This is a genomic window from Streptomyces sp. NPDC002838 (assembly GCF_040295365.1).
GTDB lineage: Bacteria > Actinomycetota > Actinomycetes > Streptomycetales > Streptomycetaceae > Streptomyces.
Genome location: NZ_JBEOVF010000006.1, coordinates 1 through 111844 on the forward strand (window position 1 = coordinate 1; position 111844 = coordinate 111844).

The 111844-nt window shown below is 69.5% G+C and carries 117 protein-coding genes, 2 pseudogenes and 1 riboswitch (1 of these 120 cut by a window edge); of the genes and pseudogenes, 59 read left to right on the forward strand and 60 right to left on the reverse strand.

The genetic code is table 11. The features are described 5' to 3' along the window. Nucleotides 1-91: 91 nt before the first annotated feature. The 5 genes and pseudogenes from ABT063_RS09975 to ABT063_RS09995 all read right to left on the reverse strand — a co-directional run bounded on the left by ABT063_RS09975 (nt 92) and on the right by ABT063_RS09995 (nt 3082). On the reverse strand, nt 92-337 hold the full coding sequence (locus tag ABT063_RS09975) for a hypothetical protein (protein WP_351056722.1): 246 nt from the start codon (nt 335-337) through the stop codon (nt 92-94). A 29-nt stretch (nt 338-366) separates the two neighbouring features. Then, nucleotides 367-1690, reverse strand: a pseudogene (locus tag ABT063_RS09980) (RNA polymerase sigma factor). Nucleotides 1691-1697: 7 nt separating this feature from the next. After that, nucleotides 1698-2111 (reverse strand): YciI family protein, encoded by a 414-nt coding sequence (locus ABT063_RS09985; protein WP_351056723.1) that lies wholly within the window; start codon nt 2109-2111, stop codon nt 1698-1700. Nucleotides 2112-2234: 123 nt separating this feature from the next. Then, complete coding sequence (locus ABT063_RS09990; RefSeq protein WP_351056724.1) at nt 2235-2471, reverse strand: hypothetical protein; 237 nt, start codon at nt 2469-2471, stop codon at nt 2235-2237. Between the two features lie 26 nt (nt 2472-2497). After that, nucleotides 2498-3082, reverse strand: coding sequence for a dihydrofolate reductase family protein (locus ABT063_RS09995; RefSeq protein ID WP_351056725.1), 585 nt, complete (start codon nt 3080-3082; stop codon nt 2498-2500). Between the two features lie 112 nt (nt 3083-3194). On the opposite strand from ABT063_RS09995, the gene ABT063_RS10000 reads away from it, so the two are divergent. Further along, entirely contained in the window at nt 3195-3785 is a 591-nt protein-coding gene (locus ABT063_RS10000; RefSeq protein ID WP_351056726.1) for a TetR/AcrR family transcriptional regulator, read from the forward strand. A 1-nt stretch (nt 3786) separates the two neighbouring features. Here the strand turns inward: ABT063_RS10000 and ABT063_RS10005 are convergent, their stop codons facing one another. From ABT063_RS10005 to ABT063_RS10015, 3 genes are all read right to left on the reverse strand, one after another. Then, nucleotides 3787-4389, reverse strand: coding sequence for a GNAT family N-acetyltransferase (locus ABT063_RS10005; protein WP_351056727.1), 603 nt, complete (start codon nt 4387-4389; stop codon nt 3787-3789). Nucleotides 4390-4589: 200 nt separating this feature from the next. Further along, entirely contained in the window at nt 4590-5675 is a 1086-nt protein-coding gene (locus ABT063_RS10010; RefSeq protein WP_351056728.1) for a family 2 encapsulin nanocompartment cargo protein polyprenyl transferase, read from the reverse strand. A gap of 113 nt (nt 5676-5788) precedes the next feature. After that, a complete protein-coding gene (locus ABT063_RS10015; RefSeq protein WP_351056730.1) occupies nt 5789-7195 on the reverse strand; it encodes a family 2B encapsulin nanocompartment shell protein in 1407 nt (468 codons plus the stop codon). A 282-nt stretch (nt 7196-7477) separates the two neighbouring features. Between ABT063_RS10015 and ABT063_RS10020 the strand changes: the two genes are divergently transcribed. Then, nucleotides 7478-8068, forward strand: a complete 591-nt coding sequence (locus ABT063_RS10020) for an N-acetylmuramoyl-L-alanine amidase (RefSeq protein ID WP_351056731.1) — start codon at nt 7478-7480, stop codon at nt 8066-8068. A 36-nt stretch (nt 8069-8104) separates the two neighbouring features. Continuing rightward, complete coding sequence (locus ABT063_RS10025) at nt 8105-8998, forward strand: 1-aminocyclopropane-1-carboxylate deaminase/D-cysteine desulfhydrase (protein WP_351056732.1); 894 nt, start codon at nt 8105-8107, stop codon at nt 8996-8998. Between the two features lie 14 nt (nt 8999-9012). Here the strand turns inward: ABT063_RS10025 and ABT063_RS10030 are convergent, their stop codons facing one another. Next, entirely contained in the window at nt 9013-10605 is a 1593-nt protein-coding gene (locus ABT063_RS10030) for a Na+/H+ antiporter (protein WP_351056733.1), read from the reverse strand. Nucleotides 10606-10668: 63 nt separating this feature from the next. Here ABT063_RS10030 and ABT063_RS10035 point away from each other — a divergent pair, with 63 nt between their 5' ends. From ABT063_RS10035 to ABT063_RS10045, 3 genes are all read left to right on the forward strand, one after another. Continuing rightward, nucleotides 10669-10929: a UBP-type zinc finger domain-containing protein gene (locus ABT063_RS10035; protein WP_351056734.1), complete on the forward strand. Its 261-nt coding sequence runs from the start codon at nt 10669-10671 to the stop codon at nt 10927-10929. A 270-nt stretch (nt 10930-11199) separates the two neighbouring features. Further along, nucleotides 11200-11613 carry an ATP-binding protein gene (locus tag ABT063_RS10040; protein ID WP_003992877.1) on the forward strand — a complete coding sequence of 138 codons (414 nt, stop codon included), beginning with the start codon at nt 11200-11202 and terminating at the stop codon, nt 11611-11613. Nucleotides 11614-11630: 17 nt separating this feature from the next. Next, nucleotides 11631-12719, forward strand: coding sequence for an RNA polymerase sigma factor SigF (locus tag ABT063_RS10045; RefSeq protein ID WP_502990790.1), 1089 nt, complete (start codon nt 11631-11633; stop codon nt 12717-12719). A 43-nt stretch (nt 12720-12762) separates the two neighbouring features. Here ABT063_RS10045 and ABT063_RS10050 read toward each other — a convergent pair whose 3' ends face one another. Continuing rightward, nucleotides 12763-13203 (reverse strand): hypothetical protein, encoded by a 441-nt coding sequence (locus tag ABT063_RS10050; protein WP_351056736.1) that lies wholly within the window; start codon nt 13201-13203, stop codon nt 12763-12765. A gap of 116 nt (nt 13204-13319) precedes the next feature. On the opposite strand from ABT063_RS10050, the gene ABT063_RS10055 reads away from it, so the two are divergent. Beyond that, entirely contained in the window at nt 13320-14288 is a 969-nt protein-coding gene (locus ABT063_RS10055) for a diacylglycerol/lipid kinase family protein (RefSeq protein WP_351056737.1), read from the forward strand. A gap of 320 nt (nt 14289-14608) precedes the next feature. Continuing rightward, nucleotides 14609-14866, forward strand: a complete 258-nt coding sequence (locus ABT063_RS10060) for a WhiB family transcriptional regulator (RefSeq protein ID WP_006142322.1) — start codon at nt 14609-14611, stop codon at nt 14864-14866. Between the two features lie 175 nt (nt 14867-15041). On the opposite strand, the gene ABT063_RS10065 is transcribed toward ABT063_RS10060, so the two are convergent. Both ABT063_RS10065 and ABT063_RS10070 read right to left on the reverse strand, forming a co-directional pair. Further along, nucleotides 15042-16508: a sensor histidine kinase gene (locus ABT063_RS10065; protein ID WP_351057038.1), complete on the reverse strand. Its 1467-nt coding sequence runs from the start codon at nt 16506-16508 to the stop codon at nt 15042-15044. A gap of 353 nt (nt 16509-16861) precedes the next feature. Beyond that, the gene (locus ABT063_RS10070; RefSeq protein ID WP_351056738.1) at nt 16862-17509 is read right to left on the reverse strand and encodes a TetR/AcrR family transcriptional regulator; all 648 of its coding nucleotides are present in this window, start codon (nt 17507-17509) and stop codon (nt 16862-16864) included. Nucleotides 17510-17721: 212 nt separating this feature from the next. Between ABT063_RS10070 and nagB the strand changes: the two genes are divergently transcribed. Beyond that, a complete protein-coding gene (nagB, locus tag ABT063_RS10075; protein WP_351056739.1) occupies nt 17722-18507 on the forward strand; it encodes a glucosamine-6-phosphate deaminase in 786 nt (261 codons plus the stop codon). 71 nt (nt 18508-18578) lie between these two features. On the opposite strand, the gene ABT063_RS10080 is transcribed toward nagB, so the two are convergent. The 4 genes from ABT063_RS10080 to ABT063_RS10095 form a co-directional block, all read right to left on the reverse strand. Further along, the gene (locus ABT063_RS10080; RefSeq protein ID WP_351056740.1) at nt 18579-20063 is read right to left on the reverse strand and encodes a glycoside hydrolase family 3 protein; all 1485 of its coding nucleotides are present in this window, start codon (nt 20061-20063) and stop codon (nt 18579-18581) included. 9 nt (nt 20064-20072) lie between these two features. Next, nucleotides 20073-20915, reverse strand: coding sequence for a carbohydrate ABC transporter permease (locus ABT063_RS10085; RefSeq protein ID WP_351056741.1), 843 nt, complete (start codon nt 20913-20915; stop codon nt 20073-20075). After that, nucleotides 20912-21898 carry a carbohydrate ABC transporter permease gene (locus ABT063_RS10090; protein ID WP_351056742.1) on the reverse strand — a complete coding sequence of 329 codons (987 nt, stop codon included), beginning with the start codon at nt 21896-21898 and terminating at the stop codon, nt 20912-20914. Before ABT063_RS10090 ends, ABT063_RS10085 begins: the two co-directional genes overlap by 4 nt. A 77-nt stretch (nt 21899-21975) precedes the next feature. Beyond that, the gene (locus ABT063_RS10095; protein WP_351056743.1) at nt 21976-23262 is read right to left on the reverse strand and encodes an extracellular solute-binding protein; all 1287 of its coding nucleotides are present in this window, start codon (nt 23260-23262) and stop codon (nt 21976-21978) included. A gap of 390 nt (nt 23263-23652) precedes the next feature. On the opposite strand from ABT063_RS10095, the gene ABT063_RS10100 reads away from it, so the two are divergent. The 6 genes from ABT063_RS10100 (at nt 23653) to ABT063_RS10120 (ending at nt 30561) form a co-directional block, all read left to right on the forward strand. Further along, entirely contained in the window at nt 23653-24417 is a 765-nt protein-coding gene (locus tag ABT063_RS10100) for a GntR family transcriptional regulator (protein ID WP_351056744.1), read from the forward strand. Nucleotides 24418-24623: 206 nt separating this feature from the next. Further along, the gene (locus tag ABT063_RS52170) at nt 24624-24752 is read left to right on the forward strand and encodes a YbdD/YjiX family protein (protein WP_502990791.1); all 129 of its coding nucleotides are present in this window, start codon (nt 24624-24626) and stop codon (nt 24750-24752) included. A gap of 117 nt (nt 24753-24869) precedes the next feature. After that, a complete protein-coding gene (locus ABT063_RS10105) occupies nt 24870-25133 on the forward strand; it encodes a DUF3311 domain-containing protein (RefSeq protein ID WP_351056745.1) in 264 nt (87 codons plus the stop codon). Further along, nucleotides 25130-26758 (forward strand): monocarboxylate uptake permease MctP, encoded by a 1629-nt coding sequence (gene mctP / locus ABT063_RS10110; RefSeq protein WP_351056746.1) that lies wholly within the window; start codon nt 25130-25132, stop codon nt 26756-26758. Before ABT063_RS10105 ends, mctP begins: the two co-directional genes overlap by 4 nt. Nucleotides 26759-26928: 170 nt before the next feature. Further along, nucleotides 26929-27057: riboswitch (cobalamin riboswitch) on the forward strand. Nucleotides 27058-27181: 124 nt separating this feature from the next. After that, entirely contained in the window at nt 27182-29548 is a 2367-nt protein-coding gene (locus tag ABT063_RS10115; protein ID WP_351056747.1) for a ribonucleoside-diphosphate reductase subunit alpha, read from the forward strand. Continuing rightward, on the forward strand, nt 29548-30561 hold the full coding sequence (locus tag ABT063_RS10120; RefSeq protein WP_351056749.1) for a ribonucleotide-diphosphate reductase subunit beta: 1014 nt from the start codon (nt 29548-29550) through the stop codon (nt 30559-30561). The genes ABT063_RS10115 and ABT063_RS10120 overlap by 1 nt, the downstream gene beginning before the upstream one ends. Here the strand turns inward: ABT063_RS10120 and ABT063_RS10125 are convergent. Then, on the reverse strand, nt 30474-30716 hold the full coding sequence (locus ABT063_RS10125) for a hypothetical protein (RefSeq protein ID WP_351056750.1): 243 nt from the start codon (nt 30714-30716) through the stop codon (nt 30474-30476). The genes ABT063_RS10120 and ABT063_RS10125 overlap by 88 nt on opposite strands. A gap of 92 nt (nt 30717-30808) precedes the next feature. On the opposite strand from ABT063_RS10125, the gene ABT063_RS10130 reads away from it, so the two are divergent. Next, nucleotides 30809-31786, forward strand: coding sequence for a GlxA family transcriptional regulator (locus ABT063_RS10130; protein ID WP_351056751.1), 978 nt, complete (start codon nt 30809-30811; stop codon nt 31784-31786). A 3-nt stretch (nt 31787-31789) separates the two neighbouring features. Here the strand turns inward: ABT063_RS10130 and ABT063_RS10135 are convergent, their stop codons facing one another. The 15 genes from ABT063_RS10135 to ABT063_RS10205 form a co-directional block, all read right to left on the reverse strand. Further along, nucleotides 31790-33157: a bifunctional albaflavenone monooxygenase/terpene synthase gene (locus tag ABT063_RS10135; protein ID WP_351056752.1), complete on the reverse strand. Its 1368-nt coding sequence runs from the start codon at nt 33155-33157 to the stop codon at nt 31790-31792. Further along, nucleotides 33154-34239: an epi-isozizaene synthase gene (cyc1, locus tag ABT063_RS10140; protein ID WP_351056753.1), complete on the reverse strand. Its 1086-nt coding sequence runs from the start codon at nt 34237-34239 to the stop codon at nt 33154-33156. The genes ABT063_RS10135 and cyc1 overlap by 4 nt, the downstream gene beginning before the upstream one ends. A 288-nt stretch (nt 34240-34527) precedes the next feature. Continuing rightward, complete coding sequence (gene def / locus ABT063_RS10145; RefSeq protein WP_351056754.1) at nt 34528-35178, reverse strand: peptide deformylase; 651 nt, start codon at nt 35176-35178, stop codon at nt 34528-34530. Nucleotides 35179-35250: 72 nt separating this feature from the next. After that, nucleotides 35251-36231 (reverse strand): tetratricopeptide repeat protein, encoded by a 981-nt coding sequence (locus ABT063_RS10150; protein ID WP_067439317.1) that lies wholly within the window; start codon nt 36229-36231, stop codon nt 35251-35253. Nucleotides 36232-36335: 104 nt separating this feature from the next. Continuing rightward, entirely contained in the window at nt 36336-37583 is a 1248-nt protein-coding gene (locus ABT063_RS10155) for an HD-GYP domain-containing protein (RefSeq protein ID WP_351056755.1), read from the reverse strand. Continuing rightward, complete coding sequence (locus tag ABT063_RS10160) at nt 37580-38908, reverse strand: HD-GYP domain-containing protein (protein WP_351056756.1); 1329 nt, start codon at nt 38906-38908, stop codon at nt 37580-37582. Before ABT063_RS10160 ends, ABT063_RS10155 begins: the two co-directional genes overlap by 4 nt. 104 nt (nt 38909-39012) lie before the next feature. Continuing rightward, nucleotides 39013-39324: a mycothiol system anti-sigma-R factor gene (rsrA, locus tag ABT063_RS10165; protein WP_351056757.1), complete on the reverse strand. Its 312-nt coding sequence runs from the start codon at nt 39322-39324 to the stop codon at nt 39013-39015. Then, the gene (gene sigR, locus ABT063_RS10170; RefSeq protein ID WP_351056759.1) at nt 39321-40001 is read right to left on the reverse strand and encodes an RNA polymerase sigma factor SigR; all 681 of its coding nucleotides are present in this window, start codon (nt 39999-40001) and stop codon (nt 39321-39323) included. The genes rsrA and sigR overlap by 4 nt, the downstream gene beginning before the upstream one ends. A 258-nt stretch (nt 40002-40259) precedes the next feature. Further along, the gene (locus ABT063_RS10175; RefSeq protein WP_351057039.1) at nt 40260-40886 is read right to left on the reverse strand and encodes an alpha/beta hydrolase family protein; all 627 of its coding nucleotides are present in this window, start codon (nt 40884-40886) and stop codon (nt 40260-40262) included. 13 nt (nt 40887-40899) lie between these two features. After that, the gene (locus ABT063_RS10180; RefSeq protein ID WP_351056760.1) at nt 40900-41715 is read right to left on the reverse strand and encodes an SOS response-associated peptidase; all 816 of its coding nucleotides are present in this window, start codon (nt 41713-41715) and stop codon (nt 40900-40902) included. A gap of 56 nt (nt 41716-41771) precedes the next feature. Continuing rightward, on the reverse strand, nt 41772-42740 hold the full coding sequence (locus tag ABT063_RS10185) for a tyrosine-type recombinase/integrase (protein ID WP_351057040.1): 969 nt from the start codon (nt 42738-42740) through the stop codon (nt 41772-41774). Nucleotides 42741-42954: 214 nt separating this feature from the next. Further along, nucleotides 42955-43137, reverse strand: a complete 183-nt coding sequence (locus tag ABT063_RS10190; protein ID WP_351056761.1) for a helix-turn-helix domain-containing protein — start codon at nt 43135-43137, stop codon at nt 42955-42957. A 1223-nt stretch (nt 43138-44360) separates the two neighbouring features. After that, nucleotides 44361-44846, reverse strand: coding sequence for a gamma-glutamylcyclotransferase family protein (locus tag ABT063_RS10195; RefSeq protein ID WP_351056762.1), 486 nt, complete (start codon nt 44844-44846; stop codon nt 44361-44363). Between the two features lie 14 nt (nt 44847-44860). Further along, nucleotides 44861-45415, reverse strand: a complete 555-nt coding sequence (locus tag ABT063_RS10200; RefSeq protein WP_351056763.1) for a GNAT family N-acetyltransferase — start codon at nt 45413-45415, stop codon at nt 44861-44863. Between the two features lie 16 nt (nt 45416-45431). Further along, the gene (locus ABT063_RS10205; RefSeq protein WP_351056765.1) at nt 45432-46754 is read right to left on the reverse strand and encodes an NsdA family TPR-like regulatory protein; all 1323 of its coding nucleotides are present in this window, start codon (nt 46752-46754) and stop codon (nt 45432-45434) included. Nucleotides 46755-46945: 191 nt separating this feature from the next. On the opposite strand from ABT063_RS10205, the gene ABT063_RS10210 reads away from it, so the two are divergent. The 12 genes and pseudogenes from ABT063_RS10210 to ABT063_RS10265 all read left to right on the forward strand — a co-directional run bounded on the left by ABT063_RS10210 (nt 46946) and on the right by ABT063_RS10265 (nt 57240). Next, complete coding sequence (locus ABT063_RS10210) at nt 46946-47590, forward strand: hypothetical protein (RefSeq protein WP_351056766.1); 645 nt, start codon at nt 46946-46948, stop codon at nt 47588-47590. 53 nt (nt 47591-47643) lie between these two features. Next, nucleotides 47644-48060, forward strand: a complete 417-nt coding sequence (locus ABT063_RS10215) for an ATP-binding protein (RefSeq protein WP_351056767.1) — start codon at nt 47644-47646, stop codon at nt 48058-48060. Further along, nucleotides 48030-48581, forward strand: coding sequence for a DUF6415 family natural product biosynthesis protein (locus ABT063_RS10220; RefSeq protein ID WP_351056768.1), 552 nt, complete (start codon nt 48030-48032; stop codon nt 48579-48581). Before ABT063_RS10215 ends, ABT063_RS10220 begins: the two co-directional genes overlap by 31 nt. Then, nucleotides 48575-49039 (forward strand): DUF6302 family protein, encoded by a 465-nt coding sequence (locus ABT063_RS10225; protein WP_351056769.1) that lies wholly within the window; start codon nt 48575-48577, stop codon nt 49037-49039. Before ABT063_RS10220 ends, ABT063_RS10225 begins: the two co-directional genes overlap by 7 nt. Before the next feature lie 43 nt (nt 49040-49082). Next, nucleotides 49083-49301, forward strand: a complete 219-nt coding sequence (locus tag ABT063_RS10230; RefSeq protein ID WP_351056770.1) for a DUF5999 family protein — start codon at nt 49083-49085, stop codon at nt 49299-49301. After that, a pseudogene (locus ABT063_RS10235) lies at nt 49298-50101 on the forward strand (SAM-dependent methyltransferase); the annotation flags it as partial. The gene ABT063_RS10230 and the pseudogene ABT063_RS10235, both read left to right, overlap by 4 nt. A 76-nt stretch (nt 50102-50177) precedes the next feature. Continuing rightward, nucleotides 50178-50321, forward strand: coding sequence for a DUF5999 family protein (locus ABT063_RS10240; protein WP_502990792.1), 144 nt, complete (start codon nt 50178-50180; stop codon nt 50319-50321). A gap of 200 nt (nt 50322-50521) precedes the next feature. Beyond that, nucleotides 50522-51751: a methyltransferase, FxLD system gene (gene fxlM, locus ABT063_RS10245; protein WP_351056772.1), complete on the forward strand. Its 1230-nt coding sequence runs from the start codon at nt 50522-50524 to the stop codon at nt 51749-51751. Between the two features lie 87 nt (nt 51752-51838). Next, a complete protein-coding gene (locus tag ABT063_RS10250) occupies nt 51839-52024 on the forward strand; it encodes an FxLD family lanthipeptide (RefSeq protein ID WP_062641210.1) in 186 nt (61 codons plus the stop codon). Between the two features lie 82 nt (nt 52025-52106). Then, nucleotides 52107-55139, forward strand: coding sequence for a lantibiotic dehydratase (locus ABT063_RS10255; RefSeq protein ID WP_351056773.1), 3033 nt, complete (start codon nt 52107-52109; stop codon nt 55137-55139). Next, nucleotides 55136-56278, forward strand: a complete 1143-nt coding sequence (locus ABT063_RS10260) for a lanthionine synthetase C family protein (protein ID WP_351056774.1) — start codon at nt 55136-55138, stop codon at nt 56276-56278. Before ABT063_RS10255 ends, ABT063_RS10260 begins: the two co-directional genes overlap by 4 nt. A gap of 11 nt (nt 56279-56289) precedes the next feature. Further along, nucleotides 56290-57240 carry a thiopeptide-type bacteriocin biosynthesis protein gene (locus tag ABT063_RS10265; RefSeq protein ID WP_351056775.1) on the forward strand — a complete coding sequence of 317 codons (951 nt, stop codon included), beginning with the start codon at nt 56290-56292 and terminating at the stop codon, nt 57238-57240. A 152-nt stretch (nt 57241-57392) separates the two neighbouring features. Here ABT063_RS10265 and ABT063_RS10270 read toward each other — a convergent pair whose 3' ends face one another. From ABT063_RS10270 to ABT063_RS10340, 15 genes are all read right to left on the reverse strand, one after another. Continuing rightward, nucleotides 57393-58079 carry a hypothetical protein gene (locus ABT063_RS10270; RefSeq protein ID WP_351056776.1) on the reverse strand — a complete coding sequence of 229 codons (687 nt, stop codon included), beginning with the start codon at nt 58077-58079 and terminating at the stop codon, nt 57393-57395. A 140-nt stretch (nt 58080-58219) separates the two neighbouring features. Next, on the reverse strand, nt 58220-59155 hold the full coding sequence (locus tag ABT063_RS10275) for an endonuclease/exonuclease/phosphatase family protein (RefSeq protein WP_351056777.1): 936 nt from the start codon (nt 59153-59155) through the stop codon (nt 58220-58222). A 33-nt stretch (nt 59156-59188) separates the two neighbouring features. Then, complete coding sequence (locus tag ABT063_RS10280) at nt 59189-61408, reverse strand: tetratricopeptide repeat protein (RefSeq protein WP_351056778.1); 2220 nt, start codon at nt 61406-61408, stop codon at nt 59189-59191. Nucleotides 61409-61507: 99 nt separating this feature from the next. Beyond that, nucleotides 61508-62518 carry an endonuclease/exonuclease/phosphatase family protein gene (locus ABT063_RS10285; RefSeq protein ID WP_351056780.1) on the reverse strand — a complete coding sequence of 337 codons (1011 nt, stop codon included), beginning with the start codon at nt 62516-62518 and terminating at the stop codon, nt 61508-61510. A 61-nt stretch (nt 62519-62579) separates the two neighbouring features. Beyond that, entirely contained in the window at nt 62580-63425 is an 846-nt protein-coding gene (locus ABT063_RS10290; protein ID WP_351056781.1) for a TetR/AcrR family transcriptional regulator, read from the reverse strand. Continuing rightward, on the reverse strand, nt 63422-64465 hold the full coding sequence (locus ABT063_RS10295) for a CPBP family intramembrane glutamic endopeptidase (RefSeq protein WP_351056783.1): 1044 nt from the start codon (nt 64463-64465) through the stop codon (nt 63422-63424). The genes ABT063_RS10290 and ABT063_RS10295 overlap by 4 nt, the downstream gene beginning before the upstream one ends. A gap of 160 nt (nt 64466-64625) precedes the next feature. Continuing rightward, nucleotides 64626-65402, reverse strand: coding sequence for an SAM-dependent methyltransferase (locus tag ABT063_RS10300; protein WP_351056784.1), 777 nt, complete (start codon nt 65400-65402; stop codon nt 64626-64628). Between the two features lie 19 nt (nt 65403-65421). Then, nucleotides 65422-65943, reverse strand: a complete 522-nt coding sequence (locus ABT063_RS10305) for a hypothetical protein (protein WP_351056785.1) — start codon at nt 65941-65943, stop codon at nt 65422-65424. Between the two features lie 137 nt (nt 65944-66080). Beyond that, complete coding sequence (locus ABT063_RS10310) at nt 66081-66683, reverse strand: LexA family protein (RefSeq protein ID WP_351056786.1); 603 nt, start codon at nt 66681-66683, stop codon at nt 66081-66083. A gap of 42 nt (nt 66684-66725) precedes the next feature. Beyond that, entirely contained in the window at nt 66726-67928 is a 1203-nt protein-coding gene (locus ABT063_RS10315; protein WP_351056787.1) for an acyl-CoA dehydrogenase family protein, read from the reverse strand. Between the two features lie 205 nt (nt 67929-68133). Then, complete coding sequence (locus ABT063_RS10320; RefSeq protein WP_351056788.1) at nt 68134-68673, reverse strand: GAF domain-containing protein; 540 nt, start codon at nt 68671-68673, stop codon at nt 68134-68136. Nucleotides 68674-68680: 7 nt separating this feature from the next. Beyond that, nucleotides 68681-69250, reverse strand: coding sequence for a GTP-binding protein (locus ABT063_RS10325; RefSeq protein ID WP_351056790.1), 570 nt, complete (start codon nt 69248-69250; stop codon nt 68681-68683). Next, nucleotides 69228-69620: a DUF742 domain-containing protein gene (locus ABT063_RS10330; RefSeq protein WP_351056791.1), complete on the reverse strand. Its 393-nt coding sequence runs from the start codon at nt 69618-69620 to the stop codon at nt 69228-69230. The genes ABT063_RS10325 and ABT063_RS10330 overlap by 23 nt, the downstream gene beginning before the upstream one ends. Next, a complete protein-coding gene (locus ABT063_RS10335; protein WP_351056792.1) occupies nt 69620-70162 on the reverse strand; it encodes a roadblock/LC7 domain-containing protein in 543 nt (180 codons plus the stop codon). Before ABT063_RS10335 ends, ABT063_RS10330 begins: the two co-directional genes overlap by 1 nt. Before the next feature lie 51 nt (nt 70163-70213). Then, entirely contained in the window at nt 70214-71674 is a 1461-nt protein-coding gene (locus tag ABT063_RS10340; RefSeq protein WP_351056793.1) for a sensor histidine kinase, read from the reverse strand. A 534-nt stretch (nt 71675-72208) separates the two neighbouring features. On the opposite strand from ABT063_RS10340, the gene ABT063_RS10345 reads away from it, so the two are divergent. Then, nucleotides 72209-73657: an NsdA family TPR-like regulatory protein gene (locus ABT063_RS10345; RefSeq protein WP_351056794.1), complete on the forward strand. Its 1449-nt coding sequence runs from the start codon at nt 72209-72211 to the stop codon at nt 73655-73657. A 13-nt stretch (nt 73658-73670) separates the two neighbouring features. Continuing rightward, nucleotides 73671-74294, forward strand: a complete 624-nt coding sequence (locus ABT063_RS10350) for a 2'-5' RNA ligase family protein (protein ID WP_351056795.1) — start codon at nt 73671-73673, stop codon at nt 74292-74294. Nucleotides 74295-74577: 283 nt separating this feature from the next. Here the strand turns inward: ABT063_RS10350 and ABT063_RS10355 are convergent, their stop codons facing one another. Continuing rightward, the gene (locus tag ABT063_RS10355; protein WP_351056796.1) at nt 74578-75027 is read right to left on the reverse strand and encodes a hypothetical protein; all 450 of its coding nucleotides are present in this window, start codon (nt 75025-75027) and stop codon (nt 74578-74580) included. 409 nt (nt 75028-75436) lie between these two features. On the opposite strand from ABT063_RS10355, the gene ABT063_RS10360 reads away from it, so the two are divergent. From ABT063_RS10360 to ABT063_RS10415, 12 genes are all read left to right on the forward strand, one after another. Then, nucleotides 75437-75580, forward strand: a complete 144-nt coding sequence (locus ABT063_RS10360; protein WP_351056798.1) for a hypothetical protein — start codon at nt 75437-75439, stop codon at nt 75578-75580. A gap of 173 nt (nt 75581-75753) precedes the next feature. Continuing rightward, the gene (locus ABT063_RS10365) at nt 75754-76875 is read left to right on the forward strand and encodes a helix-turn-helix domain-containing protein (RefSeq protein WP_351056799.1); all 1122 of its coding nucleotides are present in this window, start codon (nt 75754-75756) and stop codon (nt 76873-76875) included. A gap of 84 nt (nt 76876-76959) precedes the next feature. Continuing rightward, nucleotides 76960-78201: a helix-turn-helix domain-containing protein gene (locus ABT063_RS10370; RefSeq protein ID WP_351056800.1), complete on the forward strand. Its 1242-nt coding sequence runs from the start codon at nt 76960-76962 to the stop codon at nt 78199-78201. Between the two features lie 265 nt (nt 78202-78466). After that, nucleotides 78467-78892 carry an ATP-binding protein gene (locus ABT063_RS10375; protein ID WP_351056801.1) on the forward strand — a complete coding sequence of 142 codons (426 nt, stop codon included), beginning with the start codon at nt 78467-78469 and terminating at the stop codon, nt 78890-78892. Nucleotides 78893-78977: 85 nt separating this feature from the next. Continuing rightward, a complete protein-coding gene (locus ABT063_RS10380; protein WP_351056802.1) occupies nt 78978-80042 on the forward strand; it encodes a radical SAM protein in 1065 nt (354 codons plus the stop codon). Beyond that, nucleotides 80042-81229: an enolase C-terminal domain-like protein gene (locus ABT063_RS10385; RefSeq protein WP_351056804.1), complete on the forward strand. Its 1188-nt coding sequence runs from the start codon at nt 80042-80044 to the stop codon at nt 81227-81229. Before ABT063_RS10380 ends, ABT063_RS10385 begins: the two co-directional genes overlap by 1 nt. Before the next feature lie 38 nt (nt 81230-81267). Beyond that, entirely contained in the window at nt 81268-81951 is a 684-nt protein-coding gene (locus tag ABT063_RS10390; RefSeq protein WP_351057041.1) for an HAD family hydrolase, read from the forward strand. Between the two features lie 5 nt (nt 81952-81956). Continuing rightward, a complete protein-coding gene (locus tag ABT063_RS10395) occupies nt 81957-83102 on the forward strand; it encodes a nucleotidyl cyclase domain-containing protein (RefSeq protein ID WP_351056805.1) in 1146 nt (381 codons plus the stop codon). A gap of 3 nt (nt 83103-83105) precedes the next feature. After that, nucleotides 83106-85259, forward strand: a complete 2154-nt coding sequence (locus ABT063_RS10400) for a phosphoketolase family protein (RefSeq protein WP_351056806.1) — start codon at nt 83106-83108, stop codon at nt 85257-85259. Continuing rightward, nucleotides 85256-86125, forward strand: coding sequence for a phytanoyl-CoA dioxygenase family protein (locus ABT063_RS10405; protein WP_351056807.1), 870 nt, complete (start codon nt 85256-85258; stop codon nt 86123-86125). Before ABT063_RS10400 ends, ABT063_RS10405 begins: the two co-directional genes overlap by 4 nt. 38 nt (nt 86126-86163) lie before the next feature. Continuing rightward, nucleotides 86164-86964 carry a class I SAM-dependent methyltransferase gene (locus tag ABT063_RS10410; protein WP_351056808.1) on the forward strand — a complete coding sequence of 267 codons (801 nt, stop codon included), beginning with the start codon at nt 86164-86166 and terminating at the stop codon, nt 86962-86964. A gap of 187 nt (nt 86965-87151) precedes the next feature. After that, on the forward strand, nt 87152-87373 hold the full coding sequence (locus tag ABT063_RS10415; RefSeq protein WP_351056809.1) for a hypothetical protein: 222 nt from the start codon (nt 87152-87154) through the stop codon (nt 87371-87373). Between the two features lie 337 nt (nt 87374-87710). Here ABT063_RS10415 and ABT063_RS10420 read toward each other — a convergent pair whose 3' ends face one another. After that, nucleotides 87711-88136: a hypothetical protein gene (locus ABT063_RS10420; RefSeq protein WP_351056810.1), complete on the reverse strand. Its 426-nt coding sequence runs from the start codon at nt 88134-88136 to the stop codon at nt 87711-87713. Further along, nucleotides 88133-88597, reverse strand: a complete 465-nt coding sequence (locus ABT063_RS10425) for a nucleoside 2-deoxyribosyltransferase domain-containing protein (protein WP_351056812.1) — start codon at nt 88595-88597, stop codon at nt 88133-88135. The genes ABT063_RS10420 and ABT063_RS10425 overlap by 4 nt, the downstream gene beginning before the upstream one ends. Between ABT063_RS10425 and ABT063_RS10430 the strand changes: the two genes are divergently transcribed. Beyond that, a complete protein-coding gene (locus ABT063_RS10430; RefSeq protein ID WP_502990793.1) occupies nt 88585-89208 on the forward strand; it encodes an NUDIX domain-containing protein in 624 nt (207 codons plus the stop codon). The two genes, ABT063_RS10425 and ABT063_RS10430, sit on opposite strands and share 13 nt — an antisense overlap. A 182-nt stretch (nt 89209-89390) precedes the next feature. Continuing rightward, complete coding sequence (locus ABT063_RS10435) at nt 89391-92003, forward strand: DEAD/DEAH box helicase (protein WP_351056815.1); 2613 nt, start codon at nt 89391-89393, stop codon at nt 92001-92003. Nucleotides 92004-92351: 348 nt separating this feature from the next. On the opposite strand, the gene ABT063_RS10440 is transcribed toward ABT063_RS10435, so the two are convergent. Next, on the reverse strand, nt 92352-92867 hold the full coding sequence (locus ABT063_RS10440; protein ID WP_351056816.1) for a hypothetical protein: 516 nt from the start codon (nt 92865-92867) through the stop codon (nt 92352-92354). A gap of 287 nt (nt 92868-93154) precedes the next feature. Next, on the reverse strand, nt 93155-94174 hold the full coding sequence (locus tag ABT063_RS10445) for a 2'-5' RNA ligase family protein (RefSeq protein ID WP_351056817.1): 1020 nt from the start codon (nt 94172-94174) through the stop codon (nt 93155-93157). 191 nt (nt 94175-94365) lie between these two features. On the opposite strand from ABT063_RS10445, the gene ABT063_RS10450 reads away from it, so the two are divergent. Continuing rightward, on the forward strand, nt 94366-95430 hold the full coding sequence (locus tag ABT063_RS10450; RefSeq protein ID WP_351056818.1) for a hypothetical protein: 1065 nt from the start codon (nt 94366-94368) through the stop codon (nt 95428-95430). Nucleotides 95431-95472: 42 nt separating this feature from the next. On the opposite strand, the gene ABT063_RS10455 is transcribed toward ABT063_RS10450, so the two are convergent. Beyond that, the gene (locus tag ABT063_RS10455) at nt 95473-95814 is read right to left on the reverse strand and encodes a 2'-5' RNA ligase family protein (protein WP_351056819.1); all 342 of its coding nucleotides are present in this window, start codon (nt 95812-95814) and stop codon (nt 95473-95475) included. Nucleotides 95815-96044: 230 nt separating this feature from the next. On the opposite strand from ABT063_RS10455, the gene ABT063_RS10460 reads away from it, so the two are divergent. Next, nucleotides 96045-96686, forward strand: coding sequence for a 2'-5' RNA ligase family protein (locus ABT063_RS10460; RefSeq protein ID WP_351056820.1), 642 nt, complete (start codon nt 96045-96047; stop codon nt 96684-96686). Further along, nucleotides 96683-97516, forward strand: a complete 834-nt coding sequence (locus tag ABT063_RS10465) for an endonuclease/exonuclease/phosphatase family protein (protein ID WP_351056821.1) — start codon at nt 96683-96685, stop codon at nt 97514-97516. The genes ABT063_RS10460 and ABT063_RS10465 overlap by 4 nt, the downstream gene beginning before the upstream one ends. Nucleotides 97517-97538: 22 nt before the next feature. Here ABT063_RS10465 and ABT063_RS10470 read toward each other — a convergent pair whose 3' ends face one another. The 3 genes from ABT063_RS10470 to ABT063_RS10480 form a co-directional block, all read right to left on the reverse strand. Further along, nucleotides 97539-98063 (reverse strand): hypothetical protein, encoded by a 525-nt coding sequence (locus tag ABT063_RS10470; RefSeq protein WP_351056822.1) that lies wholly within the window; start codon nt 98061-98063, stop codon nt 97539-97541. A gap of 115 nt (nt 98064-98178) precedes the next feature. Then, on the reverse strand, nt 98179-98334 hold the full coding sequence (locus ABT063_RS10475; RefSeq protein WP_351056823.1) for a hypothetical protein: 156 nt from the start codon (nt 98332-98334) through the stop codon (nt 98179-98181). A 13-nt stretch (nt 98335-98347) separates the two neighbouring features. Beyond that, the gene (locus tag ABT063_RS10480) at nt 98348-98731 is read right to left on the reverse strand and encodes a hypothetical protein (protein WP_351056824.1); all 384 of its coding nucleotides are present in this window, start codon (nt 98729-98731) and stop codon (nt 98348-98350) included. Between the two features lie 168 nt (nt 98732-98899). Here ABT063_RS10480 and ABT063_RS10485 point away from each other — a divergent pair, with 168 nt between their 5' ends. Together ABT063_RS10485 and ABT063_RS10490 are read left to right on the forward strand one after the other, a co-directional pair. Further along, entirely contained in the window at nt 98900-99097 is a 198-nt protein-coding gene (locus ABT063_RS10485; RefSeq protein WP_351056825.1) for a hypothetical protein, read from the forward strand. Between the two features lie 235 nt (nt 99098-99332). Continuing rightward, a complete protein-coding gene (locus tag ABT063_RS10490; RefSeq protein WP_351056826.1) occupies nt 99333-99944 on the forward strand; it encodes a hypothetical protein in 612 nt (203 codons plus the stop codon). Between the two features lie 121 nt (nt 99945-100065). On the opposite strand, the gene ABT063_RS10495 is transcribed toward ABT063_RS10490, so the two are convergent. From ABT063_RS10495 to ABT063_RS10510, 4 genes are all read right to left on the reverse strand, one after another. Beyond that, complete coding sequence (locus tag ABT063_RS10495; protein ID WP_351056827.1) at nt 100066-100659, reverse strand: phosphatase PAP2 family protein; 594 nt, start codon at nt 100657-100659, stop codon at nt 100066-100068. After that, complete coding sequence (locus ABT063_RS10500) at nt 100649-101845, reverse strand: MAB_1171c family putative transporter (protein ID WP_351056828.1); 1197 nt, start codon at nt 101843-101845, stop codon at nt 100649-100651. Before ABT063_RS10500 ends, ABT063_RS10495 begins: the two co-directional genes overlap by 11 nt. Then, entirely contained in the window at nt 101842-102168 is a 327-nt protein-coding gene (locus ABT063_RS10505) for a hypothetical protein (RefSeq protein ID WP_351056830.1), read from the reverse strand. The genes ABT063_RS10500 and ABT063_RS10505 overlap by 4 nt, the downstream gene beginning before the upstream one ends. A gap of 398 nt (nt 102169-102566) precedes the next feature. Next, nucleotides 102567-103061: a helix-turn-helix domain-containing protein gene (locus tag ABT063_RS10510; RefSeq protein WP_351056831.1), complete on the reverse strand. Its 495-nt coding sequence runs from the start codon at nt 103059-103061 to the stop codon at nt 102567-102569. Between the two features lie 680 nt (nt 103062-103741). Here ABT063_RS10510 and ABT063_RS10515 point away from each other — a divergent pair. The 10 genes from ABT063_RS10515 to ABT063_RS10560 form a co-directional block, all read left to right on the forward strand. Then, nucleotides 103742-104629 carry a helix-turn-helix domain-containing protein gene (locus tag ABT063_RS10515; protein WP_351056832.1) on the forward strand — a complete coding sequence of 296 codons (888 nt, stop codon included), beginning with the start codon at nt 103742-103744 and terminating at the stop codon, nt 104627-104629. Nucleotides 104630-104631: 2 nt separating this feature from the next. Continuing rightward, on the forward strand, nt 104632-105345 hold the full coding sequence (locus ABT063_RS10520) for a zinc finger domain-containing protein (RefSeq protein WP_351056833.1): 714 nt from the start codon (nt 104632-104634) through the stop codon (nt 105343-105345). 161 nt (nt 105346-105506) lie between these two features. Then, the gene (locus ABT063_RS10525; RefSeq protein WP_351056834.1) at nt 105507-106148 is read left to right on the forward strand and encodes a WhiB family transcriptional regulator; all 642 of its coding nucleotides are present in this window, start codon (nt 105507-105509) and stop codon (nt 106146-106148) included. Next, nucleotides 106145-107785, forward strand: coding sequence for a collagen-like domain-containing protein (locus tag ABT063_RS10530; protein WP_351056835.1), 1641 nt, complete (start codon nt 106145-106147; stop codon nt 107783-107785). Before ABT063_RS10525 ends, ABT063_RS10530 begins: the two co-directional genes overlap by 4 nt. Next, on the forward strand, nt 107782-107973 hold the full coding sequence (locus tag ABT063_RS10535) for a hypothetical protein (RefSeq protein WP_055493674.1): 192 nt from the start codon (nt 107782-107784) through the stop codon (nt 107971-107973). The genes ABT063_RS10530 and ABT063_RS10535 overlap by 4 nt, the downstream gene beginning before the upstream one ends. 86 nt (nt 107974-108059) lie before the next feature. After that, complete coding sequence (locus ABT063_RS10540; RefSeq protein WP_351056837.1) at nt 108060-108308, forward strand: hypothetical protein; 249 nt, start codon at nt 108060-108062, stop codon at nt 108306-108308. Next, nucleotides 108305-108931: a plasmid mobilization protein gene (locus ABT063_RS10545; protein WP_351056838.1), complete on the forward strand. Its 627-nt coding sequence runs from the start codon at nt 108305-108307 to the stop codon at nt 108929-108931. Before ABT063_RS10540 ends, ABT063_RS10545 begins: the two co-directional genes overlap by 4 nt. Further along, entirely contained in the window at nt 108928-110670 is a 1743-nt protein-coding gene (locus ABT063_RS10550; protein ID WP_351056839.1) for a relaxase/mobilization nuclease domain-containing protein, read from the forward strand. Before ABT063_RS10545 ends, ABT063_RS10550 begins: the two co-directional genes overlap by 4 nt. Nucleotides 110671-111100: 430 nt before the next feature. Continuing rightward, the gene (locus ABT063_RS10555) at nt 111101-111544 is read left to right on the forward strand and encodes a hypothetical protein (RefSeq protein WP_351056840.1); all 444 of its coding nucleotides are present in this window, start codon (nt 111101-111103) and stop codon (nt 111542-111544) included. A 79-nt stretch (nt 111545-111623) separates the two neighbouring features. Continuing rightward, nucleotides 111624-111844 carry the 5' end (the start) of a hypothetical protein gene (locus ABT063_RS10560; protein ID WP_351056841.1) on the forward strand. It continues 478 nt past the right edge of the window, so the window shows 221 of its 699 coding nt (coding positions 1-221); the start codon lies at nt 111624-111626; its stop codon lies beyond the right edge, outside the window.

Here is a 111844-nt window from a genome sequence, read left to right on the forward strand (position 1 = left end):
CCTCGGACAGCGTGATCTCCACAGCAGAGGGACCCGGATGTGACATACCAACAGGCTACTTACTAACCCTCAGGATTTCTGGCGCATCACACTAGCGGGTCCTGAAGAGGCAGAGAACGGCCGTCGAACCGTCCTCGTCGGGCGTGGGGCTCGGGCACATGCTCTCCCACCCCTCCGGAAGCGAAGGCGTCGGAGTGGCCTCCTGGCGGCCGTACGGCGTCGGCGGCTCCGCCGACTCCCGCAGCAGCAACGTGAACCCGCCCCCGACGGCCACGGCGACCGCCCACACCGCCACGACCCACCGCCGCACCCGGAGACGCGGTCCTTCCTCCGTCATGCCCGTGCTCCCTCCCGCATGGGTGCACGTTAGTCCCCCAGGCGCGCCGCCCGCCCCTGCAAGTACCGCCGCTCCGGCAGGCTCAGGGTCCTGGCGGCCGCCGATTCGTAGGCGGCGCGGGCTTCGTCGTACGAGCCCGCGCGCTCCAGGAGATGGCCCCGGACCGCGTCCAGCCGGTGACCCTCGCTCAGCTTCCCCTCCATGGCGTCCAGTTCGCCGAGACCGGCCCGCGGGCCGTGGACCATGGCGACCGCGACCGCGCGGCCGAGGCGTTCGACGGGCCCGGGGACAAAGCAAACGAGGCAAACGAGGCGGACGAGGACGTCGTACAGGCCGAGGACCTCCCGCCAGTCGGTGGCGTCCGTGGACGGCGCCTCGTCGTGTACGGCTGCGATGGCGGCCCGCACCTGGTAGGGACCCGCGGGTCCCCGGCTCAGCGCCCGGGTGACCAGCGCGACGCCCTCCTCGATCGCCGCCTTGTCCCAGCGGCCGCGGTCCTGTTCGTCGAGCGGGATCAGCTCGCCGTGCGGTCCGGTGCGCGCGTCGCGGCGGGCGTCGGTGAGCAGCATCAGGGCCAGCAGGCCGGCCACCTCGCCGTCGTCGGGGAGCAGCCGGTGCACCTCACGGGTCAGCCGTATCGCCTCCCGGGCCAGATCGCGCCGCTGGAGGCTCGGGCCCGAGGTCGCCGTGTACCCCTCGTTGAAGATCAGGTAGAGGGTCTGCAGTACGGCGGGCAGGCGCGCGGCCCAGTTGTCCGGCCGCCCGAAGCGCACGCCCCGCACCTTCTGCTTGGCCCGGCTGATCCTCCCCCAGCTCTCGGCTTCGCTCGAACCGGGGCACCCCCATCGCCATGGTGGTCTCGGGGACGAGGTACGCCCGGGCGATCTCCGCCGTGGTCAGACCGCCGACCGCGCGCGGGGTGAGCGCGGTCTGCGCGGGCGGGGTCAGGTCCGGATGGCAGCACAGGACGAACAGCGAGAGCGTGTCGTCCTCGCGGGGCGCCCGGTCCGTGGTGACGAACGCGTCGCGCGGGGTCAGCGCCGCCACCCGTTCCTCCCGCGCCCGCCGCGCCTCCTCCGCCCGCAGGGCGTCGGTCAGCCGCCGCGAGGCCACCTTGATGAGCCACCCGCGCGGGTTGTCCGGCACGCCTGCCGAGGGCCACTGTCCGGCCGCCGCGAGCAGCGCCTCCTGTACGGCGTCCTCGGCGGCGTCGAAGTGGCCGTACCGCCTCACCAGCGCGCCGAGGACCAGAGGGATGAGGCCGCGCGAAGCGCGTCGTTGCGGGGTGGTGGTCGGGCGGCGGGCGGGAGCGTGCCGGCGCAGCAGGTCCTCGACCCCGGTCGTGCCTCTCACGGTCTCCTCAGACGTCCCCGGTGCCGTCCATGACGGGCCGGATCACCACCGGGGAGTTGGGGGCGCCTTCCGGCTGGGGGCAGCGGGTAATGCGGTCGGCGATCTCGGTGACCCGCTCCAGGCTCTCGCACTCCAGCAGCCAGTAGCCCGCCAACAGCTCCTTGGTCTCGCTGTACGGCCCGTCGGTGATGACCGCCTTGCCGTCGTCGCCGAGCGTGACGGTGCGGGTCTGCGCCGGCTCGGCCAGGCCCTGCCCGTCGATCATCTCGCCGGTCTCCGACAGGTCGTCGTTGATCGCGCTCATGTAGGCGTACATCGCCTGGATCTCCTGCTCGCTCCACGCCGGGGAGCCCGGGGATGCCTTGCCGCGCATCGCCTCGTAGTCCGCCTGCGTGCCCTGCACCATGACCAAGTACTTCATGAGTCCGCTCCTTCGCGTCTTCGGCGTCTTCGGCCGGACCGCCCGCGGTGGGCGGCTCTCACAGGGGACGTCGGAGCCGGTCGGGGGTTCTCGACAAGTCGGCTCGGGATATTTTTTCGCGGCTCAGGGCTTCTTCGCGGCGGTCGTGCCGGTGCTCCTCGCGGCGGGAGCGCCGGGCTTGTCGTCGGCCGCGCCGGTTTCGGCGCCTTCCGCGCCTTGCTCGGCGTAGGCCTCGCACTCCGGGTCGCGGCACGGGCCGGGAACCCACACCGGGACCCACGCGCCCAGCGTCTTGTGACGCCGGACGACCGTGTCGACGGGCTGTCCGCAGACGGGACAGACGTACCTGTCGCTGTCCATGTCCTCAGGGTAGGCCTGGGCGCGGCTCAGCGCTTCCTGCTGTACGTACGAACCACGGCGCCGTTGGCGAAGCCGCGCACCGACTCCAGGGTGAACTCCGTGACCGCGAAGCCGGAGCCGAACATCGGCATGCCGGTGCCGTACACGATCGGATAGGTCTTGATGACGAGCTCGTCGATCTCGCCGATCAGCTCGCCCGCGAGCACGGAACCGCCGCACAGGTAGATACCGAACTCGCTGTCCTCGGCCTTCAGTTCGCGGACCTTGCCGACCAGGTCGTCGGCGATGATCTCGACATTCGGGTCCGGCGACTTGCGCAGGGTGCGGGACGCGACATATTCGCGCAGGTGGGCGTAGGGGCTGGTGATGCCCTCCTTCAGGGCCACGTCGTAGCTGGCCCTGCCCTGGATGATCGTGTCGAACCGCTTGTTCGGCACGTCGTCGAACCCGAAGGCCCGGCGGCCATGGGTCGGCATGGTCTCCGGGTACTCCGCCCTGATGATCGTGGAGTACTCCTCGTCGACGAAGGCGAGCATGGCCGAGGCGTCGCCGTCCGGGTCCCCGATGAACCCGTCGATCGAGCAGGCGATGAAGTAGGTGAGCTTTCGCAAGCCAGTCTCTTTTCATAGGCTGTCGCTGCAACGACTCCAGTTGTAGTACTTCACTTGTAGTGGTCGCAAGGGAATATCCGGAGACCGGGGAAAGTGGGAGAGAGGACTCCGCATGGTCAGCAACCCTGAGCGCCGGGCCGCGCTCGTCGACGCCGGGGTCGAGGTGCTAGCCCGCGAGGGGGCGCGCGGGCTGACGTTCCGCGCGGTGGACGCCGAGGCCGGGGTGCCCGTGGGCACCGCCTCCAACTACTTCACCGGGCGCGACGACCTGCTGCGGCAGATCGACGCCCGGCTGCACGAGCGGCTGGCGCCCGACCCCGAGGTGATCGCCGATCTGATGACGCGGCCGAAGGACCGCTCCCTGGTCGCCGCCTTCATGCACGACCTGATGGCCCGCGCGACCCGCGACCGCACGGGCTATCTGGCCCTGCTGGAGATGCGCCTGGAGGCCAACCGGCGGCCCGAACTGCGCGCCTCCTTCACCAAGTCGGTGCGTGCCGATCTGGAGGAGGGCATGGAGTTCCACCGGGCAGCCGGGCTGCCCGGCGGCGACGAGACCGTCGCCGTGCTCTATCTCGCCATGCTGGGGCTGCTCCTGGAGCACCTGACGCTGCCGCGCGTCCTGGAGGGCGTACTGCCCGGAGTGAGCGTGCCGGAGGGGTTGGTGGAGCGGATCGTGGAGGCGGTGGTGCCCGAGGCGTAGTTCAGGCCCGGGGTTCGCGCCACATCGGCCACATCTGCGGGCCGCCGTCCGGCAGATCGAGGGGCTGGCCGGCGAGCTCGAAGCCGAGGCGCTCGTAGAGCTTCCGGCTGCGGGCGTTGCTGGCTTCCAGGTAGGCCGGCACTCCGTCGCGGTCGCAGCGGTCGAGGACCGAGGCGATGAGCGCGGTGCCGAGGCCCTCGCCCTGGCGCTCGGGGGCCACCGCGATCATCCACAGGTAGGCATGGTCGCGGCCCGAGGGGTGGATGCCCGCGGTCAGCCGGCCGATCAGTTCGACGCGCTCGTTGTCCGGGTCGACGGCCGCGCGCACCTGGGCCGGGCCCTCGTCGTCGGCGTCGCCTCCGTGGTCGTCCGCGGGCACGGACAGCCACAGCGCGCACGCCGTGCCGTCCTCGGTGACATCGACCCGCCCGTGGGCGAGCACGATGTCGGTGAACGCGGCCATCAGCCTGGGGTGGGTGGTACGGCGGTACTCGTCACCGGGGAACACCCAGCGGCTGACCGGATCGTCCTGGAAGGCCTCGTCCAGAAGCCGGACGACCAGCTCGCGGTCCCCCTCGTCGGCCGTCCGGATCGCCACGCCCATGTCCCGCCCCTTCGCCTCAACCGTCGTTGGCTGTACGGGGGTTGAGCCTACAGAGGATGGCGTGGAAACGGGCGGGCCCCGCACACCGTGGGGATGTGCGGGGCCCGCCGACCGGAGTCCGCGGTGGGCGTGCGGGGTCAGGAGCCGCACGCTTGCCGTGGCTCCGGCGTCTTGACGTCCTCCCCCCTGCTGGACGCCGGTCAGCTGCTGCGCCGGGTCACGAACTCGGCCAGCGCGAGCAATCCGCCCGCGGCTTCCGGGTCGGACACCGCGCGGGTCAGTTCCTGCATGGCGCGGGCCATCCGGTCGGCCGCCTGGACCTGCGCCCAGTCGCGTCCGCCCGCCTGCTCCACGGCCAGCGCCGTGCGCGCGAGGTCCTCCGCGCCCCCCTGCTCGTACGGAACCCCGTACAGCTCGGCCAGTTCGGAGGCGGCCGGTGTACCGGAGGCGAGCGCGGCGACCACCGGCAGCGACTTCTTGCGGGCGGCGAGGTCCGCGCCGGCCGGCTTGCCGGTGCTGCGCGGGTCGCCCCATATGCCGATCACGTCGTCGATGAGCTGGAAGGCGAGCCCGGCCTCACGGCCGAACGCGTCCAGGGCCTCGACGTCCTCCTCCGGCGCTCCCGCGTACAGCGCGCCGAGGGCGCAGGCGCACCCGAGCAGCGCGCCCGTCTTGGCCTCGGCCATGGCCAGGGCCTCGTCGAGGGTGACCTCGTCCGGGCGGCACAGCTCCATGGCCGTGTCCGCGTGCTGGCCGGCGCACAGCTCGACGACGCAGGCCGCGAGCCGGGCGGCGGCCCGCGAGGACGCCGGGTGCGGGTCCTCGGCGAGCAGCCGCAGGGCCAGCGCCTGGAGGGCGTCCCCGGCGAGGATCGCGTCCGCGTCGCCGAACACGGTCCACGCGGTGGGCCGGTGCCGCCGGGTGGTGTCGCGGTCCATCACGTCGTCGTGCAGCAGCGTGAAGTTGTGGACCAGTTCCACCGCCGCGGCCGCCCGTACGGCCGCCGCCCGCGCCCGCTGTCCGCCGAGCGCGGCGGCCGCGGTGAGGACGAGCGCCGGGCGGATCGCCTTGCCCGCGTTGCCGGTCGCGGGTGTGCCGTCCGCATGCTCCCAGCCGAAGTGGTAGAGCGCGATACGGCGCATGGAGCCGGGCAGCGACTCCAGGGCGGAGCGCAGCTCGGGGTCGACCGACGCCCGGGCCCCCTCCAGGATCACCGCCGCCTCGTGCCCGTCGAGCGATCGCTTCCCTGTGGAGCTCTGCTTCGTCTCCGTCATGAACTCGGCCATGGGGTCCCCCTCGGAGAGTCCGCGGACGGTGGCGCTTCCGCTGTGGCTGGGCACATACGACCGGGGTGTACCCGCCCCGCGGGCCGGGGACACGGCTTCCAGGTGCGGAAACATCACCCCCAGCGGCCGATCTCGACGTTCTCCAGGACACCGAGCGCGTCCGGCACGAGAACCGCCGCCGAGTAGTAGGCCGTCACCAGGTATTTGATGATCGCCTGCTCATTGATGCCCATGAAGCGCACGGACAGGCTCGGCTCGATCTCGTCCGGGATGCCGGCCTGCTGCAGGCCGATGACGCCCTGCTCGGCCTCGCCGGTACGCATGGCGATGATCGAGGACGTACGGGCCTCGGTGACCGGGATCTTGTTGCAGGGGTAGATCGGCACTCCCCGCCACGTGGGAATCCGGTTGCCGGCCACGTCGATGGTCTCGGGGACGAGTCCGCGCCTGTTGAGCTCACGGCCGATCGCGGAGATCGCGCGCGGGTGGGCGAGCAGCAGCTTCGTCCCGCGCCGCCTGCTGAGCAGCTCGTCCAGGTCGTCGGGGCTGGGCACGCCGTCGTGCGGCTGCAGCCGCTGGTCGTACTCGCAGTTGTGCAGCAGCCCGAACTCGCGGTTGTTGATGAGCTCGTGCTCCTGGCGTTCCTTCAACGCCTCGACCGTCAGCCGGAGCTGCTGCTCGGTCTGGTTCATGGGCTGGTTGTAGAGGTCGGCCACACGCGAGTGGATGCGCAGCACGGTCTGGGCGATGCTCAGTTCGTACTCGCGGGGCCTGGCCTCGTAGTCGACGAAGGTGTGCGGGATGTCCGGCTCGCCGTCGTGGCCCGCCGCGAGGTCGATCTCCTTCTCGCCGTACTTGTTGGTGCGCTGCGAGGGGATCGAGCGCTGCGCCTGGAGGTGCTCGCCCAGGGACTCGGAACGCTCCGCGACCTGCTCCACGTCCTGGCGGGGCAGCACGAGGACCGTGCAGGCGGTGACCGCGCGGGCCGTGTACTCCCAGATGGCGTCGGAGTCGAGCAGCGCCTGGTCACCGAGGTACGCCCCGTCGGCGAGGACTCCGAGGGATTCGTCCTCCCCGTACGGGCCCGTGCCGAACCTCTCCACCCTGCCGTGTGCCAGCAGGTACACCTCGTCGGTCGGACTGCCGAAGGAGGCGACCACGTCCCCCGCGGCGAACTCCCGTTGCTCGCAGCGCCGGGCGAGCTCGGTGAGCACGTCCTCGTCCTCGTACGACCGCAGCGCGGGCAGTTCGCGCAGTTCGCCCGGGATCACTTCGACGCGGTCGCCTGTCTTCACGAACGTGACCCGGCCGTCCCCGACGGCGTAGGTCAGCCGCCGGTTCACCCGGTACGTGCCGCCCTGCACGTTCACCCAGGGAAGCATGCGCAGCAGCCAGCGGGAGCTGATCTCCTGCATCTGAGGTGCGGACTTGGTGGTGGTGGCCAGGTTCCGCGCGGCCGCCGTGCCGAGGCTCTGCTGCGGCCTGTCCTGTTCGGTGCGGACCTCTTCGCCTACCGACATAAGGAATGCCCTCCCGGTCATGCACCGGCACCGATCTGCGCCGGGCATCGATCTGCACGGACAAGCCTTCCAGCACGAAGTGTGCTGGTGCCATTACACGAAAGAGCGGGAATGGATCACCGTCGGCTGGGCACATATGGGAATCCTGTCCACCGGACGGAAGTTGTCCGGATCGGCTCGCACGCCGTGCGAACGAGTAGTCCGGAGCGTGCGGTTCCGGTACAAGCAGCGGTACCAGACGGCCGCGCACCGCGGCCGACGCGCAGCACGAAGGAGGCGATCATGGCCTCACCCATGTCCGCGGGCAAATTCCTGGCCGGGCTGAAAGCGGAAGGACTCACCGTCGTCGAGGTCGGCGACTGGGAGCACCACAACCGCAACCACAAGGGCCCCTGGGGGCCGGTCCACGGCGTGATGATCCACCACACGGTGACCAAGGGCAGCAAGCGGACGGTGGAACTCTGCCGGGACGGCTACGCGGACCTGCCGGGGCCGCTGTGCCACGGCGTCATCACCAAGGACGGCAGGGTCCATCTCGTCGGCTACGGCCGCGCCAACCACGCCGGCCTCGGCGACGACGACGTGCTGCGCGCGGTGATCGCCGAGAAGGCGCTGCCGCGCGACAACGAGGCCAACACCGACGGCAACCGGCACTTCTACGGCTTCGAGTGCGAGAACCTCGGCGACGGCAAGGACCCCTGGCCCGCGGCCCAGCTGGAGGCGATCGAGAAGGCGGCCGCCGCGATCTGCCGCCACCACGGGTGGACGGAGCGGTCGGTCATCGGCCACCTGGAGTGGCAGCCGGGGAAGGTGGACCCGCGGGGCTTCACGATGACGTCGATGCGGCAGCGGATCCGGGAGCGCTTGCAGTAATGGCACACGCGACCGACCAGTGGTGACAATGAACCCGTGACCAGCCTCGACACCCTCCACCCCCGTCTCCCCTCCCCCCTGCAGGAGATCGAGGACCCCCGGTTCACTCACCACGGCACCCGTCTCCTCCTCAAGCGGGACGACCTCATCCACCCGCAGCTGATCGGCAACAAGTACCGCAAGCTCGCGCCGAACCTCACCGCCGCGGCCGGCCGTACCGTCGTCACCTTCGGCGGCGCGTACTCCAACCACCTGCGCGCCACGGCCGCCGCGGGCCGCCTGCTCGGTCTGCCCACCGTCGGTGTGGTCCGCGGCCAGGAACTGGCCGACCGCCCGCTGAACCCGTCGCTGGCCAGGTGCACGGCCGACGGCATGCGGCTGCACTTCGTCGACAGGTCGACGTACCGCCACAAAACCGAACCGGAGACCCTGGCGGCCGTCCTGCGCGCGGCGGACGCCGAGGGCGCGTACGTCGTCCCGGAGGGCGGCAGCAACGCCGAGGCCGTCCGGGGATGCCACGCGCTCGGCGAGGAGCTGCGCGGGCGGGCCGACGTCGTCGCGCTCGCCTGCGGCACCGGTGGCACCCTCGCGGGCCTGGCCGCCGGGCTGGCCCCCGACCAGCGTGCGGTGGGCGTCCCCGTCCTCAAGGGCGGTTTCCTCACCGCCGACATACAGGCCCTGCAGCAACAGGCCTTCGGCGGCCCCCGAGGCACCTGGCACCTCGACGACCGTTTCCACTTCGGCGGCTACGCCCGCACCACCCCCGCACTGGACGCCTTCGCCGAGGACTTCGAGGACCGCCACGCACTGCCCGTCGAGCGTCTCTATGTCGCCAAGTTGCTGTACGCGCTGGTGACCCTGGCACAAGAGGGCGCCTTCGCGCGCGGGACGACGATCGCGGCCGTCGTCACCGGCCGCCCCTTCCCCTGAGACGCACCAGGCGCCTACGCCGCCTCCCGGTAGGCCGCCGCCTCCTCCAGGTCCAGCCTGCGCAGCAGCGTCCGCAGCATCTCGTCGTCGATGTAGCGGCCGTCGCGCAGCTTCACGAACACCGCGCGCTCGACTCCGATCATCTCCCGGGACAGGCGCCGGTAGGTGTCGTCGGCGGTCTCGCCGGTGAGGGCGTTGACCTGGCCGAGGCGCTCCCAGACGGCGTTGCGGCGGCGTTCCAGGACCGCGCGCAGGCGGTCGGCCAGCGGTGGCGGGAGGGCGTTGCGCTCGCCGGAGAGGAGTTCGTCCAGGTGCCGCTCGGCGGCCCGGGAGGCCTGCGCCTGGGCGTTGGCCTCCGCGAGCGTCTCGGCCTGCGTGTCCCGGCCGGGCAGCTTCAGCAGGCGGATCAGCGGGGGCAGGCTCAGGCCCTGGAGAACCAGCGTCCCGATGACCGTGGTGAAGGTCAGGAAGAGGATCAGGTTGCGCTCGGGGAAGGGTTCGCCGCCGTGCATGGTCAGCGGGATCGAGAAGGCGATGGCGAGGGAGACCACACCCCGCATCCCGGCCCAGGCGATGACGAACGGCCCCTTCCAGGTCGGGTTGTCCTCGCGCTCCCGGATCCGCTTCGACAGCCGGGGCAGGAAGATCGCCGGATACACCCACGCGAACCGGGACGCGACCACGACGAGGAAGACGGCCACCGCGTACCAGGCGGCGCGGCCGCCCTCGTACTCCCCCAGGCCCTTGATGATCACGGGCAGTTGCAGTCCGATCAGGGCGAACACCGCCGACTCCAGGACGAACGCGACCATCTTCCACACGGCCTCCTCCTGGAGGCGGGTCGCGAAATCGACCTGCCACGCGCGGTGCCCGAGGTAGAGCGCGACGGTCACGACCGCGAGGACACCGGAGGCATGCACCTGCTCGGCGGCCGCGTACGCGACGAACGGGATCAGCAGGGAGAGCGTGTTCTGCAGCAGCGCCTCCCTCAGGTGGGTGCGCAACCAGTGGATCGGCACCATGAGGACCAGCCCGAACCCGACGCCGCCGATCGCCGCGACCAGGAACTCGCCGATTCCGCCGGCCCAGGTGGCGCCCTCGCCGACCGCCGCCGCCAGGGCCACCCGGTAGGCGGTGATCGCGGTGGCGTCGTTCACCAGGGACTCGCCCTGCAAAATCGTGGTGATCCGGGACGGCAGCCCCACCCGGCGCGCGACCGCCGTCGCCGCGACCGCGTCCGGCGGCGCCACCACCGCCCCCAGCACCAGCGCCGCGGTCAGCGGCAGGTCCGGCACGATCAGGTAGGCGGCCCAGCCCACGGCGAAGGTGGCGAAGAGCACGTATCCCACCGACAGCAGGGCCACGGGCCGCAGTTGCGCGCGCAGATCGAGGTACGAGCTGTCGGTGGCCGCCGTATGCAGCAGCGGGGGCAGGAGCAGCGGCAGGACCACGTGCGGGTCGAGGGTGTACTCCGGGACTCCGGGGACGTACGAGATCACGAGTCCCGCGGCGACCAGCAGCAGCGGTGCCGGCACGGGCGTCCGCCGGGCGGCCGCCGCGATCGCGGCGCTGCCCGCCACCAACAGCAGCAGTGGCATCACGCCCATGATCCTCGCCCACCCTCGCTCATCCGCGCGGATTATCCGCACAGCCGTCGTAATCTGGCAATCATGAAACAGTGCACGCATGCCGACGCGCTGCCGCCCCCCGAACCCGAACCGCTCAGCGAGACCTGCCTGGAGTGCCTGGCGACCGGCACGCACCCGGTACAACTGCGGCTGTGCCTCCTGTGCGGCCACGTCGGCTGCTGCGACACCTCGCCGCACCGGCACGCCACCGAGCACTTCAAGGACTCCGGTCACCCGTTGATGCGGACCTTCGAGCCCGGCGAGAACTGGCGCTGGTGCTTCGTCGACCACGTACTTGTGTGATCCTGGGAGGCCCAGGACGGCTCGGGTTCCGGACGGTTCGACCGTCTGAGGCCTGGGTACGTCAACCCGGCGCGCCCTCTTCCCAATTGGGCACGCAAACCCCCTAGCCACGGAGCGTATCCGTGTGTTTACTATGAGTGACAGCAAGGGGTTGGGGTCCTGGGGACAGGAAAGTTCAGAGCGCGATAGCGTCACCGCTGAACCACGTGTCGCGTTACCCCGAGGGGCGACCCTCGGCCCCGTAAAGCTTGTACCACCTTGGAGGTGAGGGTGTCCCAGATCGCAGGCGAGCCCGCGACCCAGGACTTCGTGGAAGTCCGGCTGCCGGCCGCGGGTGCCTACCTGTCGGTGCTGCGTACGGCCACGGCCGGCCTCGCGGCGCGTTTGGACTTCACCCTCGACGAGATCGAGGACCTGCGCATCGCGGTCGACGAGGCCTGCGCGATCCTGCTCCAGCAGGCCGTGCCCGGCTCGGTGCTCAGCTGTGTCTTCCGGCTCGTCGACGACTCGCTGGAGGTCACCGTCTCGGCGCCGACCACGGACGGTCACGCCCCTTCGCGGGACACCTTCGCCTGGACCGTGCTGTCGGCCCTCGCGGGCAAGGTCTCGTCGGCCGTCGACAAGGACAAGACCGTTTCGATCAGCCTCTACAAACAGCGCGGCGCGGGACCCGGGCCGGCGTGAGGAACGGGGACGGGCCGGTGCGGGACGAAGAGCGCGGCACACGGGAGCTGCCGGCCGCCGAAGGCACGGGCGGTCCGAGCACGTCCCGACGCATGACGGACGGCATCGACGGCATCCCCGAGCAGGCCAGGCCGCACCCGGTGGACGACTCCACGGAGACCGGCTTCCCGGACGGCGGCCAGGGTGATCGGGAGGGTGCCGTGCAGAGCGCGCCTCTGGACGGACGGATCGGGGTGTCCCCTGTCCGAGCCCAGACGAAGGCTCGGGGAAGGGCTACGGGCGGGACGATGAGCGAGCACGAGCGAGACAACGAGACGGCAGCGCGGAGCGTGCAGGCCACGCAGCACGACCCTCAGGACCGCAGCGGGGCGCGCGCGATGTTCCTCGAACTGCGCGCCCTGAAGGACGGCAGCCCCGAGTACGCGGAGCTGCGCAACCAGCTGGTCCGCATGCACCTGCCGCTCGTCGAGCACCTCGCGCGCCGCTTCCGCAACCGCGGCGAGCCGCTGGACGACCTCACCCAGGTCGCCACCATCGGCCTGATCAAGTCGGTCGACCGCTTCGACCCGGACCGCGGGGTGGAGTTCTCGACATACGCGACCCCGACGGTCGTCGGCGAGATCAAGCGGCACTTCCGCGACAAGGGCTGGGCGGTACGCGTACCGCGCAGGCTCCAGGAGCTGCGTCTGGCCCTGACGACGGCCACGGCCGAGCTGTCGCAGCTGCACGGCCGCTCCCCCACGGTGCACGAGCTGGCCGAGAAGCTGGCCATCTCGGAGGAGGAGGTCCTGGAGGGCCTGGAGTCCGCCAACGCGTACTCCACGCTGTCCCTGGACGTCCCCGACACCGACGACGAGTCCCCGGCGGTCGCGGACACCCTCGGCGCCGAGGACGAGGCGCTGGAGGGCGTCGAGTACCGCGAGAGCCTCAAGCCACTCCTCGAGGACCTGCCCCCGCGCGAGAAGCGGATCCTGCTGCTGCGCTTCTTCGGCAACATGACCCAGTCGCAGATCGCACAGGAGGTCGGGATCTCGCAGATGCACGTGTCGCGGCTGCTGGCCCGGACACTGGCACAGCTGCGGGAGAAGCTGCTGGTGGAGGAGTAACCCCACAAGGGTTGGTCCCAGTCGGGATCACTCCCGGCGGGGGTTACTCCCGCGCGTTGCCGGGCCCCCGGATCCCGAGGGCCCGGGTCGTCTCGGGATTGACGAGCAGGACGAGCGCGGTGACGGCCACGAGCGCGAGCGCGATACCGACCGGAATGGCCACGCTGTCGGCCTGGAGCAGGTTGTAGGCCACCGGCAGCGCCAAGATCTGCGTGATCACGGCCGGGCCCCGGCTCCAGCTGCGCCGGCCGAGCAGCCCGCGGGCGGCGAGCAACGGCAGCAGCGCGAGGACGATCAGCGTCACACCGCCGGTGACGGCCTGCTGCCGGTCGTCCGCGTCACCGATGAGGCCGAGGGCGATGATCCAGACCCCGCCGATCACCAGCGCGAGCCCTTCGAGCGCGGCGAGCGCGGCGGCGTACGTCAGGCGCCGCGGGCGCGGACCGGCGGATTCGGGGGTCGTGGGGGTCTTCTCACTGCTCACCCCAGCAGGGTAGCCCTCGCGGTGCACGCCCCCGTGGTGAGGTTCACGCACCGAAGTCTTACTTGATCCCTACCTCGCCCTGTGCCCGGTACCACCCAGTAGGTACGCTGCAACCCATGCGTGCACTTCTCGTGGTCAATCCGGCGGCAACCACCACAAGCGCACGTACGCGCGACGTCCTGATCCACGCACTCGCGAGCGAGATGAAGCTCGAGGTGGTCACCACCGAGTACCGCGGCCACGCGCGTGACCTGGGCCGGCAGGCGGCGGAGAGCGCGGACGTCGACCTGGTCGTGGCCCTCGGCGGCGACGGCACGGTCAACGAGGTCGTCAACGGCCTGTTGCACGCGGGCCCCGACCCGGACCGCCTGCCCGGCCTCGCCGTGGTCCCCGGCGGCTCCACCAACGTCTTCGCCCGTGCTCTGGAGCTGCCCAACGACGCCGTGGAGGCCACCGGCGCCCTGCTGGACGCCCTGCGCGAGGGCCGCGAACGCACGGTCGGCCTGGGACTGACCTCGGGTACACCCCGCTCGGAGGACGAGGCCGTGCCGGCCCGTTGGTTCACCTTCAACGCGGGCCTGGGCTTCGACGCCGGCGTGGTCGGGCGGGTCGAGCAGCACCGCGAGCGCGGCAAGAAGTCCACACACGCTCTTTACGTACGTCAGGTGATACGCCAGCTCCTCGGCGAGCCCCACCGCCGGCACGGCACCATCACCCTGGAGCGGGCGGACGAGGAGCCGATCACCGACCTGGTCCTCTCCATAGTCTCGAACACCTCCCCGTGGACGTTTCTGGGCAATCGCCCGATCTACGCGTCACCTAAGGCCTCGTTCGATACCGGGCTCGACGTATTGGGTCTCAGCCGCCTGTCGACGACCGCGGTTGCCCGGTATGGCACCCAGTTGCTCACTTCGTCCCCCGAGCGCGGACCCCATGGCAAGCACGCCGCACCCCTGCACGACCTGAGTGAGTTCACCTTGCATTCGAAGGTGCCGCTGCCCCTCCAGATGGACGGCGACCACCTAGGGCTGCGTACGAGCGTGACGTTCACAGGCGTACGCCGTGCACTGCGTGTGATTGTGTGAGCAGAAGGGGCTAAAGTCCTTTCACTCGAACGTTTAGGCCAGGATCCACCCCATGGAAGTACGGCTGTGACCTAGTCGACACCGAGGAATCAAAAAAAACTTTCCGGAAGGGGTTGTATCCGCCGCTGAGGTTTGCGAGTCTCTACGTGGCGATCGGGACGGCCCGCAACACCGGCCTCCACTGATCACCAGAACCCCTCTTCAATTCACAGGACCCACGCCAGGGAACCTGGCGGTCGGCCCTTCACTTGTTGAGGGATTCGTGAAAGCGTTCACATTCACAAGCAACCTGCATGTAATACCAAGGAGAGGTAGCAGCCATGGACTGGCGTCACAACGCCGTTTGCCGCGAGGAAGACCCCGAGCTCTTCTTCCCCATCGGCAACACCGGTCCTGCGCTGCTGCAGATCGAGGAAGCCAAGGCCGTCTGCCGTCGCTGCCCCGTTATGGATCAGTGTCTGCAGTGGGCGCTCGAGTCCGGTCAGGACTCCGGCGTCTGGGGTGGTCTCAGCGAGGACGAGCGCCGCGCCATGAAGCGCCGCGCCGCCCGCAACCGGGCCCGTCAGGCCTCCGCCTGACAACACCCGCCCCGCAAACAGCCTGAGCTTGGCGGCGCGTACAGCGAGTACGCATCCTCCCGCCCCCGAGCCGCAGCGCGCAGTACCCCCGATGCGCAGCAAACGCTGGCAACGAGCATGTTGCCCCGGCCCCCTGAACGGGCCGGGGCTCTTTGCTGTCCGCAGCCGCTGTCGGCTACTTGTTCGCCCGCACCGGGACGTCCAGGATCACCCGCGTGCCGCCTTCCGGTGTCGGGACCATGTCGAACGTGCCGCCCAACTCGCCCTCCACCAGGGTCCGTACGATCTGCAGCCCGAGGTTGCCCCCGGTGTGCGGGTCGAAGCCCTCGGGCAGGCCGACGCCGTCGTCCTGGACGGTGACCAGGAGACGGGCCTCCTTCGTGGTGCCGCCGCGGACCGCGGAGACCTCGACGGTGCCGGTGTCGCCCTCGCGGAAGCCGTGCTCCAGGGCGTTCTGGAGGATCTCGGTCAGGACCATCGACAGGGGCGTGGCGACCTCGGCGTCCAGGATGCCGAAGCGACCGGTGCGCCGGCCGGTGACCTTGCCCGGGGAGATCTCGGCGACCATCGCGAGGACGCGGTCGGCGATCTCGTCGAACTCCACGCGCTCGTCCAGGGTCTGGGAGAGCGTCTCGTGCACGATCGCGATCGAGCCGACCCGCCGTACCGCCTCCTCCAGTGCTTCGCGGCCGCGATCGGACTCGATGCGCCGGGCCTGGAGCCGGAGCAACGCCGCCACCGTCTGGAGGTTGTTCTTGACGCGGTGGTGGATCTCCCTGATCGTCGCGTCCTTGGTGATCAACTCGCGCTCGCGGCGGCGCAGTTCGGTGACGTCCCGGAGCAGGACCAGTGAACCGATCCGCGTGCCCTTGGGCTTGAGCGGGATCGCGCGGAACTGGATCACCCCGTCGGGCGACTCGATCTCGAACTCCCGCGGCGCCCAGCCACTCGCCACCTTGGCGAGCGCCTCGTCCACCGGCCCGTGGGTCGGGGCGAGTTCGGCGGTGGTCTTGCCGAGGTGGTGGCCGACGAGGTCGGCGGCGAGGCCGAGGCGGTGGTAGGCGGACAGGGCGTTCGGCGAGGCGTACTGGACGAGGCCGTCCGCGTCGAGGCGGATCAGGCCGTCGCCGACGCGGGGCGAGGCGTCCATGTCGACCTGCTGGTTCGCGAACGGGAAGGAGCCGGCCGCGATCATCTGCGCGAGGTCCGAGGCGCTTTGGAGGTAGGTCAGCTCCAGGCGGCTCGGGGTGCGCACGGTGAGGAGATTGGTGTTGCGCGCGATGACGCCGAGGACGCGGCCCTCCCGTCGTACGGGAATCGACTCGACGCGGACCGGGACCTCCTCGCGCCACTCCGGGTCGCCCTCACGCACGATCCGGCCCTCGTCCAGGGCGGCGTCCAGCATGGGGCGGCGGCCGCGCGGGACGAGGTGGCCGACCATGTCGTCCTGGTAGGAGGTGGGCCCGGTGTTGGGGCGCATCTGGGCGACCGAGACGTACCGGGTGCCGTCGCGGGTGGGGACCCACAGGACGAGGTCGGCGAAGGAGAGGTCGGAGAGCAGCTGCCACTCCGAGACCAGCAGATGCAGCCACTCGAGGTCGGAGACGTCGAGGGCGGTGTGCTGGCGGACCAGTTCGTTCATGGAGGGCACGTGTGCGAGCGTACCCGGGCAGGAGGACCGGCCTGAAAATCGGACCGGCCCGAGAAACACCCGCGGGCCGCGGCGCCTGAGAGGGACCCTCAACCCTCCCGGCACCGCAGCCCGGAGCAATATCGGCCGTGGGGTGTGCGGTCCCGGTCGGCCGAAGGATGAGGAGCCGGGGCAGTCAGGGCAGAGAGCTCCGGTTCCTCGGTCCGCCCTCCTGTGCGGGGAGGACGGAAGCCTGTTCGTGTTCGGTTGTCTCTGCTTCAACCGTCTCTAACGCATTGTGGACTAGACCACCATGTGTGTCCATGCGTTGGAGGCTGTTTGTTGTTGGGGCTTTCTCACGCAGCCTAACCCGTATGGGTTCCCGTGGGAGGCCAGATGGCAGTGGCAATTTCGGCGAGTGCCTCCAACTCCTCGCGGCTCGCGCCGTCGCGCGCCTGTTGGGACATGCCTTGGATCATCGCTCCGGTGTGCCGGGCGAGGGCGGCGGCGTCGGTACCGGCGGGGAGCAGCCCGGCGTCGACATCCGCCCTGATACGGCGCTCGAACGCGGCGATGTTGGCGTTGCGCCGCTCACGCAGGGACTCCTCGACCTCGGGGTTCGTGCAGTTGATGGCCGCGTGGATGACGAGGCAGCCGTACGGATGGGCGGGGTCGGTGTACTCGACGGCGGCCTCGCGCAGCATGCGCTCGACGGCGGCGCGGGCGGTGGGTTCCTCGGCGAGGGCGCGGTCGCCGAAGGAGCCGTACTTCGTGCCGTACTCCCGGACGACCTCCTCGAACAGTGACCGCTTGCCGCCGAAGGCCGCGTAGAGGCTCGGGGCGCCGATGTCCATCACGCGCGTGAGGTCGGAGACCGATGTGGCCTCGTAGCCGTGCTGCCAGAAGGCGAGGAGCGCCTTCTCGAGGGCGGTCTCGCGGTCGAAGGAGCGGGGGCGGCCACGGGGCTTCGGTGCGGGCTTGACCTGCGCCTTCGTGTCCTCACTGCTCACCATGGGGTGGATTGTATAGCGGGCGCTAGAGAAATGGCGGTGGCGCGACGGGGCGCGGACGCGGTGCACTGGGTGGCGGGGAGCCGGGTGGACGTTACGGGAGGTTCACCGGCCTAGGGGGACGTGGACAGACGTTGGTGGCAGCATCTCGGCCGGAGGGGCCGATTCTGTTAGATTGGTCTACACCACATGTCTTCAGGATCGGCAGGCCCAGCGTGGAAGTTGTCATCGTTCCGGACGCCAGGTCGGGCGGCGAGCTGATCGCCGAGGCCATGGCGCAGCTGCTCCGGCGCAAGCCCGACGCCCTGCTCGGCGTGGCCACCGGCTCGACGCCGCTGCCCATTTACGAGGCGCTGGCGGCGAAGGTGCGCGCCGGTGCCGTGGACCCCTCGCGGGCGCGGATCGCGCAGCTCGACGAATACGTGGGGCTGCCGGCCGAGCACGCGGAGTCCTACCGCTCGGTGCTGCGGCGCGAGGTGCTCGAGCCGCTCGGGATCGGGATGGAGGCGTTCATGGGACCGGACGGCACGGCCGAGGACGTGCCGGGAGCGTGCGAAGCGTACGACAGGGCGCTGGCCGAGGCCGGCGGGGTGGATCTGCAGTTGCTCGGGATCGGGACCGACGGGCACATAGGGTTCAACGAGCCGTGCTCGTCACTGGCCTCGCGGACGCGGATCAAGACACTGACCGAGCAGACCCGGATCGACAACGCGCGCTTCTTCGACGGGGACATCGAACAGGTGCCGCACCACGTGATCACACAGGGCATCGGGACGATCCTTGAGGCACGGCACCTGGTGCTGCTGGCGACCGGCGAGGGCAAGGCGGACGCGATCGCCGCGACCGTCGAGGGACCGGTGGCGGCCGTGTGCCCGGCCTCCGCGCTCCAGCTGCACCAGCACGCGACCGTCGTGGTCGACGAGGCCGCCGCGTCCAAGTTGAAGCTCGCGGAGTACTTTCGCCACACGTATGCCCACAAGCCGGACTGGCAGGGGATTTAGGGACGCGGCACGCATCGCACGACGAAGGCGCCGGGCTCCCTGAACAGGGGCCCGGCGCCTTCGTCGTGGGTCTACACGCCCGCGATGATCTCCGCCGCCGCCCGGCCGCAGACGCGGGCCGCGCCGTGGGTGGCGAGGTGGAGGGCGCCTCGGGGGGTGGCCTGTGGGAGGCCCATCTCGACGACGATCGTGTCGGGGCGGGCCGCCAGCAGGGTGTCGAGGGCCGCCGCCATCCAGGGGTGGCGGTGTTCGTCGCGGACGACGGCCACGATGCGGCGGGGGCCGGCCGCCCGCAACGCCGTGCGAGCGGTGTCCTCGTCCGTGAAGGTGCCTGTTTCCGTGCCGGGGAGCAGGCGGGAGAGCTCCACGGCCACGCCCCAGGGGGTCTCGTCGCCCACGGCGAAGTTCGCCATCGGGGTGAGGGCGGCGACGTAGGGCGGTTCGGTGAGGGGGGTGAAGTGCTCGGCGCCGGTGAGGCGCAGGGCGCGGCGGGCCGCGCGGAGGCCGATGTCGCTGCCGGCGGAGTCCGGAAGGGCTCTCCCTGCCGACGCCGTCCACCGGGCCAGGGCCCGGACCCGTTCCGCCGCGTCCGCCAAGCGTTCCTCGGGGAGTTCGCCGGTGCGTACGGCCGTGATCAGGGCGTCGCGCAGGCGCCGTACCGTTTCGTCGTCCGCCAGGCCGCCGCCCACACAGATGGCGTCGGCGCCGGCCGCGAGGGCGAGGACGCTGCCGCGTTCGATGCCGTAGGTGCCGGCGATGGCCTGCATCTCCATGCCGTCGGTGACGATCAGGCCGTCGTAGCCGAGGTCGCCCCGCAAGAGGTCGGCCAGGATCGGGCGGGACAGCGTCGCCGGGCGATCCGGGTCCAGGGTCGGGACCAGGATGTGGGCGGTCATCACCGCACGGCTGCCGGCGGCGATCGCCGCGCGGAACGGGGCGAGCTCGCGGTCCGACAGCACCTCCGGTCCCGCGTCGATGCGCGGCAGCGCGTGGTGGGAGTCGACCGCCGTGTCGCCGTGGCCGGGGAAGTGTTTCGTGCAGGCGGCGACTCCCGCCGACTGCAGGCCGGTGACGTAGGCCGCCGTGTGCCGGGCGACCAGGTCGGGGGCGGCGCCGAAGGACCGTACGCCGATCACCGGGTTCGACGGGTTCGAGTTCACGTCGGCCGACGGGGCCCAGTTGAGGTTCGCCCCGCAGGCGGCGAGGCGACGGCCGAGTTCGAAGGCCACCTCCCGCGTCAGTTCCACGTCGTCCACCGCGCCCAGCGCGTGGTTGCCGGGGAAGGAGGAACCGGTCCGCACCTCCAGGCGGGTGACGTCACCGCCCTCCTCGTCGATCGCGACCAGGACGTCGTCGCGTTCGGCACGCAACTGGGCGGTCAGAGCGGCCAGTTGCTGGGGGCCGGCGATGTTGCGGCCGAACAGGCCGACCGAGGCGAGGCCCTCGCCGAGGCGGCGCAGCAGCCAGTCGGGGGCGGTGGTGCCCAAAAAGCCGGGCTGGAGGACGGTCAGGGCATCGCGCGTCAGGGTGTCTGTACCGCTGGCGAATGTCGTCATCGGGTGGCGTTATCCCTTCACGGCGCCCGCGGTCAGGCCCGCGGCCATCTTGCGCTGGACGAGGAGGAACAGGACGACGATCGGCACGGCCATCATGGTCGATCCGGCCATCATCGGGGCGTATTCGGTGCCGTGCTTGGTGGTGAAGTTGCCGAGCCAGACGGTCGCGGTCTGGTTCTTCTGGCTGAGCAGCATGAGGGCGTAGAGGTACTCGTTCCAGGCCTGGATGAAGCCGTAGACCGAGGTGGCGACCATGCCGGGGGCCAGCAGCGGGAAGACCACCCGGATGAAGGCGCTCGTGCGGGAGCAGCCGTCGACCATCGCCGCCTCCTCCAGCTCCCTCGGGATGTTGACGATGAAGCCCCGGAGCGTCCACACCGTGAACGGCAGGATGAAGGTCAGGTACGTGATGATCAGGCCGGTCAGCCGGTCGTACTGCCCCAGGTCGTTGAGCAGCAGGAACACCGGGATGATCATGGCGACCAACGGGACCATCTGGACCGCGAGGATGCCCACGATCACGATCTTGCGGCCCCGGAAGGCGAAGCGGGAGATGGCGAGCGCGGCCAGCATGCCGACGACCATGCCGATCAGGACCACCGCGAGGGACACGACCAGGCTGCGGCCGACCGGTCCCCAGAAGTCGGCGATGTCCAGCGCCCGGCTGAAGTTGGACAGGGTGAGGCCCGTGGGCAGCACGCTCGGGTCCGGGTCGATGGCGTCCTTGGCCGGTTTGAACGCCGTGTTGAGCATCCAGTAGACGGGGAAGCCCGCGGTGACGAAGACGAGGAGGCCGAGGAGGTTCCAGCCGGCCTTCGACTTCCGGCGCACGGGAGTCGTCAGCGTACTCATTCGACCTCTCCGATCTTCAGCATCTGGCGCATGTAGACGGCGACCACGCCGAGCAGCAACACCACGGTGAGCAGGGCGATCGCCGAGCCCTGCGCGTAGTCGTTGACCACGAAGGCGCGGTCGTAGGAGTAGGTGGTCAGGAGCTGGAACTCGGCCTCCGGGTGGCCGTTGCGCATCACGAAGACCTGCGGGAAGACGCCCATGTCCCAGATGACCGACAGGGTCGTGAGCATCACGATGATCGGCTTGAGGATGGGGAGGGTGACGTAACGGAAGACGCCCCAGGCGCCCGCGCCGTCGAGGCGGGCCGCCTCCTCCAGTTCCTTGGGGACCTGGGTGAGACCGGCGCTCAAGGTGATCACGACGAAGGGCACGGCCCCCCAGACCACCAGCAGCATGATCACGGCCAGGCCCTGCGGCCCGCTGGCGAACCAGTTGTGGCCGATGAGTTCGACGCCGGGCAGCTTGCTGAGGAGCGCGTTGAGGATGCCGTAGTCGGCGTCGAACAGCCACTTGAAGACCGTGGTGGCGACGATGATCGGCATGCCCCAGCTGGCCACCAGCGCGATGTTGACCAGCGTCTTCACCCAGCCGGAGACCCGCTGGAGCAGCAGCGCGATCAGCATGCCGACAACCATCGTGAAGATCACGCAGCCCGCCGCGAAGACGATCGTCCGTACGACGACCGCCCAGAACTCGCCGTCGCCCAGGACCTTGGTGAAGTTGTCGAACCCGACCGACTCGGCCGGCTGGAAGCCCCACAGCTGGGACTGCCCGAACTTCTGGAAGGAGAGGGTGGCCAGGCGGACCAGCGGATAGCCGAGGACGAGCGCCAGGATCAGCAGACAGGGCGCGAGCAGCAGCCAGGGGGTGCCGGCCCCGCTCGACGGCCGCTTCCTCGGGGGCACGTCCAAAAGAAGTGGTGGCGGCGCCTGCCGCGGCGGCGGCACCTTGGCAGGGGTGGTCGTGTCTGCGGCAGTCATCCGCGCGCTCCTCAGCGGTCCCTCAGGGTCGTACGAGAAGCAGGGCCCCGCCCGTCACAACAGGGCCCTGCCGGTGGTCACTTGGTGTTGATGACCTTGTCGATCGCGGCGTCCGCTTCCTTCGCGGCGGCCTCGACCGACTTCTTGCCGGTGCCGATGTTCTGCAGCATGGTCTGCAGGACCTGGGCCTTCTCGACCTGGCCCCAGCCCGGTGCCATCGGGACGAACCAGTTGGACTCGGCCGCGGTGGCCGGGACCGCCGTCTCCGGGTCGCTCTTCAGCGTGGCGAGGTCGGTCTTGTTGTTGGGCAGGTTGCCCTTGGCGATCAGGCCCTTCTGGCCGGAGGGGCCGGTGAACGCGTTGATCCACTCGGCGGCGACGGCCTGCGCGTCGGACTTCACCGGCACGGCGAGGTCGCTGCCGCCGAGGAAGACGGGGAGGTTCTTGCCGGACGGGCCGGGCATCACGAAGTTCTCGACGTTGCCCTTGAGCTTGCCGGTCTTGTCGTTCTCCGGGGCGGCCGCGGTCGCGCCCTCCCATGCGGGGGCGAAGATCATGCCGGACTTGCCCTGGCCGTAGACGATGTAACGGTCGGACTCGTCCTTGGTCTTGTCGCCGTGCATGTAGGTGTCGACGACGTTCTGGAACTCCTTCAGGCCCTTGATCGACTCGGGCGAGGAGAGGTTGGCCTTCCACTCGCCGCCCGACTCGACGGCGATCGAGCCGCCGGCGTCGTAGACGAAGGACATGGCCGCGTACCAGTCACGGGTGGGCTGGTACCAGGCGCTGAACTTGTCGCCCTGCTTCTTCTGGACCTTGTCCAGGGCGGCGGTCAGCTCGTCGTACGTCTTCGGGGCGGACTTGACGCCCACCGAGGCGAACACGTCCTTGCGCCAGTTGGCGACGCGACCGCCGGCGTAGTAGGGGACGCCGTAGGTCTTGCCGTCATAGGTCACCGAGGCCTTGAGGCCGTCCAGCCAGGCGGAGGAGTTGTCGAACTTCGCCGGGTCGAGGGGAGCGAAGGCGCCCTTGACCATGTAGCTCAGCATCTCGGTGTTGCCCATCTCGACCACGTCGGGGGCCTTGTCGGTGGCGAGGACGGCGTCCAGCTTGGCGTTCTTGTCCGGCCAGCCGTAGTACTCGTGGTTGATCTTGATGCCGGGGTGCGCCTTCTGCACCGCGGCGTCGGCCGCCTTCACCAGCTGCGGCCAGTTGTTCTGCGCGTCGACGGTGAGCCAGACGGTCAGCTCCTTGACGTCCGCCCCGCTGTTGTCCGAACCCCCGCTGCCACCGTCGCCCCCGCACGCCGCGATGGAGACCATCATGCCCGCGATACCGATCGCGACTGTCAGCTTGCGCTTCACGCCATCCTCCTCAGGGATGCCACCAACCCCCCTGCCTCCCTGCGGCTGACCTGGGTCTGCCCTCGGGGCCGGGACTGGACCAATGGTGTAGACCAGTAGGGGGAGCCTGGACCAGACCAATAAGCCTGTCAAGGGTGTTCTCGTGCGCTTTGGCCGTCCGTTACGGGACCGCGATATGCAGGAACCCTTCATTACGAAGCCCGACAGATCGGGCAGACCACTTGACGGCAGCATGGACCGCCGGTGGACTAGACCAGAAGGAAGTCCTGACGGTATACAGAGGAGATCACGGAGCGTGCGGGAGACATCCCGGTACGCTGCCGTGCCACGATGTGAGCCGTGGCCGATGGGATGTCGGCCGCTTCGGCACCCGAAGCCGGGAAGGCAGAGATGAGCACCGACGTCAGCAGTGCGGAGAACGAGGGTGGAGCGAGTGTCCGTACCGCGCGCGTGCCCAAGTACTACCGCCTGAAGAAGCACCTGCTCGACATGACGGAGACGCAGTCGCCGGGTACGCCGGTGCCGCCCGAGCGCACGCTCGCCGCCGAGTTCGACACCTCGCGCACCACCGTGCGCCAGGCCCTTCAGGAGCTGGTGGTCGAGGGCCGCCTGGAGCGCATCCAGGGCAAGGGCACGTTCGTCGCCAAGCCGAAGGTCTCGCAGGCGCTCCAACTCACCTCGTACACCGAGGACATGCGCGCCCAGGGCCTCGAACCCACCTCGCAGCTGCTGGACATCGGCTACATCACCGCCGACGACCGGCTGGCCGAGCTGCTCGACATCACGCCCGGCGGGCGGGTGCTGCGCATCGAGCGGCTGCGGATGGCGAACGGCGAGCCGATGGCCATCGAGACGACCCACCTGAGCGCGAAGCGCTTCCCGGCGCTGCGCCGGTCACTGGTCAAGTACACATCCCTCTACACGGCGTTGGCCGAGGTGTACGACGTCCATCTCGCCGAGGCGGAGGAGACCATCGAGACCTCGCTGGCCACCCCGCGCGAGGCCGGCCTGCTCGGCACCGACGTGGGCCTGCCGATGCTGATGCTGTCCCGGCACTCGCTGGACCGGGAGGGTCAGCCGGTGGAGTGGGTGCGGTCCGTCTATCGGGGGGACCGCTACAAGTTCGTGGCGCGGCTGAAGCGGCCTGCGGAATAGAGCTGGGCCGAGTGCGGGATGGCTGGGGGTCCGGGGGTTGTCCCCCGGGGTGATGCGGCGTGGCCCGGCTCAATCGTCCGCAGGAGTAAGGGCCTTCTCAGTACTGCACGCGGTGTAGCGCAACTGCTCTTCCTGCTCTACGGTCCTCCCGTCGCCGCATGGACGGGAGGACCTCCCAGTGCGTACCGCGAACGTCCGAACTTCGGGTGCTTAGGGGCGTGCGCTGGTACGTGCGGGAGCTGACCGACGAGTCGGCGTACGACCGCCATGTCGCCCACGTGCGCAGTACGGACCGGCAGGAGGCGGACCCGCGCCAGGGGTTCCGCTGCTGCTGAGGACCGACACGGAACCGACACATACCGATATGCGGACGAGGGGTTCCGCATCTGCGACACCGTGACCTAGATTGCCTGCGCTTACACAGGTGATCAGTGAGGGGACGGAGCCGCCCGATGTCGAACGAGCCGGAAGTGAGCGGAACGGTGGTGACCCCCGCGAGGGTCGTCATCGCCGTCTGCCTCGTCGCGCCCTTCGTGGCGATGCTGTGGGTGGGGTCGTACACCAAGACGGACCCGGCCTTCATCGGCATCCCGTTCTTCTACTGGTACCAGATGGCCTGGGTGCTGATCTCCACGGCGCTCACGATGATCGCGTACAAGCTGTGGCAGCGTGACCAGCGCGCCCGCTCCTCCCAGAAGGGCGGTGCGTCGCAGTGAACGACGGCGTGAACGGCGTCGCACTCGCCGTCTTCATCTTCTTCTTCCTGGCCGTCACGGTCATGGGCTTCCTGGCCGCCCGCTGGCGCAAGGCAGAGAACGAGCACAGCCTCGACGAATGGGGCCTCGGCGGCCGCTCGTTCGGCACCTGGGTCACCTGGTTCCTGCTCGGCGGCGACCTGTACACGGCGTACACCTTCGTCGCCGTACCGGCGGCGATCTACGCGGCGGGCGCGGCCGGTTTCTTCGCCGTGCCGTACACCATCCTGGTCTACCCGCTGATCTTCACCTTCCTGCCCCGCCTGTGGTCGGTCTCGCACAAGCACGGCTACGTCACGACCTCGGACTTCGTGCGCGGCCGGTGGGGCTCCAAGAGTCTGTCCCTCGCCGTGGCCCTCACCGGCATCCTCGCGACCATGCCGTACATCGCGCTCCAGCTGGTCGGCATCCAGGCCGTGCTGGACGTGATGGGCGTCGGCGGTGGCGAGAACACCAACTGGTTCATCAAGGACCTGCCGCTGCTGATCGCCTTCGGCGTGCTGGCCGCGTACACGTACTCGTCGGGTCTGCGGGCCCCCGCGCTGATCGCGTTCGTGAAGGACACGCTGATCTACATCGTCATCGCGGTGGCGATCATCTACATCCCGATCAAGCTGGGCGGGTTCGACGACATCTTCGCCAAGGCGAGTGAGGCGTACAGTCAGACCAACCCGGCGACGGGCGCCCCGCGCGGTGCGCTGGTCCCGGCGGAGGCCGGCCAGTGGACGTACGCCACGCTGGCGTTGGGCTCCGCGCTGGCGCTGTTCATGTACCCGCACTCGATCACGGCGACGCTGTCCTCGCGCAGCCGTGAGGTGATCCGCCGCAACACCACCATTCTGCCGCTGTACTCGCTGATGCTGGGCCTGCTGGCGCTGCTGGGCTTCATGGCGATCGCGGCCGGAGTCAAGGTCAGCAACGGGCAGTTGGCGATCCCGCAGCTGTTCGAGGACATGTTCCCGAGCTGGTTCGCGGGCGTGGCCTTCGCAGCGATCGGCATCGGCGCGCTGGTGCCGGCGGCGATCATGTCGATCGCGGCCGCGAACCTCTTCACCCGCAACATCTACAAGGACTTCATCAAGCCGGACGCCACGCCGGCGCAGGAGACCAAGGTCTCCAAGCTGGTCTCGCTCCTGGTGAAGGTGGGCGCGCTGGCCTTCGTCCTGACGATGGACAAGACGGTCGCGATCAACTTCCAGCTGCTGGGCGGCATTTGGATCCTGCAGACCTTCCCGGCGCTGGTCGGCGGCCTGTTCACCCGCTGGTTCCACCGCTGGGCGCTGCTCGCGGGCTGGGCGGTCGGCATGGTCTACGGCACGGTCGCCGCGTACGGCGTCGCCTCGCCGACGCAGAAGCACTTCGGCGGCTCGTCGAAGGAGATCCCCGGCATCGGCGAGATCGGCTACATCGGTCTGACGGCGTTCGTGCTGAACGTGGTCGTCACCGTCGTCCTGACCTTCGTCCTGAAGGCGCTGAAGGCCCCGGAGGGCGTCGACGAGACCAAGCCGTCGGACTACACGGCCGACGCGGGCGACCCGGGCGTCCAGGTGGAGCTGCCGCCGGCCACGGCGGGCGCCACGCACTGAGCCGTACGCGAGAACGACGGGCCGCCGGATCGAATCCGGCGGCCCGTCGCCGTTCCCGGCCATGCGCCGCAAGGGCACTCGGCACCTCACTCTCCTCACCTACGAGTTGACGCTCCGAAACCACCGCGACACAACATATGGGGGTGCTGTCCTCACGCGGCACAAGATGTATGCTCATGCTCGCTGTCGCCGCAGGGGAATCCGGTGCGAATCCGGAACTGTCCCGCAACGGTGTACCCATGCCCGTATATGCGCGTATGGGCGTCAGTCCGAGGACCTGCCGACAGCACGCCCGGCCGTCCGGTCCGGGTGTTCTGACGTCCGGGCCTCGTGGAATGGGTCGGTGGACGCGACGCCGCGTGCGCTCGTGTGCTGCCCCCTGCCCTCCACCAGGCCCCCGTGCCGAGCGAGGGAGAGCCCCACGTGACCATCGCGCCAGCCGAACCGGTTTCAGCAGCCCTGGAGACCGACGGTCCCGGAACCGCGTTGCTGCGGATCCTGACCGAGCTGACCGCCGACCTGCCCGACGCCGACCCCGGCCGGGTCGCCGCAGCCGCGCTGCGCGGCCGGTCCGCGCGGGCCGACGAGACGGAGTTGCGCGAGCTGGCCACCGAGGCGGCCGCCGGCCTGATCTCCGAGGACCCGGTCTACTCGCGGCTGGCCGCCCGCCTGTTGACGATCGGCATCGCCGCCGAAGCCGCCTCGCAGGGCGTCACGTCCTTCACCGGGTCCGTCGCCGTGGGGCACCGGGAGGGGCTCATCGCCGACCGTACGGCCGAGTTCGTACGGGTCCACGCCGAGCGCCTCGACGCGCTGATCGACACGGACGCCGACGACCGCCTCGGCTACTTCGGCCTGCGCACCCTGCACAGCCGCTATCTGCTCCGGCACCCGATCACCCGCAAGGTGATCGAGACGCCGCAGCACTTCATGCTGCGCGTCGCCGCGGGGCTGGCGGAGGACGACACGAGCAGGTCCGTCGACGAAGTCGCCGCGCTCTACCGGCTCATGAGCCGCCTCGACTACCTGCCCTCCTCCCCCACCCTCTTCAACTCCGGTACCCGGCACCCCCAGATGTCGTCCTGCTACCTCCTGGACTCCCCCAAGGACGAGCTGGACTCCATCTACGACCGCTACCACCAGGTGGCCCGCCTCTCGAAGCACGCCGGCGGCATCGGCATCGCCTACTCCCGCATCCGCTCCCGCGGTTCGCTGATCCGCGGCACGAACGGGCACTCCAACGGCATCGTCCCGTTCCTGAAGACCCTCGACGCCTCGGTCGCCGCGGTGAACCAGGGCGGCCGGCGCAAGGGCGCGGCGGCGGTCTATCTGGAGACCTGGCACTCCGACATCGAGGAGTTCCTGGAGCTGCGCGACAACACCGGTGAGGACGCCCGCCGTACGCACAACCTGAACCTCGCGCACTGGGTCCCGGACGAGTTCATGCGCCGGGTCGACGCCGACGGGCAGTGGTCGCTGTTCTCGCCGTCCGACGTGCCGGAGCTGGTCGACCTGTGGGGCGAGGAGTTCGACGCGGCGTACCGGTCGGCCGAGAAGAGGGGGCTGGCGAAGAAGACCATCCCCGCCCGTGACCTCTACGGCCGCATGATGCGCACCCTCGCGCAGACCGGCAACGGCTGGATGACCTTCAAGGACGCCGCCAACCGCACCGCCAACCAGACGGCCGAGCCGGGCCACGTGGTCCACTCCTCCAACCTCTGCACGGAGATCCTGGAGGTCACGGACGACGGGGAGACGGCGGTCTGCAACCTGGGGTCGGTGAACCTGGGCGCGTTCGTCTCCGGCGGCGACATCGACTGGGAGCGGCTGGACGAGACGGTCCGTACCGCCGTCACCTTCCTCGACCGGGTCGTCGACATCAACTTCTACCCGACCGAGCAGGCGGGCCGCTCCAACTCCCGCTGGCGCCCGGTCGGCCTCGGCGCGATGGGTCTGCAGGACGTCTTCTTCCAGTTGCGCCTGCCCTTCGACTCGCCGGAGGCCAAGCGGCTCTCCACGCGGATCGCCGAGCGCATCATGCTGGCCGCGTACGAGGCCTCCGCCGACCTCGCCGAGCGCAACGGCCCGCTGCCGGCCTGGGAGAAGACCCGTGCGGCCCGGGGTGTCCTCCACCCCGACCACTACGACACGGAGTTGACCTGGCCGGAGCGCTGGGCGGCCCTGCGCGAGCGGATCGCCTCCGTCGGCATGCGCAACTCGCTGCTGCTGGCGATCGCGCCCACCGCCACCATCGCCTCGATCGCGGGCGTGTACGAGTGCATCGAGCCGCAGGTGTCCAACCTGTTCAAGCGCGAGACGCTGTCCGGCGAGTTCCTCCAGGTCAACTCGTACCTGGTGAAGGAACTGAAGGAGCTGGGCGTCTGGGACGCGCGCACCCGTGAGGCGCTGCGCGAGGCGAACGGCTCGGTGCAGGAATTCGCCTGGATCCCCGAGGACGTACGGGCCCTGTACCGCACCGCGTGGGAGATCCCGCAGCGCGGCCTGATCGACATGGCGGCGGCCCGGACCCCGTTCCTGGACCAGTCCCAGTCGCTGAACCTCTTCCTGGAGACGCCCACCATCGGCAAGCTCTCCTCGATGTACGCGTACGCCTGGAAGTCGGGCCTGAAGACGACGTACTACCTGCGCTCGCGCCCGGCGACCCGCATCGCCCGCGCCGCCCGAGCCCAGGCGCAGTCCGAGAAGACCATCCCCGTACAGCAGCCGGCGCCCGACGAGGCCGTCGCCTGCTCCCTGGAAAACCCCGAGTCCTGCGAGGCCTGCCAGTAATGACCACCCGTAACACGAACCTGCTCGACCCGGGCTTCGAACTGACTCTCCGTCCCATGCGCTACCCCGACTTCTACGAGCGCTACCGGGACGCCATCAAGAACACCTGGACCGTGGAGGAGGTAGACCTCCACTCGGATGTGTCGGATCTCGCGAAACTGTCACAAGGTGAGCAGCACCTCATCGGCCGCCTGGTCGCCTTCTTCGCGACGGGCGACTCGATCGTCGCGAACAACCTGGTGCTGACGCTGTACAAGCACATCAACTCCCCCGAGGCCCGCCTGTACCTGAGCAGGCAGCTCTTCGAGGAGGCCGTCCACGTCCAGTTCTACCTGACGCTCCTGGACACCTACCTGCCCGACCCGGAGGACAGGGCCGCGGCCTTCGACGCCGTCGAGAACATCCCCTCCATCCGCGAGAAGGCCGAGTTCTGCTTCAAGTGGATCAACGAGGTCGAGAAGCTGGACCGCCTCGAGACGAAGGCGGACCGCCGCCGCTTCCTGCTCAACCTCGTCTGCTTCGCCGCGTGCATCGAGGGCCTGTTCTTCTACGGCGCCTTCGCCTACGTCTACTGGTTCCGCAGCCGGGGTCTGCTGCACGGCCTGGCGACCGGCACCAACTGGGTGTTCCGCGACGAGACGATGCACATGAGCTTCGCGTTCGACGTCGTGGACACCGTCCGCAAGGAGGAGCCGGAGCTGTTCGACGACCAGCTTCAGCAGCAGGTCACCGACATGCTGAGGGAGGCCGTCGAGGCCGAGCTGCAGTTCGCGCGCGACCTGTGCGGTGACGGCCTCCCGGGCATGAACACCGACTCGATGCGGCAGTACCTGGAGTGCGTGGCCGACCAGCGCCTGACGCGCCTCGGCTTCGCTCCGGTGTACGGCTCCGAGAACCCCTTCTCCTTCATGGAGCTCCAGGGCGTTCAGGAGCTGACCAACTTCTTCGAGCGGCGTCCGTCGGCGTACCAGGTCGCGGTGGAGGGCACCGTGGACCTGGACGAGGACTTCTGAATCTCGTAGGCCTCGCGGGCTTCCTGGGCCTCCCTGATCTGACGGTCGATGCGCCGGTCGTGCAGGATGCCGATCACTGACGGGAGGACCAGGAGGACGAGGATCCCGAGGACGGTGAGCATTCCGATCAGGCCTTGTGTCTGTGCGGTGGTCATGACACCACTGTCACGCCGAATACTCCTTACCGACAGTGGCAGGACTGCCGTGGACCCTCGATTTACTGCCAGATCCGAGGCAGACTGGCGGCATGTTGCAGAACGTGGCGGCCGTCCTTCTCAACGGCGTGCATCCCTTCGAACTCGGCGTCGTCTGCGAGGTCTTCGGCATCGACCGCAGTGACGAGGGCCTGCCGGTGTACGACTTCGCGGTCGTCTCGGCGGAGGGACCCTCGCTCGGCACGCACGTCGGCGGCCTCACCGTCTCCACGCCGTACGGCCTGGACCGGCTGGACGAGGCCGATCTGATCGCCGTGCCGGCCGGGAGCGACTACGTCACCCGGGAGTATCCGCCGGAGCTGCTCGACGCCCTGGTCCGGGCCGTGGACCGGGGCGCCCGGGTGATCAGCGTCTGCTCCGGCGTGTTCGCGCTCGGTGCCGCCGGGCTGCTCGACGGGCGGCGGTGCAGTGTGCACTGGCGGCAGGCGGAGGAGCTGGCCCGTCGCTATCCACAGGCGATCATCGAGCCGGACGTGCTGTACGTCGACGAGGACCCGGTGATCACCTCGGCCGGCACCGCCGCCGGCATCGACGCCTGTCTGCACATCGTGCGCAAGGAACAGGGGCCGGAGGTCGCCAACAAGATCGCCCGGCGGATGGTGGTGCCGCCGCACCGGGACGGCGGGCAGGCCCAGTACATCGAGCGCCCGCTGCCGCGGTCCCAGTGCGACACGGTCGGCGAGGTGCTGGTGTGGATGGAGCAGCACCTCGACGAGGAGATCACCGTCGAGCAGCTCGCCGACCTCGCGCACATGTCCCCGCGCACCTTCGCCCGCCGCTTCCAGCAGGAGACGGGAACGACTCCCTACCGCTGGATCCTGCGCCAACGTGTGCTGCTGGCCCAGCGGTTGCTGGAGGCGACGGACGAGACGGTGGACGCGATCGCCGGTCGAACGGGGTTCGGGAACGCGGCCGCGCTGCGCCACCAGTTCGTCCGGGCGGTGGGGACCACCCCGAACGCCTACCGGCGGACGTTCAGAGGACCCGAAGCCGGATCGGACGCGGCCTGACCGTCACCTGGGCACCGCCTTCAGCAGCAGCCGCTTCGGTCGCAGCGTGATCCCCACCAGGGGCGACTCGTCGGCCTCCGGCAGCCGTTCGAAGCGCCACTTCTGGATCACGGTCGCCAGGAGGATGCCGAGCCCGGCCACCGAGAAGTGGTCGGCCGGGCATTTCCGGTTGCCCGCGCTGAAGGGGCTCATCGCGTACTTCGGCACGTCCTTGGAGCGCTCCGGAAGCCAGCGGTCCGGGTCGAAGTCGAGGTGGTGGTCGTAGGACCGCGGATCGCGCTGGAGGGCGAGCGGGCTGTAGACGATGTCCGCACCGGCCGGAATGCGATACCCGCCGAGTTCGTTCTCGGTCGTGGCCCGCCGCGTCAGAATCCATACGGCGGGTCGGATGCGCAGCGCCTCCCAGACGACGTTGTTCGTATGCGTGAGCTTCCTGAGGTCGGCGAATGTGACCGGGCCGTCACCCACGACCGATCGCACCTCTTCGCTCATCCGGTCCGCCTGTTCCGGATGTTCGGCCAGCAATTGCAAGATCCACATCAACTGGGACCCCACGGTTTCGCTGCCCGGGGTGAGAATCGCTATGACCTGGTCGTGGACCTCCTGTTCGTTGACCGGTTCACCATTTTCGTCCTTTGCCTCCAGCAGGGCCGTCAGCAAATCGTCGGGCTTCTCGGCGGCGGCCCGGCGTTCGGCGATGACCTCGTCGGCCAGCCTGTGCAATTCGGCCAGTGCCCGGTCGAATTCCCGGTGGGACGGCAGCGGCAGCCGGTAGAACGGTCCGAAGGAGAGGATCATGCGCCGGTACATGCCGCCGAACACCGTGGCGAGGGCGGTGCTCAGCCGCTCGGCCAGATCGTCGTTGTTCTCGATCTGCAGGAAGCACCGGGCCGTCATGCGCACGCCCACGCGGAACGCCTCGCCGGTGACGTCGACCGTGTCCCCCGGCCGCCAGCGCGCGGCGAAGGCGAGCGACTCCTCGACCATGACGCGCTCGTACTCGTGGATGACGTCCTTGCGGAACGAGGGCTGGATCGTCTGCCGCTGACGCCGGTGCAGCGCACCGTTGCTGGTCGCCACCCCCTTGCCCAGCAGCACGTCCAGGGTGTCCCACAGCGGCCCGCCGACCTCGTACGCCGGGCTGGTCAGCAGGGCGCCGCAGAGGTCCGGCGCGGTGACGGCGTACACCGTCTTCGGGCCCAGCCGCAGCCGGACCAGGTCGCCGTCGTCGCGCAGCCGGGCCAGGAAGCCCAGCGGGTCGCGGAAGAGCTTCCAGCCGTGGCCGAGGCCCGGCACACCTCCGCCCGCGAGGGGCGGTTCACGCAGTTCCGGAGCCGGGGAGGCCTCGGGTTTCACAGACTCGACGGTCATTTCTCACCTGCCGCTTCGTTGTTGACGTACGGGGGCGTGGACCGGTCGTCCCAGCTGTCGACCATGTACCGGCCGGACTCGTGGTGGAACCAGTAGACCGTACTGAACCAGTTCCGCATATTGCAGACGCAGGCGCGCACGGCGGCGCCGAGTTCCTTTCCGCGGACTGTGCCGTCCTCGAGTTCGTCGGCGAAACGCAAGGCGTCCCGTTCGGCGGCGAGGAATTCCTCTATGCATTGCTCGATGCGCCGCCGGACCTCCGCGACCGCCTCTTCCAGCGTCAGCCCCTGGTGTTTGATGAGGCTGATTCCGAGATTGTGCACCTCGTCGCCCGCGATTTCCTTGGGGAGCGAACACAGATCGTTGTACCAGGCCGCGAATTCCTGGCTCAGCAGCGCCGCCCGCCGATATGCCGGGTGTTTCCGGACGTCATCGGGGAGTTCACAGCCCGCGCTCGGCTCCAGCAGATCGGTCCAGATCCAGTGCGCGAAGGTGAGGCGGCGCAGGGCGAGGTATTCCTCGACCGTCGGGACGATTCCCTCGGTCCGGTTGCGGAATTCCCGGTCATATGCCTCGATCACCTCGTGGAAGTGGCGGGCGAACCGGGCGTTCCACGTCTGCGGCAGGAACGAGTACAGCCGCACCATGCTGTCGGCGAACGCGGCGACCAGGGGATCCTCGTGGTGCAGATGGTTCCGGGGCGAGTCGAGGGCCGCGTGCAACCGGAACCTGAGCCGCCGCCAGGCGGCCGGGCGGCCGTGCACGATGTCGCGGTCGTGGCGGTCGTCCCAGACGAAGAACCACGCGCTGTAGTCCGCGATCGCCTGGAGGACGTTGTCGGGGGCGCCGATGTAGTACCCCGCCATGAGGTCGGTGTAGCACAGGCCGTCGGCATATTCCTCCACCTTGTCCGCCGGCATGAGCCGTTTTTCCAGCAGCCAGGTGCGTGTCTTCTCCTGGAGCCTCGGCCAATACGGGTGCAGTTGCCTGGGAAACGCTGTTTCGATCACCGGGAGGGAGAGCGATGGCGGGACCGGTACCGCCGTCGGTGTCGATGTGGTGCTGTGTGGGAAAGCATGCACGAAACAAACCCCTCTCAGCCGCCAGTTACCGCACGCCTCCCGCTGTGCCGGGCGTGCGCCGTTGCGTATCCCCGCACTTCCATTCAGCACTACAACTGACCGATCTGGGAACGTATTTGCTCCATTCACTACCCCACAGTGCCGAGACCTCCCCCTTGCGCGACCGATTCTCGATCATCCGGCGAGCGGAAGCGATCGAACGTGCGACGGACAGACGAACGGCGTCTGTTCCGGAAGGGACTCCGGAACAGACGCCGTACGGAAGGAAGTCAGGAGGCTACGGGGACCTCAGTCGTTGGCGACGACGGGGTAGCGAGGCTCGTTCTCGGCCATCTGCCGCAGCGCGTCCTTGCGTTCGCGCTTGGAGAGCCGGTCGATGTAGAGGTAGCCGTACAGGTGATCGGTCTCGTGCTGCAAACACCGAGCGAAGTAGCCGGTGCCGCGCACCTTGATCGGGTTGCCCTTCTCGTCCTGACCGGTCACCTCGGCGTAGTCCGGGCGGGCGAGCGGCGCGTACGCCGTCGGCACGGACAGGCAGCCCTCGTTGTTGTCGTCCAGCCGGCGCTTCTCGGCGGGCAGGTCGACGAGCCTCGGGTTGCAGACGACGCCCACGTGCCGCCGGCCCTCGTCGTCCTGGCAGTCGTAGACGAAGACCTTCAGGTCGACGCCGATCTGGTTGGCGGCCAGGCCCACGCCCTCGGCGGTGCGCTGCGAGGCGAACATGTCCGCGACCAGCTGGTCGAGCTCCGCGCCGAACTCGGTGACGTCCTTGCACTCCTTGTGCAGTACCGGGTTCCCGACGACCGTGATGGGCCGCGAGGTGCCGCGCTCGCGCCAGCCGTTCTCACGCTCCTCGCAGTCCTCGGTGTCGATGACGAAGCCCTCGTCGTCCACGGGGAGCACGCCCGCGTGCTGCTGATCGGTGTCCTGCTGCGCCATGACCGACGTATGCCTTCCTCAAAAACGGGGGGTGTGATGCTGATACAGGGTACGGCGATCTGCGCGTGCCCCTCAGCAGACCTCTTCCAGGTCCCGCCAATCCCGGGAATCCGGACTGTCCGCGACCCACCCGTCCAACAACCCCCGAACCAGCGAAGCCGGCGCGGCCACTCCGCACTCCCGCTCCGGCACCCACAACTGCCCGTCGGTCCGATGCCCCAGCGGCCCGGGGTGCCCGGGCTCACTGTGATCATGTGGGTCGAGATGCTCACCGTCGCCCTCATCGGACGGCATCCGGGACTCCGAGCACATCCGGCACAACAGCCGCACGGACGACGACCAGTCCTCCGCGGCGAACCCGGCGTCGGCCGCGAGCTGCTCCAGGGCGTCCCGGTCCGCCTCGGTGGCGGCCTCCAGCAGGACCACCCAGGTCGGCACGGGAGAAGGCGCCCACAGCTCGATCTCGTCGAACACCGGATAGGCGTGCCCGGCGGCCGTGGTCCGCTCCCCGTGCGGCACCCCGTCGTGCAGCACGACCTCACCCCAGCGCCGCCCGGAGGACGGCAGGGGGATCGAGAGCACCTCTATCCGGGCGGGGTCGAGCCGCCGCCCCCACACCACCTCGGCCTCCCCCTCCGGGGACAGCCGTACGGCCGCGCTGCCGAGGTCCATGCCCACAGGTTCACCCGAAGCGGTGGCCCCGCCCGGCACCCGCAGCCCGTAGGCCTGCCAGGCCCGCCGCGCCAGCGGCCAGTCCTGCAGCGCGGTGGCCGCGATGCCCACGTTCCACCAGTCGGGCGCACCGGTCTCCCGGTCGAGCAGCGCCACGGCGCGCAGGCCCGCCGCCCGCGCCTGCTCCCAGTCGTGCCGGAACTTGTGCAGCAGGGCGAGGTTGAACCAGGACTCCGAAAGCCAGGGCTCCAGATCGGCGGCCCGCGTCAGCAGCGCGCCCGCGTCCTCGTACCGGCCGTCGCCGATCAGGGTGAACGCGCGGTCTGTGGCCTGCCGCCAAGAGGCGGAGGGCCGATGCCGTCCCTTGCCGAAGATCCTCACGATTCCCGCCTGCCAGTTCCGTGGAGTGGGCTGGCTGTGCCCCCGGACACCCTCTTTCTCGCATCCAACCACGTACGGCTGGAAGGGCGCTCATTACCCATGGGTTACCCAGCCGCGGGCAGGGTCAGACAGTCTCTTGCCAGCACCCGGGCCAGCGCCTCCACGACCTCGGGGGCGTACTCGCCGCCCGTCGCCAGGCGCAGCTCCTCCAGCGCCTTCAGGGGCCCGCCGGGACCGGCGTCCCGCGCCTTCTCCTCGTACGCGTTCACCGCCCGTACGATCCGCGCGGCGACCGGCTGCTCCCCGCAGGGGTCGGCCTGCCGCTCCACGACCACGGCGACCGCCGCGTCGACCCCGGTCTGCCGGACGACGGCCCCGCCGAGCAGGGCGATGCGCCGCTGCTCGGCGTCGGGGAGTCCGGCGGTGGCCCCCGCCGGCACGGGATCGACGAGGCTCAGCTGCCCGATGTCGTGCATCAGCGCCGCGTACTCCAGCACGGTGAGCTCCGGCTCGGTGAGCCCCAGGTCCCGCCCCACGGCCTGACTGAGTGCGGCCACGCGCCGGGCGTGCCCGGCCGGGGTGTATCCGGCGACCTCCGTGGCCCGGGCGAGGGAGGCGATGGTCTGCCGGTAGGTGGCCCGCACGGCGGCGTACCGGCGGAAGGACACCTGGGTGAGCAGAAGGGGCAGGGAGAAGACGGGCAGCGCCCACAGCCCCACTACGGCGACCGCGAGCGCCATCACGGCCCCGGTCGCGCACACGGCGGACCCGATCCCCAGCAGCGCCCGCAGCTCGTCCCGCAGCAGCGGACCGAAGGGCCAGCGGGTACGGGAGTGCGCCAGCGCGGCGGCGAGCACGGCGTCGCACAGCGCGGTGAGGGCGAGCAGCGCGAGCAGCAGCAGGGCGTAGGCGTGGCCGCCCCATTCGCTGAACGTCCCCTGGTTGTACAAGGGTTGGAAGCACACGGCGGCGAACCCGACGGTGAGCAGGCGCCGGGCGAGGTGGTCGAGGGTCGGACCGGGCCCCCGCCCGATGTAGGGCACGCATCCGAGGAGGGAGGCGGCCAGGACGACGGTGACGACCTGGAGGGCGCCGTGGTGGGTGGACTGCCCGCCGTCCTCCCCCAACAGGGCGTACGACAGCGCCCCCGCCGCCCCGAGCGGCGCGGCCTCCCGGACGCGGGCGCCGGTCCACCGGCTGAGCTCACCGACGGTGATCAGGACGCCGAAGGCGAGGGCGATGCCGGGCTCTTCGAGGCCGGTCCAGAGGGTGGTGGCGAGGGAGAGGGCGGCGAGGAGACCGGCGCAGGCGTGGATGAGGCGGAGGATCACCTGAGGGCGCCGCGCCGTCATGGTGTGCTCCGGCCGACGCTGTCCGGGTGCTCTCCTGTCGGGCCGGCAACAGGTGGGAGTGGGCGGGCTGGGCGGACGTCGTCCGCCGTGACCGCCGGATGCCATCCGTGCCGGCTCAGCGCCCGCACCAACGCCCGCACCATCAACGGGTCGAACTGAGCGCCCGCACACCGCTCCAGCTCCGTCAGAGCGACGTCGACAGGACGCGCCCGGCTGTAGCACCGGTTGGACGTCATCGCGTCGAACGCGTCAGCGACAGCCACCACCCGCGCCGACTCCGGAATCTGGCTCCCCCGCAGCCCGTACGGATACCCGCTCCCGTCCAACCGCTCGTGATGATGCAGTACGGCCGCCCGCGCCTCCCCGAGAAAGCAGATGCCCCGCACCATCTCGTGCCCGTACTCGGGGTGCAGCTCGATCACCCGCCGCTCCTCGGGCGTCAACGGCCCGTCCTTGCGCAGCAACCGCGTGGGAACCCCCAGCTTCCCCACGTCGTGCAGGATCCCGGCGAACCGCAGCACCTCGACCCGCTCGTCGGACAGCCCCAGCTCGCGCGCGATCATCATCGACGCCTGCCCGACCCGCTCACTGTGCCCGCGCGTGTACCCGTCCTTGATGTCGACGGCCTGCACGAGCGCCCGGATCGTCGCCTGGTGGGCCCCGCGCTCCCGGTGGTACTGCGCGAAGGCCCACCACGACACACACATCGGCAGCAGTACGAGCAACGCGGCGACGGGCCCGTACGGACTCCGCCACAGCACAGCCATCATCAGCCCGGCGAGCCCGTGCACGGCGATCGGCGCCAGCGACCGCCGGAACAGCCCCCGCCAGGCCCGCCGTACCGGAACGCGATCCGCGAGGGCCCGGATCCCCCCGTCCAGCACGCTCAGCACCAGGCAGAAGGCCAGCACCGCCGCCCCGGCCGGCCCGAGCGCGTACGGCACCTCGCAGGCGCCGACGGCATCCCGCCCGCCCAGCGCCCCGTGCACCCGCGCCGCCACCCACACAGCGACGGAGAGCTGCGCAGCCCGCCAGAGCCTGCGCAGCCACCGCGGCCGCTGTTCGGCGGGGGACAGCAACGCGCCCGGCAGCGGCACCAGCGCGGCGGCGGACGGCGGCAGCAGAAAGGCCGCGGCGAGCAGCACAGGGTAAAAGGTTCCGGCGAACCGCCACCGGGCGGCGACCTGTTCGCAGCCGCAGTACAGCACGGCGAGCAGCAGCACCGCCCACCAGGGGGTTCGCACGGTCGGCAGCGGTAACACGCAGATCAGCGCGCCGACGACCACGCAGGAGACGTACGCACGTGCCCGTACCGGAACCTCCATCGTGCCCTCCCCCGGCCATGCCTGCTCCGGGTCCGGAGCCTAGGACGGCGACAGGGGGGCCTGCGGGTCGATGACCCGCGGATTAGCACGTTCGGGTGACGGGCTCAGGACTCCTGCGGAGTCGGCGGCGCCGCCGTCACATCGTGTTCGGGCACGGCCTGGCCGGAGCGGATCAGGTCGATCCGCCCCATGACCTTGGAACGCAGATCGCTGGGCACGTCGTCATGCCCGCAGCAGCGCTTGACGAGCTTCTTCACGGCCTGCTCCAGGCCGTACTTCTCCAGGCACGGCGAGCACTCCTGGAAGTGCTGCTTGAACTTGTCGCGATCGACGTCCGGCATCTCACTGTCGAGGAACTCGTACAGATGATCGAGTACCTCACTGCAGTCCGTCTCGTGCGGCTCTCCGCAGCTCATGAGCCCGAGCCTTTCGCTTCGTTCGAATCTCCGGCGCCGGCCGGGACCAGCCCGCGCTCACGGGCGTAGTCCTCGAGCATGCCGCGCAGTTGACGGCGGCCCCGGTGCAGCCGGGACATCACCGTACCGATGGGTGTCCCCATGATGTCCGCGATCTCCTTGTACGCAAAGCCCTCTACATCCGCGAGGTAGACGGCGATGCGGAATTCCTCGGGGATCGCCTGAAGTGCTTCCTTCACGTCCGAGTCGGGCAGGTGGTCGAGCGCCTGCGACTCCGCGGAGCGCAGACCCGTCGACATGTGCGACTCGGCACGCGCCAGCTGCCAGTCCTCGATCTCCTCGGCCGCGGAGCGCTGGGGTTCACGCTGCTTCTTGCGGTACGAGTTGATGAAGGTGTTGGTGAGGATCCGGTACAGCCACGCCTTGAGGTTGGTGCCCTCGCGGAACTGGTGGAAGGACGCGTACGCCTTGGCGTACGTCTCCTGCACCAGGTCCTCGGCGTCGGCCGGGTTGCGCGTCATGCGCAGCGCGGCCGAGTACATCTGGTCGAGGAATTCCAGCGCGTCCCGCTCGAAGCGCGCGCTGCGCTCGGCGGTCGACTCGCTGTTGCCCGGGCCCTCGGGCGGCTCCGCCTGACCGTGTTCGGTCCCTGCGTCGGTCCCAGTGACCGGACCCACCTCCTCCAGTGTCTGGGCAGGACCGAGACCGGTCCCACCAGAATCGGAGGATAGACGACGATCCGGTCCGCCCGCCGCCCGAATAGGGGCGGTCTTCGCCGCATGCAGCACCGTCCAGTCCAACTCTGTACGGCTGCCACGGCTCGGGCAGAAGGTCGAACCCATGCGGCGGACTTCCTCTCCAACGACGTCTGTGCCGGTGCTCTCAGCACTTCTGTCCGCCACAACAGAGGCCCGCCCCGCATCATTCCCGAGCCGTCACACCAGTGACCCGGCCCACCTCACCACCCCGTCGGTGATGATCGTCACGGCCTGCTCCTGGCTGATGTCCGCCCGCTTCGGCACGGCGAAGCCATGATCGCCGTACGGCACCTCGACCAGTTCGTACGACCCCTCGGGGAACTCCTCCGGCCTCCCCCACGGGTCGTTGCCGCCCTGGACGACGAGGGTGGGCACCCCGGCCCCGAGCAGTTCCTCGGCGCGGGACTTCTCCGGCTTGCCCGGCGGGTGCAGCGGGAAGGCCAGGGCGAGGACCGCGTGCGCGCCGAGTTCGGCGGCCGTACGGCAGGCGACGCGGGCCCCGGCGCTGCGACCGCCGGAGATCACCGGCAGCCCCGGCTTGGCCAGCGCGGGCCAGATGCCCCGCCAGCCGACGTCCAGCGTCTTCGGCGCCGGCGCCATCTTCTTCCCGGCGACCCGCCAGGGCTGCTCCACCCGGGCGACGGTGACGCCGTGGGCGGGCAGGACGGCGGCGAGCGCCTGGAGGTCCCGTGCCTCGATGCCGCCGCCCGCGCCGTGGCTCACGGCCAGGACCAGCCGCGCCTTCCTGGCCTCGTGCCAGGTGATGCGGGCGGCACCGGCGTCCGTATCGATGATCTCGGTCACGTTCGCGTTCACGTCAGAAGAGTGTGCCCTCTTCGGGCCCCTCAAGCTCCTTGAGCAGCTCCGGTCCGTTGTTGCGGACGTTGCTCACCGCGGTCGTCACCGGGTACGCCCGCATCAGCCCCTCGGGCGGCGGCGCGAGCAACGTGCGCAGATCGTCGAGGTCCGTGCGGGACGGGTCGAGCCAAGCGTCCCAGCGGTCCGGCGTCAGCATCAGCGGCATCCGGGGGTGGATATCGGCCAGCGTGTGCGGCCCCTCGGCGGGCGCCACCCCGAGCGGGCTCTTCTCCGCCTCCGTGGTGATCACGGAGCACGTCACCCACCAGGCCTGCGGGTGGTCGTCGGGCAGCGTCTTGTCCCGCCAGAACTCGTACAGCCCGGCCATCGCGAACACCGACCCGTCGGCGGGAAGCACGAAGTACGGCTGCTTGCGCGGCCGCTTCTTCCTCCCCTCCACCTCCAGGTCCCGCTCCTGCTCGCCGGTGACCCACTCGTAGTAGCCGTCGGCGGGGATGATGCAGCGCCGGGTGGCGAAGGCACGGCGGTACGACGGCTTCTCGTGCACGGTCTCCGCCCGCGCGTTGATCATCCGGGCCGCGCTCTCCGGGGTCTTCGACCAGCTCGGCACCAGCCCCCACTTCAGCTTCCGCAGCTGTCGAACCGGTCGAGGGTCCTCCACGTCCTTGAGAGGACGGTCGAGGACGGCGTGAACCTCCTTGGTCGGAGCCACGTTGTAATCGGGTGCCAGGGTCTCCTCGGGCTCCCACTTCTCGATCTCAAAGACTCCTGCGAGATCCTCGGGCCCACGACTGGCTGCATACCGTCCGCACATCTCAAACAACCCCTCCGACCTGCGAAAACTTCAGACCATGCGGCGCGAGTCAGCACCTAGTCAGCACGGTGCTGGTTCAGCGCCTCATTCATCACCTCGACGGCCCGGCTGGTGGAGTCCGGGGTGAGGTGTCCGTACGTGTCCGCCGTCTCCTTGATGCTCGCGTGGCCGAGCCATCTGGATACATCCAACAGTGGCAGACCCCTGCTGAGTGCGGTCGTCGCGAACCAGTGGCGAAGATCATGGGGCGACCACTCGTAACCCAGGGTCTTGACCACCTTACGGAACTGAGTCGAGTAGTCCGAGGTCGTGACCAGGGTGCCCGTAATGTTCCGGAACAGGGACCCCGAGGGGCCCGTGCCGTGCCGGGCCACGTGCTCGCCCACGGCGTCGGACAGGTTCGCGGGTAGGGGGGTGTCCCGCCATTCGCCTTCTTCCCGGTGCTTCAGCGGGCCGAGCACGGCGCCCTTGACCCCCTTGACGCGGGTGACCTGCCTGCGCAGCCGTATGCGGTCGTCTAGGACGTCACCGACCCGGAGCCCGAGCATCTCCCCGGTGCGGAGCCCGCAGCCCGCCATGAGCCACACAGAGAGCGCCCACTCGCTTCGGAACTCGTCCGCGATGTCCTGCACCTGCCCTCCCGAGGGGAGGAGCGTCTCGTCCATCACTCGCCGCGGAATAGTCGGCAGCTTGGCGCCGACGAACGGGTGGCGTCCTATGTCGCCGTTGTGCAGCGCTGCGGTGAACACCGCCTTGAGGGGTGTTGTGTACGCCTGCACGGAGTGTGCCGACAGGCCGCCGTCCGTCATCTCCTTACCGAGCGCCTCTATATCGGAGGGCCGGATGGACGTCAGCAGCCGACTGCCCATAAACGGGAAGACGTGGAGCCGGAAGGCTCGCTCGTACGTGCCGTACGTGTTAGGGGCAAGGTGCTGACGTTCGAGCCACTCGGTCGCGTACACGCGGATCGGGACGGCGCCACGCTTCGGGTCGACGTACGTCCCCTCGCGCTTGGAGTTCTCCATGCTCACGCCGTGAGCGTCAGCCTCGCGGCGAGTGGGGAAGGACTTCTCACGCTGACGTCCGGAGCGACCGCCCGGCTCGCGGAATCTCACCGTCCAGGGGTGACCGCATCTCGTCTTCTCGCACGGATAGTTCTTATTCTTATCGTCGGTCTTGCACTTCTGGAAGACGGTGGCCAAGTGGCCTCCTTTCGGTCTTGGGCAATGAGCGACAAGCTCACCCGTAGTTGCGGTCTAGGTAGGTCACGACATCGCGCTCTCGGAAGCGCAGGAGGCGCCCGACTTTCTGAGGCTTGAGCCCCCAGGCGCGGTATTTGTTCTTGATGGTGATCTCGCTGACCTTGAGCCATGCGGCCACTTCCTCCGGGGTCAGCAGCCGGTTGCTCCCTCCGGCGGTCAAAGCGCCACCCGCCCGTTTTCCTCGGCGGAAACCTGAACAGGCAGGGAGTCGGCGAGCGAACCAGAGGGGACTGTCAACCGGGGACGAAAATGGGCAGGGGGTATCACGGATCGGCACACAGATGGAGTTCCTTGGGACGGAGCGCACAGAGCGACAGATCGGGATCGGCAACACCAAAGAGTCCACGCCAACCCGACGTAGATATCGCTGTCTTTCAGCGGCGCTGCCGATTTCAGGGAAGCCGCAGACGGGCCGCTCATTACCTCCTTGTGTATTGCGGCACTACCGGCTGCGTCCACAACGGCTTCACCGCCAAGCACAGCCGCCGCGAACTCCTCAATGGTCGTGACGATCGCCGGTTTGGCTAACCGGCGATCGTGGTCTATGTTGCGCGCCGCATCACGAACCCGACGTCTCCGCAAGCTCGCCGTCGGCGAGGGCCAGCCGATAGGAGCGCAGGACCTGAGGTACGCCATCCGTGGTGACCGCCAGCAGGCGCGCAGACACAGACGCAGAGCCCGGTGGATACAGCAAGGTAGTCACCAGCCGTCTGGCCGACCCAGGCGTTCAGTCCGCCGAGGGCAAAAAGTGCGGGTGATGTGAAGCGGGCGGATCGGATAGCGGATTCAGACAGATACGCCTCCCAAGTACGGACCATGCCAGCGCGGCAACCTCACGCGGTTGGGTCGCAGAGTTGTTCGTCACCCTGGCGAGTAGCCCCGCCGTCTGACCTGATGTTTTTCCGGGACGTTGTACGTTGACATAGTCCCGGCGGAGGTATCCAGTCTTTTGGAGTTCTTTCCCGTCTGCCGTGAGCGAATGTGTCCTTGCCAATGAAGTCAGCCGGGGGGGGAGCCCCCGACCTGCGACGACTAACTTCATTGGCAAGGCGGTCCCGTGCCGCCGAGCGGCTCCCGTCTGCTGCGACCTGCGACGACTGGATTGGATAGCAAGGAATGCCATGGGGCTGGGTTCGATGGCAGCGGATGGAATGCCACCGGTCAACGCCGAGGAATCGCTGATCTTGACCTTGATGAGACGAAGGGAACCATTCGCAGGCACCGTAAACCCGTCGCATACCTTCCTCAACCAACAAAACGGCGGCGGCCCCTGGTTCACACCAAGGGCCGCCCCCGGACAAGTCCTCGCGCTGCCGCAAGGACAGCGTTCAGTCGCCGCTCGTCATTCTCCTTTTCGTTGCGCTCGTACATACGCCGCCCGGTTCACTGGCCACCTTCGGCAGCCAATCCCGGAGCGATCCGTGCGCACCGAGCGGCGTACTCCTGGAGGTGCCGGGCCCTGAACTGCTCGGCGTCCCAATCCTCGTCGCGGACCTCGCCGTCCGGCCAGATGTACGCGAGCCCGCGCCCGCCGGAGGTCAGCGTCACCTCGCGCAGGTCGTAGCGGTCGTCCTCGAAAGCGTCGAGGATCGTCCACTCTCTCCGGCTGAGGTCGGTGAGCAGCACTCCGGGCGCCGCAGAGCTGGGCGCCGCCACAAGTCCCGGGTAGACGCGCCCCTCCAGGGACGCCGCGCGCCAGCCGGGTGCGCTGGCCGATACGCGCTGCGGTATCCGGCCGATCAGCGCTTCGAGGACGGCATCGAACTGGAGCGTCCCGTACGCGAACAGGAGCGCGGCATCCGGCGAGAGTCGGTCCCGGCGACCGGCAGTCGTCGGAACCGGGAAGGGCTGTGCGGTTGCGTTGTGCATGATCGTTCCGGTCATCACGAGCTGGGCAGGTACATGGCGTCGTAGGTCGGCGACTCGGGGGCATGCTTGATCTCCCCCATCACCGTGTACCCCCACCGAAGATAGGCGTCGTGCGCCGGCTGATTGTCGATGATGCAGGTCAGGGTGGTGGCGCTCTCCGCACGTCCCGAGATCACGGTGTCGTGGATCTTTCTGCCGAGTCCCTGGTTCTGGTACTCGGGGAGGACCATCAACTCTCGGAGCCAGAAGACCTGCCCCGCGTCCGCGAGCGTCTGGAGCTGGGCCGGCCTCCGATTGCCGAGCGAGGTCCACCATGGCTTGTCTGCGGACAGCGTGGCGCCGTGCACGTATCCGATGATCTGCCCGTCCCGGCGCGCGGTCACCGTCTCGAAGCCCTCGCTGCCGAAGGCAGCCTCCAGCCGCTCCCGGAAGGAGGCGACGGAGAAGAACGGGTCGCCGACGTACGGGGGCGTGTCGTACACCCGGGCGTACACCTCGACCAGCTCGTCGGTGATGGCCTTGACCGACGCCCCGTCGTACCGCAGGTACTCCGCATCCACTGGTTGCATCTCTCCTTTTGCTGAATCACGCGACGACTGCGCGGATCTCTTCAAGCAGGTCCCCTACCCCGCGGGCGCGGTGATGAGGGGCCAGTCCGTCGTGGACGATCTTCAGTTGCTGGACTGCCCGAGCGGAAGACATGCCCGCCGTCCGGATCAACCCGATGGCCTTCCTCGTGGCATCGACGCTGTGGTCGATGTCCCCTGCGCCGATGGCCGCGGTCGCGAGCCGGCCGAGGCACATGCCTCTGTTCCGCGAGTGCGCCACGTCCTGCAGCTTCTCCGACTGCGCCAGGAGCTTCTGGGCGCGAGCAGTCTGGCCGAGGTCGAGGCGGCACATCCCTTCCAGGCACACCAATTCGGCCTGGTTGAGGAACGTCGTCCAATCGGGGTCGCGGTCGTCCGTCCCGCGCTCCCATTCCTTCCAGGCCCTCTTGATCGCGGACTCGCAGTTGAAGCGGTCGCCAACCCGGGCGTGCCCCTGGGCCTCGCGGATCGCCAGGAGCGCCGTGACCCGCGTCGGTGCGCTCCACATCTCGGCGTGCGTCTGGGCGAGCCGGGCGAAGCGGATCGCTTCCCGTCCTTTGTTCAGGTCCACGGCTTGGCGGGCCATGTTGCTCAGGGTCCGGCTGGAGAGCACATCGTCGCCGGTCAACATCGCCGCGTTGAGGGCCTCGGAGAAGTACTGCCGGGCCTGCGTATGGAGTCCGGCGTCGTAAGAGAACCAGCCGAGGCTGGTGGTGAACTTCCCCGCGAGCGCGTGAAGCTGCTGGCCAAGCTGCTCGTCGTAGATACCGCGGTCGATCATGTGGTGCACCCAGAGCAGGTGAGCACGCGTCGGCCGCCAGAGCCGGTTGCCGCCGAACTGCTGGTCCTGTGCGTCCATGTCGTCCGCAGCCTCGCGGAGCAGCTCGACCTCGTCCTCGGCGATCTTCCAGTCTGCGGAGCTGGCCACATCGGTCGTCGTCTGAGCCAGCCACGGCGGCGGGTCCTGGTCACCTCGGGCGAAAAGCGGGACCGCGGCGGCCGACTGCTCGATGAGCGGGACCGGCGTCACGACGGGCACAGCGGAAGAGTCGGGAGGGTCTTCTCCGCCCGGGCGGAGCCCCAGCTCCTCAACTGACCGCTGGAAGTACAGCTCAAGGACCACCCGTGTATCCGGGTGCGGGTACGGGCGCGGCCTCGTCTCGCTCTCCCACTTCGACATCTGGCGGACGGTGAAGGTCGGGCGCTTCGAGACCCGTCCTTCGGCAGCCAGCCGTTCCGCCAAGGAGTTGAGTTCGTCAACCGCCTTCGACTGGGTCCGGTTGCGGCTCTCGCGTACCGCTCTCATCGGACTGCGGCTCACCGGATACCCCCCTTTACCGACTGGTGTCAGCTCACCGTAGCGGGCATCTCACGGGCCGCGTGAGGCGTCGTCAGCGAAAGCGCTGGTGAGACGGAAATCGGGGTCAAAAGGGCGGGTGAAGGGCGGGCGGGAGGCAACCAAGGTTCCGGCGAAAAGACCTGTTCACCGCCCCGGACCTTCCGATGCACTAGGTGACGACGGACGCACTGTGTGTGCTCAAGGATCAGATGTCGACCTGGGAGGGGCCCATGGAGACCTGCACCGTGACTGGCGAGCCCGAGCGCCTGTCCGCGTGGTTCGCCGCGGCCACCCCCTCGCCGGCGGAGTCCATGAGCGCCTGGCACCGTACGCCCGACTTCCCCCGGCGGCTGCCGACCGGCATCACCTTCGATGTCGTACTGGCGCACCGCACCCTCGTCGAGCTGGCGTACGACATCCTGCGCCGGTACGAACAGACCGTCGGGCCGGCTGTCCGCTTCACGAACCTGACCACGGCGGCCGTCCTCGTGCCGCCCGGCACCGCAGCCCGCTGGGGCAAGCTGGTCGCCGGGGCATCCTGGCTCGACCGGAGTGCCGTTCCGATGTGCCTCGGTGCCGGCCACGCGGTTCGTATCCCCGGGCTCACGCCATCGGCGCAGGGCGTACCGGTGGAGTGGCTGGAAGCACCCAACACCGAGTCGGCCATAGGTGACGCCCCTCTGCTCACCGCTCCGGTGCAACTGGTCCGCTGCCTTGCCGAAGCACGTTCCCTCCTCGCCCCCGACGACGAGCGGAGCCCTCTTAGCAGGGCGGTCTCCGCGGTCCGGGCGGTCCTCCGAGCCCCCCAGAGGACGTGATGACAACGACTGCCGCACGGCCACGCCGCGCCCCCCACCGCGACGGCGACCTCATGAGCGCCACGTTCGAGATCAAGCAGCGACCACCGGGCGAGCTTCCGCCGCCCGAGGACGGCGAGAAGGTCGGCGTCATGCGGCGCCGGACCCGACAGCGCCTGAGCGCCCGCGGGCTGGCCTACGTCGCCGACGAGGCGGTCCTGATCATCTCCGAGCTGGTCACCAACGCCATCGTGCACAGCGGCGGCCGGGAGATCACGGTGACGCTCTCGCTCCGCTCCGGCTTCCTGCGTATCGACGTACGCGACGGTGTCCCCAGCTGCCACGCCCGGCCCAAGGCCCCCCGTGACGCCGACGAGAACGGCCGCGGCCTGGTGCTCGTGCAGTCGCTCGCCGAAGAGGGACGAGGAACCTGGGGTGTTGAGGACGCCGGCGCCACCACATGGTGCGAGTTGAGATTGGCGGCAAGCTGATGACGAGCACCGCAGTACGAGGCGCGCACGCGAGCCCCGAAGCGATGCCGTTCCGCGTCAAGGACCCAACGGTCCCGACGAACCCCTGGTCGCCGCCGCTCGACAGACCGGGCCTCCACGACCTTCTGAATGCGGTGCGCACATGGGAGCCGGTGGACTGGGACGCAGTGTTCGACGGTCTGGACATGGTCCTGAACGAAGAGGTCAGTCACCATGCCGCGGGCGCGCGAGGTGGCCGTCCCGGGGCCGCCGGGCCCTCGTATGACGAAGCCGCCGAACTCGCCCAGCGATTCCGCGGGGCCCTGATGCAGCTCACGAACCGAGGTTTGCGCGACGATGCCACCAAGAAGTACCCGGACATCGGTGACCTGATCGAAGAGGCCCGTGCGGTGCGCTCCGACGAACTTCCTGGCGATGAGCTACAGGCCCTCGCGCTCCTACGAAAGCTGGGCCGAGTCACCCTGGATCTCGCCGAGCGGCTGGAGGAGGCCGGCATCGTCCGGGGGTTGATCGAATGCTGACCACCGCCACAGTGCCGGCGTGCTCCGTCGCCCTCCGTCCGGCCGCAGAAGCGTACGACTTCGAGTACTTCCGTGACCGCCTCGCAGAGCCCGCGATCCTCGCCAGCGCCATCGCCGTCCGCGTGTTCCGGGCGCCGCTGCTCGCCGTGCCGGTCGGTGGCTCGCGCCGCGGCGGGTACATGTCCTTCGACCTGCTGTCGCTGGCCATGGCGACCCGCGGTCTGCTCGATACCCGGCCCGGCTTCCCGAACCTCCGCGTCCGCTGGTCGCCGTACCGCGACACCTGCCACACGGTCGAGTGGGGCGATCCCGCTCCCGATTGGTGGGAGGACGACGCGGTCTTCGGTCGCTTCTACGGCTACAGCGAGGCCGCCATCGCCGCGTTCGTGCGGCCACACCCACAGACCCCCTCTTCGGCTACCTCCGAACCGTTCCCCCACGGCCTCGTAGCCCGCTGAAGAGGGCCCAACTTCCCGCCCGCGCCCCGAGAGGACGAGCACCATGTGCGCGCACACCCCGCCGTGTCCCACGGCAGAGGCTCCCGACAGGGAGGCCGCGCGGCCCATCGCGCCCCGCCCGGAACAGGGGTGGTGTGTTAGCTGCACCTTCTTGCTGTGCAACGGCGTACTTCAGTCCGAGGACATGGGCGAGGTCCATCCCGACCTGACCGTGGCTCCTCGCCGTCGCATCTACGGCACCCGGAAGGAGGCCGCTGCGTGACCGCCGTATGCCTCCTCGACCACCAAGACGGCCTGGGTCTCGACTTCTTCGACAACGCGAACTCGGCGCGCATGTACGAGTTCCTGCTCGGCGGCGTCGATAACTACGCTGCCGACCGCACGGCCGCCTTCGCCGTCTATGAGACCGCCGAGTGGATGCCGACGGCCGCCCTGATCAACCGCGACTACAGCCTCATGTCGGTCGGGTTCTCCCTCGACCTGGGGGTTCGCCAGTTCCTCGACTTGGGCTGCGGTTACCCCGGCTGGGACAACGTGCACGAGATCACTGAGAAGACACAGGTTGGATGCCCGGTTGTCTACGTGGACCGAGATGCTGCGGTGTACGCGCACGCGAAATGCCGGCTGGACGAAGGCCCTGGCACAACCGTCATCCACGCCGACCTGCTCGCCATGGACCAACTCCTGACCTGCGAAGCCGTGCGCGCCGCGTACGACCTGAGCGCACCTGTCGCGGTGCTCCTGCACGACGTGCTTCCGTGGTGTGCAGACGACCCGGCCATGCACCAGGCCATGGCCATCCTCCGCGAGTGGATGCCAGTCGGCAGCACCCTCTCCATCACACACCTCACCGATCACTGGCACCCCGCCACGATGCCCGACGTCGTGGCCACCTACGCAGAGCACGGGTTGCAGGTTCGCCCCCGCTCCCCCGAAGAGATCTCGGACCTGTTCGACGGCTTCACCCAGCAAGGGCCGGGGCTGGCGGCCACCGGCCGGTGGCACGAGCAGGGGCAGTACGTCCTCCACCCGGAGGAGCACTCCGCGGCCTTCTCCGGGATCGCGGTCAAACCCGCCTCTTCCACGAACCGCCAGTGTCCGACCTCGGCATCCCACGATCCCGCACCGAGGAGGCCCAGTGATCCACAACGAACCTCGATCGAGCGAAGTGCAGAGAAGGAGCCTGCTGTGCAACGGCGTCCTCATTTTCGAGGACACCGGTGAGCTGCTGCCGGACGGACGGATCGTCGCACCCCGCCGGCCTCTCGCGGTGGCGACCTGATGCCCAGCGCGTAGACAGCCGTCCGGCGACCCGGATGTAACGGGCCGGGTCGTCGGGCGGTTACCACCCCGGCGCGGGGCCGTCGCCTCGTCCCTGATGTGCGAGCCCTCGCGGCCCCGCGCCGGTACCCGTAAGTCCGCTCAACCAGGCTCGGCGCGAACTCGCCGAGGAGGAGAAGCCGCGTGGATAACGTCCCCGACATGACGACGAACACCGAAGCAGAGGCAGTAACGGAACAGCAGTTGCGCGACAAGATGGTGCGGCAGCTCATCGAGGTCGGAGCCGCCCGAGACCCCCGTGTCGTGGCCGCTTTCCGTGCCGTTCCCCGGCACCTGGCCACCCCGGAGGTGGACCCCGTCAAGACGTACGAGGTTGAGACAGCCACCATCACCAAGACCGACGAGAGCGGCGTGGACATCAGCTCCGTGTCGGCGCCGCGGATTCAGGCCATGCAGATCGAGCAGGCCGGCATCCAGCCCGGGATGACGGTGTTGGAGATCGGCTCCGGCGGTCCGAACGCCGCGTACCTCGCCGAGATGGTCGGCCCCGAGGGGCGAGTCGTCACCGAGGACATCGACGCCGACGTCACCGCACGCGCCGAACGGTTCGTGGAGGCCACCGGCTACCGGAACATCACCGTAGTCACGGGCGACGCCGAGCATGGCGTACCGGAGCACGCGCCGTACGACCGCCTCGTCGTCACCGTGCAGGCTGCCGACATCCCGCCGGCCTGGATCGAACAGCTCAAGGACGGCGGCCGGCTCGTCGTGCCGCTGCGGATGCGCGGCATGACCCGCACCGTGGCGTTCGTCCGCGACGGCGACCGACTGGTCAGCGATGGGTTCGAGCAGTGCGGCTTCGTACCGATGCGCGGTGACGGCGAGAACCGGATGAGCCTGGCCGTCCTCCACGACGAGGAAGGCGCCGAGGTCGCCCTCCGGCTGGACTCTGACCACCCCGATCCGGACACCGAGGCGCTTCGGGCCGCGCTGCGTTCCCCGCGGGCGGAGGTGTGGTCCGGGGTGACGGTCGGCGGTGAGGAGTCGAAGGAGCACCTGGACCTGTGGCTCACGACCGTCTTGGACAACCTTCCCATCATGGCGGCCAAGGCCGCGGCCCGGCAGCGCGGCGTCGTCGCCGTGGCCTCCCCGATCGGGCTCCCGGCGCTCGTGGATGGCGACAGCTTCGCGTACCGCTCGACGCGCGCCACCGGCCAGGAGGACCGCTACGAGCTGGGGGCCATCGGCCACGGTCCCAACGGCCGGAAGGTCGCCGAGCGCCTGGTCGAGGAGATCCGGGCGTGGAACGACGGGCACCGCGGCGAGCGCGCGCACATCGAGGTCTACCCGGCGGGCACGCCCGACGACCGACTTCCCGCGGGCCGGGTCATCGACCGGCCGCACACGCGGGTCACCATCTCCTGGCCGTGACGCCACCGGCGTCGCTACCAGGTGGCACCACCAGCACGACCAGCACGATCCGCACAGTCAACTGACCCCTCAACGAGGAGACACGCGATGGCACCGCAGATCAGCACCAAGCCGCAGACCGGAACGCCGTTCACGGCCGACACCGGGTCGGACTTCGACCTGAACATCGAGACCGTCTCGGCGCTGCCCGTGGTCGGGGCCCTCCTGAACGACACCGGCGACGGCTGCACCTCCACCTGCCAGTCCGCCTGCTCGAACAGCACCTGCGGCTGACCAGCACCACCCCTCCGGGGCGGGCCGGCCGGGAGACCGGTCTGCCCGCCCCGGGTACCGCACCCGCGAAGGAGGAACAGCCATGTATGAAGCAGTTGACGCGGGCATGATCAGGGCATCGGTGTTTCCGCTGGTGGCCTCGCTGCCCTCCTGCCCCGCTCCCGCCGCCGATCCTGCCGTGGACGCGGAGAGCTGCCGCCGGTGGATCAAGCAGGTCTGGAGCGACAACGACCGTGCGAGCGCCATCGAACTCGCCGCGCCGGTCCTGGCCGCCAGCATCCGCAAAGCCATCAACGGCGAGGCCCGCCGCTCCCGAATCCGGCGAATCGCACTCTCCCTGACCCGCTACCTCCTGCGGATGCAGTTCCGCGCGACGCCCTTCGGAACGTTCGCCGGGCCTGCACCAGTACGCATTGGCCCGAGCAGTGTCGTCCGCTGGGGGACGCAGCACACAGCGTTCGCCAGGGCCGATGCCACCTGGCTGCACGACATCATCACCACCCTGGAGCAGGACCCGGACGTTCTCCATCACCTGCACGTCGTCGCCGACCGTACACACACCGTGCGCGGCGCGCAGATCTCCGTCCCCCACCAGCCCGGCGACAAGGGGCCCACCGAAACGACCCTCCGCCGCACCAGGGCATCAGAGTTGGCACTGTCCCTGGCACAGTCACCCACGACCGTCAGCGAAATGGTGGCCAAGTTCCAGGCCAACTACCCCGACACCCCGGTCCAGAAGATCGAGGACATGGTGCGCAACCTGGTCGCCCACCGCGTCCTGCTCACCAGCCTCCATGCCCCGATGACCTGTGACGACGCTCTTGGCCACCTCGTCGATCAGCTCGACCGGACATTGCGCGCCGGAGCCCCCGGCTCAGCGACGCAGGCGAAGGTGGAGAACCTGCGCCGCGTTCACCAGCTCCTCCACCGGCACGACCGCGCCCACCCGGACGAACAGCGTGACCTCCGGGAGCAGGCCACTGCCACCATGAACCGTCTCACCGGAGTCACTGACCGCAGTCTCGCGGTGAACCTGCGTCCGGACTGCGACATCGTCCTCCCGCGAGAGGTCGCCGAAGAGGCGAGCCTGGCGCTGGACGTGATCGCACGCATCACCCCGTACCCGAATGGTTCCCCGGCCTGGCGCGACTACCTCACCCGGTTCCTGGAGCGCTACAGCATGGGCACCGTCGTGCCGGTGCGAGAACTCACCGACCCGGACACCGGCCTCGGCTTCCCCGTCGGCTACCGGGGCACCGTGCTTCCCCGCCCCCTCCTGGCAACGACACCTCGCGACGAACACCTCCTCGCGCTCACGCAAGAGGCCGCCCTGACCGACCGGCACGAGATCGTGCTCACCGAGGACGACATCGAGGCCCTGTCCACCGGCACGCCCACCCAAGTCCCCGCGCACATCGAGTTCACCTTCACCGTGCTCGCGCAGTCTCAACGCGCCCTGAACGAAGGCCGTTTCACCCTCTCTACGGTCGGCCTGTCGCTCGCGGCCGGCATCACGACAGGGCGTTTCCTCCCCACCCTCGAAGCCGCGGATCTCAACCGGATCACCGCCGTCCACGCCGCTCTGCCCACCCTGACCGAAGGTGCGGTCCGCGGGCAGGTATCGGGGCCGCCGCTAAAAGTGCCGATCAACAACGTCAGCCGCTCCCTCGCCCTCTCCACCGAGCTGTTGTCCGTCGGCGAACACAACCCCAACGCCACCTTGGACCTGGACGACCTCGGTGTCCTCGCCGACGCCGGCCGCTTCTACCTCGTGACGCTGTCCACCGGCCGGATCATCGAGCCGACAGTGATGAACGCCGTCGAACTGTCGAACAGCACCCACCCCCTGATCCGCTTCGTCTGCGAACTCCACCGCTCCCACACCGCCGTCCTGCTGCCCTTCTTCTGGGGCGCCGCCACCCGGCTGCCATTCCTGCCCGAAGTCCGCGTAGGGCGCACCGTTCTTTCCGCGGCCCTGTGGCGGCTGCGGCGGCGCGACCTCGGAGACGGAGACGACTGGCCAGAGCGGTTCAGTGACTGGCGCAGCAAGTACGGCCTGCCGCGCACCGTGTTCCTCGGCGCCAGCGATCAGCGCCTCCGCCTCGACCTCAATGAGCCGGTCCACCAAGAACTCCTCCGTGCAGAGCTGCGGCGGCACACCGTGGCCGTCCTGCACGAGGCCCCCGAGGAAAGCGCCTACGGCTGGATAGACCGCGCTCACGAGGTCGCCATGACGTTCGCCTCGGACCAGAAGCCCACCCCCGCGCCCATGGTCCGGGCATCCGCCAGCCGCGATACCGCCCGACTGCCGGGCGCCTCGGACTGGGTGCTCTTGAAGCTGTACGGCAGCACCGCGCGCTTCCCCGAGGTGCTGACCGCTCACCTCCCCCGCCTCCTGCACGACGAATGGGTCACCCCGCCGCCCGCCTGGTTCATCCGCTACGCCGACCCCGCCCCCCACCTCCGTCTTCGGCTGCGTCTTCCTGGGCCGGACGCGTTCGGCGCAGCGGCACAGACCGTCGCCCGGTGGGCCAACGAACTGCGCCGCGAGGGCCTGATCCAGCGGGTGCAGTGGGACACCGATCACCCTGAGACCGGCCGCTACGGCACCGGCCCCGCGCTGGAGGCGGCGGAGGACTACTTCGTGGCCGATTCCAAGGCCGCCGTCACGCAACTGGCCCTGGCTGTACCGGCCGAACTCCGGCCGGCTCTCACCGCCGCATCCTTCGTGGACATCGCCACAGGGCTCCTCGGCTCCCGCAAGGATGCCTGCACCTGGCTGGTCCAACACCTGCTGCGCGGCGACGGCGAAAGCGTCCCCCGCAACGTGCAGGCCCTCGCTCTGCGACTGTCGGAACCGGCCGCGCCGGGCATCCTCACCGACCTCGACGGCGGGGACGCTGTGGCCGACGCCTGGGAGGAGCGCAGGCGCGCACTCGCCCGCTACCGGCTGGCACTCGCCGACGACGCCCCCGAGACCGTGCTGCCCTCCCTGCTGCACATGCACCACAACCGCGTCGCGGGCATCGACCGCACCGCAGAAGCCGCCTGTCGCCGGATAGCCAGAGCCGCAGCCCTGTCCTGGACACTCATCCCCGAAGGAGACGAGGCGTGACCACCGCCCTGCTGACCACCGACACCTCCACGCGCCAATCCCTCGCGCACGGTCCCCTCGGCGCCGCTCTGCTGCACGTCGAGCGGGCCCGCCGCGGCACCGGAGACTGGAGCGAGGTGCACCGCTCCCTCGCCGGGATCGGGCCGCTGATCGACGGACGGGACGCCAACCTCTTCCTCGGCGCCCCCGCGATGGCCCTCGTCCTGCACCTGGCCGCCGACGGTACCGATCGCTACGCAGGCGCGCTGCACACGCTCGACGGCGTCGTGGCCGCACACGCCCGGCAGCGCCTGACCACTGCGCACGCCCGGATCGATGCCGGCCGCCACGCCACCTTCGCCGAGTACGACCTGTTCCGCGGCCTCACCGGCATCGGCGCGCTGCTGCTGCGCCGTCAGCCCCGCGGGGCCGAACTGAAGGGCGTCCTTGAGTACCTGGTGCGCCTGACCGAGCCGGTCACCGGCGAGCCGGGCGAGACACTGCCCGGCTGGTGGGTCGGCCACGCCCCGGCCGGCGACAAGACGGCTACCCCCGGAGGACACGCGAACGCCGGGCTGGCACACGGCATCACCGGCCCGCTCGCCCTCCTCTCCCTGGCCCTGCGCGCGGGCGTCACCGTGGACGGGCACGAAGCCGCCATCCACCGCATCTGCCGGTGGCTCGATCAGATACGGCAGAGCGACTACCGCGGAACGCGCTGGCCGCGCTGGATCAGCCACCGCGGATCCGCGCCAGCACAACCGGCCACCCCCTCGTGGTGCTACGGCACCCCCGGCCTTGCCCGTGCACAGCAGCTCGCCGGCATCGTCCTCGAAGACGGCGACCGCAAGCGGATGGCCGAGCGCGCTCTTCTGCACTGCCTGAGCGACCCAGCCCAGCTCGACATGGTTGCCGACCGCGGCCTGTGCCACGGGTTCGGCGGTCTCCTCCGCACCACCCAGCGCGTCGCCCAGGACGCCGAATCCCCAGCCACCTTCGGCGACCGGATCAGCCTCATCACGAGCAGGGTCCTGACGGTGGACGCCCCCGAGGAGACAGGGTTCATCACCGGGAAAGCCGGCGCATCCCTCGCCTTCCAGGACGCCGACTCGGGCACCACGCCCCAAGGGCAGTGGGACTCCTGCCTCCTGCTGACGTGAGAGGAGCCACCTTGCACGACACGGACCGTATCGAGGGCGCCGTCCTGGCCGTCCTCGGCGGCGCGCCCGTCGAAGAAGCCGCCCGCGCGGCAGGCACCGAGCCTGCCGCCCTGTCCGAGGCGATCGAAAGGTACCAGGCCGCCGGCCGGGCTGCGCTCGACGCCGAACCATCCGGCTGGCACCAGGCCAACATCCGCTTCGCCGACTACCCGACCGCCGCCCGAGCCTTCCGCACGTACCTCGCGCCCGCCCTCCGCGGCGGCCCCGTCGGCACCTGGTGGTTCGTCCGGAAGCACCCGCACTGGCGGCTGCGCTACTACCCCGCCCCGGGCGCCTCCCCCGAGGACGCCGTCCGCCACATCAGCGAAGCGCTCGACAGTTCCGTCTCCTGGGGCGTGACCACCAACTGGACCTCCATGCCGTACGAACCGGAGACCGTCGCTTTCGGCGGCCCGGCTGGGATGGCACTCGCGCACACGCTGTTTCACACCGACAGCGCCGGCGTGATCAACTACCTCCATGCTGCGGCCAACGGCCGACTGAAGGCGCTGGACTCCAAGGCGACGTCTCTCCTGGTCATGACGCTGATGATGCGCGCCGCCGGCCTGGAGTTCGGCGAGCAGGGTGACGTATGGGGACGAGTCGAACAGCGTCGGCCGTTGGCCGAAGATGTGCCTCCGGAACAGGTGAGCACCATGGTCGAACCCCTGCGTCGCCTCCTCCTTTCCGACGCTCGCCCCCTTCTTAACGGTGGGGACCTTGCTCCCATGCGCTCGTGGGTCGAGGGACTGGAGCGGGGCGGGCGGGCTCTGGCGGACGCGGCGGGGAGCGGCACGCTCAGCCTTGGCAAGCGGGGCATCCTCGCTCGGCACGTCATCTTCCACTGGAACCGAATGGGCTTCGCACTCCGACAGCAATCCATCTGGTCCCGAGCAGCCCGGGAAGCCGTACTCAGCAACTGAGACCGTGCGCGCCCTCCTCGCAAGCGGTTCTCGAGGGGTGCAGGCCGTCGACTTTGGTATCGGCGACGAGCGCTCGCTCTGTTCAGCCCTCTGTGTGGACTGGGGAGGGGATGCCAGCGCGACGCCACCTTCATCGGTGCCCCAGCCAGGGCCTACAGGCGCAAGACAGTGCCTTTGCGGTCCGATGGGCCGCCGCCCTGTGCTCCCTGCGTGCTACCGGTGCCGGCCTCGGCCGTTCCTGCGCCGCCGGGGGGCTCGGAGAGGAGCCGGGCGAGCGCCTTGTTGAGCTTGCCCTGGATTTCCTCGGTGAGGTCCTTTCCTTCTGCGGTGACCACGCGGATCGAGTTGGTCGGGGCGATCTCGGCGCACTTCCTGCCGTGGCGGCGCTGGGTTTCGAAGGTCATGTGCATGGACGCTTTCGGTCCCCCGATGGCGAGCACGTATCGCCCCTTGCTGTCACGCCCGACGGAGACGGAGGCGCCTTCCCGGCCGCGCAGCCGCTTTTCGCACTGCCCGAGGAGGCGGAGGATCTCCGTAGGGAGTGTGGTCTGTTCGTCGAGTGGCGTCAGATCGGGGAGTACGGCCGGACCGGCGGCATCGGAGGGCAGACGCTCCAGGAGGGCGGAGTACTCCGCCCAGGACTTTGGGGTGGTGCGTCGCTCGTCGTCCTGGAACAGCTGGTACTCGGACCGCTTCCATCCGCTGCTGCTGCGTCTGAAGACGGCTTCGATCCGCAGGCGGCCGTTCACGTGGGTGAGGCGTATGGCGGCCTTGTCGACCTGCGCGATCTCTGGTCTGATCCCGGTCTCACGGGCCATGGTGTCGGCCTCGCGCTGCACAGGTATCGGTATGAACAGTCCCTGTTCTGAGGGGACTTGAGGTGTTGCGGGCACTGCTGAGCGGCTCCTTCTCTTCGGGGTCCGTCGAGTGTCTGGTGGCTCACGTACGGCTCTCGCCGTCCGGGCTCCGGCAGCTCGATTCAGTCCGTTGCGTGTATGGGTTCTCGATGGAGGCGGATACGGAGGCGGTACGGCAGGTGGTCGGACAAGCCCGTCAGGTCGAGATCCGAGTCGGGGGAGTCCGGGGCGGGGATGTCCAGGGCGAAGCTCTGGGGCGCGCCGAGGGTGCGGTAGTCGGGCACCTCGATGCGCTGGCCGGTGACGAGGGCCTGGTCGAGATGGAGCGGGACCTGTTCGTTCTCGTACCAGTACCCGACCGTCGGCCTGCGCCGGAGCGGGATCTCGTCTTGCGGGTCCCGCCAGCCGGACTCGATCAGCAGATTCGGGGCATCGAGGTCCCATCCGCCGAACGACCCGTCGGGCCGCATCTTCCGGTAGCGGTGCCAGAGGTTTCGCGGTATCGCTGACCAGTCCTCCGGTTCAGGGTCGTAGCGGTCGGGCCCGTTCGCGTCCATGAGCAGCACGCCGTCCTCCGGCCAGTCGTTGAACTGCTGCCCGTAGTCGGCCAGGTGGTGGGCCTCGCTCAGCCGGGCCGCGCCGCTGGAGTAGGCGAGATGCGCTCCGAGCAGGAGCAGGCGCATGCCGTCTACCTCGAACTCGGCGCGTGTGACGCCGTGGTGGAAGGCCCCGCGGGCGAGCTCGCTGGACGTCACCAGCCGGGCCTTCTCCGCCCCGTAGTACAGGACGGAGTGGTTGCGCCCCTCCCCGACACGGGAGGTCACGTACGGGAGCGCGGTCAGCCCCGTTGCGTCGGCGAGGTCCTTGAAACGACGGCCATCACCCAGATGCCAGTCGGTGCCCTCCATGATCCACAGGAAATCGAGATCGGGGAGAGACGCGAGATAGTCGATCTGCTGCTCGAAGCGGTAGTCGTGGTATCCACGGTCGTCGCGGTCGATTCCCCCGTTCAGTACGTTCCACCCGAGCAGTTCGAGTTCGGTCGCGCCGGTCGCCATGGTGAGATTCCCTCCGAGGAGTGGCCGGTTGGGCTACGAGGACAGGGCGCGCAGCCGCTCCTGGACGCGGTCCGCGTCGGGCGGGCTGATGGGGGTGTAGATGCGCAGGGCTTCCTGGTAGAGGGCTGCGGCGTCATCGTGGTGGCCGCCGGCCTGGAGGGTCAGCCCGAGGAGTTCGCGGCTACGTGCCCGCCAGCGGTGCGATCCGGCGCGGTCGAACTCGGCGACGGCCTTGCGCCCGAGCCGCCTTCCCTTCACCGGGTCGCCGTTGAGGGCGTGAGCACGGCCGAGCCAGGCCAGTGCTCGGGCCGCGTCGATGGAGTCCTTGAGCGCGAGCAGGGTGGCGCGAGCGGAGGCGAAGAGGGCAACGGCTTCGGACGGCGGCCGGTCGAGGAGAAGACGGACCTGGCCCAGGCACACGTCGGTGATGGCGACCGCGCGCTCGAAGGTCTCCTGGTCCCGGGTGTTCCCGTTCTCTGCGGCGCCGCGGGCGAGCGCGGCACGCTGCTGGTATGCCAGAACCAGCAGAGGCTCGGCCTCCTCCGGACGGCCCGCCGCGAGGTGGGTGGCCCCGAGTTCGTGGAGGGCCTGGGCTTCTCCCCGCGCGTCGTGGGCGGCACGGGCGAGGCTCAACACCTGGTCGAACGCTTCGATCGCGTCGCCGTGTCGGCCGGTGCTGCGCAGTCCGACCGCCCAGGTACCGAGGATCTCCAGTTCGGCACTGGGGTCCTGACAGATGCGGGCCGCGCGGAGGGCGAGTGCGTGGGTCCGGTCCCACAAGTCGTAGTCGTGGTGGGCGCGCAGGAGCGGCCACAGGGCGTGCGTGAGCTGCCACACCGACGAGTCGAGCCCGGCGGACGCCGCGGCGGTGATCGCAGCGTCGAGACTGGCCTGGACAGCCTCCAGCCAGGCCAGGGCGGCGGCGTCCGTGTCGAAGGTGATCGGTTCCGCGGGCTGGTAGAGGTAGTCCCGGGCGAGCGGGCGGTGGGTGGGGGTGAGACGGCGTTCGGCCCGGGTCGCTGTGTCGAGGTAGTAGTCGAGGGCACGGCGGAGCACGTCGTCCGTGTCCGTCGGCTCCTCCTGGGCGAACTTCTGGGCGGCGTGCTCGCGGGCACTGTCGTGGAACTGGAAGACGGGGCCCCGCACCGAGTCGTCCCCGGCCTGCACGGGTTCGATCATGCCTGCCGAGTGCAGAGTGCTGAGTGCGTCGCGTGCCGTTTGCCAGGTCAGCCCGGAGATGGCTGCGGCGAGCGCGGTATCGAAGTCCCGGACGGTCAGGCTGCCGAGGCGCCGGTACACGGCGGCGGCCTGGAACGGCAGGTGGTCGTACTGGTCGTTGAGGGCTGCGGGCACAGCCGCCTCCTGGCGGGTGAGGGCCGGATGGGTCAGGCGCACCGCGCTGTGGGTGCTCATCAGGTCGGCGGTCACGTCCGCCATGGACTGGTCTGCGCGGGAGGTGAGGGCGCCGACGACCACGGCCAACGCCATCGGCCGTCCGGCGGACAGCCGTACGATCCGGACCGCGGCCGGGTGGTCCCCGGCGACCCGGTCACGGCCGAGACAGCGCACCAGGTACTCCTGCGCCGCGTCGTCGTCGAGCGGCCCGACCTTGTGGAACCGCGCACCGTGGTTGGCGAGACCGCCCAGCACGGCGCGGCTCGTGGTCACGACGACGTGGCCGGGGCCACCCGGCAACACAGCCCGTACCTGGTCGGCGTCGACGGCGTTGTCCAGCAGGACGCAGACCGGACGGGCGGGGTCGGCGGTCGCCGTCCGCCACCAGGCTCCGAGCTCGTCGGCCGTGGTGGCGCGGACGCCGGGACGTACGGACCGCAGGAGCCGGGTGAGGATCTCTGGGGTGGAGGCGCGGCTCCCGGGTCCGTAGCCGCGCAGATCGGCGTACAGCGCCCCGCCGGGGAACCGCTCGCTCTGCGCGTGGAGGAACTTCGTGGCCAGGGCCGTCTTGCCGATGCCGCTGGGGCCGCTGATCGCGATGACGCGCACGGAGTCCGGGGACATGCGGTCGACCGCGCCCGCCAGCTGGACCAGGTCGTAGGTCCGGTCCGTCCACACAGCGGGTACCGGCAGGAGCTGACGGGGGGTGGGCGGAGTGGCCATCGCCTCATACACGCTCACGTGGACATCGCTGATGGTGCCGGCCTGTACGACGGGCCCGTACACCGTGCTGTCGGCCAGCTGGTTGGAGGCTGCGCGGCCGGGCCGGGGACCGTCGGCGGGATGGGATGGGATCACGGGATCTGCTCCTGGTGGCGGCTCGGCCGGGCGGATTGCGCTGCCCGGCCGACGCCGGGGCCGTACGGGGAAGGAGGCATCGGCGCGTACGGTCCTGCGTCACGCGGCAAGAGACATGCGCGGCGGCACCAGAAGTGGCTGCTCGGGCCCCATCTCGACGAACTGCTGGCGAGACAGAAGGGTCGGCATTGGCAGCAGCGGCTGGTCGCTCCACTTGGCCAACGGCCGGATGCTCTGCCGCAGGAGGGCTTCGACGAGCTTGCGGCGCGACAGGTCGATCACGACGAGGTCGTGATCGCTGAGCCCGGACATGTCGACGACGCAGACGTACACCACGCCTTGGATGCTGAAGCGGTCCAAGAGCCCGCGGTCGAGGCGGACGGGGCCGCCCTGCTCCGGGCGAGCACGGCCCGCCGTGGCAGCCATCGCGTGAAGCTGTCCGTGGTGGGCCGCCCAGCGGGCGGCATCGTGCATGCCGGCCGCCAGCATGATGTCGTCGAAGTTCGTGTAACTGCGCCAGGAGCCGTCCGGCAGCTGCTCAGCACGGTGCAGCCGGTGGACATCATCCGCGATCTCGGGAGAGGACCAGTCGATGGCGGGGACCAGCTCGCCGTGGGGGCTGGGCATCTCGTTGGCATCGCCGAGCAGCCAGCATGCCGCCCACGGGGCGGTGAGGCCGTTGTGGACCTTGACCTTGTCCACCAGACGCGTCAGCTTGAACGCTTCACGCCTTCGGTCGGGCGGCGAGCAGTACGCGTTGTGGAAGCAGGCCGTGTGGATCGGGACATCGGGCACTTCGTCCAGGTACAGGGGGACGTGGGTGGGTGGCGTGTGAAACCCGGTGCGGTGGTGGCGCTGGGGCCCGATGGTGAACGTGCTTTCGCGTACGAAGAGCCCGGTCGGGTTGTTGCCCTCGCCCGTCCCCCCGAGGAAGCCGCGCATGCCCACCAGGATGTTCTCGGAGGCACCAAGCCGGTGTCTGGCGGCGGCCGCCTCTTCCGGAGAAGCATCGGGACCGGTCTGGACGTGCGGGAGCTCCGGCATGCCGATCCAGTCCGCTTCCAGCTGGGCCAGGAATTCGTACGCCTCGCGACACAGTTCGGGAAGCATCCCGGGCTCCGGACTGGGGCCGCCGTTGCCCTTAAAGTTCCAGTTCAGGAGACGGATACGGTCACTGGACTTTGGCATCATGCGAACCTCCGGGCCTGCTGGGGTGGTGAAGGGCGGGGCGGCGCGGGGAAGGCGCGGTGGCCAGCTGAGGGCGAGCGTCAACGGTCCGCGTCGGGCGGGCTGACGAGCGTCCAGGTGTCGACGGCTCGCTCTTTGATTTCGTCAGCGTCGTCGCGGCGCCGCTGCCAGGTGCGCGGGCGGGAGACCGGCTGTCGGGCAGCAGGCTCCGAGCGGTGTGGGTGATTTCTCGACGAGCCTGGATGGTTGCCGTGGACAGGAGCAGGTAGGAGACCGTCAAGCGGACGACGGCCTCGACACCCCGGATCCGGTCGGGGTGTCCGCCAGGCTCGGCGGCATCCAGGCGGCGACAGCGTTCCGTGACGGCGCCCACAACTGCGGCCAGTCCTCGGCCGAGGTTGACCCGCTGATCTGCCGGGGTGTGCCGTGGCGAGAGGAGACTCAGGTCTGCTGCCTGGTGGCCATGGCTGGTGAGCACGTCGTGGAGCAAGGGGTGATCATGACTCGCCGCGAGTATCCAGCTCATCGCGGCCACGAGGCAGTCTCTGGGTTCCGTGCCCCGTCCGCGGGCTCGGCGCCAGCGCAGGTCCACTCCGTCCAGTAGCCGGTCGGTCTCCCGCCAGAGCAGAGCCTGGGTGATGCCCTTCCGGTCACCGAAGGTGTTGTAGAGGGTTTGCCGTGACACGCCTGCGGCGGATGCGATCCGCTCCATCGAGGTCCGGTCCCACACGCCATCCGCGTGCAGACCAAGCGCTATGTTCAGCACGGCTTCTCTGACGCTCAGTTCCCGGGTCGTTCGCCGACGGTCCGGTGCGATGCGGCTGCTCATGCGTGTGCCTCGTCGCCAGTCCGTGTCTCGCGCCAGGCCCAGAAGGCTGCCGCGAGTGCGAGGGCGAGCACAGGGAGGAGCGGCACGCCGAACAAGCTGTTGAGCACGTTAAAGGAGGCGTGGGCGAGGGCGAGCGGGATCACCCGCCGGTAGCGGTGATACAGCCATCCCGCCGTGATGCCGAGGGGCAGCATCGCGAGCATGGGCCACAGCCCCAGGTAGGCGTGCGGGAGAGTACGCATCAGGGCGGCGACGACCAGGCACTCCCACAGCGGCCGCCGCGCAGCGGTCAGTATCGCGACGACCACCGCCGTGGCCAGTAGCTCTTCGACGCATGCCGACCAGATGCCGTGGGCCAGAAGCGGGCCGAGGTCCGGCACTCCGGCCGCGGCCGCCTGATCTCCCTCCATGACGGGGCCGGGCAGCCGCTGGAGCACACTGAGCAGCAGAACGGCCGCGCACACCGCCGCCGCGTAGGCGTAGAAAACCATCTCGCCCTGCGCCCGTGTCGCCCGCTCGACCTTGGTGCGCTTGCGGAACAGCCGCGTCGGCCCGGTCAGCTTCAGGCGCTGAATGGACAGGCCCCAGCGGGCGGCGACCTCCACACAAAGCCATACCCAGATCACCAGCTCGCTGAGATGCCCGGCGATCTGTGTCGAGGTGCCGTCCGCCGTGAATTCGCCGGCCTCGTCGGCGGCAATCACCGTGAGCGCGCCCACGAGGGGGACGACACGCCGCCACCAATGCCCAGTCCCGTCGGGACGGGGCCGTGTGACGATCAGCCACAGCAGCCAAATCGCGGCCCCGGCAAGCCCGGCCAGCCGGCCGATCTCCTCGACCCGAAGCGCCGCGACCGGCACATCGACGTCGTACAGCTCCACGGCGGCCAGGACAGCCCCCACGAGGTGAGGTCCGGCTGCGAAGGCGTACAAGGACAGCACGGCGGCGTACCCGTGTGCCGCTCCCCAAGAGGTGGGTGGCCGCCCGGATATGGGCAACTGGCTGTGGCCGGAGCGTTCGCGGGCAAGAAGCGAATACATGTCTTCCTAGGACTGTGTCGTGAGGAGTGAGCGTTCAACGGTTCTCGCCGTGCGAGGCGACGGACGGCGCGTGCCGTACGACGGGCGTCGTGCCTCCTGCTGCATGGTGTCGCCGGGGCCGCCCTTGGAGGCCAGTACGGCGAGCAGCAGGAACACCGCACTACGACTTGAGGGCGACGCCTCCGTAGATGTACGTCGGCTCGGGGGAGACGCCTGGGTCAGGGCGCCACAAGGGGCACGAGACGAACCCTGGCTTCAGCAGTTCGAGCCCCTCGTAGTAGGCGGCGAGCTGCTCGGGGCTGCGCAGGACGTACGGGACGGCGCCGGTGTCGTCGTAGCCGGCCTGTGCCTTCATGAGGTCGGCGTCGGTGTTGGTGCCGTCGTAGTGCACGAAGTAGCTGCCCGAGGGCAGGGCAGCCAGGAGGTGGCGGACGATCGCCTTCGCCTCGGCGTAGTCCTCGATGTGGCCGAGGATGCCCATGAGCAGCAGAGCGACGGGCCGGTTGAAGTCCAGGGTGGCCGTGGCGCGGCGCAGGATCGTCTCCGGGTCATGCAGGTCGGCGTCGATGTAGGCGGTGACACCCGGGGGCTTGCTGTAGAGCAGGGCGTTGGCATGGGCCAAGACGATCGGGTCGTTGTCGACGTAGACGATCTTGGCGTCCGGGGCGATCTTCTGGGCGACCTCGTGGGTGTTGTCGTACGTCGGCAGGCCGGTGCCGATGTCGAGGAACTGGCGGACGCCGAGGTCGCGGGTGAGGTGAGTGACGGCGCGGATCAGGTAGTCACGGGACGCGCGGGCCATGATCTTTACCTGGGGGGCGATCGCCGCGTAAGCATCGCCCGCCTCCTGGTCGACGGGGTAGTTGTCCTTGCCGCCCATCCAGTAGTTCCAGATCCGTGCCGAGTGAGGGACGGACGTGTCGATCTTGTTGTCCATGGGGTTTCCTCCGGAAGCGTCATGTCCGGGCACGGGCCGGACCGGGGATCGGGGCTGCGAGAGCGGTGAGGATGGGGCACAGCACGAAGGGCGCCGTCAGGAGCTGTCCGACCGGCTCGCCCCGGGTGATCCACCGCAGGCTGAGGCCGTCGCCGCGGGCAGCGCGCGGTGGAATCCACACCGTGGGCCCGCTGAGGTACGTGACCCAAGGCGGCCAGGGAAGATCGTCGGAGAGCGGCGGGACGAAGAAGGTCCAGACGTCTCGTTCAGCGGGCACGGCGCCGCGGCGGGCACCGAGCCGTCGCAGATACTCCAAGGCCGGGGCAGCGTACGGCTGTGGCACCCGGACCGCGTCGAAGTCGCCCCCGGTGCGCATGAGACGGGCGATGGGGCTCCGCCAGGCCGAGCCCAGCAGCCTGTACGCCTCCCGGCCCGGATCGTCAAAGACCAGCGGGATGCCCCAGACGGGTCCGGGTACGTCGGCACGGGGCAGGCCGACGGAGACGGTCGGCCGTACGAGGGTTTGGGACAGGGGGGTCACGGAGGGCCGTTCGGTGCGCGGGTCTGGTGAGACGGCGCGGAGGGCTCGTATCTCTGGGGGAACCAGGGGGACACATTTCCCTCCGCGCCGGCGATGGCGTCGGGACAACGAGTCAGCCGGGTAGAGCGGCGACGCTGTTACAGGGGGTGCGTGACGGCTACCACCCGGCCGAGGATGGTGGCGTGGTCGGTCCGCTCCGGGGCGTCGGCGCCGGGCCGTGCAATCGGTCCCACAGTCAGCAGAGCGCCGTTGCGCAGAGCGTTGCCGACGTCGGGGCCGAGTATGACCTGGAAGACGAATACCGTCCCGGGCTCTCCGGTGCCGTCGCGGGGGACGAGAACGCTGCACATAGAGCGCTGAGGGTCACTTGCCACGGTGGGGAGTTCGACGCCGGTCACCACCTGGTAGGTGCGAGGGATGTTCGGATCGCGCTTGAGCAGGCCCGCCTCTTCCAGCTTCCCGACGTGGTACGCGACGGAGGATGTGCTGCTCAGCCCGACCGCTTGGCCTATCTCGCGTAGCGAGGGTGCGTATCCGCGGCGGCCGATCTCGTCCCCGATGAAGGCGAGGATCTGCGTCTGTCGTGTGCTCAGCGCGTGTTCTGCCGTCTGCGCGGTCGTCCCGGGTGTTTCAAGCAGCGAGACGGCTGATCGTGCGGAGCGGCCGCTGGTGAGCCCCTCCGATAAGGAAGCGGCTGGTGTGTCGTGGGCCTGTGCGGCGACGGGGGCGTTGGGTGTCATGGCGCGCTCTCGTGAGGTACAGCTAGGGAAGGTGGGAGAGAGTCAGGGGGCACGGCGGGCCGCGTGTTCGGCCGACCAGTGGGGTCGGTGGGGCCCGAGAACGGATTCGGCCAGACGTATCAGCTGGACATCGTCCGGTCCTGCGGGGGCGTGGATGAGGTCGATGTCGCGCCGCAGTTGCTCAACCGGCTCGTCGATGCGGGCCGCGTGCCCGCCGTAGAGCTGCTTGGCGTGCTCGGAGGAGGCCGCTCCGGCGCGGTGGGCGGTGAGTTTGGCGTTGTGCAGCCACGGGTCACACGCCTTGCCCTGGTCCAGGAGATGCGCGGCGTGGTAGGCGGCGAGTTCGGCGGTCATCAGGTGGTGCTGCATCTCGGCGACGCGGTGGCGGACGGTGGGCAGGTCCGCCAGGTGCCCGTCGCCGCGCTTGCGGGTGGAGACCCGTTGGGTGGTCTCGTCGAGCATCCGTTGCTGGATGCCGAGGGCAACAGCCGCGAGGTTGAGGCGTCCGTAGACGACGCTGGCGAGTTGGGCGACGGAGAGGCCGTCGCCCAACTCGCCGATCATGTTGGTCTCGGGAACGCAGACCCGGGTTAGGCGAAGGGTGTCGACGCTGAAGCCTCGCAGCCCGTTGACGGGCGCGGGGACGATGTCGACACCGGGGGTGTCCTGCTCGACCAGGAAGGCCGTGAGGCTTCGGCGACTCCCAGGCTTCCCAGTCCGGACGACAACACAGTGGACGTCCGCGATGGCTGCGTTGCCCACCAGGACCTTCTCCCCTTCCAGGATGTATTGCCCGCCGCTGGGCCGGGCGGTCGCCTCCATGCCCAGGACGTGGCTGCCGCGCTCGGGGTCGGTCACGGCGATGGAGGGCCAGCAGCGGCCCGCGGCGATCTCGGGCAGCAGCCTGCGCCGCAATTCCTCGTTCCCGTACTCGGCGATGGGGGCGCAGCCGAGGATGGACGCCTGGAGGGTCGCGCCGGCCGCAGGACTGACGCGGGATACGGCCTGGAGGACCAGGGTCTTGGCGGTGTGGCCGAGGCCCAGGCCGCCGTCCTCGGTGTCGATCAGCAGGCCGAGCCAGCCCGTCTCGCTGAGGACCTGACGCATGTCAGGGTCGGTGTGAGGGCCGCGCTCTTCCGTCTGGCGAGCGAGCGCGGTGAGCCGGGAGGTCGCGAAGGCTTCCGCGTCCTGGAAGAGCCGGAGGTGATCGTCGGTCAGGAACGGGAGGGAGAGGGCGGTCGGCATCGGGGCGGGTCCCCTCGTGTGTGGACGGGTGGCGGGTGGTGTCCGCTCTGGCCTTCACGCGCAAGGCCGGAGCGGTCCGGCATGAGGTCGGCGGCCCGGGGTGAAGGGCTACCGGCGGGGTGGATGTCGGAGGTGTGCCACCGGGCTGCCGCAGGAACGTGGGGGATGCGCGGCCGCCGTCCGGCGTTCTGGAACGCGCGTGCGGCTAGCGGGCCACGACGTCCGCCATGGTCTCGGCTGCCACTCTTTCCACGATCGCCATGACGGCGTCCGACTCCGTGAGTTCGCGCACCCGCTGGTCGATCACGCACGCAGTGCCGAGGACGATCTCTGTGCCCGGGTAGATGAGTGGTTCGCCGTAGTAGGCGTTGATGCCGATGGCGTCGACCACGGGGTTGCCGGAGTAGAGGCGGGAGGCGTGCACGTCGTGCAGTGGGAGGCCGAGCTTGCGGTTCACGACGTGGGGGCACCAGCCGTGCTGTGGGTCCATGTCGCGGCCTACGATCGGCAGGCCGCTGTCGGCGGCCGGGTTGTGCAGGCCCGCGAAGCGCTGCCGTTCGAGCGTGAAGTTGACCATGCTGTACGGGAAGCCGGTCTCCTCGGCCAGCCGGTCGGCGATGGCGTCGAGCAGGTCGTCGGCTTCGCCGGTCACTCCGTGCCGGGCGAGGAGTTCCCTGCGCGTACGGATCATGGCGGGGTCCTGGCGGAGCGTCGCCAGGACGAGGTCACGATGGTCGGGGGTCATGGGGGTCCTATACGGCAGAGGCGGTCAGGGCGGTGGAATGGGCATGCCGGGCGAGGTCGATGAGGACGCCGGCGGCTGAGTTCTCGTCCCGGGCGTCGCAGGAGATGACGGGGATTCCCAGCGGCAGCCGGAGGGCGCGGGCGATGTCGTCCTCGGGGTAGCGGGGGGCGCCCTCAAAGACATTGGCCGCGACGACGAACGGCACGTCGCTGTGTTCGAAGTAGCTCACTGCGTGGAAGCTGTCCTCCAGCCGACGGGTGTCGACCAGGACGACGGCGCCGTGGGCTCCGGAGATCAGGTGGTCCCAGAAGGCGACGAATCGGTCCTGGCCCGGGGTGCCGAAGAGCAGCACTTCCAGCCCGGGGAAGGTGATGCGGCCGAAGTCCAGAGTGACCGTGGTGGTCGTCTTGGACTCCACCCCGTGAAGGCTGTCGATCTGCGCGCTGGCCTGGGTGAGGGTTTCCTCGGTACGCAGCGGCTCGATCTCACTGACCGCGCCGATCAGGGTGGTCTTGCCGACGCCGAAGCCGCCCGCCACCACGAACTTCAGCGTCTCAGCAAGCCTTCCGGCGGGCATCGGGCCACTTCCTTTCGAGTGCGGCGACCACTTCTCGTAGAGTCCCTGGGTCGCTGGCGAAGACGGTGGGGGCGATCTGCACCGCGTGGACGTCGATCAGGTCCGACACGAGGACCTGCACGACAGGAACCGGCTGGCGGATCCTTCCGGCCAGTTCGGCGATCGAACGCCGCCGGGTGAGGCAGAGCGCAACGATCTGCCGTGCCTCGGGTACGACATGGCCCGGAGGGGGCCCGGTGCCCGGTTCGAGCTGTGTGTGCAGTTGCAGGTCCGGGGAGTGCCGGGACTGCGTGCGCCCGCCGGCCACTGCGTACGGCCGCACGCCCAGGGCATCGACCACGGTCCACGGTGCTCCGTCCGCGGAAGTCATCACCGCAGGTCGGCATGAGTGCTGCCGGAGTAGGCGCCGGCCAGCTCTTGCCGGACCGGTGTCTTCATGCGCTGCGGGAACCGCTTGATCAGCTTTCGCATCTCGTAGCCGACCAGTCCGAGGTCAGCGGCCGTCTCGGTGTGGACGCCCAGGACGGTCTCCACCGTGCCCTCCGTCTCGGGGCGATGGGAGAACGCGGCATGCTGCCTCACACCTGAGGCCATGGCCACGAACACGTGGTCGTCGAATTCGATGGCGATCTGCCGCGCGTGCTGCTTGGTCCCGGTGGGGCCCGGGGTGCTGGCGGCGAGCGAGGCGTAGCCGCACAGCGCCGCCGAGACGGTGTCAGCCCAGTCCTTGGCGACGTTGCTGCTGGCCAGCAGGGTCAGGCCGTCCTTCGATGCGACCAGGGCATGTGTCACTCCGGGCACCCCGTTCACGAAGGCGTCCAGCAGCCACGCCACCGTCTGGGCGGGCGTCAGGTCGGGCGGCGGAGCAGGGGTGGTGTCCTGGGCGACGGCGGGGGTGGGAGTGTTGGTCACGGTGAGACCTCCTGGATCGGTCGGCTCCGGCCCTGGCCGGAGCCCCTGATATCACTGGCTGTCGGTGGGCGCGGGCGGCACGTCTTCGGCCAGGGCGCGCTGGTTCCCCCGCTGGAAGTCACCGAACAGACCGGGGCTGTCGGTCACAGCCGCCGGGCCGAGGGCGCTCCTCTGCGGCTGGGGAGAGCCAGATGGGACGTCGGGTCGCACGGGCAGCGGCGGCAGCCCGTCCGCCGTCGGTCCGAGTGACGGTGCGGCCTGCCGAGCACTTCGGCGCTGCGGCAGTCGCCCGGCCGCTGTCCCGGCCGCCACGGCGGCCGGGACAGGCCGGGGAGCGGGGGCACGGCGCTCCGGAACCGGGACGGCGAACTCCCGCTCGGGTTCAGGCTCGGGCCACACGAGCAGATCACCCGGGACGGTGACGAACGCGGTCGTCCCGCCCCCCGGGTTGCGGCGCAGCTCGACGTGGATGCGGTGGCGCTGCGCAGTCATGCCGACGACCAGCAGGCCGAGCCGCCCGTCCTCCAGTTGCTTGTGGACGTCGACGAGGTGAGGCGAGGTGAGCAGCGTGTTCGCCTGGTCCAGCAGCTCTCTGGGCATGCTCTCGCCGCGGTCAGTCACCTCGATGACCAGATCCGCGGACACCGTTCGCGCCTCCACCCACACAGGCATGGTCGGCGCGGAGAACCGGGTCGCGTTCTCGACGAGTTCGCACACCAGATTGGTGACGTCCGGCGCCACATGGCCGGGCAGGGAGAGCTGGGGGGCATGAGAGCCGTGTACGACGCGGGCCCGCTCGTACTGCTCGACGGCCTGGATCGCACCGCGCAGAACCAACGTGACGGTGACAGGCTGGCGCACAGCGCTGGCCGACTCACCGCCGAGGATGGCGAGGTTGTCCACCATGCGCCGGAGCCTCACGGCCATGTTGTCGATCCGGAAGATCTCGTTGAGCAGGCTCGCGGCCTTGACCTGGTTCTGAAGAGCCGCCAGCGCCGCCAGCAGGTTCATGATCAGCAGATGCTCGCGCTGGGCGATGTGCCGGAACATCGCGTGCCGGACCACCAGACGCGACTGCTCGTACGCCGCGATCACCCTGCCGACCACGTCCGCCTGAAGCGCCTCAAGCGCGGTCTCAACCTCGGAGAAGACGATGACGTTGCCGGGCACCGCCGGGTCGGACACCTGAGCAGCCTGGCCAGCCGGTTCACCGGCCGCGTCGTCCGGGCCCTCCGGAGAGGGGACTCGGGGCGTGTGGCCGTGCTGGAGCTGCTGCATCGACCACTCGGCGCTGCGGCCGACGGCGCCGATCGCGTCGAGTATGCGCCGCGTGCCCTCTTGCTGAGCCCGGCAGACAGCCCGTGCCGCCACCCGGGCCCGCCACAGCCCGACGGTCAAAGCGGTGAGCACACCGGCCCCGACCGCGATCAGAAGGTGCGGCACCCTGACGTACGCGGGCGCCGCCCACCACACGCCGCCCGCCGCGCACAGGACGAAAATCAGGATCAGCATCGGCGTAGCCACCGCGCCCTGAACGTGGCCGTAGACCAGTTTCTCGTCCGGCGGCCGTCTCTGCCGTGCACGACGATGGCCGGATCGGCGGCGAGTCGGTAACGCAGACATCGAAATCCTCGGGGGACGCAGAGGGGGGAGGGCCACCGGGGAAGAACCCGCAGCCGCGACGGGGGGACGCGGCTGGCCTGAATGCTCTTCACCCGGTGACCCGGTCTTTGGCAGGACATCAAGCCATCGCTTCAGCTCCCCGGCCGACACAGGCTGTCGGCCGGGCAGCGAGGCCCGGCAGATCGCACCCGGAACCTCTGAGACGGCTGGTGTCCTTGCTCCTACGGTTTCAAGACCCGCACCGTGGCGTCACGGTCAGCGGTGACCAACTTTTTCGGCTGACAGGTAACGCCGTGAGCTGCATAAACGGCTCTACTGCCCGCGTTTTTCGGCACGTTGGGGCCTAGGCCCCTCACGATCTGGGGCGGTTTGCGAAACCACGGGTCTACGGTGAGCCGACCACGACACCCAAGGAGCAGCTACATGAGTGCGCCTCGATCAGCCAAGGACTCGAAGGCGGCGAGAGACGCCCTGCGGCGACAGATGACCGAGCTAGGCAGCCCCATGTCCGCCATCGCAGCGGAGATGCGCACGCAGTTCGGATACCGGCCGCGGGAAGCCTGGCGCCACGCCCACGGCTGGTCACTGCAAGAGGTGGCCGACCGCCTCAACGACAGAAGCCAGCAGCAGAACGAGGCAATCGCCGCAGAGACATCCGCTGTCAGCAAGTGGGAACGCTGGCCGGTCATGTCCACCCAGCGCCGGCCCACGATCCCGGTCCTGCTCGCGCTCGCCGACGTCTACGGATGCGGCGTGGAGGACCTGCTGGACCTCCAGGACCGTGCGGAACTGCCCGCATGGGAACTGAACGTCCTCAACCGGATGACTCCCGCCGAAGCCGAACCCAGCGGCACCGAACTGGTGAAAATGGCCGCGGACGAGTCCCTGACCTGGGCACGCTGGGCGGAGATCACCAACGTCGGTGCCTTCTCGCTCGAACAGCTGTGGGGACAGACACAGCTGCTGGCCTCCCAGTACCTCCAACCGGACTCGAACCCCATCGCCTTGTTCGGCCGCGCCCGCGAACTACGCGCCGAGGCCGGCCGACTCCTGGGCGGCCACCAGCACCCCCACCAGGCCAGCGAGCTCTACATGATCAGCGGCTACCTGTGCAGCCTGCTGGCCTGGATGTCCTCGGACCTGGGCCACGTCGCGGAGGCCGAGACCCAGAGCGAGACGGCATGGCTGTGCGCAGAACTGGCACGCAGCGACACGCTACGGGCATGGGTCCTGTCCGTCCGCTCCAAGACCGCCTTCTGGAGCGGACGGCTAAAGGACGCCCTCCAGCACGCCCGCCGCGGAGCCTCCTACGCCCCCGGCGGCACCGTCGCGATCTTGCTCGCGTGCCAGGAAGCCGACGCCTGGTCACAACTCGGAGCCGTCAACGAGGCACTGGACGCGCTCACCCGCGCCGAAGCCGCCCGGGAAGCCGTCACCGGCTCGGACGACATCGGCGGCCTGTTCGCCTGCACGCCCGCACGACAGGACAACTACGCCGCCGCAGCACAACTGCGCATCGGCAGGCCCAGCGACGCCCTGGAATCCGCGGACCGCGCACTCGACCTCATCAACGCCCAGCCCGTACGGGCCTACGGCACCGTCGCGCAGATCCACATCAGCCGCGCGACGGCGTACCTGGATCTCGGCGAGCCCGACGGCGCATACGAGGCGTTACAGCCAGTCTTCACGCTCTCCCCGGACCGGCGCCTGGCCCCGGTCGCCGACCGGCTGACGGAACTCGGCGCTGGCCTCGGCCAGCTGCGTGGGGCGGGCAGGTCCATCGTGGGCTTGCGCGCGGCGATCGACGAATTCGGACGAGACTCCGCCTCCCGGCGTCTTGCGGCCCTCTCGCCAGGGCACGGTGGCGCCTGATTGGATCACCGGCATGACGACTGAGCCCAACGGCATGCGCAATCACTGGTGGTGGCGACCCGGTTGGAACGTGGGCCGCCGCTTCTACACCTGGCACTTGACGTTCGAGGGACAGCACGACGTGCACCGGCTCGCCGCTGAATACCGCGCCGCCCTCGCCCCCCTGGAACCGGCACTCACGCTCATCCCCGATCAGTGGCTGCACCTCACCATGCAGGGCATCAACTTCATCGACGAGATCGACGAGAAGGACGTCGAGGCCGTCGTCGCAGCCGCCCGCCCCCGCCTGGCCGCGATCCCCGCCTTCGACGTCCAGTTCGGACCGGCGACCATCGACCCCGAAGCCGTCCTCCTGCCCGCTCAGCCCAGCGAACCGGTCCGAGCCGTGCGCAACGCCATCCGCGCCGCCATCGCCGACGTCCTCAGCGACGTACCCGAGCAGGCCGAAGGCTTCACGCCGCACATGTCGGTCGCCTACTCCGCTGCTGACGGGCCGAAAGCTCCCATCGTCGAAGCCCTGGCCGCCCTTGACGCGGAGCCCGCACGTGCGCGCATTGCCACGGCAGAGCTGATCGTTATCCATCGGGACAACCAGATGTACGAGTGGGAGCCCTACGCAACCGTGCCGCTCGGATGAAGCGGCGATGGCGCCGGGCACGGCTGGTCGTCGCCCGTCCCGTCGCTGACCGCGACCGTGCAGCTTGTCGCAACACACCCCGCTGACCGCGCATTCGGCAAGGAAAATGGACCGGTGTGGCGGCGGGGGTGAGTGCGGCCGGGTGGCCGAGGGTAACGTCGAGTAGGGCCGCGAAGACGTCGATGCCCAGACGCGCGCTGTTCCAGCGCGACAGTGTCTCAAGGCTTGGTTGCTGCCTGACCGCATGACAGGGTCGTGGCAGGCAGCAGAGGGCGGCGGGGTGTCAGCCGTGCCGGGACGGGCCGCCTTGGTCAGGGCCTTGCGCCGGTGGAAGTCCCGGCCCATCTCGTCTACGGCCATGGCCAGCGAGCGCGGGTCGCCTCCAGCGGCAGGGCTGGCAGGCCACGCCCGGCCGTCCGGCGCTTCGAGATGAACCGGTGTCCGGGACAAAGGTCGCCGAGCTGGCCAAGCTCGGCAGGGACGGCATGGCGATCAAGTTGCTCGACAGCAGGTGGATGTTGGGGCTGAGCAGCGCGACGAGCGTGGGCAACACGACCGGGTTGGCGACGAGCGGCAGGAAGGCGTCGTCCAGGGCGACGGCGCCGTGGAAGCCGTCCTTGCCGTCGACCGAGCGGTCCCGGCCCGTGGTCCGGTCGGTGGCCACGAGCCGTACGGCGGCCTCGCCTGCGCGGTCGCGGACCTCGGGGGCGAGGCCACCGTGCAGGACGAGCAAGCCGTCGCGGTCGAAGGCGAAGCTGATGTTGCCGGCGGCTCGGGTGAAGGCCAGGCTGAGAGAACCGCAAGATCAGCGGCGATGAGGCCGAGTGGGTCGTCTTGGAGATCGTTCACCAGGCCGTCGATGTCCTCCTCGATCAGTTCCTGGAACGTCTGCGTTCGTGCTGAGCACGCTGGGATGTCGGCCGCGGCGTGTGAGCCGGGGAGATTCCACACGGCCCGGCTCGAGCCGCAAGCGCCGCGATCGTCGCCCCGACCTCCGCCTCGCCGAACGCCGGCGCTCCCGAGGATTTCCCTCACACCGGGAAGATCGGAGAGAACTACGGGCGGAGGTATCGCGGCTGAAGAAGGCGGAGCGTGAGCTTCGCAGCGAGCATGCCGCCGAGATCCGCGAGCTGAAGGACACCGTGGCCACCTACGCCAACCAGATCCAGGCCCTGACCTTGCGCAACGCCGAACTGGAGACCCAGAACGCCCGTCTCCTCGAACGGCTGCGGCAGTCCGGGGACAACATTGCGGTCCTGCCTGCTCCGAGCCCTTCTTCTCCCTGACCGGGCGCGTCACCTGCCGGTTCGCGCGGCCTTCAGCGGTGTGACTAATGTGTCGCGCGCCAGGCATATGCGTCCTGCCAGGGGGGACCCGACCCTCCACTGAACGGGATGCAGGGACCTTTGTCCTGGCAGAGCACACGGTCCGGGCGAGTGGGTATGCGAGCAATCTGGTGATGCGCGAGCTGGACGAGACGGCCGCCGGCGGCCCGATTGGGGCCCGCCTGGCTGCCTGGCGCCGCCGTCGGGAACTGCCCCGGGGTGACCTTGCCTCCCGCACCGGCCTGGAGCTCGATTACCTCGTTGGGCTGGAGACGGGCCGAGAGTGGGTGGACCGCCGCGGCCGGCTGGCGGCGCTGGCCAACGCTTTGCGGCTGGATGTCGCGGACCTGACTGGGCAGCCCTACCCACCGCGCGGGGAGGAGCACGCGGCGGTGCGGGCGGTTGCCTTCCACCTGCGGCGCAGCCTGGTCCGCCGACAAACGGATACGGCCCCCGGCGTGCTGCTGGAGGAGCTGGCGGAACGGACCCGGGCCGCCGCACAGGCCGATACCGCGGGCGACGAGCACCATCTCGCGCTCGCGCTACCAAAGCTGATCGAGACGGCCGACCGCGCGATGGCCGCCGCTGCGGGGCCCGGGCAGGAAGAGGCGGTGCGGCTGCGCGCGGACGCACATGTGCTGGCCGCCGGACTGTTGCGGCGCCTGGGTTACAAGGACCTTGCGTGGATGCTGCTGCACCGGGCCCGTCCCGGCACGCGCGAACCGCTGCCGGTGCTGGTCGAGGAGGTACGGCTGCTGATCGACCTCGGCCTGCCGGAGTACGCGCTGGCCCGCGCCGAACGCGCCGAGGACGCCGGAGCCGACTGGGAGCTGCCAGCGCTGGCCGCCGTCGCCCAGGCCATGACCGGGCGCCGCCCGGAGGCCGAACGCCTCCTTGCCACGGCCGCCGAACGGGCCGCCGACGCACGGGAGGCGGCCCTGGTGATCGCGGCCCGCGCCGCCGTGGCCGCCGAGGTGGGCGACGCGTCCGAGGCCGCCGACCACGTACACGCGGCGGATCATGCCGCACTCGACGGCGCCCACCGCTCCAGTCTGCTGGTGGTCGCTGCGGCGGCCGAGGCCCGCCAGGACCGTGCCGATGAGGCCGTCACCCGGCTCGTCGAGGCCGACGCGGCGGCATCACTGCGGCTGCGGCTGGACCCCTTCGCCCGGGACCTGGTCACCGTGCTCGCCGACCGCACCACCGTTCACACCGCGGCGGTGCGGGATCTGGCCGAGCGGGCCGGGCTGCGGTGATGCCGCCCATCTGGTGGGAAAAACCCATGGGGCGGCGGGCTCGCCCTACGCTACGGCTGAGGCACGGGAGTTGAGGCGGGGGCGATGAACGAAGAGCAGGCCGTCAGGATCGGCAAGCGTCTGCGCTCGGCCCGCCGCCAGCGCGGGATGAGCCTGCGCAACCTCGCGGGCCTGGCCGGGGTGTCGGTCGGCTACCTGTCGATGGTGGAGAACGGCCAGCGGCTGCTGGACCGCTCCAGCCTCATCACCTCCTTCGCCGAGGCGTTGCAAATCGCCCCGTCCGAGCTGACCGGCCAACCCTTCGCCCCAGTGGACCCGCACACCAGCGCGGCCCACGAGGCGATCCCCTCCCTGCGGCTGACGCTGATGGGCCTGACCATGGCCACCCCACCGGACCGCCGCCCACCGGAGGTTCCGGCGGCAGTGCTGACCGAACGGGTGGCGAAGGCCAACCGGCTCTACCACGCGGCCGAATACGGCACCCTCGCCGCCGGTCTTCCGACGCTGCTGGCCGACCTGCACGCCGCCGCCGAGGCCGCCGTCGGCGCCGCCCGCCGCGAGCTGCTGAAACTGCTGGCGGACGCCTACCATCCGGCCTGCACCTTGCTGCTGAAGAACCTCGGCTACACCGACTTGGCGTTCATCGCGGTGACCCATGCCGCCGAGGCGATCGCGGAGTTGGACGACCCGGTCTACTCCGCTCTGTCCGGCTTCTTCCACACTCACGTGCTGATGGCGGCCGGCAGTCCCACCCAAGCCCTGGCCCAGGCCACCGCCGCTGCCAATACCCTCGAAGCGAACCTGACGGGCCCTGACGCCCATGCGCTGCTCGGCGAACTCCACCTGATCTCCGCCACCTCGCTGACCCAGGACCGGCAGAGACCCGGCAGCACCCGTGCCGAGGAGGTCCGCGGCCATTTGGCTGAGGCCGCCAACCTGGCTGGCCACACCGGCGAGACGCGGGCCTGGCACCTGAACTTCGGCCCCACCAACGTCGGCATCCACCAGGTGAGCTTGAACACCGACCTCAGTCTGCACGGATTGGCCGTCACCGCCGGGGGCGGGGTCCATCCCGAAACGCTGGCGGAGGCTCCCGGACGGCAGGCCGCCTTCCACGCCGACCTGGGCCGGTCGCTGGCCCATCTGCGAGGCCGCGAGGCCCAGGCGGTCGCGGCCCTGCTGACCGCCGAGGAGATAGCCCCGCAGCGCATCCACGCCAACGCGCCGGTGAGGAACACCGTCGAGTTCCTCACCGACCGGCAGCTGCCCGCCCACGCCGCACGGGACCTGCGCGGTCTGGCCCACCGCATCGGACTGCCTCTCTGACCAGCGGCGTCCCCTGCCCTGGCTGAGCGCATAAGTCGGGCAGGGACGTTCGCCCGTACATGACTTCTGCGCCGACGCCCGTACGCGATTGAGCACGTTGGTGTGTACGCAACTCCCGCACCCGGACGGGCGTTGCCTACCGATCGACCCTGATCCGGGGCTCGGGGATCGTGGGTTCACCGTCGTGAACACCCCTGCGTGCTGAGGCTCTTACCTTCGGTCACGGTCCGGGTGGCTGCCGCTCGGAGAGAGGGTGAGCCCCGCGATGTCCAGCAATGTGATGCGCCACGACTTCCAAATGATCTCCACGGCCGAGCATGTCCCGCTGGCCCGCCGTGAGACCGCCAAGATCCTCGCGGACTGGGGCATGTCCGAGGAGGTCGTGGGCACCGCCTGCCTGATCATCAGCGAGCTGGTGACGAACGTGGTGCGGCACGCTGCAGTGCTCTCGCCCACCGCGACGGTAACCCTCGCCGTCGAGGAGGAGGCCGCGCTGGTGCTGGCCGTCGCGGATGCTCACCCGTTCAGGCCGAAGCCTCTGTCCGTCGCCCACGGCCTCGGTGGCCGCGGCCTGTTCCTGGTCGATGCCCTGGTGCGGGAAGTCCGCGGCAGAGCCGAGGTCCTCACGGAGACCGCCACGGGCGGCAAGCGCATCGTCATCCGTCTTCCCCTGGCTCCCGTTGCGGCCTGATCCACAGCACAGCACCCGCATCAGACGGTGGCTGCAGCGCCGCCGATGACCTGCACCTCCCACCACGAGAAAGAGGACAGCGCTGATGCTCGAATCGGTCCGCCACCTTGACCAGGTGGCCCGCGAGTGGAACATCAACCCCGAGGACGTGCTGCTGATTGCGCTGAACGCGTCCGGCGCCCGGTCGCCGCTGACCAAGCCTCGCATGCGCTTCCGTCTGCGGCTGGACTCCCGCCCTGACACCCCGCTGTTCCTTATCCTCTCGCTGGGCCGTGAAGACTCGCCGTTCGAGCTGGACGAGTACGAGCTGCGGCTGAACGGCGAGAAGGTCGGCGAGGTCGACGGCATCGAGGACGACGACGCGGTGCTGGGCTACTGGCGCAACGGCACGAGGATGCTCACCCTCAACTCCAACGCCCGCAGCCAGTGCACCGGCTGCGTGTTCTGCCCCAACACCCTCGAAGACGCCTCCGATCCGAAGATCAAGGCCCTGGACTTGCCCGGCTACCTCGGCGCTCTCGCGTCGAACTCCGGCATGGCCGACCTCGCCTCGGTGGAGACGGTGACGGTCTGCACCGGCTGCTTCCTCTACGAGCACCTCGCGCTGGACCACCTCGCCGAGGTCCGCGCGGCGATGGGCGCGAACGGCTGCACCGGCACCCTGCACTTCCTGTCCTCGGTGCTGAGCAGCGACGAGGGCATGGACGCCGCCGCCGGTCTGGGCCCGTTCCATCTGACGCTGACCGCCGAGTGCTTCACCGAACGGCGGCAGATCCTCAAGGAGTCCAAGGCCAAGCTCACTCCCGCCGAGATGACCGCCGCCCTGGGACGGGCGAAGCAGCGGGGCATCACCACCGACTTCACCTACATCGTCGGTCTGGACCCGATCGAGGACGCCGCCCGGCACCTCAAGGATTTCGTGCCGGTCACCACTGCCTTCCCGCGGTTCCAGACCTACCAGGCCCACAACGCGTTCATGGACATCTACCGCGCCCCCGGGTCGGAGACGATCGAGTGGCACCTGGCCATGCGGCGCCACCTGGAAGAACTCTTTGCTCCCACGGGCTTGCGTCCGCAGTGGTGGCAGAACTACCGCAGCCCGTGGTGCTTCACCTTCGCCGGCGAGGAACTGACGGGGGCGAAGATCTGATGACCCTCGCTGTTCCCGCCCCTGCGCAGACGGCCGTCGCGGCGCCCTCCGTGATCCGTGCGGTCCGCGCCTGGCAGCTGCCCCCGCAGCCTGCCGGTCTCCCCTCCGGCCTGCCCGAGCCGGTCGCCACCGCGGCGCGTGAGCCGGCGGGCCCCGCCTGGGCCGAGCACCGCACCCGGTTCGCCATCGAGCTGGTTGGCGACGGCGTCTCCGGCTGGCAAGCTCCGGTCGGCGAGACCGTCGCGCAGATCATCGCCGACGACCTGGCCGCCGGGCTGATCGGGCACGCTGCCGCAGCCCCGCGCCGCCTGGCCTACCGCAAGAAGACCGGCCGGCACCGCCGCGGCCCGCACGCCCGGCAGGCCGCCTCCGCGGTCGAACTGGCCAGCTGGGACCTGGCCTCCCGCGCCAGCGGCGTGAGCGTGACCGCGCTCCTGGGCGGCACCATCCGCCCCGCCGTTCCCGCCTACGCCTCCGCACTCGGCCTCGACCCGGCCCACGCGGCAGCCCCGGAGGCCGCGGCCTGGATCACCGAGGCGGGGTTCTGGGGACAGAAGTGGCCGCTGACCAAGCCGATCATCCTCGCCGGCCCAAAGGCCGTCGCGAAAGCACTCGGCCGCCTGCGGGAGGCGGCGGGTGAGGGCCGGTTCATGGTCGACGGCCTGGGCCGCTGCCGCCTGGACGAGGCGATGCAGCTGCTGCCCGTCCTGGCCGACCTCCAGGTCGCCTTCGCCGAGGAACTGCTGCCGCCCGGCTCCTTCGGCTGGCACCGGCTGCGGGCGACCGGTGCGGGGGTTCCCCTGGCGGCGGGCGAGCACGCGGTCGACGAGGCCGAGCAGATCCGGCTGCTGACCGGCGAGGGCGTGGATGTCTGGCAGGTCGATCCGGGCTGGTCGGGCGGGCTAGCCCGGTCGCTGCACACCACCGAGCTTGCCGCGGACCTGGGCATGGCGACGTTCCCGCACGGCGACCGGCTGCCCGCCGCCCTGGCCCTGGCCGGAGCCTGCTGCCGGGACAAGATCCCGGCCATCGAGTGGCACCTGACGCTGGAGCCACTGCGGCAGCAGGTCTTCTCCGCCCCCGTCCAGATCGAGGGCGGACGGCTGCCGGTCCGCACCGCCCCGGGACTCGCCGAGGTCCCCGCGCTGCCGGAGAAGACGGCGGCGTGGGAGGTGACGGGCCCGTGATCGCCCAGACCCGGATACGCGGCACCCTGTGGAGGGGAGTGCGTGGAATCTGCTTCGACGTGGGCGGCACCCTGGTGCGTCCGGAAGCTGAGCCGACTACCGGTCAGGTTGCGCAGGTGCTGGGCATCTCGCTCGACGAGGCCCGCGCCGTAATGGAACAGGGGGCGAAACGCTGCCGGATCACCCCCGAGGATCTCGCCTGCGACCTGGCCGCTGCCTTCGGTCGACCTGCACTGGTCGGTTCGCTCACGCACGTGCTGGAGCGGGCCCGGCAGCGGGCAGCTGAACCGGAGCTGTTTGCGGACGTCGAACCGGCTCTGGCCGTGCTGCGGGAGCGGGGCTTCGTGCTGTTCGCGCTGACGAACAGTCTTGGCTCCTCCATCCCGGCCGAGCCTCCTACGGTCTTCCGGACCTTGCTTGATCGGGTGGTCTATTCGGCCGAGACGGGCGCGGTCAAACCGGAGCGAGCCGCTTTCACCGCCGTCGAGCACGTTTGCGGTCTCGGCCCGGATCAGCTGCTGCACGTCGGGGACTCGCTGCGGGCGGATGTCGCCGGTGCCGCCGCGGCGGGCTGGCACACCGCCTGGCTGGACCGCCGATTCGCTGACGGACCGTTGCTGAGTGCGGCCCGCACGGTCCGCCTCCACACGCTCACCACCCTCCCGCTGCTGCTGCCCGCCGGGCCCGCACCGGCCCCGCCTGTGACCTCGGAGACCTGCTGATGGACATGTCCGGCAAGCACTGCCCGAAGGCGCCCGCCCACGACCCGCTGGCCAGCTCGGTTCCGCTGTTCGACCCCGCACAGCTGCCGCTGCGCAAGTGGTGCGCCGGCAGCCGCGAGGACGCGGTGACCGGCCTGATCGCCTTCCCCGACTTCCACAGCCACATCCCCCGTGCTCTCGCCGCCGCACTGACCGACGGGGGCCTGGTGGGGCTGGCAATCGGGGACGTCGACGGGCTCAAGGCCCACGTCGAGAAGGCGAACGCCACCGAACCGGACTGCTACGGACACCTGGCCGGGAACAAGGTGATGGCCCGCCTCGGAGCGGTCACCCGCTCGTGGTTCCACACCCAGCCCTGGGAGGCCGGATGCGCGGCCACCTTCGGCGGCGACGAAGTGATCATCGCCGCCGCCCTGGACGACGCGCCCGCCTTCCACCGGGCCGTCGCCGAGCTGCGCGACCGGCTCACCGACGAGCTGCCGGTCCGCGTCTCCTTCGCCCTGACCTTCGCTGCCGCCGAGCACCTCCCGGCCGAGCGCGGCCTCGGCGGCTGGAAGCATGCCTTCACCGACCGGCTGCTGGCAGCGGTCGACCGCTGCCTGTTCACCCACAAGGCCGCCCGCCGCACCGCTGGCGGTGATGGCGGCATCATCGCCGTCACCCAGCCCCCGCCGCCCGGAAAGGCGGTCCCGGCCCGGGACAGGCGCGCACTGATGGCGCTGCCGACCGGCGCCGAGACCCTGCACGTTCTCGCCCGACCCACCGACACCGGGGCCCGCATGCTGCTGCTGCCCTGCACCGGCCCGGTCGGCCTGCGCGGCAAGCGGCTGCGGGTGACCTTCCCCGACGGCACGGCCCGCACCGCCGTCGCCGTCTCCCTGCACGGCCAAGCCGCCATCCCCCACGACACCGCCGCGATGGAAGGGCCGGGCATCCCGCTCACCCTCCAGCCCGTCCGCGAGAAGTCCGCCCGCGGCGTCCCCGATGACCTCGCCGCCGCCCTGGAACGGGCCCGACTGGACTGGTCGGTCCTGCCTGCCCACGAGCAGGCCCAGATGCTCCACCTGATCACCGAATCCGCCTCCGACGACATCCGCACCGACCGCATCACCGCCGTCATCGACGCGGTCGCCACCCGCACCCGGAGCTGATCCATGGCCATCACCGGCATCCCGCGCACCGACCCCCCGGAGGTGCCCGAGCCGTCCGGCTTCCCCGACTGGAGCCACACGGCCCACGAAGCCGCCGAGGCCGTGCCCGACCAGGCCATCGACGCCTGCTGGCGAGCCTTGAACCACCTGTCCGCCGCCCAGCTCTACCTGACCGACAATCCCCGCCTCGCCCGCCCGCTCAGGACGACGGACGTCAAGGAGAACCCGCGCGGGCACTGGGGGGTCTGCCCGCCGGTCAACTTCATGCTCGCCCACCTCGGGCCGATGACCGCCTGGCGGCCCGCCGGGTCCGAGCTGCTGGTGCTGCACGGCGCCGGGCACGCGGGCCCGTCCGCACTCGCCCACGCCTACCTCAACGGCACCCTCCACCTGACCGGGAACGGGCCGGGCTGGTCGATGCCCGAACTGCGGGCCCTGATCACCGGCTTTCCGCACCCGGAGCGGTTCGGCGGGGAGATCACCCCGCTGATCCCCGGCGTCCGGCACACCGGCGGACAGCTCGGTCCCGCCCTCGCCATCGCGCAGGGCATGGTGCTCGATGCCCCGCACCGGCTCGTGGTCCCGCTGATCGGGGACGGCGAGCTGGAGACCGGGGCGACCGCGGCGGCCTGGCTCGCCCGCCGGGCCCTGCACGGCAGCGGACACCACGGCGCGGTGCTGCCCGTGGTCCTGGCCAACGGGCTGAAGATGGGCGGGCCCTCCCTGCTGGCCGGCATGAGCCAGGAAGAGGTACACAGCTACTTCATCGGCCTCGGCTATGAGCCGCTGATCCACGACGGCACCGACCTGCCGGGCTTCCGCCGGCTGCTGGCCGACGCCTTCCATCGGCTGCGGCCGCTCGGCGAGTCCGGCCGGCAGTCGGTGATCGTGCTGACCATGGCCAAGGGTCATACCGGCCCCAAACGGGCCGCTGGCCGGTGGATCGCCGGAACGCCTGCGGTCCACAAAACACCGCTGAAGGACCCGCGGAACAACGACGCGGAGTTCGCGGCGCTGGCGACCTGGCTCGCCTCATACCGGCCCGCCGAGCTGTTCACCACCCAAGGCCGGCCCACCGACCTGGTCCGCCAGGCCCTGCCCGGCCCCCCACGCGAGCCGGAGACGGCCCGGCCCTCGGCCCCGCTGGCCACCCGCGGATCGCACTCCTGGCCGGATGTGTCCTCGGTCATCCGCGAACGGGCGGCGAACGGGGCTTTCCGCCTGTTCAGCCCCGACGAGATCGCCTCCAATCGGCTGGAGCTGAGTGCGAACGGCTCGCTGCCGCCCTGGGCGGTCGAGATCCTGAATGAGGAGATCTGCCACGGCTGGCTGCAGGGCTACACCGAGACCGGCCGTGACGCGCTGCTCGCCACCTACGAGGCGTTCGCCCCGGTCAACACCAGCCTGCTCGTCCAGCACCTCAAGCACCGGCGCCTGCGCTACCTCACCGGGCAGGGCGCCCTGCCCTCGGTCAATTACCTGATCACCTCGCTGGGCTGGCGCAACACCTACACCCACCAGAACCCCGGCCTGGTCTCGTCGATGCTGGAGACCGAGGACGGCTTCGTGCACGTCTACACCCCGGCGGACACAACGCGGGCCGCCGCCGTCCTCGCGGTGATGCTGGCCGGCCACGACCGCGTCAACTTCCTGATCGCTGACAAGCACCCCGGTCCCTCGTTCCCGCCGGACCCGTTCCGCGACGAGCTCACCGACGGCGCCGCCGTCTGGCCCCACCTGAGCCACTGCGGCCAACCGCACCTCGTCCTCGCCTCGGCCGGGGACATCCCGGCCCGCGAGTTGACCGCCGCAGTCACGCTGCTTCGCCGGTCGCATCCCGAGATCAAGATCCGCTATCTGCATGTCAACGACCTCGCGGTCCTCGGTCCGGGTTTGCGGTGGCCCTACGCTCTTGATGAGAGGACTTTCACCCGCCTGTTCGGCACCGATACCCCCGTCCTGATGGCCGTCCCCACCCACCCCGGCACCGTCCGCGCGCTGCTGGCCGCCCGCGGCGAGACCAGCCGGTTCCACGTCGTCGGCTACCGGGAGCCCAGCCGCCCCACCACCCCCGAGGGCCTGCTGGAGAACTGCGGCCTCTCGGCCGCCGCCCTCTCCGCCCAAGCCGCCCTCATGATCAAGGAGCACAGCGGATGACGACCCTCGATACGGCGTCCCCGCCCGACCTGAAGGTCCCGGACGCCTTCGAACGTGAAGGCTTCGTCGTCCTGCGCGACGTGATTACGCCCGAGTGGCGCGAGCAGGCCGCGGTCGCGGCGACGCGGCTGCTGGCCAGCGACCGCACCCTCGCCAGAGACCGCAGCGTCGACGGCAAGGACGGCTTCCGCGGCATCGTCGCCATGGACGACACCTTCCTGCCGCTGGTCACCAACCCGAAGGTGCTGCCCACCCTCGTCGCGCTGCTGAGCGCGAACCTGTACCTGATGTCCAGCAATCTGATCTACATGCCGTCCATCCCGCCCGGCGGCACGCGCACCATCCGCGTCCCCGAGCGGCACGGCTGGCACCGCGACATGAGCTCTACCAACCGCGACCTCGGCACCGGCGCTGTCCCGCGCATGTCGATCAAGGCCGCCTACTTCCTCAGCGACCTCACCCCCGACGCCGGCGTCACCATGGTGGTCCCCGGCAGCCACATCGAGACCGGACCAGTCACCGTCCCGGCCGGGGCCATCGACCCGCCCGGCGCGATCACTCCCGACCTGGGGCCCTGCGACGTGCTGCTGTTCGAGAACCGCACCTGGCACGCGGGCGGGCTGAACACCTCCGGCCGCCCCCGGCTCGCGGTGATGATGCAGTACGGCTACCGCTGGCTCGCCGCCGTCGACGACCCCGCCCCCGAGCTGCTGGACCGCGAGGACCTGACCGACATCGAGCGTCAGCTGCTCGGCCGACCGGACCGCCACCCAGACGGCTCCATCGCGCACGAAGGCGCCGGAGCCGCACCCCTGCGCACCTGGTGGCAGCACCTCAACCCGGACCCGGCTCGTTCTTCGGGATGACCCCGCACTCGCCCAACTGGACGCGAAAGACTGACGAAATGACCTCCTACACCCCTGACGAGCTGTTCACCTCCACCGCCCCCTACTACGCCCGTTACCGGCCCGGCTACGACCCGGCCTTCTACGACATGCTGGCCGCGCGCTTCGCCCTGGACGGCACTCAGCGCGTCCTGGATCTGGGCACCGGCACCGGCGTCCTCGCCCTCCCCCTCGCCAGGCTCGTCGGCTACGTCACCGCCATCGACCCCGAGCCCGGCATGCTCGAAGAGGGCCGCAAGCTGGCGGCAGACCGCGGGATCACCAACATCGACTGGCGCCAGGGCGACTCCGACACCCTGCCCACCATGGGCCTGGAACCCGTGCTGCTGACCGTGATGGGCGCCGCCTTCCACTGGATGGACCGCGCCCAGACCCTTCGCGACCTCGACCAACTCATCGAAGCAAACGGGGCCGTCGTCCTCGCCTCCGGCGGCGCCCCCGGCGACATCGAGCCCGCCACCTGGCTCCAGGTCATCACCGACGTCCGCACCCACTACCTCGGGCCCGAGCGCCGGGCCGGCTCCGGCACCTACTCACACCCCAAGGAACGCCACCAGGACGTGCTGGCCCGCTCCCCGTTCTCCAACGTCGAGACCGCCCGCTGGGACCGCACCGTCACCCGCACCCTGGACGAGGTCATCGGCCTGCAGTTCTCCTACAGCTACTCCAGCCCCGCCCAACTCGGCGACCACAAAGACGCCTTCGAACGCGACCTCCGACAGGCCCTCACCGACTTCAGCCCCGCCGGCACCTTCGACGAAGTCGTACGCACCGAAGCCATCATCGCCACCCGACCCTGACAACTCACCTGCGCCTGCCTGGCCGAGGGGTCCGTCATGCGGCCAGGCAGTAGTGGCGTGTTGAGACACTTCCGGGTCGGGGAGCACCGACGTATGTCAGCACCCTGCGCCGACGAAACACCTCGGACGGTCCCTTGAATTGTCGACATCGACTAAACGTTTTGGGCGGCTCGGGAGATGTATGGGTATGGAACTGAATCCCACAAACGATTCGTGGCTCGACAGAGCACCTGAACAGTTCATGACGATCGAGGAGGTCCTGGCACAGCTCCACCTCGTGGGGAGCAAGGCACCCAGCGGCGAGTTCGACTTCGATGAGGAAGGGCTGGCCAGACTGCGCGCGTGGATGGAGGCTGAACATCCGGCTGATGGCGACAGCACCGGCCCGGCGGAACCAGCCCCGGAGTAACGCGCCGGCTGACGAGGATTCACGCGCGGTGGTTGTAGCCCTGCGGGAGGCACCCGTCGAGCGCTTGGGAAACCATGCTCGCCAGCCTGGCGTATTCGCAGGTCGCTTCAGATTCGTCGGTGCCCCGGAACAGGTTGACAGACCGCATAACTGCAGTGCTCATCCACCGGTACCAGGACGGCGCCGGGTCCCGCGTATCCGTCAGCAGCGTCGCCTCGGCCGCCTTCAGATCCTGGTGGCATGCGCCGGCGTTTCCAATCGCCGCGTGTGCGCGGGCCCGGCGCAGATGGAGAGCGGCCCGCGCCATGGGATCCGGCTGTGGATGAGTGCCGGTGCTTCAACGCTCCTGTGAGAGGGTGTCGTTCGGCTCCCCCTCGGCCCATGCCGACAGCCGGGCGTCCCTGGGGACGACAACGAGCTCGCTTCCGCTGAGCAATCGCCAGTCGAGAGGTGCCCCAGCAGCTTTCCGCGCCCGCCGGTACGTCAGGGCCCAGCCCATGTCCCGCTCGGTCTTCCCGTCCGGCCCGATTCGGGTGCGCCACCACAGCCAGCCGATCCAAGATGTCCGCTCCTTGAGGAGAGGCGACGCGAAGGCGTAGGCGGCGGTGGTCGACTTCGCCAGCGCGCCGGCAAGCTGCTGCATTTCGCCCAGCGACACCAAATCCTGCCTGATCGATACCCGGGCCGCGCGTACGAATCCGCGTCCGATGGCCGCGATGACCACGGCGACGATGACCCCGAGAAGGGCCCAGACCGCGGTCATCGTGAAGCCCGTATGGCTGTGCGGCTCGCTTCGATCGTGTCCGCCAGCGTGGTGTGGACTTGAACCTCGGGGCAGGCGAGGGCGAGCTGTGTCACCACATTCGTGCGGCGCACGTAGCCGGGGTCAGTTCCAACGACCAGAGCGCCCCCCTCGCCTACAAGCGCTCCCAGCTCGTACAGGGCGATCGGCTGGTGGCTGGTGGGCGACTCTGGGAACCAGAACATGACAAGGTTGGCCCGGCGTAGATGCCGGTACTCCCAACCGACCTGGGCAGCTTCCGCGTTCGGGTCGTGCAGCGGGAAGTTGCTGCGGCGCGGGTTGAACACCGCGATGTCGAGGTCGTCGAGCGCGGCTGTCACGGTCTTCTGCCAGTCGGGGCAATCAGTGATGCCCCCGGCGGAAGCGCGTGGGTTCCGAGGATTTGAGACCAGTCGGCGTCGGAACTTACATGTCAGCGGCACGATTTCAGCGTAGAGGCACCGGAGTTCGTCCGTTCCGGCTTAGCGTGAATCTCCACGACCAGCAGGGGGAAGTTCGGGGAGGGCTCGCGTTGGGATGGACACGGAAGGAAACCGAGGTGCTGCACCGCGGGCCCTTCATCACTCTGAACCGCGACTTGGTGATCCGGCCTGACGGGAGCGAGGGCGCTTACGAGCACGTCACCGTCGACGACGGGGTCCGCGTGGTCGCCGTTGACGAACAGGACCAGGTCGCCCTTGTGGAAGACGACTTCTACTTGCAGGAGAAGCGCCTCCTTCACCTTCCCGGCGGCGGAGTCGGAGGCCAGGAGCTGCGCAAAGCAGCGATGCGCGAACTGGAGGAAGAAACCGGGCTCATTGCAGGCAACTTGTGCCTCCTGGGCGTGATCGACCCGCTCCCCGGCGCGACAGCCGCGAGGACCCACCTCCTGCTCGCCACCGACCTGCGCCCTGGGGTCGTTCATCGGGACGACACAGAGATCGGAATGACGGTGCACTGGATGAAGCTCGGCGACGCGGTGGGTGCCGTGCGTGCTGGTCGCATCACCGAGGCCAGCAGTGTCGCCGGGCTGCTCTTGGCGGCCAGCGGCTAGGGCAACTAACAAACGTGGTGGGCTTGACCTGGTCTGCGGTCGGTGTCGCGCATGAGGCCGCCGGGTAGCGGGGCGCGGTCAGCTGCGCAATCGAGGCGGAGCCCCCGGCTGAAACTTGATATTCACACCCCCAGGCGACCGCTACTGTCAGTGGTGATGTAGTTACGAGAGAGGGGATCGCCGTGGCCTTCAAAGGGGGCGCAACGGGGACGACGGAGTATGCAACGCCCGAGGTGTTGTATCCCGATTTGCCCCGCAAGCCTGGGTCTGTTCCGGGCCTGCTGGTGCATCAGGGAGACTTGCTGCGTCGATATGCGGCAGAGGACCATGTCTCCACCCCTGATCTCGCGCTGGAGCTACCCACCGGTACTGGCAAGACAATCCCGGCGTTGGTGATCGCGGAATGGCGGAGGCGCACTCGTGGGGAGCGGGTGGCATACGCCTGTCCGACGGAGCAGTTGACCAAGCAGGTTGCAGCCGCTGCGGATCGGGAAGGCATTCCCGCCGTCACGCTTACGGGCTCCCATACCGCATGGGATCTAACGGCCGAGGCGCGCTATGTGTCGGGAGAGGCAATCGCCATCACGACCTACACCTCCGTCTTCAACAGCAGCCCGAAACTGGCCTCCCCCCACCTGTTGATCTTCGATGACGCTCATAACGGTGAGCAGTACGTCGCGGACCAGTACTGCGTCACCGTCGAGAGGTGGAGCGGCAGCTCGCCGAATCCCGAGCTCTACGACGAGTTGCTGACGATTCTGACCCCCGGCCTGGACGGTATCGTCGCGCAGCGACTGCGCAAGCTCGATGCCGAGCCAGGTCATCACAACGCCGTCCAGTTCATCGTGCCTGCCCGTCACGACCAGATGCCCGAGAGGCTTGCGAACGCCTTGTCCCAGGCCGGCGCACCGTGGCAGTTCCGGTACTCGATGCTCCGGGATGTGCTGGCCTCATGCCTGGCCTACGTCACCCACAGCAGCATCCAGATCCGCCCGTACATCCCGCCCACCCGTGAGAACACCTTGTTCTCTGAGGCCCGCCAGCGGCTGTACCTGTCGGCCACGCTCGGCGAGGCTGGCGGGTTGGAGCGTGCCTTCGGCCGTACCGGCATAAGGCGACTGACCTTGCCAGCGAACGCGCCGGAGCCTCGCTCCGGGCGCCGGTTCTTCGTCTTCCCTGGTCTCCTCAACGGCGTTGACGCCATCGAGCTGACCAAGAAGATCGTGGAGCTGGCTGGCAAGGCCCTCGTGCTCGCGCCGGACCGGGCGACTGCCATCAGGACCGCTGACGCCGTCCGCCAGCCGACATGGCCGCTCCTCACCATCGATCACGTCGCTCACGGGATGGGCCCGTTCGTATCCCAGGCCAACGCAGTGTGCGCGCTGGCCAGCCGCTATGACGGCCTCGACCTGCCCGACCAGGGTTGCCGTCTCGAGGTCATCGAGAACGTTCCCGACCGTGACCACTTGCAGGAGCGCTTCCTATCGACTCGGGTCCGAGTCGGCGCGGCCCTGTCTGAGCGGGTTCGCACCCGTGTCATCCAAGGTGTAGGCCGCTGCACTCGTGGTTCAGCGGACTGGGCCATCGTCGTTGTCCTGGGAAACCTAGCCAAGTACCTGCTCCAGCAGGAGAACCGGACGCCGCTCTCTGCTGAGCTGCAAGCCGAGATCACGTTCGGGATCCGGAACAGCAGTGGCCTTGACACCACTGAGGCCGATGTCCTGGAGAACGTCAGGGCCTTCTTGACTCAGGAGACCACCGACACCTGGCGTGAGGGCGGCGAGCCGCTCGTTGCCCAGCTTCGTGCCGGGTCCGTCCGCACGCTGCCGGTTGGCAGTGAGACCTTCGCCTCCGCTGTCTCGGCTGAGATCGAGGCGTGTGCACTCGCTGGACAGGGCCGGTGGAACGACGCCAGCTCCAAGGCGCAACAGGTCGCGCAAGCACTCTCCTCCGGCGGTGCCACTGCCAAGGGCTACCGCGGGTTCTGGCTCTACCTAGCCGGAATCTGGGCCTACCGAGCCGCCTCCACCGGTACAGCTGCCACCAGCGGTAGTCTCGCGAACGCACACGCCCTGATTCGCCAGGCCGAGCAAACCGCCGAGGGCACCTGGGCCAGGTACATGCCACCGCTGCCCGCTATGGAAGCCCCTGTCCTGCCGGCCCATGACGACCAGGCTGTGGCAACCGCTACGAATCTCCTCCAAAAGGTTGCCCCCGGCCGACTCACCGCGCGCTTGACAAGCATGATCGAAGGACTCAAAGAGACTGCTTCGTCGTCCTACGAGCCCGCCCTCACCGAGCTGGGGATTTTCCTCGGTGCTGAGGCCAGCAAGCCGGCTGGCACAGGACGCTGTGACTCAACGTGGTGCTGGGGCAATCACCTGTGGGCAGTCATCGAGGCCAAATCCGATCAGAAACCCGAGGGCGTCATCCCGCATAAGGACGTCCGGCAGGTTGGAGACCAGCTTCGAATCCTCAACCGTGACCGCAACCACGCGGTTATCCCTGAAGGCAGCTTTACGGTACTCATCTCGCCCAAGCCGGCTGTCGACCCGACAGGTGCCATCGGGGCCGAAGACCACGCCCACCTTGTGCATCCGGAAATCGTCTTGGAGATCAGCCAAGACGTCCAACACGCTTGGGAAGAACTCCTCGCGGGTCGGACCGGCCGTGGCACCGCAGACCTCACCGCCTTCGTCGCAACGACGTTCCAGCGTTACGGTCTTCTACCCTCACAGCTCCGTGAGCGCCTCACTGAGCAACCGGTTGGCTCGTCGGGTGCAGCCTCTCCCTGACCGAGGAGAAGAAGCCTTCCTCATCTTCGAGGCTCGCCTCAGCCTGACGTCGGCGCTGCAGCGTCACCACGTCCGCGAGCCCCGGCTCCCGGGAGGCAGACGCGGGGACCGCGTGGAGCGCGGGAGTCTGGGAATCCGCCACGAACGAGCAAGTTACGCCGCTAACTCCTGGATTCCAGGAGTTAGCGCCAGAATTCCCCACGGCTGGGTGACAGAGGACGCAAAGCCCTGACCAGCTCAGACGGTTGTGGTAGCCGTACGGTCCCCGTCAGGAACCCACGCGTGCTCCAGTAAGGAACAGGCAGAAGCCTGACCCGGTGAACTCCTCGGGCGCTTCGACGTAACGCATCAAGCGGCTCCCCGCCCGGTCGTCACGTCGTAGCCATAGAACTCGACGAGGGCGGGGTACAGCCGGTGCAGCGAATGCTCGGCGCGCTCGGCAGCGGCCTTGGCCTCTTCGGCTCGGGACCATGTACGCATGGCCGGGCCGTTGATGTAACGCAAGACGGTGTCACGGGACCCGTCTGTGGGCGCGGGAGAGTATTCGTCGCAGTGCCGGATCCAGGCCGGGCGCATGTCCGCGAGCACCCTCACCTCTCGCGCCGCCTCGATCAACGGCCCGACGAACGGCGCGTTCGAGTCGGCAACGCCGTGACCCAGCGCGTCGAGGGATTTGATAATCGGGTCGCTGTCGACCAGGACCTCCGCGACGTGGAAAGAGGAATCCGGGTCGCTCGCGTCGACCTTACGGAGGAATGGCGTGCGAGTGGCCACGTCCCACAGCGCAGACCACGCCAGCGCCCGCTCCCTTGCTCGCTTCGCCTTCGTGGCCTGTCGCGCCTTCATACCGAACCAATCGGGCATTCGTCCCCCTCGTTCGTCCTGCTCTGTAGACCATGGTGACGCAGATGTGGTCTGGGCCACCACCTCTGCTCTAGCTCCGGTCGATCATGTGTCTGCTCCCTGCCCGGGCCACTGAGAGTGGCGAGGACGGGGGTCGGAGCGATATCGAAGGGGAACAGCGTGGCCCATTCCCGTCGGCCGGTGACGGACGCATTCCGTGGCAATCGGTCAAGGGGCAGTGGCACCGGACAGCGACCTCTTCGGCGGCCCTGGCGGCTCTCGATATCTGGTCATCGCCGCCGTACCGGTCACTGCGCCGGTTCGGCGGCGACGATCACTTCGCGCATCGTCTCGACGGTGTCCGTCCAGCTATGCCCGCGCTCGCAGATGATCACGGCCGGACGAGTCCACGAGCCGCGCACCAGGAGCCGGGTGGATCCGCACGCACCGCCGGCGGACGGGCGCTCGCAGGCCACCGTGACAGGATCTGGCCACACAGGCAGGGGAGGCTCCCCGTCTTCGAAATAGGTGCTGTCGTCGAGAGCACGGTCCACGAACGACTCGTACCTCCTCTGCGACTCGGACAGCGGCGGCTGCACAACCAGCCGTCCGACCTCGATCTCATATTCCGCATCGGAGTCTCCCCAGGGCGGCGCTGAACGGTAGGTCGCCGTGGTCTGGGCCTTCCCGCACACCACCTCGGGAGCCGAAGCGTCGGCCGCGGTGGCGCCGAGCGGGATCTCGGCAATCGGCGTCCACGTGTAGTAGCCGAGGTCGAGGTCCTGGTGCATGTAGACAGCCAGCAGACGGCTGATGGTGATCTCGACGCGCTCCGGTCTGATCTTCCGCAGCTGGCGGTTGAATTCGCTGTCGTGCACGTCCGGGGCGCGGAAGTAGGCGAGCGTGGAGTGCGGCCAGTACCTGTCTCCGGCCTCGCGTAGCTGCACACCGGGCACGGTCGAGACCGCGTCACGTACAAGGGCGTTGATGGCGGCGAGCGGTTCCTCGGGATACATGGCGGAGGTCACGGCGCTCGGGCCCGGCCACACGGGGCCCATCGTGACGGTTACGGGCGCCGCGTACTGCGCCGCCTCTCTGGCGGCCCGCACCGCGCGCTCCACCTGGTCCTCGTCGAGCTGGTGGTGGACGCCCTGCGCTGTCCAGTGCAGCCACGGCGCCGGCACGATCCCGACTCGGTCTCCGTACCCGGTCAGCAGATCGTGGTGGGCCTGGGTGAAGGCCACGTACTCCGGGTCGTCGAGCACAGCGATGAAATGCAGGTACGGGCCGTCCGCCCACGTGCGTTTCTGGGAGAAGAAGCTCTCCACGTCCCACCTCTCTGCGTGTAGGCCACCTGACGGCACGCTACCCGGCTCGCGCCGCCCCTTCACCTCGATGCCCTGGCCAACGTGGTCGATCGCGCGTCCTGCCCGGCGGCAGCTCGGCCGATCCGGGGTAAGGATGCCGAACCAGCCGGGTTCGGCGGAACGAAGGCCCAGGCGAGACCATCTCTGGTGAAATGGGCCTGCCCCATCCTGACAAGGCGGATCGGGCGGCGCGCGACACAGTGAATGAGGTGCGGGTTCAAGTGGTGCGACACGGACTCACCAAGGAGCAGGACCTGACCGGCGCAGGTCGGGTCGCTCTTGAAGTCCCCGGAGAAATCCGCGTAGATGACTGGGATGTGGCCGTGGTGAAGGAATTCACGGCCACCCTCGCCTGTCCCGAGTGTCATGCGACCACCGGGCTGACGCTGACCGCACGCGATAACGTGGGCTACCTCGTGTGCCCCAACGGACGCGCATTCCGCGCCGCGCAGATCGACGCGGGCATGGTGCGCAAGCTCTTCCTGCTGCACTACGGCCCGAACGGCCCCCTGGATCTCGATCCTCTGCGCGTGGGGCAGTTGGGCGCGTTCGTCCCGCTTCCGCTCGACGAGGACCGCAGTATCGCCGAGAACTTCGAGGACACTGACGCCAAGGCCACGAAGCAGATCTCCTGGTCGATCGGGCACACAGTGGGCGCGCTGGCGCCGTTCGACGAGGCGATGGGCTGGTCGCGTCATCTGCTGATACGGGCGCTGATGCATGAAGGCCGGCTCTTCGAGACCGTGTTCAGCCCGCGCAACGAGTCTGCCCTCGACGCCCACATGATCAGCGTGGCATTGGGACTGGCCCTGCATGAGGTCGCCTGGCGCAACAGAGTCCGCCCCTTCGACAAGGTGCCCCTGCCGGACGTCCTGGACCTGCTCGGGCGGGGCGAGAACCCGACGCAGAGCGTCAACGAGCGGGAACTGTTGCGGTCCCTTCGCCCGGCCGGCGCCAGAGCCCGGGGCGGGCGACTGCGGCTGACCGACGTCGCACGGCTGGAGAACTGCACTACCGAGGAGTGGAACCGCTGGTGCACCGGCGCGTTCCACACGGCCTCCTTCCACATCCGCAAACGGCACGAATGGCTGTCACGCGACGTCTTCCAGACCCGTCGGGACCTATTCCGCCTGACCGATCTCGGTCACGATCACCAGGACTCCGGACGCCGCGATCCGTTCTGGTACGCCACGGAAAAACCGGATCACAGCTCCTGAGCCGCGCACGGCCCACCTCGTCCCACCGTGCCGCGCGAGCGGCTACCGCAGCGGTATGAAACCAGAGGGCTCAGCGGCCAGGGGGATCTCCGCTACCGGCTCCCACGTCATGCGCCACCCGCCGAGGTCTTCGTCGAAAGTCCACGCCACGTCGAGGAGGTGTACGCGGTCGACGAAGAGCGTGGCGCGGCGCGGGATCACCCTGTTGCGCAGTTCGCTGTTGAGCGGGTCGGACGAAGCCGAGCCGTAGCTGTAGCCGAGCGAGATATGCGGGCGCCCGCCGGAGTACTGAAGCGCCTCGTCACCACGGGCCTTCCGGATCGCTGACCGGATCCGCTCGATGAGGGCTACTGTCCGCCTCCGGCCAGACGTCCAGCACAGCACCCGCAATATTTCCGATGGGGGGACCGACTTCCGTCGTGAATGCGGGCGTGTCCGCCAGCTCCACACGGAGGGCATCCACGACTTCCGCCAGGGCCACCTCGTCATACTCGACGAGTCACGTGAGCGATCCCGAGGACCCTTTGTTCCGGTGACGATCTAGGGGACGAGTTCCAGCCACGTCACTGATAGCAGCATCCCAGCGCCGTGACCGGTCGATACCGTTCCTACCCATGAAGCCGTTCGAGTTCAAGGCCGGCGACCAGCCCTGGCAGACCGGGACCCTCCTGCACTGGTACGTCGAGTTGGATTGGAGCGACCCGAGGCACAAGGCATTGAGGGAATTGGTCACGACCTCCAACCAGGCGCTCTTGGACGCCGGTTTCCCCATCACGCCCGTGGAGTTGCAGTGGCTCCACATCACGGTCGACCAGATCAGCATCCCCGCAGACCAGATCGGCCCGGAGCCGCGAAACGGGCTGGTGGATGAGGTGTCCGCCCGGCTCGTCGGTATCGAGCCCTTCACCGTGACCGTGGGGTCGTTGCTCTCGTATCACAGCGGGGTCATCGCGGACCTGTCACCGGACGAGGACCTTGCTGCTCTGCATGCCGCCGCCCGCTCAGGCGTGCGGGCCGCACTCGGGGACGAAGCGTGCCGGTACAAGTGGGGGTTGCAGCACCTGACGACCGCCTACGCCCACGCCGAGGCCGACTCCGACGCGGCCCAGCGCATCCTGCGCCGCGTCCGGCCCAGTCACGTCCCTCTGCACATCGACGCAATCCATCTCGTCGATGTGACCGCACAGACGCGCGACCAATCGAAAACCGTGACCTGGGATCGCCTGGCCACGATCTCTCTGGAGGGCCGAACGTGACCACGATCAGAGCCGTCACGTTCAACACCCTGTTCGGCGGCCACGACGACTTCGGTCTCGGCGCCGGCGACCGGTTGCGCGGGCAGGTCGCGTTCCTCGAGGGCCTTGAGGCGGACATCCTGGCGTTGCAGGAGTGCAATTTCTGGGACCTCCTCGGGAATCGGCGCATGTACCAGACCCTCAACGCCCTCGGCATGGGCAGCGCTTATCTCGCGTACGCCAACGAGACCACCAACGGGCATCGGTTCCACAGCGTGATCATGCTGAGCCGCCGCGTGCAGCTCGCGGCGCACGGCGCTGACCGGGACCGGTATCACCACGTCATGGGCTGGGCGAACCTGATCCTGCCCGGCCTGGAGGGCCTGCTGGAGCTGCGTAACCTGCACCTGGACCCCTTCGACCCGCGTAACCGGGCGCGGGAGGTCTCGCCTCTGGGGGTTCTTGCTGCCCCGGGCCGCCGGTCGCTGGTTGTCGGGGACGTCAACTCGATCGGCCTCCGCTATCCCGAGCCGGATTGGACGCGGCTACCAGCGCACGCTGTCAACGGACACCTGCGCCTGCCCCGTGAGGACGAGGTCTCCGATCGGGATGCGACCGAACTCCTCGCCCGTGCCGGCTTCAAGGATGCCAGCCATCCCTTCCAGCAGGAGACGGCCGCGACGGCGGCGTTCGGTGACGGTGACGTGCCCCGGCGCCAGGACCTCATCCTCATGAGTCCGGCCCTGGCCCCGGCTCTCGTCGGCTACCAGGTGCACCTGGAACCGGTCGACAAGGAGTGGTCGGACCATGGCGCTGTGAGCGCCGACTTCGATCTGAGTCTCGTCGCCTGAGACTCGCGGCCTTCTCGGGTCATCATGCGCTGCTGCGGCCCAGGTAGTGGTGCGTGAAGGTGTGGTGTATCCACTCCACTGCTGCGCCCATTAGCGTGCCGCCGGGCCCGTGGTCGGCAGAGGTCAGCTCCAAGCCGGTCGAGGTGTAGGCGAGCGGCGGCTGGTACGTGGTGAGCGAGCGGAACAGCGAGGACAGCGGGGAGTCGTCGTCCAGGTCGTGCCGTCGTTTGATCAGTCCCTCGCGGATGGTGTCTTCGAGCGACGGCGCGCCCGGGTCAGCCCGGCGCGGGGTGAGCGCCGTCACGATGTCTTCAACCGGCACGTGCTCAGGGTCATCGCCCAGGGGGACCGCGTACAGGAGTAGGGCGATGGTCGGCAGAGCGTACGTGAAGGTGCCGTTGCTGTAGGTCTTGGGCCAGACCGGCTCAATCAACGTGGCTGAACGGCGCAGGGAATCGGTCCATCGTTGGTTCCGCCAGTCGTCGTTCTCCGCCACGCTGAAGGCCATTCGGCCCGCCGCCCACCACAGATCCCGCATGTCAGCCATGCCGCCAACCTACGAGCCATGAACTCCTGTGTCCGTCCCTTCATCAAGTTCTCGCGCCCCCTTAGAACCGGCGCCATGCCCATCGCGAGCATTTCTGGGCAATTCCTCTACTGCATCACGCCTGCGTGCTGGTGAGGTCGGCATCGGGGTGCTTGGCGCACACCTCCAGAGCTTCCACGCGGGCCTGCTCGAAGGCTCGGGTCACGGCCGACCTGTTGATTCCCCGGACGTGTGCCTCGGCGCTGCCGAGGGAGAGCGGTTCGGCGAGCACGAGTTGGCCGACATCACCCTCGCGAGAGCGCGTCGAGGGAGGAGCCCAGGGCACGGCGAGCGGAGGTGAGGAACGCAGCCCTCGCCTCCCCCACCTCGCTGGACAAGCGCCAGTCGTCGCGCTGCGCGAGCGCGGCAAGGCGCTGCGCAGCCTCGACAACGTCGGAGGGACCGACCAACACCAAGACGTCGAGGGCACTGCGTACAGCCCTTCGCTCCTCCAGCGTTGATGCGCCGGTCGGGCCGACCAGACCGAGTGCGGCATCGACGCGTACGAGAAAGTCGAGGTAGGCCGGACGTCGCACTTCCCGCTCCCGCTGATCCCGAGCGTCGCCAGTGATCATCCTCACGATGTCCGCGGCGAGCGGCTGCGCCTGCGATGTTGCCTTGAGCTTCATGGGCCTGGTGAACCAGGCAACCGCCAGACCGCCCGCAATTGCTGAACCCACAGCTATGAGCGCAATCTCCCAAGGACTCATGCCGCAATCCTGCCAGAGCGCGGCGTCCCGTAAACCGGCATTCGCTCTCGGCGACCGCCGCATACGCGGACCAAGCGCCAGGATGCGATGAGTTGGGCGCTCCGCCGGCCTTTTGCGCGCAAACCCTGGCAACTTCGGGGCCTGCTGGGCGAGATCGACGCCCACTTCGTCCGCTGGCTCGCCACCACGGAGACCGCGCTCCGGCCCGAGCCGATCCCCCTCGCCCGCACGGTCGGGTACCAGCTCGACATGAGCCTCTCGGCGGCGGACCTGCTGAGCAACTGACCGCCGAGATACGACACCCGGCGAGCCGACCAGGAGACCGCTGGGATCCAGCCACATCGAGTCGTCAGAGGGCATCGCCGCAGGCACGCTGGTTAGGCTGCAGCTAGTTTCCCTCACAGACTCGCCCCAGTAGCTCGCGAGGGGCAGCAGGACCCCCGCTCTGCCAGGTTCAGACGGGGGCTTTGCCGGTGATCCCTACAACAGGAGGCAGGTGCCGGTGGACTTGGCTACATGTGTGCGCGAGCACACGAAGCAGTACGCGGCTGCCCACAGCGGCCGGCATCCGCTGACGGAGTGCCTGCCGTGGGCGGAAGCACTCGTCTCCTGGGTGGAAGCGCTTCCCCGCGATGACGATCACTCGGTCCGCCAGCGTCGATATTGGTACGATCCCCGGCTCGGTCTGGACGGGCTCGCTCTCGCCATCGCCGAGTCGATCCGCCTCGCGATGGCCGTGTGGGACAGGCCCATCGGCGACCTGTGCCTCGACAACGTGCAGCGCCTGCTCTTTGACTGGATCCGGTGGGACATCGTGCCGGGGACACCACGGTGGCCCGCGCCGGACGGCACTCCGCACGAAGCGCGCTGGAAGGTGCTCTTCGCCACCGACATCGAGCTGGCGCGGGAGGCGGCTTACCGTGTCTCCTCGGCCTATGAGCAGCTAGAGGATGCCTGGAACGCGATCCCGATGTCGAAGGCGAGGCGTCATCGGCTGGACACCTATGGGATCACGTATGCACGCCTCGCGGACGTGGCGCCGCTACTCCGGCTCACGATGCCGATCGAGGTACGCGAGCCTGGCGACTACGTCAATGTGCCGGACCTGCTCGTTGAGCGGGCAACAGCTTAGGAGTCGTGCTCGACTCGACGAGGAACAGATGGAGGGCCTGGCCCGGCACGGCGCCGAGGGTCGCGGGCGTTGGGCGAGGAGGCGTTCGCCTCGAACGCCCGCTACCGAGACAGCCGATTGATCAGCGAGCCAACTGGAATACGGCTGCGGCCACGATGGTGCCGAGGATCGTGCCGGCGATGACCTGGTTGCGCGTGTGGTCCCGCAGCTCGACCCGGGACCAGCCGACGATGACGACCAGGAGGAACCCGAGTGCCATCCACGCACCGTAGGTCTGTATGAGCATCGCGCAGGCGCCTGCCGAGACGGCCTGGTGCACGGAGATCTTCCAGACGAACGTGATCACGGCGAGGATCGCCAGGGTGACCAGCATCGACACGATGAGGGCGGTCATCGTCCGCGGGGCGCCTGCGGCGGCCATGAGGAGGATTCCGGTGGCCACGGAGAGCAGGATGACGGCCATGACGACGAGCCGTGCAGGCTTGGCCCCGACGTGTCGATCGCCCCAGTGGCCCTTCCGAATTCCGTACTTGATGAAGGTGATGGGAATGATGGCGGCGAAGAGTGCGCCGACCGCTCCCCAGGCGACGCCGGTCCATTGCGCCGTGCGCCAGCCGATCAGGAGGGTGACGGCGATAATCCAGTTTTTTGGCTCAAGCCAGTCGGTGATGCGGCGCGCCAGTTTGGACTCCGCGGGGTGCACGTCAGTTGTCATGGGAGGAGTCCTTTTCCGGTCCGCCTGTCGGCAAGGGCGCAAGCGCGACTTCCTGGTGGGTGAATTCTGTTACGACGGGTGAAGAAGCGTAGGCGCGGGATACCGCGTGGAGCCACGCGAGTTCACTCGGCCGGTCCCTTCCAGTGACACCGAGGGGCGGGTACTCAACATCTTCAAGTTGGTTTCCTGTCCGAGCTGCGCTAGCGGCCACGCACAGCCAGGCGGCTTCTGTCACAGCATCAACTTCCTGCTCGCTTACGCCTTTTTGGAGGGCGAGGGCGCGAGCCCGTTCGCGGACATCTACTGACACGTATTCACGTAGTGCTAGGCATGCGTCCTCGATTTCGATGACGCATCGTTCAAGTCGGAAGCCGACACGCTGCTTTGGAACCGATGTGGAGAGCACCACGTGGGGAGCGGCTTCTGTCAGGTGCTTCCACAAAGGCTGGAGCCGTCTGAGCATGATCCAGGATCTGACGTACTCCACGGCCACGGAGAGCGGTGGCAGGCAGCTGCCGAGCGCGATCGACAGAATCGCCAACTGCTTTAGTGCGGTGGAGATCTGGTCCTCCAGCGTGGGATACCGGACTCCGGTGGTGAGGTTCAGCGTGACGAAGCCGACGCGTTGCAGGGCATAGAGGCTGCCGAGCAGCGTGCCGAGCCCCATGAGGCCGAGGCCGGCCCCGCCCAGGAGGGTGCGGCTGTGCCGGACGCCGCTGAGGAAAAGCCAGGTGGCGACGAACATGGCGATGCCGATGTACAGCGTGAAGACCGCCGTGTAGAGAACCGGATAGATGGCGCGCTCGCCCTCGCCGACCCGTACTGGCCCACCTGGCATCCAGTTGGCCAGCGCATAGAAGAGGACCATGAGGGGGAGCGTGGCTGCGATCGCTGCCAGCCTGGTGCGGCGGGCCAGGCCCTGCGGGCGGACGACGGCGACGATGAAGTCCAGGAGGAAGGCCGCGGAGGTAACGCCGAGCAGGTGCTTCAGCAGCGGAGTAAGGCTGGTGACGCCAGCGCTGTCGCTGATGGCGGCTTTGACGGCGGGCACCTCGAAGGTCATGGCCGCAGCCAGGGCCGCGAACGTGAGCGCAAGGCTCCGCTGCTTGTGGGAGTGGCGGATGGACGGCAGACGCCACAGAGTCACGAGCCACAGGGAGCCGGCGACGAGGGTCGGGGTGTTCATGAGCGGCGGTTCCTCCGGGGATGGACGAGGGCGTCGTCAAGACGCGTCATGGCGCCTGGCCGCCCTGGTTCTCGGCCCGAGTAGGCCAGTTCCTCGAACAGCTCACCGAGGGACGAGGCAGCCATCTCGGCGTCGTACTCGGTCTCGCTGTCGTAGCTGGTCCGTCCGAGCGCTGTGAGCACGGCCGAGGGGTCGACGCCCTGCGGCATGATCGACAGGAGCGACTCCACGACGCTCGTGTTCTCGCTGGCGTGCCCGAGGAGTAGGTGCGCCAGTTCGTGGCGGACTATTTGCGCGCGGTGCCGCTCACTTGTCGCCGTCACATGAAATATGTGATCTCCGCTGTCGAAGGAGATCATGAGACCGCACGGGGCGTTGACGCCCCCCAGGTCGGGCAGTTCGTGGAGGTGCAGCGGGCGTCCACGCCTGACCGCCAGCTGGCGGCATACTTCATCTACCGCGTAGGGGTCAGATATTTCAATTCCCCGCAGTTGCTCCTCGCACTGTCGCCTCAGCTGCGCTTCTTTTCGCGCATAGCGCCGATTGAACATGAACGAGATCCTTGCTGTGATCCCCGAGTAAGCACAGTACGCGGTTCTTACTCGACTCTTACTCGACACGAGAATTCCCCGTGACCGAGCGGAGCTTTACACAGCCTCGCCGAGCGACCAAAAGGATCTTGAAGGCATATCCGTCAAAATGGGATAGCGGGTGAGGGAGGTCACGTTACTGAGGGATTATCAGGCTTATCAAGGCCCTCCAGTCGACGCGCCTGTTCAATTACCGTCGTGATCATTTTGAGGCTGTCGGCCGAGAGTCCATTGGCTCGCATCGCGAGCCCTCGCACCTTGCTGTCCCCCACTGCCGCGATCAGCTCCATAGAGGCCCGGATCTTCTCGGACTCCTCGGCGTCGAAGTCAGGAAAGAAGTATTGGGGCGTGACATTGAAGTGGCGCGCCAGCGCTTCGACGGTATTCACGGTCGGGTTCGGCTTGGCTCCGGAGCGTAGCTGCGAAATGGCACTCTCCGAGACAGTGAGGCCGTCCGCCTCGCCGGCCTCGCGGATCGCGCGAGACACCTCCGCATTGGTGTACTTCTTGCCCGTCGCCGGGTTCTTCACCGTTTCGAAGAGGTGGTTCAGCTTGTCGGCGAGGCTCAGCTGCCGACCGCCGGACGACCCCGAGGGCACCTCCGCCGATCCGCTGGACTCCACCATCACCCGACCCCTCCCATCTACACCTTGGAGACCTGACGATACTCCAGTGTTGATGTGAGACCAACCTGCGAGACGGAACACTACGGTGTTGACAGGCGGGGATCACTTTGGCGTATGTTCCAGCCACGGCAACACCAAAGTGTTGCAACGTCGGGGGAGGCGGCAGAGCGCATCGCTCCCTGCGGCTCGCCATACCCCTAGGCCCGAGGACCGCTCATGATGACCCGCCCCGCGTCGCGCTCGGCCGCGCGACTTCTACAGAGTTTAAGAACCAAGTCTGGATCTTGACGCAGGGTCGTGCGTATGTTCGTTGTCCGCCGGGCAGCCCGCCCGCGACAACGGATGTGAGGAGCCAGCAAGCACGGACCGGACCGACTAGGTCCCGTAACACAGCGACGGCGCCCGAGAGTGAACTCCCGGACGCCGAACGCTAAGCGGCATATCCGCCCCGGCAAGGGCGGAGATTGCCCACCATCACCACGCTGAGTCCTTCCGAGGGGCGCTTCAACGTGGCAACACTGCAAAGGGGATTGTTGCATGCCTCCTGCCCTGCGCAAAAGGCCGAACCGCCTGGCCTGCGCGGCAGCCACCTTCGTCTCGGCGCCTTCCCGCCCCGGGCCGGAGCACACCACCCCGGCGTCGACGAGCCGCCGGTCCCGCCCCGCGATCGGGAGCGGCCGATGAGCAGCGATGCCCGCGAGTGGGTGTGGGAGCACAGCTCCAGCCGGGGGACCGCGCGTCTGGTCCTGCTGTCGATCGCCGATCGGGTCGCCGACGAGCAGTGTGTCTCCTGGGCCTCGCTGTCGAGCCTGGCCAAGCGCACGCGCGCTTCTGTCTCCACGGTGCGCGAAGCCATCGACCGCCTGGTCCACGCCGGTGAGCTGGAGCAGCTCGACGACCTCACCGGCCCGCAGCGCAGCACCGTCTACCGCCTCCCCCTCGCCGCCAAGGCCGCGGCACAGACCGCGGAGGACGAGGAAGCCGACCAGGCGCCGGCGGAGGGACCCGAGGCCACCCCAGCGCTCCGGATCTCGGCCCTGCGGCGGTGCGGAATCCGCCCCCGTGAGGTGCCGGAATCCCCCGCGAGGACCCGGAAACCGGCAGTACCGGAAACCGGCAGGTCCCGACGGAAACCGGCACCTCGACGTACCGGAAACCGGCACAGCGATGTACCGGAAACCGGCACACAGAACCGTAGTGAACCGGATTTGAACCGTAGGTACAGCAGTGGTGGTGCTGGCGTCATCTCGGCTGCCGAGTGGCAGGTCGACCCAGCCACCCACACCTGGACTCGCCAGCAGGGACACTTCGACCGCCTCGGCGAGCAAGGTCTGCAGGCGGCCGACGCGAAGTGGCGGGCCCACCGGGCCGCCTTCAAGCCGAGACCGGCGGATGCCTGGGCTGCCGACTGGCGCTCCTGGGTTGCCCGAGAGCACGCCCCGGGTCGCCCGAACCTCTACGCCGTGCCCGGCAAGGGCCCCGCCGTGCCGGGCGGCATGACGCGGGCCGAGGCCCACACCGCCGCCCTTCTCGCCGCCCTCGACGAGCCGACCGGAACGGAGGGCTGACCGTGGACCGCCGCGAAACCGCCGCCCTGCTGGCCTACATCGGCCGACTCGACCCCCGCACCATCCGCACCGACCAGGGCGAGGCCCGCGACCAGCTCGCCCAGTGGCACGAGCTGCTCGGAGATGTGCCGATGGCCACTCCGCACGGGTGGGACGCCTGCGTGGCCGCCCGCCAGCACATCCGCACCTCGCCGTACCAGATCCTGCCCGCGGACGTCGCCCGTCCCTGGGAGAGCTACCGGCGCGACCGCCTGGCCCGGCACACCGATCCCACGCCGTCCGTCGACCCGGACGACCAGGCCGCCTGGACCGCCGAGCTGGTCGGCACCCGCCGCGCCGTCGCCGCCGGCACCGCGCAGCCCGCGCAGGCCCGGGCGATCACCAGCGGTCGCGACGGGATCGACCCGAGGCTGGAGGCGCGGCTGCGGGAGATCGGCTCCTGCATACCGCCCGCCGCCCGAGCCGCCCTCGCGCCCTACCGGCCCGCCCGAGCAGCACGCGAAATGGCCGTCGCCCTGGGGCAGCCCGACGCCCTGAGCGTTCGCTGCGAGTGGTGCCTGGCCCAGCCCGGCGAGCCGTGTCGCCGCCGCCGGATCGGCCCCGACGACGGGGTACGTACCACTGCCCCGCGCGCCACCCCACACCCCGGCCGCCTCGACCTCGCCGCCGCCCAGGCCCAGCAGACGGAGCAGGCTCAACAGCCCGCCATGGCCTGACCGGCGCATCCGGCGTGTGCATCCCGGCCGATACACCGCCTCCCAACATCACCGTCCCGCCCCGGCTGCGGCACACGCCCGCGCGCCGCAGCCGGCACCCGACGCCGCGCCCGCCCAGCACCGCCCCGGCCCGCCGACGCGGCAGCACATCGGAGATCGCCTTGCGCCACATCACCACCCACGACGCGCCGGCCAGCGGCCTGCGCGGCATTGGAGACACCAGCTGGCACACCCGCGGAGCGTGCCACGGCATGGACGTCGAGGACGCCGACGCCGTCTTCTTCCCCGGGCCCCGGGACCACGAGGACATCGCCGAGGCGAAGGAGCTGTGCGGCTGGTGCCCGGTACGCCGCGACTGCCTCGACTTCGCCCTGGAGAACGTCCTCAAGGAGGGCGTCTGGGGCGGCCTCACCGAAGCCGAGAGGCGTCCCTTGCACGACGGACTGCCCCAGCGTCTCGACTACCGGCGCGTAACGGCCTTCTTCCAGGGACGCGACGTGCATCTGACCGAGGCCGAGCGGCAGGTCGTCATCGACCACGCGTACGTGCGCGGCTGGCGGCCCGACCGGCTCGCCGCCGCCCTGCAGATCAGCCACAAGCACGCCCGAGACCTGCTGCGGCAGGCGGCCAACAAGGTCTTCGACCGCGACCGCACCTACGGCGTGCCGCGGCCCAAGAAGAAGCGGAAGAAGGCCAATCCGGCAGCAGGCATCCCCGCCCCCGCCGCACCCGGCACACAGCAGCCGGCAGCCCGCCCGGCAGCGTCGACTCCGGCGCACGCCCCTCTCGGAAAGGCCGCATGACCCACCCCGTCCTCGCCCTCAGCGCCGCTCCGGACCTCCCTCTCCTCCTCGCCGCCGGCGTGCCCGCCGCCCTCGTGCTGGTGCTGGCCGCCTGGACGATCCGGCGCCGGGGTACGCGCCCGCAGAAACGTCTCGGCGGTCCGGCGGTCAAGGTCGCTGCCCTTGCTGCCCTCGGCTGCACCGCCTACAGCGCCGACACCTCATGGCGCTTCGCCGCCGACTACCTCGACATGGCCGGCACCGCCGAGCGGGCCGGCATGTTCGCCGCGGCCGAGCTGGCGCTCTTCGCGACCGCGCTGATGGCACGCCAGAACCTGGCCACTCAGGGCGCTCCTGGTCTGCCGGGCACCCTGGTCTGGGTGATCACCGGAGTGCAGGTGATCCCCGCCTACGCCGAGAGCGGCCCCATCGGCGGCACAGTCCGGGCCTTCGTCGGGCCGGTCATGGCGGCGATGCTGTGGCACCTCGCGATGGGGATCGAGCTGCGCCTGCGCACCCCGGGCGCCGCCTCCCACGGACTGATCGCCGTCCTGGGCCGGGAGGCACGCGAGCGTCTCCTGTCCCGCCTCGGCATCGCCGCGCGAGACCGCGACGCCGCGCAGATCACCCGGGACCGGGCCACCACCCGCGCGGTCGCCCTCGCCGCCCGCCTCGCCGAGCGCACGCCCGAGCAGCAGCGGAGCTGGCGCGGCCGGCGGCTCACGCGGCGCCTGTCGAAGGCGGTCGGCAGGGCCTCGGTCGGCACCGACCCCCTCCAGCGCGCGCAGCTGCTCGACCAGCTCGCCGCCCGCCGGCACGCACTCGCGCTCGCCACGGTCCCGCTGCCCTCGCCCTGGTCCCCGGTGCAGAGCACCGCAACAGCAGCCACAGTCCCCTCGCAATCGGCCTCGAAGACGCCGGTCCCCGTAGCCGGTCCCCACGGTCCCGACGAGTCGGACGGGGGCCCGGGACCGAGCGCCCCTAGGGGACCGGTCCCCGAGCTTGCGGACTCGAAGGCGTCGGCAGGCGCGGGGACCGAAGGCGAGAACGCGGGGACCGGGGTGGGGACCGAGGCCCCAGAAGCAGGCGCGGTCCCGGGGACCGGTCCCGCCAATCCGGAAGCCTCGGAGGGGGACGCCCGAGGCGTGGGGACTGAGCGCCTGACGCGAGAAGTGCCTGTTCAGGGCCCTGATTCACGTCGAGGACCGACCGACACCGACACGGGGACCGAGCCCACCGGGGACCGGGGACCGACCGACACCGACACGGGGACCGAGCCCACCGGGGACCGGGGACCGACCGACACCGACACGGGGACCGAGCCCACCGGGGACCGGGGACACAAGGTCCCCCTCCGGCGGAAAACGACCACGAAGACCAGGACGAAGAACAAGGGGAAGCGCGGCCGGTCCCGCACCCCGCAGACACAGCGCCCGCCACGCGAGCCGGAGCAGTCGGTGGACCAGCTCGTCCAGCAGGTCCGCCCCCACGTCCCCGCCCTGCTCGAGCGGGACGGCAACGCGTCCGTCACCCGGGTCCAGCTGCGGGAGATCCTCCGCCGCGAGGGCCTGAAGGGCGGCCGGAACGACCGGCTGAGCCTCGTCCTCCAGGAACTGCGGAGCGACGACACCACCAAGACAAGGAGCACCGCCCGATGAAGACCTGCCACCAGTTCGACACCGTCCGTGCGGAGTACGAGCGGGAGATCGGCTTCATGCTCGCCCACTCCAAGCGGCACGAGGGCAGGCCGGCGGCGAAGTCCAGCGCAAAGCAGGCTGCCTCGACGAAGCAGCGGATGGCCCGGGCGCTCAACAGCCACGTCGGGCGCTGCCCCGAGTGCGGCTGACCCGGCAAAGCCCCAGCTCAACGCCCTATCCGCAAAGGGTGGCCCGGCTCCGTGCCGGGCCACCGCCCCGCTTCAGGAGACACGTGGTGATTTCGCGTCCCCCTCGCTCTTCCGAGCCCAACGCCGCCGAGGCCAGCGCCTGGGCGGACGTCCTGGTCCGCCGGCGACTCCTGCACGCCGCCGTCCTCACGCCGAACGGCCAGTGGCTCGTCCAGGACCGGCCCGGCGGACCCGTCCGCGTCCTCCTGGGACCGGCCGACGTCGTCGCGCTGGCGGCGACCATCCAGCACCGCACCCGCACCCGCACCCGCACCATGAGGCCCGAAATCCGATGACGAACCCCACTCAGAACGGCACCACCCCGGAACCTGCTCGCGACTCCAACTCGGTCTCGGGGCGAGCAAGTTGGGGCGGAAGCGTAGCTTCCGCCAACCCCGACCCCAAGGGGGACGGGGAGGACCTGCACCAGGGGGCGCAGGTCCAGGAGGCTTCGACCGAGGGCGGATCGAAGCCGGGACCGGAGGAGAAGCCGACCGAGCGCCGCAGCCACCGCGAGCGCGCTGCCCACGCCCGTCAGCGTCCGCGTCAGCCGCGCGCCACGAAGCGCCTGCACCAGCCCAACACTCGTTTCAACGAAGAAGAGTTCGCGCTGATCAAGTCCGCCGCCGCCCGATGCAACCTGTCCGTCGCCGGGTTCCTCGCCCGCGCCGCGCTCGCCGCAGCCCGCGACCTCGACCGAACCAGCGCCGAGATAGCCGACGAACGCGAAGTGATCACAGCCCTGTTCGACAGCCGGCGTCGGCTCGGCTGGGCTGGCAGCAACCTCAACCAGGCGGTCAAGGCACTCAACTCCGGCGCGGACGCTCCCCAGCTCGGTGCGGCCGTCGCCGCCGTACGGCGGGCCGCCGATACCGCGCATGCAGCCGCCACACGCCTGATCGAACGCCACGGCGCATGATCCCCAGCGTCAACAACGCCGGATCACGGACCTTCGGCCTCCTCAAGTACCTCTACGACACGGGCAAGTACGAGGACCACACCGACCCCCACCTCGTGGCCTCCTTCGACGGCATGGCCCCCGACCCTGGCCGCGACCCGAACGCCACCCTCGAAGACCTGCAGCAGCTCCTAGACCAGCCCGTGATGGCCCTCGCCGAGCATGCCCGCCCGGCCAAGCACGTCTGGCATACCTCCGTGCGCGCGACGGCGGACGACCGGATCCTGTCCGACGAGGAATGGGGTGAGATCGCCCGGCGGATCGTGGCCGCCACCGGCATCGACCCCGGCGACGGGCAGCCTGGCTGCCGCTGGGCAGCCGTACGACACGCAGACGACCACATCCACATCGTCGCCACCCTGGTGTGCGAGGACGGCAGCCGCCCCGACGACTTCCGCTCCGGCAAACGCGCCCAGGCCGAGTGCCGCCTCATCGAGAAGGAACTCGGCCTCCACCAGGTCGCCCCCGGCGACGGCACCGCCGCCCAGCGGCCCACCAGCGCCGAACGCCACAAGGCCGAACGCCAGGGTCGCGAGCGCACCGCCCGCGAGGAGCTGCGCGAGACGGTACGGCGCGCGGTATCCGGTGCGAGAAGTGACGAGGAGTTCTTCGACCGGCTCGCCGCCGCCGGCCTCCTGATCCGTAAGCGCGCCGCGCCCTCCGGAGACCTCCTCGGATACAAGGTCGCCCTGCCCGACGACCTGAACAAGGACGGCGAGCCGGTGTTCTACCCCGGCGCACGCCTGGCCCCCGACCTGTCGCTGCCCCGCATCCGGGAGCGCTGGTCCGGCGACACCGGTACCGATCCGACTCCACGGCAGGAGGACACGGTCCGTACGGGGCCCGGCGCCCCGGCCTCCGCCCGCCGCAGGACGGCATCGGCCGCGTGGCAGGCCGTGCTCATCGTCGAGCACGGCGACGACGCGGTCGCCGCCGCCCACATCGCCGCCGCCGGCGAAGTCCTGGACGCGCTCGCGAAGACCTCCGCCGCACACACCCGCCGCGAACTGCGAGACGCCGCAACAGCGTTCGAGCGGGCCTCCCGCTCCCACGTACGCGCCGTACGCGGGCACGACCGCGCGCTGCGGCAGGCCGCCCGCGACCTCGTCCACGGAGGGCCCGCCCTCGGCCGCGGTGAGGACGGTGCCACCACCGCGATGGCGATCGACATGCTGTTCTTCCTCATCACCGCCGCCGCCCACTGGCACGCGAGAAAGGGCCACGCCCAGCAGGCCGAAGCCGCCGCCCAGGCCGCCGAGCACCTGCGCACCGCCTACCAAGCCGCCGCCGCCCAGCCGCTCGGCGTGCTCTACCAGCGAGGCCGACGCCTGAACCGGCCTCTGCTCCAACGGCAGACCGTGATACTGCGCGAGGCGCTGCCGGGGCTGGCCGAGCAGATCCTCGCCGAGCCCGGCTGGTACGCCCTGGCCGCGACCATCGCGGAAGCCGAAACCGCCGGCCACGATCCGGCCGCTCTCCTGTCCGACGCGGTAGAGCGTCGTGAACTCGACACCGCGGACTCGGTCAGCGATGTCCTGGTGTGGCGGCTGCGGCGGACGGCCGATCTGCCCGCCGACGCCTCGCCCCTGTCCGAGAACGGCACCACAGGGCGCAAGTCCTCTACGCGCAGAACGGCGCCCCGCCTCAACGCACCCGGCAGGCGCCGCAGCGGGGAGGAGACATCGGGCAAGACCCGGTGAGCATGCCGAGTGCCGGAGTGCAGCCTGAGCGCACCACCGCGAGTAGGCAAACCGCCACCGCCCCGCTCGCGGCCCACAGCATGGTCGTACGCCACAGCGGACCCCGGCGGCGTTCAGGCCCGCGTTGTAGGTCGCGGGCGCTGGTGCACACGCAGGAGGGAGGCAGTGGCGCAGGTGCGGCGACTCGAGCCAGTAGGCGTCGCGAAGTTGGGCGGTCGGAGAGGACGAGGTGTGGTTCGGGCACACCGAGGAGACATCACTCATCCGCTCGGAGACACGCGCCGTGGCCAACTCGTCATCCGCGACCACAGGAAGCGGAAAACGCCCTATGACCTGCCCGAAGACGACTGTGGACTTTGTGAATTGAAACCGCCAGGGGCGTAAGGCACGATCATGAAGCGAGCAGGACGAGGCAAAGGAGGACGCCAGGGTGCTTCACCGAATACGCCGCCGGGCCAAGGAGCCCAGCGAGGCGCAGCGCCGATTCTTCGAGCTGTCGGCGCGGCTGCAGAATCAGGTCCCGCCCGGGATCGGAGTGCCTCCGGTCGAGCCAGAACACATCGAGCCGACCGCGGTGGTGGACGACTTCCTTCCGCCGGAGCTGCGGGTGCCCAGCCACGACCAGCTCGACGGCAAGATGATGCCGTGGAAGCAGCCGCTCGTCCTCGACGGTGAGATGGTCGCCTGCGCCGAGTGCGGCGCGTACCGGGACTGGCTCATCCTCTCCACCCGCGACCAGATCTGGTTGCGTTGCCGGGTCGGCCACCAGCAGCAGGAAACCCGCCTCGACACCGCCTGGTTCAACCGGAACTCCGGGCCGGCGGACGCGACGCACGCCACGTTCGAGGACTGCCTGCGCCACCTCGGGCACTGACCCCCACTCCTACGACCCCACCGGGCCCGCCGGCCCGCACTGACCACCCGTCGCCTAGCACCAAGGGGTCAGTTCCGTCATGCGCGTTCGCGTCGCCACCACCACCGTCCTCGGCATCACCGCCGCCCTCCTCGCCGTGCCCGCCTGCTCCACCGACACCACCGGCACCAAGCCCGACACCGCCGCCTCCGCCCATACCGCAAAGCCGGCCGACGCAGCCCAGCAGGCCGCTCCGCTCACGTCGGCCGCGCTGGAGACGCGCCTGCTCGACCAGAGCGACCTCGGCAGCAACTACCTGCG

Excerpts from the sequence above, each read along its gene's own strand:
- ABT063_RS09975 (WP_351056722.1), bottom strand. The coding sequence starts at position 337 with ATGACGGAGGAAGGACCGCGTCTCCGGGTGCGGCGGTGGGTCGTGGCG.
- ABT063_RS09985 (WP_351056723.1), bottom strand. The coding sequence starts at position 2,111 with ATGAAGTACTTGGTCATGGTGCAGGGCACGCAGGCGGACTACGAGGCG.
- ABT063_RS09990 (WP_351056724.1), bottom strand. The coding sequence starts at position 2,471 with ATGGACAGCGACAGGTACGTCTGTCCCGTCTGCGGACAGCCCGTCGAC.
- ABT063_RS10000 (WP_351056726.1), top strand. The coding sequence starts at position 3,195 with ATGGTCAGCAACCCTGAGCGCCGGGCCGCGCTCGTCGACGCCGGGGTC.
- ABT063_RS10005 (WP_351056727.1), bottom strand. The coding sequence starts at position 4,389 with ATGGGCGTGGCGATCCGGACGGCCGACGAGGGGGACCGCGAGCTGGTC.
- ABT063_RS10010 (WP_351056728.1), bottom strand. The coding sequence starts at position 5,675 with ATGGCCGAGTTCATGACGGAGACGAAGCAGAGCTCCACAGGGAAGCGA.
- ABT063_RS10015 (WP_351056730.1), bottom strand. The coding sequence starts at position 7,195 with ATGTCGGTAGGCGAAGAGGTCCGCACCGAACAGGACAGGCCGCAGCAG.
- ABT063_RS10020 (WP_351056731.1), top strand. The coding sequence starts at position 7,478 with ATGGCCTCACCCATGTCCGCGGGCAAATTCCTGGCCGGGCTGAAAGCG.
- ABT063_RS10030 (WP_351056733.1), bottom strand. The coding sequence starts at position 10,605 with ATGGGCGTGATGCCACTGCTGCTGTTGGTGGCGGGCAGCGCCGCGATC.
- ABT063_RS10035 (WP_351056734.1), top strand. The coding sequence starts at position 10,669 with ATGAAACAGTGCACGCATGCCGACGCGCTGCCGCCCCCCGAACCCGAA.
- ABT063_RS10055 (WP_351056737.1), top strand. The coding sequence starts at position 13,320 with ATGCGTGCACTTCTCGTGGTCAATCCGGCGGCAACCACCACAAGCGCA.
- ABT063_RS10060 (WP_006142322.1), top strand. The coding sequence starts at position 14,609 with ATGGACTGGCGTCACAACGCCGTTTGCCGCGAGGAAGACCCCGAGCTC.
- ABT063_RS10065 (WP_351057038.1), bottom strand. The coding sequence starts at position 16,508 with ATGAACGAACTGGTCCGCCAGCACACCGCCCTCGACGTCTCCGACCTC.
- ABT063_RS10070 (WP_351056738.1), bottom strand. The coding sequence starts at position 17,509 with ATGGTGAGCAGTGAGGACACGAAGGCGCAGGTCAAGCCCGCACCGAAG.
- ABT063_RS10080 (WP_351056740.1), bottom strand. The coding sequence starts at position 20,063 with ATGACGACATTCGCCAGCGGTACAGACACCCTGACGCGCGATGCCCTG.
- ABT063_RS10085 (WP_351056741.1), bottom strand. The coding sequence starts at position 20,915 with ATGAGTACGCTGACGACTCCCGTGCGCCGGAAGTCGAAGGCCGGCTGG.
- ABT063_RS10090 (WP_351056742.1), bottom strand. The coding sequence starts at position 21,898 with ATGACTGCCGCAGACACGACCACCCCTGCCAAGGTGCCGCCGCCGCGG.
- ABT063_RS10100 (WP_351056744.1), top strand. The coding sequence starts at position 23,653 with ATGAGCACCGACGTCAGCAGTGCGGAGAACGAGGGTGGAGCGAGTGTC.
- ABT063_RS10105 (WP_351056745.1), top strand. The coding sequence starts at position 24,870 with ATGTCGAACGAGCCGGAAGTGAGCGGAACGGTGGTGACCCCCGCGAGG.
- ABT063_RS10120 (WP_351056749.1), top strand. The coding sequence starts at position 29,548 with ATGACCACCCGTAACACGAACCTGCTCGACCCGGGCTTCGAACTGACT.
- ABT063_RS10125 (WP_351056750.1), bottom strand. The coding sequence starts at position 30,716 with ATGACCACCGCACAGACACAAGGCCTGATCGGAATGCTCACCGTCCTC.
- ABT063_RS10130 (WP_351056751.1), top strand. The coding sequence starts at position 30,809 with ATGTTGCAGAACGTGGCGGCCGTCCTTCTCAACGGCGTGCATCCCTTC.
- ABT063_RS10135 (WP_351056752.1), bottom strand. The coding sequence starts at position 33,157 with ATGACCGTCGAGTCTGTGAAACCCGAGGCCTCCCCGGCTCCGGAACTG.
- def (WP_351056754.1), bottom strand. The coding sequence starts at position 35,178 with ATGGCGCAGCAGGACACCGATCAGCAGCACGCGGGCGTGCTCCCCGTG.
- ABT063_RS10155 (WP_351056755.1), bottom strand. The coding sequence starts at position 37,583 with ATGACGGCGCGGCGCCCTCAGGTGATCCTCCGCCTCATCCACGCCTGC.
- ABT063_RS10160 (WP_351056756.1), bottom strand. The coding sequence starts at position 38,908 with ATGGAGGTTCCGGTACGGGCACGTGCGTACGTCTCCTGCGTGGTCGTC.
- rsrA (WP_351056757.1), bottom strand. The coding sequence starts at position 39,324 with ATGAGCTGCGGAGAGCCGCACGAGACGGACTGCAGTGAGGTACTCGAT.
- ABT063_RS10180 (WP_351056760.1), bottom strand. The coding sequence starts at position 41,715 with ATGTGCGGACGGTATGCAGCCAGTCGTGGGCCCGAGGATCTCGCAGGA.
- ABT063_RS10185 (WP_351057040.1), bottom strand. The coding sequence starts at position 42,740 with ATGGAGAACTCCAAGCGCGAGGGGACGTACGTCGACCCGAAGCGTGGC.
- ABT063_RS10195 (WP_351056762.1), bottom strand. The coding sequence starts at position 44,846 with ATGCACAACGCAACCGCACAGCCCTTCCCGGTTCCGACGACTGCCGGT.
- ABT063_RS10200 (WP_351056763.1), bottom strand. The coding sequence starts at position 45,415 with ATGCAACCAGTGGATGCGGAGTACCTGCGGTACGACGGGGCGTCGGTC.
- ABT063_RS10215 (WP_351056767.1), top strand. The coding sequence starts at position 47,644 with ATGAGCGCCACGTTCGAGATCAAGCAGCGACCACCGGGCGAGCTTCCG.
- ABT063_RS10220 (WP_351056768.1), top strand. The coding sequence starts at position 48,030 with ATGGTGCGAGTTGAGATTGGCGGCAAGCTGATGACGAGCACCGCAGTA.
- ABT063_RS10225 (WP_351056769.1), top strand. The coding sequence starts at position 48,575 with ATGCTGACCACCGCCACAGTGCCGGCGTGCTCCGTCGCCCTCCGTCCG.
- ABT063_RS10230 (WP_351056770.1), top strand. The coding sequence starts at position 49,083 with ATGTGCGCGCACACCCCGCCGTGTCCCACGGCAGAGGCTCCCGACAGG.
- fxlM (WP_351056772.1), top strand. The coding sequence starts at position 50,522 with ATGACGACGAACACCGAAGCAGAGGCAGTAACGGAACAGCAGTTGCGC.
- ABT063_RS10250 (WP_062641210.1), top strand. The coding sequence starts at position 51,839 with ATGGCACCGCAGATCAGCACCAAGCCGCAGACCGGAACGCCGTTCACG.
- ABT063_RS10255 (WP_351056773.1), top strand. The coding sequence starts at position 52,107 with ATGTATGAAGCAGTTGACGCGGGCATGATCAGGGCATCGGTGTTTCCG.
- ABT063_RS10275 (WP_351056777.1), bottom strand. The coding sequence starts at position 59,155 with ATGGCGACCGGCGCGACCGAACTCGAACTGCTCGGGTGGAACGTACTG.
- ABT063_RS10285 (WP_351056780.1), bottom strand. The coding sequence starts at position 62,518 with ATGCTTCCCGAACTGTGTCGCGAGGCGTACGAATTCCTGGCCCAGCTG.
- ABT063_RS10290 (WP_351056781.1), bottom strand. The coding sequence starts at position 63,425 with ATGAGCAGCCGCATCGCACCGGACCGTCGGCGAACGACCCGGGAACTG.
- ABT063_RS10295 (WP_351056783.1), bottom strand. The coding sequence starts at position 64,465 with ATGTATTCGCTTCTTGCCCGCGAACGCTCCGGCCACAGCCAGTTGCCC.
- ABT063_RS10300 (WP_351056784.1), bottom strand. The coding sequence starts at position 65,402 with ATGGACAACAAGATCGACACGTCCGTCCCTCACTCGGCACGGATCTGG.
- ABT063_RS10310 (WP_351056786.1), bottom strand. The coding sequence starts at position 66,683 with ATGACACCCAACGCCCCCGTCGCCGCACAGGCCCACGACACACCAGCC.
- ABT063_RS10315 (WP_351056787.1), bottom strand. The coding sequence starts at position 67,928 with ATGCCGACCGCCCTCTCCCTCCCGTTCCTGACCGACGATCACCTCCGG.
- ABT063_RS10320 (WP_351056788.1), bottom strand. The coding sequence starts at position 68,673 with ATGACCCCCGACCATCGTGACCTCGTCCTGGCGACGCTCCGCCAGGAC.
- ABT063_RS10325 (WP_351056790.1), bottom strand. The coding sequence starts at position 69,250 with ATGCCCGCCGGAAGGCTTGCTGAGACGCTGAAGTTCGTGGTGGCGGGC.
- ABT063_RS10330 (WP_351056791.1), bottom strand. The coding sequence starts at position 69,620 with ATGACTTCCGCGGACGGAGCACCGTGGACCGTGGTCGATGCCCTGGGC.
- ABT063_RS10340 (WP_351056793.1), bottom strand. The coding sequence starts at position 71,674 with ATGCTGATCCTGATTTTCGTCCTGTGCGCGGCGGGCGGCGTGTGGTGG.
- ABT063_RS10345 (WP_351056794.1), top strand. The coding sequence starts at position 72,209 with ATGAGTGCGCCTCGATCAGCCAAGGACTCGAAGGCGGCGAGAGACGCC.
- ABT063_RS10350 (WP_351056795.1), top strand. The coding sequence starts at position 73,671 with ATGACGACTGAGCCCAACGGCATGCGCAATCACTGGTGGTGGCGACCC.
- ABT063_RS10365 (WP_351056799.1), top strand. The coding sequence starts at position 75,754 with ATGCGCGAGCTGGACGAGACGGCCGCCGGCGGCCCGATTGGGGCCCGC.
- ABT063_RS10370 (WP_351056800.1), top strand. The coding sequence starts at position 76,960 with ATGAACGAAGAGCAGGCCGTCAGGATCGGCAAGCGTCTGCGCTCGGCC.
- ABT063_RS10375 (WP_351056801.1), top strand. The coding sequence starts at position 78,467 with ATGTCCAGCAATGTGATGCGCCACGACTTCCAAATGATCTCCACGGCC.
- ABT063_RS10380 (WP_351056802.1), top strand. The coding sequence starts at position 78,978 with ATGCTCGAATCGGTCCGCCACCTTGACCAGGTGGCCCGCGAGTGGAAC.
- ABT063_RS10385 (WP_351056804.1), top strand. The coding sequence starts at position 80,042 with ATGACCCTCGCTGTTCCCGCCCCTGCGCAGACGGCCGTCGCGGCGCCC.
- ABT063_RS10395 (WP_351056805.1), top strand. The coding sequence starts at position 81,957 with ATGTCCGGCAAGCACTGCCCGAAGGCGCCCGCCCACGACCCGCTGGCC.
- ABT063_RS10400 (WP_351056806.1), top strand. The coding sequence starts at position 83,106 with ATGGCCATCACCGGCATCCCGCGCACCGACCCCCCGGAGGTGCCCGAG.
- ABT063_RS10405 (WP_351056807.1), top strand. The coding sequence starts at position 85,256 with ATGACGACCCTCGATACGGCGTCCCCGCCCGACCTGAAGGTCCCGGAC.
- ABT063_RS10410 (WP_351056808.1), top strand. The coding sequence starts at position 86,164 with ATGACCTCCTACACCCCTGACGAGCTGTTCACCTCCACCGCCCCCTAC.
- ABT063_RS10415 (WP_351056809.1), top strand. The coding sequence starts at position 87,152 with ATGGAACTGAATCCCACAAACGATTCGTGGCTCGACAGAGCACCTGAA.
- ABT063_RS10420 (WP_351056810.1), bottom strand. The coding sequence starts at position 88,136 with ATGACCGCGGTCTGGGCCCTTCTCGGGGTCATCGTCGCCGTGGTCATC.
- ABT063_RS10430 (WP_502990793.1), top strand. The coding sequence starts at position 88,585 with ATGTCAGCGGCACGATTTCAGCGTAGAGGCACCGGAGTTCGTCCGTTC.
- ABT063_RS10440 (WP_351056816.1), bottom strand. The coding sequence starts at position 92,867 with ATGCCCGATTGGTTCGGTATGAAGGCGCGACAGGCCACGAAGGCGAAG.
- ABT063_RS10450 (WP_351056818.1), top strand. The coding sequence starts at position 94,366 with ATGGGCCTGCCCCATCCTGACAAGGCGGATCGGGCGGCGCGCGACACA.
- ABT063_RS10460 (WP_351056820.1), top strand. The coding sequence starts at position 96,045 with ATGAAGCCGTTCGAGTTCAAGGCCGGCGACCAGCCCTGGCAGACCGGG.
- ABT063_RS10470 (WP_351056822.1), bottom strand. The coding sequence starts at position 98,063 with ATGGCTGACATGCGGGATCTGTGGTGGGCGGCGGGCCGAATGGCCTTC.
- ABT063_RS10480 (WP_351056824.1), bottom strand. The coding sequence starts at position 98,731 with ATGAAGCTCAAGGCAACATCGCAGGCGCAGCCGCTCGCCGCGGACATC.
- ABT063_RS10485 (WP_351056825.1), top strand. The coding sequence starts at position 98,900 with ATGAGTTGGGCGCTCCGCCGGCCTTTTGCGCGCAAACCCTGGCAACTT.
- ABT063_RS10495 (WP_351056827.1), bottom strand. The coding sequence starts at position 100,659 with ATGACAACTGACGTGCACCCCGCGGAGTCCAAACTGGCGCGCCGCATC.
- ABT063_RS10500 (WP_351056828.1), bottom strand. The coding sequence starts at position 101,845 with ATGAACACCCCGACCCTCGTCGCCGGCTCCCTGTGGCTCGTGACTCTG.
- ABT063_RS10510 (WP_351056831.1), bottom strand. The coding sequence starts at position 103,061 with ATGGTGGAGTCCAGCGGATCGGCGGAGGTGCCCTCGGGGTCGTCCGGC.
- ABT063_RS10515 (WP_351056832.1), top strand. The coding sequence starts at position 103,742 with ATGAGCAGCGATGCCCGCGAGTGGGTGTGGGAGCACAGCTCCAGCCGG.
- ABT063_RS10530 (WP_351056835.1), top strand. The coding sequence starts at position 106,145 with ATGACCCACCCCGTCCTCGCCCTCAGCGCCGCTCCGGACCTCCCTCTC.
- ABT063_RS10535 (WP_055493674.1), top strand. The coding sequence starts at position 107,782 with ATGAAGACCTGCCACCAGTTCGACACCGTCCGTGCGGAGTACGAGCGG.
- ABT063_RS10545 (WP_351056838.1), top strand. The coding sequence starts at position 108,305 with ATGACGAACCCCACTCAGAACGGCACCACCCCGGAACCTGCTCGCGAC.
- ABT063_RS10550 (WP_351056839.1), top strand. The coding sequence starts at position 108,928 with ATGATCCCCAGCGTCAACAACGCCGGATCACGGACCTTCGGCCTCCTC.